Here is an 81,083-nt window from a genome sequence, read left to right on the forward strand (position 1 = left end):
AAGACTGGCTCTCCGCACTGAACACCGAATATTCCGACGCGCAAAGCCTGCTTGAAGCCCGCTACCAAGCCCTGCGCTACGAAAGCATGGTGTATAAAGCCATGGCCGGCCGCTATCAAAAAGCACCAGCCGCCACGGCGCAGCAGGCGCAGTAGTTCGGCATCCGAGTGACCCGCGAAACAACAAAAACCGGACAGGCACGCAGCCGTCCGGTTTTTATGATTTTCAGGTAGCCTTTGTCCATGCAAGCAGCAAACAGCCATTGCCCGGAAGGCTACCTGAAACGAAACCCGATGCGTGAGTTGGCCTTGCCCGGATATTCCACTCCGTTTGCTTTCCCATATTTTCAGGTAGCCTTTGCTGAAGCCGCGCGCGATAAATATCCCCACATCGGTGCGATAAATCAGTCCTGATATTATTGCACCCTGTGCAACAACGTTACAAATCCCACCTTACTTGGTGGGATTTTTACATCAAGCCGGCTCTGCGTTGATGGGGTAGTTGGCAATCAAAAGCTCGTCAGCTTCGGTGGTGGCCTCTTTGTTGATGCTGTAGCGCAGGCTGACCTCTTTAAACTGGAAGCCGGCGAAGATCTCCCTAATGGCCGGCACGTCGTTAATCGACAGCAGGAAGCGCCCTTTGATGTGGCGCAGCTGCCCGGCCAGCCGTTCGAAGTCATCCTTAGCAAAGATGCCTTTGCCGTACATCGTCTCACAGTCCCAATACGGCGGGTCGATGTAGAAGAAGGTGCCGGGCTTGTCGTAGCGGGCGATGAAGTCGTCGTAGTTGAGCCGCTCCAGCATCACCCCCTGCAGTCGTCGGTGGCTGTGTTGCAGCTCCTCGGCCAACCTGTCGGCGCGGAACTTGGGCGGGCGCGTGCTGGTGGCGGCGCAGCAAAACTTGGCCACCTTGCCGCCGAAACCCATGCGGTGCAGGTAGAGGAAGCGTACCGCACGCTGAATGTCGGTCAGGGTGGTGGGATTGCAATGCTGTAGTCGGCAATACTCATCGCGGCTGGGCAGCAGGTATTCCGCCTGCCGCAGCAGCTCGGGCAGGTGGTTTTGAACACACCTATATAGATTGATGACATCGGCATTGATGTCGTTGATGGCCTCCACTTTGGAAGGCGGTTTTTTGAACAGCACCCATGCCGCACCGCCGAACACTTCGGCGTAGCAGGTGTGGTCTGACGGGATTAACGGAATGATGGTACCGGCCAGGCGGTATTTGCCGCCCAGCCAGCCCCTAAGCGGACTGACGGGATTGATGTTGCCCATGATGCTTACTCCTTGAAGTTTGGCGCTCACAGGCACTCCGGGTTGTTAAAGAACCAAATTGGTTGACCGCTTTACAGCGCGGGCATTTGATTTCCAATTGCCCCTCGCCTTTGGCCAACAGCTTATTGCAGTTTTTGCAACGATATTGCATTTTTGCAGCTCCCACATTACCGGTATGTTAGAATCCGCCCGCCTCTAGAGGTGGCGGCCTTGGGTCATGCAGGCTCTCTCTGCGTGGCTGGCGCGGTTTGGTGGGCAAACACCGGCCGCGCCGCCGTCCTACTTATTGCGTATACCCGCCCCTGTGGCGGGTATTTTCATGCCTCCTCCTTATATAGTGTAGGCACGATAACAGCGAGGTCGTTGGGCGACCAGCGCCAGCTGTCGGGTAGCCCTAGGGCAGTTGCACACCATTCGCTGCAGAACCAGCGGCGGCGGTTTTGCGGCAGTCCGAAGGCGATACCCAATGCGCCCATTAGGTCGTAGCCCTGCCCTTCGGTGGCCGTCCATACCCGCTGCAGCTGCTCGTGTGCCTCCGGGGTGGAGAGCAATGGAATCAAGTCCCATTTAGCCGCCGGCAGCGGCATCACTTTGCAGCGCACGCCTTTATCGCGGATGGAAGCGGAGTAGCAGGTATAAACCGATTCCTGCGGATGCTCGCGCACCACAATCTCGGCATGGCTGTACTGGCCGCGGGTGAGGATACGGGTGAGCCAGTCGGTAGCTCGGGCGCACCATACACGCCAGCCGTAGCCGTCGCGGCGGCCTTTATAGAGGGCTAGATAAATGGGTTGCGTGTTCATTCGGTAGTCCCCCCAACCTCTGCTGCAGCTGCTAACGACATCGTGGATTGCGTGTAGTAGTTGGCTGTCCAGCCCTTGCTGTAGTCGTATTCAAGCGGCTTATCAGCTTTGAGCATCGCCAGACGATGGTGTTCCGCATTGTGGAAATCAGCCGTCTCATCATTCACCATTTGCATAACAATTTCGTCAAACAAGGCCTTGGTACACTTTTCCTTGGGAAGGAAAGTGTTGTCCATCGTTTTCCATGGCTCTTTCAGCGGAAACGCTTCATCCGGCAGGGTGCGCAGGGTCAGGTATTGCAGCCGCGTGGCGTCGTCCGTCTGAAACCACTTACCCACGCTTTTGACAAACACCCCATGCCGCAGGTTGTCATAGCGCTTGGCCTTGATGCGCTCCCACATCTCATCCTGCTGCTCGGCTTTGAGCCGGGCGGCGCACTCTGGATCGATGTGCCACTGCTCGCCGTCCCAAGTGCTGGATGGGCAGGGCGGCTGCCCGGCCAGTACGGGCTTGCCGTCTTTGCCGGGCATGATGACTTGCCCGCTGGACTGCCCCGCCAGCAAGGCAGCGTGCTGCTCGGGGCTAATCGCTGCCGCATCTTCAGGTAGCCTGCTGTGGATGGTGTCATCGTAAAACGCCTGATTGGATTTTGAGTAATAGATGGTCATATCCTAATCTCCCTTTAAAAACCGATGGCCAGCACATAGCTCTTGGCGGGCTGGCGCGTGCCGAATGCCGACCAAAAATCCTCCACCAGCCTAAATTGCGATACTGATATTGGCATTACGCGGGTTAGTGCCCCATAACCGAGAGCAGGATTGGACAGGCAGGTATTGATGCTCATCGATAGACAGCCTTGCGTAAAGGCCACTGGGAAGCTGTAAACCGCACCCGGGTTGTTGCCGATGCTTGTGATGGTGTGCTCAATGCACAACCACTGCAGCAGCAGGCCGTTTGGCAGCCGCACCCAGCCGTTGGCGGATTTATCGGCAGTAAACAGATTGGTAACCGCCTGCGTAAAATCGGTAATCTCGCTGCTGCGGTGGGTGTGGCTTTTTGGCGCAACCTCATCTCGGTTGGCTTTGCGCTGCAAATCCGCCGCCAGCGTGGAGGCATCCAGCATGCCGGCGTTGGTAACTTTGCCGTAAGCCTTAACCCACATCACCACGTCGTCCAAGGTGTCGCGGGCTTTGATGCACAGCACCATAGCGATGGCTTTAGGGCGGTTTTCATCCGCCGTTGGCACAGCGCGGGAGGCATCAAAAACCAACGGTCGCCAATTGTTTGCCGCGTTAGAAATTACAGACATATTACTAACGGTGTCTGGCGATTTACGATCCGGATAGTAAATTGCCGATGTACTTGCCGCCGAATTTGGGTCGTAAGTAGTATCGCCGTCGTGACCAAACTTTGCTTCGCCCGTAATATTTCGGATGGCGTCGCCCTGCTGCGTACCAACCGTGAGGCTGCCTGAAGCATTGCGGATAAAGCGGTCTTCGGCCTTGGTCACGGCATCGATTGAGCCGTACTGCGCCACCAGCTTGCGATAGAGCTCTGGATAGGCGGCCTGCGTGACCTTGGTAGCGATGTCGTCGTACTTAATCCAGCCGTCCGGGATGTCGTCAAAGGCAAAATAGGCGGTCATGCCGACGTCGGAGCGCGTGAGGTTGGGCAGCTTGTTGCCGCCCAGCACGCGGTATAGGTCGGGGTAAGTAGCCTGGGCAAAGGTGCTGCCGTCGGCTTTCAGGTAGCCTTCGGGGCTGCTGACGGCACGGGGGAAGCCGATTACTGCGCCTACGGGCAAGCCTTTACCTGCGGATTCCTCGGCTTTGTCGTAGGCAATTTTTACTGCCTTAGAGGTGGCCGCCACATCTTCGCGGTCGCTGTTGGTGGCGGACGAGAGCTGTACGATGCCGGCCTTGGTGGTGCTGGCCGCGCCCGGCTTGTACTCCTCCTGCTTCTTCTTCAAATACTGCGTCCGTGCGGCCAGTTCCTTGGCCTGACGGTTGGCAATGCCGTTCGGCCCGCCCAATACCGGGTCGGTGGTTTCCAGCTGGTAGATACCTTCCGCCCATTGCGGGTTGTCCAGTTCTTCCGTGATATTCGCCATTTAAGCTGCTCCAAAGTTAAAGTTGCCGTCGTAGGCCGCCCGCCCGTTGTAACGCAGGGGGACGGCCTGATAATCCAAGGCTGCCAACAGGCAGCGCGCCGGCGCGAAGGCGGCCAGCGTTTTGCGCAACAGCGCGGCCTGGTCGTTGGTAATCACGCTGGCCATAATGATGCGGTAATGCGCCCAGTAGCTGCCGGCACCGTAAACATGGCTGCCGTTGTAGTTGATGCTGCCGTTGTAGGTTTGGCCGGTGAGCCCTTCAATAATCCGCACCTCACCGAACCCGAGCCGCCGCACGATTTCACGGATTGCCCACGGCGTGCCTTTGTAGCGGTGCAGCTCGTAGGCACCTTTAATCAGCTTGCGCCGCGCATCGTCGGATTCGGCCAGCCAGTAGCCGTCGGCACCCAAGATGCTGCGGCTCTCGGCCAACAGCGGCAGGTGTGCGGGGGCGACCAAATCGACCAGGCGCGGCATCAGTTGCGGCAGCTCGGCCAAATCCAAACGCAATCCCAATTCGGCCAAGGCGCGGGCGCGTTGGTCGCGTTCGATGATGGCGGCGTAGGAAAGTTTGGCCATCGTTTAGCCCTCCGCCGTTTGTGCGGCAATGCGGATGGTGGCGCGGGTGCAGCGTGCCCACTGGTCTGGCTTGACCACGGTCAGCGGCAGGTTATGCAGCACCACGTTGTAGACACCGGCTACTTTCAGCGCACTCATGATGTCCAGCGGCACAATGTCCAAGCCTAGCCGGCTGCGGCGGGCGGCTTCATACACCGCCCATGCCTGCTCGGCCGCCGCTTTGGCGGTGCGGGCATCGGTGCCGGTAAACAGGGTCAGCTCGGCGTCCAGCGTGTAATCGACGGCGGTCGGTGCTTTGACCACTACGGTGTCGCACAGCGGGCGGCGTTTTTCTGCTGAGAGTGCGGCCTGAATCTTGCTAATCAGCTCGTCATTGGGTAGGCCGTCTTTGGCCAGCACGGTCACCGCCACCCGTCCGCCTATAGGCTGGCCGCCGCCGTCGGTATCGTTGGCCACGTGCACGTCCACCACCGCCGGGCTGGCCTGCCGCGCCCAATATTGGTAGGCACCCACCGGCCCGGCTACGCTAAAGCTCTCCGGCGCCAGCAACACGCGCTCGCGGTAGGCTTCGTCGTCTTCAATTTCCACCCCGCCGGCGGAAACGGTAGTGTTGCTGACGGCCACATCAATCGTCGGATGCAGCCGCTCGGCCAGGCTGTTGATTTGGCCGACCGACCAGCCGTTGCCGACTGTTCCGGTTTCGGTGCATTCGGCGGCCACTTCGGCGCTGCTTTGGGCGGCAGTCAGCAGGGCAGCTCCAGTGGTGACAAAGCCGGTCTGCCCGGCATTGACCCGCGTGCCCTTGGGTACGGCAATTTGTTCCGAACCGCTCAATACCGCAGTAAAGCGCAGGGTGGTCAGGGCGGGCTGCGCCTGCAGGCGCGGGGTAGACACGTCATCACCGCACAAGTCCAGCATCAGGCCGGTGGCAAAGCGCGGATGCTGCTGGCGGTAGGCTTCGTTTACCTGCTGCCTCAATAAATGCTCGCGATAGGCAAAGGTGTTGATCAGCAGGCGTTCGATATGCGCCGGCTGCAATACCTTGCCCGCGCGTTGCTCGTAGTCGGCGATGGTGGCGGCCAGGGTTTGTGCCAAGTCGTCATCGACAATCTTGACCTCTTCGCGTTTCAGTTTGCTCAAATCCATTTTCAGGTAGCCTTTATTGCAATATCGGTGCGGTAGATTTCGCCCGCCACAGCATCCGCCACGCGCCAATGTACGGTCATGGTGATATGCGGGGCGTGGCCGGCAAACGTGACCTGCTCGACCAGCGCGCGCTTTTCCCACGTCTGGATGGCAAGGATGACCTCGCGCACGGTGTTGGGGATAAATTCGTCTTCCGGGTAGTCGATGTAGTCGAACCAATTGCTGCCGAAATCCGGCCGCAGCACGTCGCTGCCCTTGCGGGTGGCGAGGATGTTTTCGATGCACTGGTTGATGTCGTCGAGGTCTTGCACGATGTCCTGCCCGCTCGCGAGAGGGGCGGGCTGCCAGTGGCGGCTGCGCGGGGTGGTCTGGGTAGTCATGGGCTTATTCTGCCTGCACGGTGGCAGCGGGTCTTTTAAACGGCTTTAAAAAAACATCCCCGTATCGGGTCGGATACGGGGATTGTGCTGCGGCGCTTGTCCGCAGTCTTGTAAAACGTTTTCAAAAATCAATCAGCCGGCCTGCATGCTGCCGGTGGTGCCGCCGGAGTCGCCGGGGTGGACGTGGCCGGACACACTGATGCCGTTGAGGATGATGTCGCCGTTGATGCGCACGGTGCCTTCGATGCTGGCGGTATCGCCCCCGCCGCCGTTGGAAGCAGTCAGACCGGCGGTGTAGGTCAGCATGCCCTTGACCGTGGCGTTGCCGGTAATCTCCGTTTCCGGCGACTGGATTTCCACTTTCGAAGCAGCCTTAACCACCACCTTGCCCGGCGTGTCCACAGTTACCTGGCCGTCGGCGCGGTTGTGGCTGATGACGGTACCGTTGCTGAATTTCCGCAGCCACATATTGCCGTCCGAAGCGGGCGTGCCGTCCTGATCGTTGTAGATGACACCGAGGCACACACCGCCCTCGCCGCGTGCGTCCAGCAGGCAGACGGCCAAAGCGCCGGGGTCGGGTAAGGCATAGAACTGGTTACCACCCGCGCCCAGGCTGACCACCGGCAGCCAGTCGGTTTGGATGTCGTCCAAAGTCGGCACGGTGACGCGCACCGCGTGTTTGGCCGCGTCCACCGCCGCCACGGTGCCGAATTGCAGGGTGGCGGTAAAGTCATGGGTTCGCATTTTCGGCTGCCTGTTTTTTGGGTTGGGTTGCGGCGGTTGCCTGTGGTGGCTCATCCGGCACGTATTCGACCATCTTGACCTCCAAATCGCTGGTAAAGCCGCCGCCGCGGCGGATTTCGTGCCGCGCCTGCTTCACGAGGTATTTGCCGCTGAACTTGCCGAAGCCTTTGAGCTGCACGGTCTGCCCGGCCACCAGTTTGGCGTTGCCGACCATCGAGAAATTGCCGGCCACTTGGCTTTGCTGTGCATTGGCCAGCGCGGCATCGGCACGGGCATTGACCTGCGCCTGGCTCTCGCCGCGGTTGGCCACAATTTTGAGCGTGTCGCCGCTGCTGGCGCGCTTGCCGCCCGGGCGCAGCGCCTTGCTGCGGCGACGGGTGCGGCGCGTGGTCTTGCGTTTGGCATCGTAGCCGCTCACCACCGCTTCCTGCGGCACGCCCTTAATCAGGTCGCGCAGCCTGAAATTTTTGATGTCTTCCGGCAGCAAGACCGCCACCGGCTTTTGTTCGGCCAATGCATCATTAGCCTGAAAAACCAACTGCCTGCCGACGATCTTGAAAGTGTGGCCGTACTCTTTGGCCAAACGGGTCAAAAATTCTACATCGCGCTCCTGATACTGGGTCACGCGCTCGATTGGGATATGTTTGATGGTGCCGGTTACCTTCAGCCGCAGGCGGCGGGCAATGCGGCGCACGATGTCGGCCAGCGTGGTGTGCTCGTAGGCACGGCCGCGCTGGGTGCGGTTGGATTTGGTGATGCCGGTGGACAGCGCTTTCAGGGTAATCACGGACGGCGGGTGCTGGTACTCAATCTCGGCCAGCTCCATGCTGCCCAGCTTGAGCATGCCGTTAATCTGGTCGCCGATTTCCAGGCTGATTTTGTCGCCCTGCTCGGGATACCACTTTTGCCGCCAGCGGCCGTCCACGTCTTCCAGCTCCACCTGCACTTCGTCCGATTGGCCTTCCAAGTAATCGGTGTAGCTCACCGATAACAAATAGGGCTGGATGTCGCTGGTAATGTCCTTCTGTTCGTATTTGATGATGACCTTGGGCAGGGTCACCGGATGGCTGGCCGTGCTGTTCAGGCTACCTGAAAGCAAGGCGCCCAGATGGAGGTTAGGCATCTGCATCGTCGTCTCCGCTATCGCCGCGCAGCCAGGGCGGCATGTCGGCTTGGGTTTGGGGTTTGGCCGGGATAACCGGTACAAACACGGTCAGGTTGGCCGTAAACTGCTCGGCCGCCGGCAGGTGCGGGTTGGCGGCAATCAGGCGGGCGATTTCCAAGGGGTTGCCGTAGTATCGCCAGGCAATCAAATCCCAGCGGTCGCCCTCGCGTGTCAGGTGTCTTAATACCGATTCGCTCATTTCGTCCCGTCCTTTCTGCCGGCCAGCCACGCGGTCAGGCTTTGCGCCCCGCGTGCGCCGTTGTTCAGGCTGTCGGCGGCCGAGGCAACGGCGGCCGCGCCGCCTTCCAGCCAGCCGCCCACCGTGCCGCTCTCTGCGCCGTTGCGCAGCGCGGCCAAACCGCCGGAGAGTTCGCGTGCCGCCTGCCCACCGTAGGCCAGCATTTCGGCCGCACCGGACAAGTTGCCGATGTATTTGCCGACTTCAGGCAGCCTGTTTAATTTACCCAGCGCCGTGCCGCCGAGATTGACTGCATCACCCACCACGCCGAGCAAAGCGAGCGGGTCGTGTTTCAGCTCGCGGGCATGGGCAATCAGGGTTTGCAGCTGGCCGACTTCCTGCTCGACACTGCGGTAAATCCGTACGCCGGTCTGCACCGCATCGGCCACTTTCGACAAAGGGGCACGCACCGACTCGGGCAACATGGCGAGCAGCGGGTTTTGGCCGTTGGCCACGCCCGGGGTCGGCAGCGGGTTGTTCGGGTCGCCGACAAACTCGGTCAGGCTCACGTCCAGCTCGCGCGCGGCGGTGCGCCCCCGGCCATCCTGCAACAGGGTGCGGGCGGTCAGTGATTCAATCACAAACCAGCCGACAAAACGCCCCGACCCGAAAACCAGCGACACCGCCTGCTGCGCCTCCTTGGCCGCAATCAAACCCTTATAGGCCGCGTCCACATCGCCCAGCTTCCAGTGTAATTTCAACCCGAAGCGTATCTGCGTCAGTTCGTTGCCCATCGCCTGCAGGCGCGGCCGCCCGGCCAACACCTCATGCTTGGCATAGCTGGCGCCGTGGGTCTCCTCCAAATCGGTAAAGCTGCCCAACAGCTCGAAGCGTACCTCGCCCAACATGGCAAACATCAGTAAGCCCTCCTAGCCTTATCGGCCATCAGCCGTTCAAACAATTGCTCAAACTCGCGCAAGCCCATCTGCAAGGCTGCCTGAATCTGCCCTGCATCGCCGCCGGGTGCATTGATGGTCGGGCTGAAATGTACCGTGATGCCGCCTGCCGCAGCCGTGCCCTGCCGTGCGGCAGAGAGTTCGGCGCTGTTGGCGGCCATTGATGCAGCCAAAGATGAGGTGTTGTCGCTGAAACGCTGTTGCAAATCCGAAGCCACAGAACCGATGGCATTGAGCGGGCGTGATGCTCCGCCGTCGATGCCCATTTGCAAGCCCTGCATCATCCAGCCGCCAAAGCGCCTAAACAGACGGCTCGGGGAGTGGATTTCGTTGCGGATGGCAAACTTGGACGAGAACCAGCCGGCCACGCCTGAGAACCATGCCTTAACCTCTTCAAACTTGGCTTTTAAGCCGTTCCACAGACCGCTGATGATGTTTGAGCCGAACTCCGTGAACTTGCCCGGCAGCTCAATGCCGAACCACGAGAGGACGGCGGCAAAGGCCGAATAGAAGGCACCAATGGGTGACCAGTTGAGGATCAGGCCGAGGATGCCGAGCAGGCCGCCGTCGAAGGCGGTTTTGATTTGTTCCCAAGCCGAGCCGACCAGCGAGAAAATGCCGTCGAAAATCATGCGCCAGCCGTCTAGAATCATTGGGCCGATATTCAGAATGCTGCCCAATATATAGCCGATGATATAGCCGAAGCCCTGCGCACTTTCCGAAGCCTCGTCATTGGACGAAAAGAAATCCGAAAAGAAACCTTTAACCACATCCCAAATCTGTTGCCAGCCGAAAGCAATCATTTCCAACAGTGGCAACACCGGCCGAATTCCGTCTTGAATACCGTCCCACAAGCCGATAAAGAACGACTTCACCGCACCCCAGTTTTTATAAATCAGGAATGCTGCGATGGCGATGGCGGCAATGGCCGCACCGATCGGATTGGACATGGCCGCCATACCGACTGATGTCCAAATACGCTGCAACCACATCATGGCGCCGCCCAAACCGCGCACCCTGCCGGCCATCGATAAAAAGCGGGAACCGGCCACGCTGACCCGGCCAATACCGCGTTCCAACAAAGACATGGCACCGCGCGCCTGGCGGGCGGAAAAACCCATGATGCGTAAGGCCGTTGCCCCGCGCCCCATCCTCAGCAGGCGGAACACACCGTTAAAGCGCAACAACGTACCGTGCAGCCCTAAAAGACGCTGCACCACCCCCAAACCGGCACCGGCCACACCGTTAAACAGCAGACGTACGCCGAGCGAGGCCGCCTTAACGCTGACCAGTGCCACGGCAATCTTAATCAGGGTATGAATCAGCTTTGGATTGGCCTGTGCCCATTCGGTCATTCTGTAAACCACCGGCATCAGGCTTTTGAGGAAATCATTGATGCCCGGCAGCATCACGCTGCCCACCGTAATCCCTAATTCCATCAGACTGTTTTTAAACAGCCGCAGTTGGTTGGCAGTTGTTGCCGAGCGGTTTTGGAACTCGCGCTGCATAGAGCCCATGTATTTCAACTGCCCGCCGGCATCGGTTTCGCTCAATAGGTTCAGCTGCCGGTTGTACTCTTCCATCGAACCGGTCAGCAGCAGCACGTCGTCGGCGTAGTTGCGGCCGAACATCTTCAAAAGCAGCGGCATCTGCTGCTCTTTCGGCAACTGGCGCACACGCTGCAAGAAGTCGGAAATCGCGCCCTGTGCGTCTTTATCCATGGCGGCAGCAAAGTCTTTGGTAGTCAGCCCCAGCTGTTTGAGTTCGTCATCAAACTTGCCGACCCGCGCTAAAGAAAAGGCCGTTACCATGCCCTTGGTGGCTTGTGCCGCCAACTCCGGCGCCTTACCCATACTGAGGAAGGTACTGCCCAAGGCTGCCCCCTGATTGTCGGTCAGCCCCAGTTGTTTGATGTCACTACCGACCCGGGTCATCACATTGACGATATCGGCAGCCTTGGAGTTGGTATTGTCCGACAGATAGTTGATGGCATCGCCGAACTCCGACATGGTTTCAATCGGCCGCCGCAACACATTGGACATAGTGGCCATGGCCTCGCCGGCAGTACCGGCCGACATATCGAAGGCCACCCCCATCTTGGCGGCATCCTCAGCAAAGCCGATCAGTTTTTCACGCGCCACACCGGATTGGCCGCCGGCAGCCACGATAGCGGCCAACTCATCGCCGGCCATCGGGATGGAACGGGTTAGGTGCAGAATATCCCGCTCCATCGCTTTAGCTTGCTCGGGCGTGTCGAAATTGACCACTTTGCGCACATCAGCCATGGCTGATTCAAATTCAATCGCCAGCTTGATTGGTACGGAAACCACACCGACGGCGGCCACCGTACTGAGGATTTCCGACTTCAAACTGTCGCGTACCGAGCGGTTGCGTTGGATAGCGGCATCAATCCTGCCGCGCTGATTTTGATTGCGCCGAATCCGGCTCATGGTTTCGCCCAAACCATCATACTGCCGCTGCAGGCGGCGCAGTTCTGACGAACCTTGGCGGCTGCTGTCGCGGATTGCCCGACCCAGCAGCAACTGTTCGCGGCGCAACAGGGTAGTGCTGCGCCGCACAAAATCCACCCCGCCGCCGACCGAGCGGATAGCGGCAATCGTGCTTCCTATAGCAGCACCGATCTTGACAACTATTGATAACTCGGCAGACATGTTTTACTATCCTATAAACCTAGACAGGGAAAGGAGAAAGAAATGGCAGTCATCGTTGCTTTGGTTGTATTGCTCGCCTTCGGCACCCTGCTGCTCGAAGCCGTTGGCATCGTGCTTGGCATGGTTTGGCTGGCCGTATCTTTCTGTTTGGATATTTCCGCCGCCCGCCGACTGCGCCGGCGCTGGCAGCAGCGCGAAGAGGAGGAGGAACAGGCTCGCTTTAGCGAACACCGCCGCCCGTATGACGAACAGCGCAGCCGGGAAAACCTCGCCTATTGGCAGCAGCGTTTGTCTGAGCAATAATCACAACCCTTTCCGGTAGCCCGCCTTGATTTGGCGGGCTGCTTCTTTTTGGAAGTCAATGAAGTCTTCCATGGTCAAATCGTCGATGGCCTGTATCGGCCAGCCATACCACCACGCCACATCCGCACAGGCCGCCAGCAACTGTGCCGCCAGTTCGGCATGGTCAGTCGGCTCGGATGGCTGAGGCCGGTTTTTCCTGACAGTAGCGAAACCAGTCTTGAATCTGCTTGTAATCGCTCAAATCCAGCGCATCCATGTCTTCCGGCACCAAACCGGCCAATCGGGCGGCCAAGGCAATCTCCTGCGCGGCATCGCCTTCCAAACGGCTGACTGCCCGCAGATCGGCTACTTTAGCGCGCCTCAGGGTCAGGCTGTCCAGTTGGCGACCGTCGGCCAAAACAACCGGCACATTCAATGTAATCGTGATGTTCATCCCCAAGTCTTCCTGTAATTTCTGTGCTTCGTTCTGAGCCATTTTTGCAATCCTTTTTCAAAATCGGCCGGGCGGCGCGGCCGGAATCAAACCGCCGGTGGTAAATAAAAATCCCTACATCGGATTTGATGTAGGGATTGTCGCTTGCGGGCGCCTTAAAGGTCTTTTAAACGGCTTTAAAAAACTATGCCCCGATATTGCGCCGGTAGGTCTCTTCCACGTCCACGCCGTCTACGCGGTATTCGTTACGCAGGGCGTTGTAGTAAAGCACTTCGCGCCCGTCCAGCACTTGGCGGATTTCGGTGGTCTGGTAGGTGCTGGAGAACTCTGCCTTTTCTTTCGGTTTGTAGCCGCCCAGCGCATTCTTGCTGAAGGTGGCGGTTACCATCGTTACCAGCGGCACTTCCTTCACGCGGCCGGTGGTGTCGTAGGTCTCCACATTGGCGCGCACCATCAGCTGTACCGCCTTGTAGGGGTTGGCGGCTTTGCGCGCCACTTCGGGGAAAAAGCTGTTCCAGGTAATCTCGCCCTCGAGTGCGGCCACGCCCATCGGCAGCTTGACCGTGCCTTTCAGCCCCAGTCCTTTGTACTCGTCCTGCTCAAACTCAAACTCCGGCAGTTTGAACTCGCTGGCCTTGCCCAACAGGTCGTTGCCGTCGATGTAGACGTTGGCGTTGTAAATCACTTTGATATCGGACATCTTTCATTCCTTCCTTATCGTTGGCTGACCAAGTTGGCCAGATATTTGCGGGTCATCACGCTGGCATTGCTGATGCGCTCGGCCGGCAGCTTGGGCGTGTATTCGTATTTGAGCGGCACTTGGCCTTTCGAGAAGGCATCCACCAAGTCATAGTCGTAATCCAAGTCCACGCTGTAGCCGACGATGGATTGCAGGGTGCCCAGATAAGTGCGGATGGAGCCGAGCAGGCTGTCAATCAGGGCATCGTCGATCGGGCGGTCGATATACTGCAATTCGAAGCGGCGGATGGATTCGTCGATCACGTCGCCGGTGCGTTGCGCCACCTCGAAGTTTTTGATGTGGCTGACGGTCGGGAAGCAGGCCAGGCGGTTGCCCCAGAGGCGGTAGCCGGTGCCGTAGCTGTTGAACACCGTGGTAATGCCTTTTTCGTTGAGGCGGTTGGTGTCGCTCTGCGGGTCGTCGGCGCGGGCGGTCAGGGGCATTTCGATACCGGTCACGCCCAGCAGGTCGCGGTTGGACGAGCTGTACCAGTAGCCCTGTTCCACGTCGGTCTTCATACGCAAACCGGCAGCGTGGGTAGCCAGGCTCTCCACGCCGAGCAAACCCAACACATAGGGATAGAACAGCATCATACGGTCGCTGGAGGTTTGGAAGTTGATGCTGCCCAACGGGCCACGGCCTTCGATGGCCTTGCTCAGGGTGGTCTGCTGCGGGGCGGCAGCGTAGCCGATGGCCTTAATCTGCTCGGCCAGCACTTCGATGGCGGCACGGCATTTGGCGGTCTTGTCGTACTCCGGCACGATGATGATTTTGGCATCGGCACCGAAGCGGTTGAAGCCTTCAATCACCGCCTGCAAGCCGGTGCGTTTGCCGGTGGCGGCCACATAGGCGCCGATGATCTCTTCTTCGGTTACCTTGGACGGGTCGGTGTAGGTATAGCTGATGGTCGGCGTGGTCGGTTTGACCTTAAACACAATCTCGCCGGCCAGGGCATCGGTGACGGTGTAATCGCTACCCTCGTTCAGGGCGCTGGCACCGTCTTTTACCGTGTAACCCGGTTGCAAGGCCGGATGGGCGGTGTGGGCGGTCAGGGTGTCGGCATCGACCGTCAGCGCCTCGTCGGCCACGCTGCTCTTATGCTTGGCCGGGTCGCACACATTGACCACATAGGCGGTACCGGCCTTGTAGCGGGTAAAGATATTGGCGGCATCGGGCAGGGTAAAACCCTTGCCGGTCAGGCTGCTGCCAAATTGCAAGAAATCGCGGGCGGCGGCGCATACGGTCAGGGTATTGACCGCACCGGCCGGAGCCGTGCCGACAATGGCGGTAATCGCGCCGTCGGCGGTGTAGATCGGGCTGGTGCCGCCGTCGATACGTTTGGTTTCCGTACCGTGGTGGAAAGCTGCGGACATAATAATCTCCTAGGGTTTGGGTTTGATATCGGGGTTGAGCGGCTGGCCTCGCTGCCGCAGGTACAGGCTGCTGACTTTGGATCGGGTATCCGCCGGGCGGCGTTCGACCTGCTGGGTTTCGGTTTGGGCAATCAGCTGGTATTGCCATGCCCCGCCTTCTTCGGCCAAAAACTGCTCGCTGATCAGGTGGCACGGTTCGCAGTCGGGCGGACGGTAGCCGGTGATGGCCAGCCGCAATGCGTCGAGCAGATCCAAGGCCGCGCCGTCATGGTTCAGGCCGCGCCCGAACACGGTCAGCGCCAGTGTGACGTCGCGCTGCTGGCCGATTAGGCCGAGGCCGTCCGGACGGGCAAACTTGCTGCCTTGATAACCGACCAGCACCGCGCCCAGCGGTGCCATAAAGCGGTAGCCCGCCGGGTCGTCGGGAAACAGCTCCACCGTGTAGGCGGGCAGCTCGGCGGCCAAGTAATCGCGCACGGCGGTCAGAATCGGGCGGGTGGCAGACATCAGTAGCCTCCCCAATCCTGCTTGGCATTGCCGCGCACACGGTAGGCACCGCGCTCGGCCTGCGGCCGCTCGGTATCGCTGGCCAATTCGTCGGCACGCACACCCAAATGCAGCTTGCCATCACGTACCTGCACCAAGAGCTTGAGCGCATTGTCGTAGGCTGCCTGCAAAGGTTTGGGGAAATCGGCAGTGTTGATGCGGCGGGTATGCAGCCAGTAGCGCGCGATGTCGCTGCACACCGGCCGCAGGATGCTGGGTACCGGCTCCAGCGGCAGGGTGTAACGACCCATCAGGTAGCCGTCGGCAATTTCGCAGGCATAAGCGATGGCTCTGTCCACCACCGCCCAGTCCGGCTCGGTGCTGCCGCCGATATCGTTGGTCAGTTGGGTCAGCTCGGCCAGGCTGACGGCAGCCTTAATGTCTTCGCGCGTGATGTACATGGCTTATTCCTTTTTGCCTCTGCCGCGTGCTTTGGACTGTTCTTCAGGCTGCTCGGCAGATTCTGCCGGCTGTTCGGTTTCAGCCTGTGCCTGCTGCCCTGTCTCGGCAGGCGCGGTTTCGGTCTCAGCCGGTTGTTCGGGCTGGGTCGGTTCGGCAGGCGGCTGTTCCGGCACCGGTGTTGTGCCGTCCGGCTGGTAGCCGGATGCGGCCAAGTCTGCGTCCGAGATGCTGCCTGCGGTCACATGTGCGGCCACCAGCTCGTACTGCTCGGGGGTCAGGTCTACTGCTTCGCCGGCTTCGACACGGAACTCCTTGCCCTCGGTATCAGCCAGAATCAGCGGGGTGTTGGCGATATAGGTTTTAATCATGGCTAACCCCTCAGTAAAACTTGGATCAGCTCGCCCGCGCCGGCAGCGGCACTGCAGGCAATGCCGACGGCCTTGGCACTGCCTGCGGTCTTGACGGCGCAGCCTTGGGCATCGGGGGATACCTCGTCGCCCACGGCCAGCGCGCCGCCGGCTTCCACCACCACTGTGCCGATGGTGTCAACGGCCAAGATTTCGTTGATGTCAGCATCGTAAGGGGTGGCGCCCAGCACCTTATCGGTAGCCGTAGCCTGTTTGCCGGTGAAGCTCACAAAACGGTTGGCCACGATTTTGCCGGTGGTTTTAACGGTGGTAACCAAGACCACCTGTTTGGTCGGTTTAGACATTGTTTTGCTCCTGTTTCTGTGTAAACACGTTTTCTTTCACTCGATAGGCTTCCAGTTCCCACAGCTTGCGGACGGCATCCTGATAAGCCGCCTCACACCCCACTTCTTGATCAAACATGTCCGGGTTGATACAAGCTGACTGGCCAATTACCACAAAGCCCGATTTCAGGGTCAGCGAGCAAACTGTAGCTGTCGTTTCGCCAATACGGTGGTAATCGGCTTTGTGGATTTTGTCGGTCAAGTCTTCCAAGGTAACGGACAAATTCATACTGTTCTCCTTCAGGCTGCCTGAAAATCTCAGGCAGCCTGTTTCTAGGTTTAAGCGATGGCTTTCTCGAAGAGATAGCCGCAGGCACCACCGATGGCGGCAGCTTTACGGATGTCGGTGTAGCGCACATACTCCACCTTGCCGCCCACGCCTTCGTAGCGGTCTACCACCGGCATACCGCGGCGGCGGAAGGTATAGCCGAAGGCGGGCATACCTTCGTCGTTGCCGGCTTCGACCGGTTTCGGGCGTACGATCAGGCTGGCGAAATTGCCCCACACATCCTTGGTGGCTTTCTTGCCGTCGGGTGTGGAGACGGCCTCGCCGACGATGATTTCTTCCACATCCAAGAGGCGGGTCAGCTGCTCGAGCGTAAGAATCCCGCGGTCACTGTTGGCCGACAATTGCCCGCGCAAGCCTTTATGTAGGATCAGCTTGCTGTACACCGATGCCCCCAATACCAGCACGTTCGGGCGCACGCCGCAGGCGGCACGCACTACTTCCCTTGCATTGGCAATATCGGCCTGTACATCGGAGGTATCGTCGCTCCACTGCTTGGTGGCCGACAGGTCTTTGCTGTGGCCGCTCTCGTAGGTGGGCTTGGCCTGAATCAGCGCGGCAATCTCCAACTCCTGTCGCAGCTGGATACCGGCGGTCACGCGGCGGGTGGCCTTGGCCTTCTCATCAAACACCGATTCGTGCTGTGCGCGGTAGTCCACGCCGGCGGCCAAATCGTGCTCTTCCAGCACCACCGACATCTTGCCCGGGAAGTCCAGCGTAATCACATTGCTGGCGGCACCCACGGCACGCTCGGTTTCATACTCGATCAGCGAGCCTTTACCGAACTTCGGCACTTTGATGCCTTCCTTCTCGGTCAGTACCACCGGCATGATGCGTTCGCCGATGAAACCGCCCTGTCTGTAGCCCAGCGCCAGCTTGGTCAATACTTCGTCCACTTGGCGCAGGTTGCCTAAATACGTGTTGCTCATGTTTCATCTTCCTTTACTGGATAAACGGTTAATCAATTTGCCGTGCGGCGCGCGGCTTCTTCGTAGGTGATGCCCTCGGCTTTCTGCAAAGCCAAAGCCCGCTCGTGGTGGCTCATGCCCTCGGCGAAGTTCAGGCTGCCTTTGGCCATCTGCCCGGTCGGCAACTGCTGCGGCAGCACCGCCGCCAAAAACTCGCGCAGCGCAACGCCCAGCGGCTTCGCTGCCTCACCCTCGCCGAAGTCGGCGGTGGTGTGTTCGGGGTGCTCGGCAAAATCCAGCACCTGCACCACCAAGGCTTTGTCGGCTGGTTTCAGGCGGCCTTCTTTCACCAGTCCTTCGGCAAAGTCGGCGTTTTGCTTGTGAGCAGCCTTACGCTTGGCTTGGTTTTGCTCATCTTGCATTTTTTTCAAATCAGCTTTGGCTTTGGCAGCTTCAGCTTCCGCCTTTTCGCGGGCGGCCTTTTCGGCAGCCAGTGCGGCGGCTTGGTCTTGTTCAGACATGGGAGACTCCTTATGGTCGGTTGGGTTGGGGGTGGGAGGGGGATCGGCAAACAACACCGGGTCGGGCGGCAGGTCAGGCCGGGCGGCCATTTCCTTGATGCCTTCGATTTCCCAGTCCGGCACTACCTTGTCGGCGGCGTCTTGGCCAAACTGGGCAATCAGCCATTCGCGCATATTGCGCCACAGCCGGGCGGCGATACCGTGTGCCGCCTCGGAAAACTCAATCACGCCGTCCTCGGCCGCGCCGAACTCAATCGCCCGCAGCCCCTTGACCGCCGGGGCGTGTGCGCCGAGAAAGCCGACATGGCGCAGGTAGTAGCTGTCCGGCACCGGGTTGTTCGGATGGCCGGGCGGCCAAAAGGAGGCGGATACCTTCTTGTAGCGGCCGGCGCGGACGGCAGCGGCAAAGCCATCATCCATTTGGGCAAACTCGGCAGTCAGGCTGCCGCCGTCGGCCGCCAGCTTCGGCACCCAGCCGTAGGCCGGGGCGTTCATGGCCGGATGGCCGATGACAATCGGCGCTTCATGCAGCTTCGGGTCGTACACCTCGGCAGCGCGCTGTACGTCGGCATCCGTGATGTTCCATTGACTGCCGTCGGCACTGGTGCGTTTGCCGCTTCGAAAAATCTCAAACATAAAAAATCCCCATCACTCGTGTTAAGCGAATGATGGGGCATGGGCTGCCTGAAAGTCCTTTAAACGGGTTTAAAAAAATACCTCCGAAGCCGGCATCGCCAAATTTGCGTTTTAAGCGCGTTCGGGCGGCGGGATAAGCAAACGTACCAAACCGTAAAAAGACATCGGTCAGGAACGTTCCTGACCGACCTTGTGCGCGTTTTAATCTGTTTTACTCCCTTTGCCTTTCCCTTCATCGAACAAATCCTGCTGTGCGGCGTCGATTTTAGCCTGTCGTACCCGTTCGATGATGCGGTAAATCCACTGCTCCGAAAACCCGTACTCACGTGCCAGCTCTTTTTGATTGGTACCGTCGAACTTGTCAAAGATTTCTACGTCGCGCTCGTCGATGTCCCACAGCACCCCGTGCGGGATATACAGGTTCTGTCCGCCCCATTCCCGCGCCATACGTTTGGCCACATGGTTACCGATGGTTTTGGCCTGCTTTTTGTCCGCCACCCCGGCAGAATGCACTTCCTCTCCGACCTTGGCCGCCAAATCGGACAGCAGCTCGGCCACCCTTGCCTGCGTCATGTTCCCGCTCCTTCCCGCGTTACCCGCTGTTTCCATTTTTTCAAATGCTCAATCACCCGTGAGGCATCATCCACACTCAGCCAGCCTTGGTAATCCACGCCGGTCATGCGGGATACGAAACGGGATAGGCTCAGTTCCGACGGGCTGCGTACCGCGCCCAAGCGGTGCAGCTCCAGCCACAGGGCGCGGATTTTTTTGATTTGCGCGTCCACCCCGGCCGCTGCCTCGCGCACCGGGATATCCTGCCGGCCGCTTTTGGTCTGCGCCTTGGTGGTGACCACGAAGCCCTGCGCCTTCATGCCTCGCAAGGCCAGCTCCAGCTCGGCCACGCTCATCTGCTTGCTGCTGGTCTTGCCGCCGGAGGCGTTGGCCAGCAGCCTGCGGTAGGCGGCATCATCCAGCATCAGCTGGTTTTTGGCCACGTGAATAAGCTTAATCAGGCGGGCTTTCTTGTGGGCTTTGGGTTCACGCATTTGGACTCTCCTAATGTTCCACTGATGCCGCCGTACTGTGGCAGCGGCATGGGTTGAACATCACTTATTGTTTGAGGGCATCGCGCAGCGGCTTGCCGGCTTTAAACTTAGCCTGTCTGGCCGCCGGAATCGTGATAGTCTCGCCGGTAGCAGGATTTCGGCCTTGGCGTTCGGCTCGTTCGACTACGGTAAAGGTGCCGAAGCCCACCAATAGCACGTCTTCGCCGCGTTTAAGGCTGTCGGCCACGATGCTTTCAAAGGCAGTCAATGCTTTGGTGGTATCGCTCTTGCTGAGCCCAGCCTCAGCTGCCATCGCGTTGATCAAATCTGTTTTGTTCATAGTGTTACTCCTAAAGTGGTAAACGGCAGGCCGTGCCGCGCGGGTTACTGCTTAATCTCTGGGACATCTTGCACTTCCTCACCACGTAGGCGAGCGTTGGCATTGATGGTCATCATCGCTATGGCGGCATAATTCTGTGCCGGGGTATTCTTTGAGGAGATACTACGCACCATAGGCGCGTCACTGGTACATCCGATTTCCAGCGTATTTTCCACGTCTTCGATGGTAATGATTACTTTGGCCATGTCATTACACCTTTGCGATATCCAAGTTCATCAAGCGATACTCGCCGTTGGCATCGCGCTCGTGCACCCGCACAAAGGCCTTGCTGGTATGCACCTGAAGACTGTCGCTCAATGCATCCATCGCGCGTTGCCATTTCTCGTCGCTGATGTCCAGACGGCGCAGTCCCAGCACGCGGGCGGTGCTGATATTGCCGTCGCGGTCGGTGGCGAAGGCGGCGTTGATGATGGCCAGCAGCTCGGGGCGGCTGCCTTCCGAGTATTCGCGGATACATTCGTCAATCAGCACTTTGGCAGCGGCCAGCCCCTCATCGAATACCAGGGCATCTTGCATCGCCAGCTGCACGCGGTATTGGCCGTCGAAACTGTGCAGGCGGATATTGCCCTTCTTGCCGCCCAGCGAGGTGCCGTACTGGTTGGCAGAGAGTTCGGCAAAGGCTGCAATCTCATCCATCGCCCAGCGGCGGTATTCCTGCAGCTCTTCCTGTACCGCGCGGGCGCGGGCGGTAATCTTCTGCACCAGCTCGTCGCGCAGCAGGTCAATCGGGCGGATGTTGGCAATCGGTACCAGATTGCCGCGTGCGTCCTTCTTGTATTGGCTCATATCAATTTGGCTCATCTTCATTCCTTCCATCGTCTAAAAATCGGTTTCGTTCAATCATCTTGTCGGCCAGCATGCCTAACATTTTGGCCAAACGCTTTTTGTTTCTGGCTATTTCCTCTTCCGTCCACACCTTTTTCGGGGCTTCCAGCTGCGGCGGGGGCGGCACGGGCGGGATACAGGCAATCAGCATTTTCGGGGTCGGCCAGCGGTCTACGGTTGCCCATAACGCGCCGAAGGCCTGTCGGATGCGCGGTACGTCGCGCTCGTCGTCCCAGGCGATCGGCAGCGAATCGAAAGCGGCAATCCATGCCAGATACGTCCCGTCGGCCGCATCGAGCGGCGGATGCCCGGGCAACCGCATGGCGAATATGTGCTGGATGCCGGACACCAAGGCATTGTTTACTTCTTTGGTCATCATTTCGGATCATCATCGCTTAAACTTCTCACCGGCTGCGGCTGCCTGAATGGTGCTGCTGGGCGCGGTCTGTTGTTGCTGGTTAAGGCTGCCTGAAAGGGCGGTATCCGCTGCCGGAGCCAAGGCTGCGCCGGCGGTTTTGTCCGGCGTCCAGAAGGTCAGGTTCTCCAGCAGGAAGCCGTGGCTGGTCAGGGGCGGGGTCAGCTTGCCGCTGTCGCGGGCTTCGATAACGCGGTTAAACGCCCAAATCCATGCTTCGCGCGGTGCGGGGTAACTCTGCCGCTTGCGGGTAATCTCGCCCGCCTGAATCAGCGGCACCAGCTCGCCCAGCAGCTTGGCCGCCCGCGCCCAGCTCAGGTCGCGCTCGCCCGGGCGGAACAGGCCGAGATAGCGCAGCGCGGCTTTGGCCAGCTCGTCGGAGATACCGGCCAGCGCCACCATCAGGCTGCGCGCCTCGTCGTGGGTAATCAGCACCTCAAGGCTGGCGCTGGCGCCGCAGCAGGGGCAACGGGTTTTCATGCTGCCGTTCCTTGCTGCTTGGCGTCCAGCCGCATAAAGGTATCGATATTTTCGCGTTCGGCTTGCAGGGCGAAATTCCTGTCTTCGGTGTCCATATCTTCCGGGTAGTCGCACAGGATCATCCAATCCAGCCGGGCAGTGTCGGGATGTATAACAAGCTCCAAATCATCGCTATAGACAAGCTCTGTCTTCTCTTCGGAGATAAATTGCACAGTAACCTCATCGCGTGTGTTTGCCTCTTCCAACACCACACCGAATACCGGATTTTCTACATCTTTGAAACGAACATGGTCGCCAAATTTAAAACAGGTTTTCATTTCATTTGTCCTCACTTATTTCCCAACCGGTTCATACACAATCCCGCGCATCCGCTCTTGATCGCTCATGCGCCCGTACACTGCTGCCGCTTCGGCGGCCTCGCTCTCGGCCTGCCGCTCTTTGGCTGCCAGCCGTGCCGCTGCCTTATCCGGCTGTCCCACCAGCTGCCGATGGGCGGCCGGCTGCGGGGTACAGCTGCCGGCCATGGCGGCATAGGCCACTGCCACGATGGCGGCAATCAACCAGTTCCGAGCTTCGCGGCGGGCAACGTTTTTTAATTCCGGCCACATGGTTGTTATCCTTTCCAACTGATGCGGATATAACGCACCGCTTCGCCGATACCGATACCGATGATGACCAGCGCCAGCGCCAAGGTCAGCGCGTTGCCGAGCACCTGCCAGCAGCTTGCCTGTACAAACCAGTTCCAAAATGCACTCATCTCACACCCCCCTTACCATGTCGCCGTCCACCGGCATCTGCAGCTCGGCCGCCTGATTCATGGCCGCCGATACCAAGTTGTTTACCGCCAGCGGGTAGAGCAGGCTGTGCTCTTCCACCCCGCGCCCGCTGCGGCCGCGCACCGTCAGCCGTTCGGCCACCGCGTCAATCGCGCTCTCGTCCATAATTTTGGTGATGTCGCCGCCGGCGCGTTCGATTTTGTGTTTCAGGTAGCCTGCCAGCCGTCCGTCGGTCAGCGGCAAGAGCGTCACCACCTCGCAGCGCTGCACCACTTCGCGCACCGCCGGGTTGTTTTCGCTGAGCTTCTGCGCCAGTTCGGTCTGGCCGATCAGTACGATACCGAGCAGGCGGTCAAAACCGTTCTTCAATTCAAAAAAGCGTTTCAGATGTTTCAGGGTCGGAATCGGCAGGCCATGTGCCTCTTCAATCATCAGCACATGTTTGTTGCCCGCTTTCGCGCTCTCCTGCAGGGCGCGGTGGATTTGGCGGAAACGTGCTTCCGAATCGCGGTAGGGTCGGGTGCCGGGCGATACGGCTTCCAAGATGGCGGCGGCAATGTGTGCGGCTTTCAGGGTTTTGCCCTTCACATCGTTGTCTTCCATCGCCAGCACATACGGTTCGATGGTGATAACCTGCCTGCCATCACGGTTGATGCGGTCTTGCAGGTCTTCGCGCAGGGTGGACTTGCCCGCGCCGCTTTCGCCTACCACCGCCACAAAGCCGCCGTGGCAGGCCGTCTGATACATCGCCTCGCGTACATAACGCACATCAGGGGTCATATACACGTCTTCCGCGCTGCGGATTTCATCGTTGAACGGGTCGCGTACCAGGCCGAAATAACGGCGGGTGGCTTGGGTCAAAGTGGCTTTTCGTAGTAACATATCGTCGTCCTCGCTTTCATTAGGGTGGGCAGGTGCGGTTTCCGGCTCGTTTCTCAGGCTCGCTGGGATGCCCGCACCATTCGTTTCAAAATACTGCTTCAAACTCTCGCGCAGCCCGGCTGCGCCTTTTTTCGGCCATTCGCCGTGGTTGATTACCGCCACCAACCTGGGCTTGCTGCAGCCGATTTCGGCGGCGGCCACGGCGTACGATTTGCCGATTTTTCTAAATGCTTCCTTCATCTCATGCCCCTTTCACAATCCGCAGGCTGCCTGCGGTTTTCAGGCGGCCGAATACCTCTTCGATTTGGCTGGCGGCCACCCCGTCCGGGTACAGCCGTTGCAGGGTTTTCACCGCCTCGCCCCAGTTGCCGCCGGCCGCTTCGATGCGCGGTTTTAACAGCTTGGCCAGCTCGACCTTGCTCAACACCTGCTCGCGCACTTCCATCGTGTTGTAGGCCATCTGTTGCCCTTGCTTGGGCATATACAGGGTGTTGGCGGCGGCCAGCGTGTCTTCCTGATGTTTGAACGGGTCGATTTCGCCGCCGAAGGGCACCGCCTTGCCTTTGCGTTTGGCTGCTGCCGCTTCCAGCGTGTCGGCCTGCATCGCCAGCTTGTCCAGTTCCTTGGCGTGGCTTTGGGCGATGGTGTCGGCCTGCCCTTTGTATTCCGCACCGATTACGGCGGCATCGGCTCTGAAGCCCATCTCGTCGAACACCACCTCCGGCACCGCCTGCCAGATTTCGTTGCCTTCGCTGTCGTAAGTGGCGATACGTGCGCCAGTCGGCTCCCACGGGTTCTTGGCCACCAGCAGTTTCTGCCCCACCAGCACGCCCTTGATGTCTTTCACGCTGTACACCCGGCCGCCGAAGCGGATTTCCAAGTCAGGTGATACTTTGGCTTCTTTCGGTGCGGAAACGGCCAGCTCGCGGCAGTAGTCGGCAGGCGGCGGCAGAATCAGCTGCTCGGCCTTGATTTTGTTCCATGCCTGATAGCGGGTCAGGCCGTGTCGGCTGTGCTTTTGCGTGCCGTTGTAGTAACGCATCCAGCGTTCGGCCAGGCGGTTCAGCTGCCCGATGTCGTGCACCTCGGTAAAGCGCAGGCTGCTTTCAAACGCCGTTTCCACAATGTCGTTGCCTTTTTCCACCTGTCCTTTGGCGCGCGGGTTGCCCGGCTTGTTGATCTGCACATGCACGTCCAGCGACTTGCACAGGTTTTTAAACGCTGCCGAGGTATTCGCACTGCCCGGGTCGAGCATTACCATGCGCGGTACGCCGCGGAACGGGTCTTTCAAAACATCTTGCTTCTCCTGCATCATGAAGATAAAGAAGTCGCACAGGTTGGCGCTGGTCTCGCCGCCGAAGTAGTAGCGGGCAAGGATAGTGCCGCTGGCGTGGTCGGTGCCGGTGTAGCGCCACACGCGGTCGTTTTCGATTTTGACCACGTTTTTCGGTTTGTTTTTGTAGAACTCTTCCTGCTTCATTACCCGCAGGCCGCTGTCCTCGCCGCTGCGCGGCAGGTAGTAGAGCACGCACAGGCTGGGGTCGATTTGCCAGCAGTGGTTCGGGTGTTCCGATTTCATGCGGTTCACCGGCGCGGGTTGCAGCAGTTGGTCGGGATGCAGCTTGTATTCGCGCAGGGCGCGGGTAACCGTGCTCTCGGACAAGGGCAGCACCTCGCCCGTTTCCTCATCCACGCGGGCGGCGTCGATTTTGCCGTTGGCGCGCAGCATCTCCACCGCACGGGCGACCGACATCAGCCGTTTGCCGTTGCGCCGCATCGCCTCCATCAGCACGGCCGAAATCAGCTGTGCCTCGTGCAGGCTTAATTCCGAGCGGCCGGCATCGCTGCGCCGTTTGCGGCAGGGCTTCACACTGACCGCTTCCAGCTTGCGGTACAGCGTGGCCACGCTGATGCCCAGCTCGGCCGCCTGGCTTTTCAGGTAGCCTGCCTTCTCGCCGTGGCCGAGGGTGGCTGCATGAGCGGCCACGGCAGCCAGTTTCTCGGTCAATGCAGGGTTCATGGTTTACTCCCCGTCCAGCCATTCCGGCTTGGCGTTGGTCGGCGCTTCCTGCGGCAGGGTAAAGCGTTCGCGCAGGGTTTCGGCATCTCGGATAATTTGGTTGATGGCCGCCACCATCTGCGGGCGGTGGTCGTAGCCGTTGGCTTCGCCGTGTGCCAGCATCTGCTCGAAGACCTCGGCAAAGCGGCTCAAATCGCTGCGGGCGGCCACTTCCAAACTGGATAGCTGCATGGTCAGCTCGCTGCCCACATCTTCGGGGCTCGGCTCTTTGCCCTTTTGCTTCTTGGCCAGCTTCTCAGCCAGCTCGTCCACCTTCTTGTTTTTGTCGGCGATGATTTTATCTTTGGCCTCGGCGGTTTCGCGGCTCTCGCGCAGGGCGGCGCGGAGTTCGTTGCGGGTCATGCGGTCAATGTCGTCTAGGGTGTGACCATTGATGTCGCCGCCGTCAGCAAGCTCCAACAAGGTGTCATCCTCTTCAACCAACAATTCCAGCAGTTTTGATTTACCCAAGGTCATCAGCTTGGGTTGTGCCTGCTTCATCTTCGGGTCGATAAAGCGCAATGTGGCATTCATCAGTCGTTGTGATTCACGGCGACCTAACCCAAATTCTTTTTCAGCAATTTCAGCAAATCGGCCGTGTGGCGTATGCTCCTTGATAACGATAAGCGCACGCCCCAATTCAAACATCCCTTCCATTGTCTGGCGTACCGCAAAACGACCGCGCTCAATCCATACTGCTTCGTTATAGGCCTCGCCGTTAGAAAATTTCGCCATTACATTTGCGCTATGTACAGCCATTTCAGTAGAGGGCACATCAGCTGCGTGTTCTAAAATTTCTGTTGTCATGATTTGCTCCGTCAAATGCGACGCTGGCGTCGCATTTGGTTAGTTGTTCTCAAAACTTACTGCCAGCTTCCAGTCGATAGCTTATTTCTTTCAGCCGTTCCTGCAGCTGCTCGTGCTGTTGTCTGAACCGTTCCGCGATTTGCAAGGTACGCATGCTGTAGGCGAAATTGCCGTTGTCCAGCTTCATCACCAACCCTTCCTCAATCAAATCATTCAAATCTCGGCTCACATACGAGGGCGAAATACCGAGACTGTCGGCAATCTCCCTGTTGCTGATACCGATAATCGGATGGGCTTTCAGCGCCTTAAAGACCTTTAAAATCCGCGTGCCTTTACCACTTGCCATATCAATCCTCCGGTTGCTCTTTCAGTCCCAATTTAATCGCCGCCTCGTGCGCCATACCGCGCCGGCCTTTCAGTTGGCCGCGCAACAGGTGCTCCACCACCGTGCGCTCGAAGCCGAAATACCTTGCCCATGCGCTGCGGTTGATGCCGTGCCGCACGAAGTACCGCTGTGCCGACTGTGTTGTCTGCGGATAGGGCAGCGGCAGAAATTTGTCATGTTGCTTACTCATTTAGTGCCTACCTGTGTTAATCTGTGCTAATCGTTTATTCCGAGGAGTCCCGTGCCATGCATATCGACAATGCCCCTGGGTTTTCTACTGCCGAAGAACATATTGCTGAGCTGTACCGCCGGATAGATGGGTTAAATGACCGTATTGGGAGTCTCGACTTGGTGTTCTATCCCATTTGCCTCGCCATCCGTTTGCAGTCTCCCCTTTTCTTCGATGAAATCACGTCCGGAATAGAAACCGTCCATCGGCAGAAAACAAAAGAGGCGGCGGAGGCGGATTCTCCGATTGATCCTAATAAGGTCTACGCTTTGGAACGCTTCTTAGCGACAGCCAAGCTTGTTCGAGAGAGTGTCGAAAATGTTCAATCCGAAGTTGCCGCTGCCGGGAAGCCAGCCGGATAAAAGCCTTTCTCTTCCGGCTCAAGGCTGCTTGGATTTCCTGACGTATGATTCGACGCAATTCTTGTTCGGTCATTTTTCGTCCTTTTCTGTGTCGGATTGGTTTTAACTGTGGTGTTGTGTGTAGAATAATCTACATTTGTAGTTTTAGCAAGGGGAGAATTGTGAATTTTGTAGATTTTTTGTACAGAATAAAGCAAGAGCTTGATTTAAAACAAGATAAGGATGTGGCTAATTTTTTGGGATTAGAGATAAAAGCATTTTCAGCAAGAAAAGCAAGGAATTCGGTGCCTGAAGATAAGTTGCGTCTAGCTGCAATTGCACATCCTGATATGAATATTGATGTTGACTATATTTTGACTGGCACTCGATCTGGTCAAACGGAAATAGTGAGAGCCCCATCTCCGAGTTATACAGACAAGAGGCTACCTGAAAAATCTACACCCAGCCTGAGCGAGGAAGAGCAGGAGCTGCTGGCCTTGTTCCGCCAGTCCAGCGAACTTGGCCGCGCCGTCATCATGAGCGCCGCCCGGGGCGCAGAGAAAAAAGAAGCCGCATCTGCGGCTGATCAAGTAGCGTGATAATAATTTTCTAAAAGGAATGTAGAATGAAGAAATTACTTGCACTATTATTGCTGATACCAGCGATAGTATTAGCGAAAGGAACGGTAACGACAGGTGGCTTTATCGGCCCAAGTCCTAGTGATTTTGTTGATCGCTTCAATGGAATATCTAGTTCCTACATACAGGGGATGTTCCCAAGAATTCAACTATCGAACGGTAAACGTGTAGAAACTAAACCTTTAGGGCATGGGGTTACATTAGTTTTAACTAAAGTGCCGGCTGGGGATGCTTTTAAAGAAATTACAGTTCGTTGTACTGCCGTTACTTCTCCGGAACGGATGAGAGCATGTTCGTTCGGGATTATGCTGACGGCTACAAGTATTGATACTTCAATCAGGGAACGTGATTTTACACAAGTGTTTTCTAAAGCCGTAGATACTGGTACTGCTATCCATAATCAAGACGGGGTAGATTATCGTATTACCGTAAATCGTAGAAATAAAAGCATAGTTATGACTGCTGCACCTGATGCTCCTGCAGTAGTTGAAGAACTCTCTGATGAAGATGACGAGGATGATTTTGATACCCTGCAAATCATACCATGAGCTTCAATCATGAGCAGATAACACCAATAAAAACGGGTTGCCTCCCTTTAGAACGTTTTTTAAACCCGTTTAAAAGACCCCCGACACCCCCATCAGCCACAATCCCTGCATCAACAACGATGCAGGGATTTTCTTATGTATATCACCATTACCGCAGGACACAGTAACACCGACCCCGGCGCCGTCAACGGCAGCGACCGCGAGGCCGACATCGCGCAAGACATGCGCAACATCGTCGCTTCCATCCTCCGCACCGACTTCGGATTGGAGGTTAAAACCGATGGGGAGGGCAAGGGTAACCTGCCTTTGCGAGAGGCAGTCAAACTCATTAAAGGCAGCCGCCTGGCCGTCGAGTTTCACACCAACGCGGCGGTCAACAAGGCAGCCACTGGCATTGAAGCCTTATCCACTCCAAAAAATAGGGCTGCCTGCCAGCGCTTATGTGCGGCGGTAGCCATCGCCAGCGGTTGGAAGCTACGCGGCGAAGGCGGCTACAAGCCCGACAATGCCGGCCAGCACAGCCGCCTGGCCTACGCCCAAGCCGGCGGCATCATTCTCGAGCCGTTTTTCATTTCCAACGACGCGGACTTAGCCCAATGGAAGCAAACCAAATGGAGCATCTGCCGCGCCATTGCAACCGCTATCGCAGCGGAGGTTCAATCATGAAAATCACTTCTAAAGACGGAAAATTCTTTGTGTTCGATGCAACCGAGAGCCTGTTGGTTAATATTCTGCGCAACTTGTTTACCCTTTCTATTCTGGCCTTCTGCATCTACATCAGCCGGGGTTCGACATGGTGGACATTTGTCAGCGGCTTAATGTTCATCGTTGGAATATTCAGCTGGCTGTTCGGTCAACTCAACCGGGTGCTTACCTTTAATTCATGGGATGAATTCCGCGCTTGGGTCGAGCAGCAGGAGAAAAGCCGCCATGAATAGCCTTAAAAACTGGCTGGCCGGCGCGTTTACCAACCCGTCCAGCGGCCAAGCCAGCCATACCAAGGTATGGGCCAACGTGGCCTACGCCGTGATGACTTACAAATTTGTCATGGCACCCGAACCGGTGGAGTGGATGTGGTGGAGCTACGGCTGCATTGTAGGCGGCTACGCCCTCATCAAGCGCGGCCTATCCATCATCCCGCAGCTGGAACAGATCAAACAACAGGGAGATCAAAATGTGGATGCTACCGACGAATAAATCTTTGCTGTACGCGCTCGGCATCGGCCTGACATTGGCCAGCGTATACGGTGCGGGCTACACCCACGCCCGCCGTATCTATCGCGGCGAAATCGCACAGCTGCAGCAGCGCCATACCGAGCAGGCGCTGGCCGCCGAACAAGCCTACAGCGCCAAGGTGGCCGAAATCAGCGCGGAAAAACAGAAATGGCACGACTTCGCGCAGCAGCAATCGGCCAAGCTGGCTGAAACCACCCGTCAATTGGACACCCAAACCACACGCATCAAACAGGAGATAGCAAATGCAGTCAAAAACGATCAAAGCAGCGGCCGTTGTTACAGCGGCCTTGGCACTGGCAGCCTGCAGCTCTACAAACAAGCCCTTGGCTACACCGATTAAGGTGGTGGAGCGCCCGGTGCTGCCGCCAGCCGCTGCCGAACTACTGGCCGAGCATCCGCGCCCGGCGCCGCCGGTTTCAGGCAGCCCCACCGATTTGCTCAATCACGCCGCCGACTACGGCGCATGGTGCGGCAAACGCGACACCCAAGTGCGCGGGTGGCAGGAATGGTATCGGAGCAAGCAGTAATGGATATTTCAGACAGAGCCACCCAGCAGGAGGAGCTGGCGCGTGAGGAGGCACTACGCCAAATCAGGCTACCTGAGAACCCGGCCGCTACCTCGCTCTTGTACTGCGTGGATTGCGGCGCCCGCATCCCCAAACGTCGCCGCCTGGCCGTCCCCGGTTGTACAAGATGCGTGGGCTGTCAGGCATACCAAGAAATCGGATATCCCTAATGATGGAAAACAAAACCTTTATCAGCATTGAGTTCTGGCAGTTGGTCGGCTTTCTGCTCTCTTTCCTCGGCGTGTGCTGGGGCTTCGGCAAGATGTTGTTGGCGCAGTTTCAAAACCAGCAGGCCGAGCGGCAGCGGCAGTTTGAGACCATGCAGCAAAAACTGGAGAACATGGACAACCAGTTCGCCGAGCAAAAGGCCATCCTGCCGGAAAAGTATGTCCTGCGCGAAGACTACATCCGCAACCAAGCCGTGCTGGAAGCCAAGATGGACAGCATCCAGCACACACTAACCGACCTGTACAAAATAGAAAGCCAAAAGAAATGAACGATAAAGCCCGCAGGGAAGGGATGCGCTGGCATCTGATCAACACCCTGAACAAAGCCCGGCCGTACACCTCCAGCGAAGTGTTTCTGTTGGACGTGATGCGCGGCATTTATCCCAATGCCACCGCATTGGAGCTGCGCCAGCAGCTCGAATACCTGAGCGACCGCCGCCTGATCGATCTGACCAAGCAGCCTGCCGGCATGTGGTTTGCCGACCTGACCCGGCTCGGTGTGGACTTGGCCGAATACACCATCGACTGCCAGCCCGGCATCGCCCGCCCGGACAAATACTGGGAGGGTTGATGATGGCGAAACGCAGCACACTGGCCACCCTGCCGGAAGACATCCGCCACGCCTTCGAGCGCAAGTTGGCCGAAAACGGCTTTGCCAACTATACCGAGCTGACCCAATGGCTGCATGAGCAAGGTTACGAAGTCAGCCGTTCCGCCGTGCACCGTTACGGGCAGCAGGTGGAGCGGCGTTATGCCAGCATCAAAGCCAGCACCGAGGCAGCACGGCTGATTGCCGAAGGGGCGAACGACGAAGGCGACACCCGCTCTGAAGCCCTGATGGCACTGGTGCAGACCGAGCTGTTTGATGCACTGGTGGCTATCGGCGAAGTGCCGGATGAGGATTTGTCGCCCATGCAGCGCTTCGACATGATGAGCGAAGGCGCACGACGCATGGCGGGCTTTATCTCCGCCGGTACACGATTGAAAGAATATCAAGCCAAAGTGAAAGCCAAAGTGGCCGCTGCTGCCGATGATGTAGCCAAACAGGCTAGAAAAGGTGGCTTGTCCGACGAAGCGGCCGAAGCCATCCGTAAACAGATCTTGGGGATTGCGTCATGAGGCAGCAGCCTGAAAGCACCAGTCCGGCCAAACGGTCGACTGAAGACCGCACCCCGATGGCGCTGCTGCCTTATCAGCAGCGCTGGTGCGCCGATACTTCGCCGGTCAAGCTGTGCGAAAAATCGCGCCGTATCGGTTTGAGCTGGGGCGAGGCCGCCGACACCGCGCTGCTGGCCGCCTCGGCAAACGGCATGGACAGTTGGTACATCGGCTATAACAAAGACATGGCTATCGAATTCATCCGCGACTGTGCCAACTGGGCGAAGTTCTACGGCTTGGCAGCGGGTGAAATTGAAGAAACCGAGGAAGTGTTTGCGGAGGGCGACGAACAGAAATCCGTGCTTGCCTTCGTCATTCGTTTTGCCTCCGGCTGGCGTGTTACCGCCCTGTCCAGCCGCCCCTCCAACCTGCGCGGTAAGCAGGGGCGCGTCATCATTGACGAGGCGGCGTTCCACGAGCAGCTCGGCGAGCTGCTCAAAGCTGCAATGGCCTTGCTGATGTGGGGCGGTCAGGTACACATCATCTCCACCCACGACGGCGTGGACAACCCGTTCAATGAGCTGATTACAGACATCCGCGCGGGCAAAAAGCCGTATTCCATCCACCGCATTACCTTTGACGAAGCAGTCGAGCAGGGGCTGTACCGCCGTATCTGCCTGCGGCGGGGCTTGGAGTGGACGGCGGCGGGAGAGGCAGATTGGTGCAAGGAAATCCGCGACTTCTACGGCGAGGATGCCAGCGAGGAATTGGACTGCATCCCGAAAAACGGCGGCGGCAAATGGCTCAACCGCGCCTTGATCGAAAGCCGCATGAATCCGTACACGCCGGTTATCCGCTACGATCAGAGCGACGACTTCGGCCTGCTCCCCGAACCGCGCCGTGCCGCCGAGGTGGCGGACTGGCTGGACGACATCCTGCAACCGCTGCTTGACGGTTTGGATAAAACCCGCACCAGCTTTGTCGGCGAAGACTTTGCCCGCAGCGGCGACCGCACCGTTATCGTCCCTTTGCTGCAACAGCCGAACCTAGCCCTGAAGCCGCCCTTTGTATTGGAACTGGGCAATATGCCCTTCGCCCAGCAGGAGCAGATTATGAAGCACCTGCTGCACGGCCTGCCCAATCTGCGCGGCGTGGCATTGGATGCGCGCGGCAACGGCCAATCCATTGCCGAAGCCATGCGCGACGAATTCGGCGCGGAGGTATGCGAGGCAGTCATGCTGTCCGAAAACTGGTACCGCACCCATACCGCCCCGTTCAAAGCCGCCCTCGAAGACGGCACGCTGACTGACCTGCCGCGCGACGAAGACATCCTGACCGACCTGCGCGCCTTCGAACTGGTCAAAGGCGTGCCGCGTATTCCCGATACCCGCACCAAAGGGGCGGACGGCAAAAAACGCCACGGCGACGCGGCGATTGCCTTTGTCTTGGCACACTACGCCAGCCGCGAACTGAACACCGGCCCGGTACGTGTGGCCAGCCGTAAAATCCGCCGCAGCAGCCCCTTAACCCGAGGATACTGATATGGCCAAACCCCACTTCAAACTCAAAACCGCCAACGGTGCGGTTACCCTCCAACCCGCCGACCTGACCGCCCACCTCGCCGTTGCCCAACGCTTTTGGGGCATCGGCGGTTTCGGCGGCTACCTGCCCAACCCCGACCCCGTGTTGAAAAAGCTCGGGCGCGACATCTCGGTTTACCGCGAGCTGCTGTCCGACCCGATTGTCGCCGGCCATGTGCGCCGCCGGAAGTCGGCCGTGGCCGGTATGGAATGGCGCATCGAAGCCAACGGTGCGCCCGATACGGTTTGCGATACCTTCGCCGAGCTGTTCGCCGGCTTTGATTTGTACCGCCTCATCAACCAAATCCTAGATGCTACCCTGTACGGCTATCAGCCCTTGGAAATCATCTGGCAGCGGGGCAGTCTGTGGCTGCCGTCCGAAATCGTGGCCAAGCCGCAGGAGTGGTTTCAGTTCGACCAAGACGGGCAGCTGCGCTTCCGCCTTTCAGGCAGCCTGAACGACGAACCGGTACCGGCCTTTAAATTCCTGTGCCCGACCCACAATGCCAGCTACATCAACCCATACGGCATCGGCGATTTGTCCTGCATCTACTGGCCGACCATCTTCAAACGCGGCGGTCTGAAATTCTGGGCGGAGTTCAGTGAGAAATTCGGCGCACCGTGGATCATCGGCCGCGAGCCGCGCAGCAATACCGACCAAGACACCGACCGCCTGCTGGATGCTTTGGAGCAGCTAATCGGCAACTCGGTGGCCACCATCCCTGATGACAGCAGCGTCGAAATCAAAGAGGCGGCTGGTAAACAGGGCAGCGCCGATGTGTACGACCGCTTTATCCGCTACTGTCGCTCTGAGATTGCTATTGCGCTGCTCGGCCAAGACCAGACCACCGAAAAAGACAGCACCCACGCCAGCGCCACCGCAGGTTTGGAGGTAACCAAGGATATTCGGGACAACGATTGCCGCATCGTCGAAGGCTGCCTGAACCGGCTCATTGACTGGATCTGCGGTTTCAACTTTGCCGCCGACACCCCGCGCCCTCAATTTGTTTTGTACACCGAAGAAGCAGGCGACAAGACCTTGGCCGAACGCGACCAAATCCTGACCGGCTGCGGCGTGCAATTATCCGAAAGCTACTGGAAACGCGCCTACAACCTGAGCGACGACGATATTGTTCAGGTAGCCTCTCCGCCAAATGCGACGCCGGCGTCACCTTTGGCCGACTTCGCCGAGCACCGGCCGGCTGCCGATGCCGGCTTGGTCATCGACAGCCTCGCCCCGCTTTCAGGTAGCCTCAACGCACAGGGGCAGGCATTAACTGATGCGCTGGTCGGCAGCCTGAAACAGGGGGCGGCCACGCCCGAAGCAGTGCTGGACAGGCTGACCGCCGCTTATCCGAATATGGATGATGCCGCGCTTCAAGAGGAGTTGGCACGCTTAATCTTCCTGGCCGAACTGGTCGGCAGGGTGGAAGCCGCTGAGGAACTGAACAGATGAATCCAGAAGACATCAAAGTCATCTTCGGCATGCAACCCGAAGCCGCTGTGGCCTATCTGCAGCAGAAGGGCATCAACGTATCGTGGGACTGGCAGGACATGTTGGATGATGCGCACGCCACCGCCTTCACCGTGGCCAAAACCGCCCGCATGGATGTGGTCGGCGATATCTATGCCGCCGTGGTCAAAGCCGCCGAAAGCGGGCAGACCTTGGAGCAGTTCGGCGAGCAGCTGACGCCGGTATTGCAGGCCAAAGGCTGGTGGGGCAGGCAGGATATGCCGCACCCGGACACCGGCGAAATCCAAACCGTGCGCCTGGGCAGCCCGCACCGCCTGAAAACCATCTATCTGACCAATATGCAGTCGGCCTATATGGCGGGGCGTTATGCCGAAATGATGGATGCCGTGGATACGCACCCTTATTGGGAATACGTGGCAGTCAATGATGAGCGCACCCGTGAGACCCATCGTATGCTGCACGGCAGCGTTTATGCCGCCGATGATCCGGTGTGGGATACCCTGTACCCGCCCTTGGATTACCGTTGCCGCTGCCGGGTTCGACCCTTATCGCGCAGCCGGGGCGAAGGCCGCGTGCAGCCCAGCCCGAAGCTGGAAACCCAAACCGTGGATATCGGCGAGAACCCGTACACCGGCGAAGAACGCCATGCCCGGCGTACCGGTATTCGCATCAACGGCAAATTCGTCGCCCCCAATGCCGGCTTCAATGCCAACCAAGGAAAAGCCATGCTCTCGCGCATGGCTTCGGTGGCGGTGGATAAGGCGCAGGCCGCCCATCCCGATATTGCCCGTGTGGCGCTGCGGCAGATGATGGGCAACGAGCGTTTCAAATCCTCGCTCAATGCCGCCCAATTGGCTTGGGTAATTAATCTATTGAAAGGATGACGATGCTGGAAATCAGCCTGGACGACAGCGACCTGCAACGCGGCCTCGGCCAACTGTTGCGCAACGCCCGCCACCCGCGCCCGATGATGCGAGCCATTGCCGCCGAACTGCTCAGCATCACCGAAGACAACTTCGCCCACGAAAGCTGGGGTGGTAGGAAATGGCCGGCTACCGCTCGCGGCGGCAAAATCCTGCAAAAGAGCGGGCAGCTGGCCGCCAGCATCCACACCGCCTCCGGCAGCAACTTCGCCCGCATCGGCACCAACAAACCCTACGCCGCCATCCACCAGTTCGGCGGCACGGTCAAAGCCAAAAACAAACCCTATTTGGTGTTCAAAGTCGGCGACGGCTTCCGCAGGGTCAAACAGGTCAAAATCCCGGCACGCCCCTACCTGCCGATGAGCAAAGGCGGTACACTTCAGGCCGGTGCCGAATCCCGCCTGCTGGATGTCGCCCTCGATGCCCTGGCACGGGGTGTCCGGAAATAAAAAAGCGGGCAAATCCGCCCGCTCCGTTTTGTTGCACCCAGTGCAACGTTGTTACAAATTTCCCATCCCCCTTCATCCATCCTCATCCAACTTAATCCCATTTATCTCACAGACCCCTTATATTTATCTCACTGGGTTTCACTTTGCCGCCGTCTTGGCGATTGCCAGCAGATCGAGAGGCTACCTGAAAAGTAGTGGCGCGGCTTAAGCCAGGCAAACAAACTTTACCTTCGCCTGCCGGTTTTTTTGTAAAAGCCGACCGTGCCGTTATCTGGCGGCCGTTTATTGACCTGGGTCAAGCTATTCTTGTTTCAGGGTATTTTTCTCCCAAACCTAGGCTTTTCTGTCTAAAACACGGCAAAAACAGCTCCTTCCGCTTGAAAATTTAACGTAATGATTTCCACAAATATGTTAAGCTTATGCCGTTTGGCAGTGAAGACGTTTGCGCCTTCGGCGCGGCGTTCGATTGCCGGATGGGGGCTGCTGAAGTTGGGCAGTACGGCCTGGCCGGGCAGCCGTTTTATGTTTGTTGAATCGGAGTGTTGTTATCATGAACAAACTCAAAAGCTTCCTGATATGGGGCGTTGTGGTGCTGCTCGGTTTGGCCGCGTTCACCACTTTGGCTATCCATCGCGGTGAGCAGGTCAGTGCGGTGTGGATGGTGATTGCTGCCGTCTCCGTATATGCCATTGCCTACCGCTTTTATAGCCTCTACATTGCCAAAAACGTAATGCAGCTCGACCCGAACCGGCTCACGCCGGCCGAGCGCCATAACGATGGCTTGGACTATGTGCCGACGCACAAAGGCGTGCTGTTCGGCCATCATTTTGCCGCCATCGCCGGCGCCGGCCCGTTGGTAGGCCCGGTATTGGCCGCGCAAATGGGTTATCTGCCCGGCACGCTGTGGATTATCTTCGGCGTGGTGTTTGCCGGTGCGGTTCAGGATGCGATGGTGTTGTTCGTGTCTATGCGCCGTGACGGCAAATCCTTGGGCGATATCGTGAAACAAGAGCTGGGCACCGTAGCCGGTGTGATTGCCTCCATCGGTATTTTGATGATCATGGTGATCATCATGGCCGTGCTGGCGCTGATTGTGGTAAAAGCTCTGGTTCACAGCCCGTGGGGTACGTTCACCATCGCCGTTACCATCCCGATCGCCCTGTTTATGGGCATCTACACCCGCTATATCCGTCCGGGCAAAATCGGCGAGATTTCCATCGTCGGCTTTATCCTGCTGGTGTTGGCGATTGTGTATGGTAAAAACGTGGCCGAAAGCTCCTTCGGGCATATCTTCGATCTGGAAGGCCTGTCTATCGCCTGGGCAGTGATGATCTACGGTTTCATTGCTTCCGTGCTGCCGGTGTGGCTGCTACTCACCCCGCGTGACTACCTCTCCACCTTCCTGAAAATCGGTACCATCATTGCATTGGCTTTGGGCATTATCATCGTTAGCCCGCCGCTGCAAATGCACGCGGTTACCCGTTTCACCGACGGTACTGGCCCGGTATTCTCAGGCCACCTGTTCCCCTTCCTGTTCATCACCATCGCCTGTGGTGCGGTATCCGGCTTCCATGCCCTGATTTCTTCAGGTACCACTCCGAAAATGGTTGAAAACGAAGAACACGTACGCATGATCGGCTACGGCGGCATGATTATGGAAAGCTTTGTGGCCATTATGGCGCTGGCTGCCGCCGCTTCGCTCGACCCGGGCGTGTACTTCGCCATGAACAGCCCGGCCGCCCTCATCGGCACCGACGCTGCCAATGCCGCACACGTGATTACCACCCAGCTGGGTTTCCCGGTAAGCGAAGCTACCCTGCTGCACGTGGCCAAAGAGGTGGGGGAACACACCATCCTGTCTCGTGCAGGCGGTGCGCCGACTCTGGCCGTGGGTATGGCTCACATTATGAGCCAGCTGATCCCGGGCGAAAGCATGATGGCATTCTGGTATCACTTCGCGTTGCTGTTTGAAGCCCTGTTCATCCTGACTGCTGTGGACGCCGGTACCCGTGTGGCTCGCTTCATGATCCAGGACTTGGGCAGTATCTTCTACAAACCCTTCGGCAACACCGACAGCCTACCGGCTAACTTGATTGCCACCTTCATGGCCGTTGCACTGTGGGGCTACTTCCTCTACACCGGTGTAACCGACCCGCTGGGCGGCATCAACTCCCTGTGGCCGTTGTTCGGCATCGCCAACCAGATGCTCGCAGGCGTGGCGCTGATCCTGTGTACAGTGGTTCTGATTAAGATGAAACGTGACCGCTACATCTGGGTTACTTTGGTTCCGGCGCTCGGCGTATTGTTGGTAACCTGCTATGCCGGTTGGCAAAAAGTGTTCGATTCCAACCCTCGCGTAAGCTTTATGGCTCATGCTGCCAAATATAAAGCAGCCTTGGCTAACGGCGAAATCTTGGCTCCGGCCAAAACCGCTGAGGAAATGGGTCGCATTGCCTTCAACGACTATGTAAACTCCGGCCTGACCGTGCTCTTCCTGGCCGTAGTGGTGGTAGTGGGGATTTACGGCCTTCAGGTAGCCCTGAAAGCCCGCAAAGTCGGCTGGCCGACTGCCCACGAAATCCCGCCGGTATTCCGTAACGAAACCACCGGAGCAAGCGCCGAGGCTGTGAATGAAGCATAAGCTGAAACAGCGCCTCTATCAGGCTTGGAAAACAGCCAAGCTGACTGCCAACCTGATGGTGGGCGTGCCGGATTATGCCAACTACGTGGCACGCCAACGGCGCTACAACCCCAACGCACCGGTGATGACCGAGCAGCAGTTTGCCGACTACTGCCGCAAACGCCGCTGCGGAGCCAACGGCGGCCGCTGCTGCTGACCTGGCTCCCATAATCAAACCAAACCGCTTGAAAAGGTATGCCTTCTCAAGCGGTTTTTTTTTTCAGGCTGCGGATTGTAGTGGATTAACAAAAATCAGGACAAGGCGGCGAGCCGCAGACAGTACAGGTAGTACGGCAAGGCGAGGCAACGCTGTACTGGTTTTTGTTAATTCACTATAAAGCAGGGTGCGGCGGCAGATGTGCAGATGGGGCGAACAAACCGGCCTGACTGCCGCTGCAACGTTGGTCCGCCTTGCCGTATTTCTATACTGGGCGCGGCCAGCACCCTGTATCAAAATCAAATCCGGCCTGCCATATGGTTTTCAGGTAGCCTCAACGGGGTTTCAACGGCACAAATCCTGCAAACTGGCGCACGGCCTCCTGCCAGCTTTCTGGGGTTTGGAACTGCATCTCGCCGTTGTCGATTCGTTGGGCAACCTGAGTCGTGTGGGCTTGGGTGAGCTTTTCGCCGCTTGCCGCGTCGCGCAGGGTGTAGTCGATGCGCAGGCAGCTTTCGTATTCGGTCATAACCATATCTACGCAGACTTTCTGGCCGAAGCGGGCGGGGCGGATGTATTTGAGGTCGAGCTTCACCACCGGCCAGACGTAGCCGTGCTTGAGCATGGCGTTGTAGTTGTAGCCGATGGCATCGAGGAAGGCGCAGCGGGCGACTTCGAGGTATTTCACGTAGTGGCCGTGCCAGACGATCTGCATCACGTCCACATCAAAAAAGGGGACTTCGATTTCGGCGCTGTGGCGGCAGTAGATGTGTTTAGCCATGAGGGTTGTTCCAGAAGTTGTAGAAGTTGAACCATTGCAGCGGCGCGCGCGCGGCGTGGGCGGCCAAAATGTCGGCGTATTGCTGCGCCATGCTTTCAATCACTTGTTTGCGCGTGGCGGCCGTCCAGCTTGGGGCTACCTGAAAACGTTTCAGGCATAAATGATAGCGGCCGCGCTCTTTTAGCACGAATACCGTATTGGTGGGCGCGCGCAGGAGGCCGGCCAAGAGCCAGGGGCCTTGCGGCAGGTGGGCGGTGTGGCCGAGGAATTGCACGGGCACGGTTTTGTTGCCGCGCACGGGGGTGCGGTCGGCGGCGATGGCGAGCCATTCTCCGGCATCGAGTTTTTGCGAGAGCTGGAGCATTTTGGCAGCGTTGAGGTCGGCCACCTGAATCAGCTGCAAATCGCTGGCGCCGGCGGCTTTGAGGGCTCGGTTGAAATCTTCTGCGTGGGCGTTGTGCACGAGCACGTTGAGTTTGAAGCCTCGGTGGTGGGAGACGAGGGCGCGGCACACTTCGATGTTGCCCAGATGCGAGCAGATGATGATTTGGCCGCGTGTATTGTGGTTGTCTATATCGGCATATAGGTTATCGGGGTCTTCCACCACGAGGTCGGGCACGGTAATTTTGTGCTGCCACACGGCGAATCGGTCGGCCACGGCCTCTCCGAAGGCGGCGAACTGGCGGTATACGGGGAAGCGTGCGGGCAGCGGCGCATCGGGGAAACTGGCTTTCAGGTAGCCTTGATATTGGCGCACGCTGCGGCGCTGGGCGGCGGAGGTAAGGTAGAAATAAGAAGACACCGCGGCGGCGATGATGTGCACCGGCCACAAGGGCAGGTAGCGCACCAGCCATTCGGTAATCTTGAGGAAGAGGCGGTGGCCGCGTTCGTGCTGTGCCGACCAATGCGCCCGGGCGGCCTGTGCCGCTTGAGGCCGTTTAAACAGGCGGCCGAGGCGGCGGGCGACCATGCCGCAAAACAGGCGGGCGTGCATTTTGCTGATGAGCAGGTTGTCGCGGTGCAGGTTGAAGTGCGACACGCCTCCTGCTTCGTAGCGCACGGGCGTGTTGAGCCAAACGAGGGGCACGCCCGCCCAATGCAGGCGCACCAGGATTTCGTTGTCGAAATCCATGCGCTCGCCGATGACGGCACCGCCGTATTGGATGATGGGCAGGACGGCAGCCAGCGGATAAACGCGGAAGCCGCACATGCCGTCTTTGATATCGAACGACCAAGTGTGCAGCACGTTCCAAAAATCGGTGATTTTGCGGCCGTAGAGCCGCGATTTGGGCACGTCGCCGCCGTACACCGGCCGCCCGCATACCACGGCCTGCGGCTGCGACTGCGCGGTTTCGATAAAGCGCGGGATGTCGGCGAAATTGTGCTGCGCGTCGGCATCAATCTGCAAAACGTGGCTGAAACCCTGCTGCGCCGCCAGCTTGAAGCCCCACTTCATCGCGCTGCCTTTGCCACCGTTGGCCGGGCGGAAGGCTACCTGAACGCCCTCGCCGCGCAAGGCTTCCAAACCGGCGCGGCAGTCTTCGCCCGATCCGTCGTCCACCACCAAAACGGGCAGGCCGCAATGTCGCAGGGCGGAAACCACCTGCGGCAGCGTGCCGAGGTGGCGGTAGTGGGGGATGACGGCGATGAGCTTCATAATCGGGCGGCGGTGGAGGGAAAGGCGGGATTGTAGCAAAAGGAGGGAAGGGCTACCTGAAAATCGAATGGATTGTTTCGCCCCGTTGCGGCTTGCGCGTTGGCTTTGCCGAGGCATCGTTGCTTTTTCAGGTAGCCTTTATGTATCGCGGAGGGGCTACCTGAAAACATTTACTTTAGGCGGATTGGCGGCCGATAAAAAGGCGTTGCGCCTGCAGGATGGTTTTCAGGTAGCCTCTGGCTGCCCGCCGTCTGTTTTGTCTTCCAGCATCTCCGCCCCTTCGCTGCCGGCTTGTTCCACCAGCTGCGCGTCGAGCCGTTTGCCGGCTTTCACGCCCATTTGGCGCAGTTTTTCCACGCGGCCGACTAGGTTGCCGCGGCCGCTGTAAAGCTGTTTGTGGGCGGCTTGGTAGCTTTCTTGCGCCTGCTGGAGGTTTTTGCCCACTTTTTCCAGGGTTTCCACGAAGCCGACGAATTTGTCGTAGAGTTTGCCGCCTTCGCTGGCAATCTGCAGGGCGTGGCGGTTTTGGTATTCGTGCCGCCAGATGTTGGCTACGGTGCGCAGGGTGGCCAGCAGCGTGCTGGGGCCGACCAGGATAATGCGTTGGTCGAAACAGGTTTGGAAGAGCTCGGGGTCTTGCTGCAGGGCGAGCAGGTAGGCGGGCTCCACGGGCACAAACATAAAGACGAAATCGAGCGATACCAGGCCTTCGATGTCGCTGTAGCGTTTGGCAGCGAGCTCTTTGATGTGCTGGTGTACGGAGGCGAGGTGGGCGGCGAGCTCGGCTTCGGCGGCTTCGGGGCTTTCGGCGCGGGTGTAGCGCACGTAGGCGGTGAGCGATACTTTGGAATCGACGATGATTTGTTTGTTGTCGGGCAGGTTGATGAGCACGTCGGGCTGGAGGTAGCGGCTTTCGCCGTCGCTGTCGGTTTGGCGGCCGCCGCTTTGCACGAAGTATTCGCGCCCTTTCACCAGGCCGGAGTTTTCCAGCACTTTTTCCAGAATCATCTCGCCCCAATTGCCCTGGCTTTTGTTGCGGCTGCCGGTGAGGGCTTGGGTGAGGGCTTGGGCGTCTTGGTGCAGCCGGGCGTTGAGCTGTTGCAGGCGTTTGAGCTCGTTTTCCAGCGTGAGCCGCTCTTTGGCTTCTTTTTCGTAGGTGTTTTGTACGAGCTGGCTGAAGCCTTGCAGTTTCTCGCTCAAGGGATGGAGCAGTTGGTCGAGCTCTTGGCGGTTTTGCTCGGAAAAACGGCGGCTTTTTTCTTCGAGGATTTGGTTGGCGAGGTTTTGGAATTGTTCGCCCAGGTTTTGGCGGGCCTGGTTGAGCAGGGCGATTTGTTCGGCGTGGGCTTGCTGCCGCTGTTCGATTTGGGTTTGCACGCGCTCGTGTTGCAGGCGGCTGGCGGCCAGCTCTTGGCGGGCGGTTTCGTAGCGCTGTTGGAGTTGCTGCTGCTGTTCGTCGGCTTCGGCCAGTTGGCTGTTGAGGTGTTGCACGGATTTTTCGGCGGTGGCGGCACGGGTTTGCCAGCTTTGGCTTGCTTCCTGTTCGGCGGCGAGCTGCTGTTTGGCGGCGGCCAGCTCTTGCTGCTGTTGCTGTTGGCGCTCGGCGGCTTCGGCCAAGCTGCGGTCGAGGTGTTGTTTGGATTGTTCGGCAGCCACGGCGCGGGTTTGCCAGCTTTGGGCTTCTTCCTGCTCGGCGGCGGATTGCTGCTTGGCGGCGGCGAGTTCGCGCAACAGCTGCTGCTGCCGTTCGGCGGCTTCGGCCAGGCGGTTGGTGAAATGTTGCACCGATTGCTCGGCGGCGGCGGCGCGGGTTTGGTAATCCTGTGCGGCTTGGCGGGCGGCGGAAAGCTGCTGCTGGCTGTCGGCCAGGCTTTGGGCGGTGTGGCCGAGTTGCTGTTCGCTTTGCTGCCAGGCCTGCTGTTGCAGGGCGAGCTGGTGTTGCAGGCGGTCGGCTTCCTGCTGGTGGCGGTGTTGCGCGGCTTGGTTGCGGGCGTTTTGCCACAGCCAAACGATGAGTGCGCAGAGTAGGGCGGCGGCAAAGCAGGCGGCAAGCAGGACGGGGAGGGTGAAGGTCATAAGAGGCTACCTGAAAAACGGTGTATGGGCGCTAAAGCATGAGCTTCAACGACGTTTAAAAGGGGAGCGGTTGGCGGTTTAATCCGCTATCGAAATCCGCACGATTTTATGCTCCTGCGGGTTGCCGTGCCAATAATCGCGGTATAGCGCCAGGCAGTCGGCAATATCGGCAAACAGTTTGGGCTGGCGTTGTTTGAGGTCGGCCAGGCCGCAAAAGGCGATGTGGATTTCGCGTTGCGGCAGCCAGCCCAAGTCGCGCATGCAGTCGTTGAGCGAATCGAGGCCGCCGCTGAAACAGGCGGGCAGTTCGAAGGCTTCCCGCATGCGCTGCATCAGGCTGTGCAGGGTTTTGATGCGGGATAAATCCACGCTGATGGCGAGGGCATCCGGGCGGATTAGGGTTTGGCGGATAAAGCGGCTCATGTGTGAGGCTACCTGAAAGCATAAAGCGAAAACGTATTCTACCGCTTTAGCTGTGCAGAATGCGCCAAGCCATCGCTTTCAGGTAGCCTTCCCGCTTTTCGGGTAGAATACCGCCGTTTTGTTGGCCTTTTTTCATAGGAAACCACATGTCTGCCCTGCTTGCCCTTTCCCCGCTCGACGGCCGCTATGCCGCCGCTGTTGAAGCCCTGCGCCCCGTTTTTTCCGAATACGGCCTGATCCGCGCCCGTGTGCGCGTGGAGTTGGAATGGCTCAAATCGCTGGCTGCCGCGCCCGACATTAGCGAAGTGCCGCCTTTTTCCGCCGCCACCTTGGCCGAAATCGATGCCGTGATTGCCGGCTTTTCGCCCGAACACGCTGCCGAAGTGAAAGCCATCGAAGCCACCACCAACCACGACGTGAAAGCCGTGGAATACTGGCTCAAACAGCGCTTCGAGAGGCTACCTGAAATCCAAAAGGCAAACGAATTCATCCACTTTGCCTGCACCAGCGAAGACATCAACAACCTCTCCCACGCCCTGATGCTGCGCGAAGCCCGCGATAGCGTGCTGCTGCCCAAGCTGGCCGAAATCGCTGCCAAGCTGCGCCAAATGGCACACAGCCTGGCCGCCCAACCCATGATGAGCCGCACCCACGGCCAGCCCGCCACCCCCACCACCCTGGGCAAGGAAATCGCCAATGTGCTCGCCCGTTTGCAGCGCCAAACCGCCCAGCTGGAGAAACAGGAATTCTTGGGCAAAATCAACGGCGCCGTAGGCAACTACAACGCCCATCTCGCCGCCTACCCCGATCTGGATTGGGAAGCGCATTGCCGCCGCTTTGTCGAACAGTCGCTCGGGCTTACCTTCAACCCCTACACTATCCAAATCGAGCCGCACGACTACATGGCCGAGTTCTTCCAAATCCTCAGCCGCATCAACACCATCCTCATCGATTTTAACCGCGATGTGTGGGGCTACATTTCGCTCGGCTATTTCAAACAAAAAGTGAAGGCCGGCGAAGTGGGCTCCTCCACCATGCCGCACAAAGTGAACCCCATCGACTTTGAAAACTCCGAAGGCAACCTCGGCACCGCCAACGCCATCCTCGGCTTCATGGCCGAGAAACTGCCCGTATCCCGCTGGCAGCGCGACCTGACCGACAGCACTGTGCTGCGCAACATGGGCGTGGGCGCAGGCTACACCTTGCTCGGCTGGGCCGCCCACCTGCGCGGCCTGAACAAACTCGAAGCCAACCCCGCTGCCATGCAGGCCGACCTCGACGCCACCTGGGAACTCTTGGCCGAGCCCATCCAAACCGTGATGCGCCGCCACGCCGTGCCGCAGGCCTATGAGCAGCTCAAAGCCCTCACCCGCGGCCAAGACGGCATCACGCCCGCCACCCTCCAGTCCTTCATCCACGGGCTAGACATCCCCGAAGAAGCCAAAGCGCGCCTGCTCGCGCTCACTCCCGCGCTGTATGTGGGCAAGGCGGAGGAACTGGCCAAGCGGATTTAAGGCCGCCTGCTGGCATTCAAAAAAAAAGGCTACCTGAAATTTCAGGTAGCCTTTTATCCTTGCCGTACAGCCGATTAGGGGTTGCGAACAGGTTTTAATAGGCCGAAGATTGGCTCGCCGGCAGCACGCGGGTGATGCCGTTGGCGCCTTGCAGCACGCGCACGCGCTGGCCGGGGCGGAATTGGATGTCGTCTTTCTGTACCACGGAAATCGCATCGCGCGAGCCTTCCAGCTGCACCACGATTTCATAGCCGCGTTGGCTGTCGAGCCCGCGGGTGAGCGACTGGGTGCCCAAACCGCCCACCACCGCGCCCAAAATCGCGCTCACCGCCTCGCCGCGGCCATTGCCGAAGTTGCTGCCGCCGATGCCGCCCAGCAGCGAGCCGGCAGCGGTGATCAGCGGGTTGTCTTCGCCGCGGATTCGGGTGGGCGTTACCGACAGCACTTCGCCGTAGTAAACCCGGGCGGTGTTTTGCGCTTGGGAAGTGGTGTATTGCAGGGCGGAGCTGTTGGCGCAGCCGCCCAGCAGCAGGGCGGCGGATACGGCAGCCGCAAACAAGCGTGAAGTAGACATGGGATTCTCCTGAAAGGTGGTTAAACGGGCGGGATTATATAGCGGATAAGCTTATTTTTCGATACGGCGGCACATGCCCACGCTGAGATTGAGGCTACCTGAAAATATAGTGAATTAAAATAAGAATGCTACAGCGTTGGCTCGCCTTGCCGTATTGCTCATACTGTCTGCGGCTCCCCGCCCAATATCGATAGCCTTCCGGCTTGCTATATGTTTTCGGCCTGCTTTGCCGTATGATTTGCGCCGTATGGCATAGTTGAGCCAAATCCAGAACAAAACGGAGAGTATTTATGTTTCCACAAACCGCATTCCGCAAAACCAAACGACTGCTGTCGTTTGCCACCGCCCTGCTGCTGGCAGGCTGCGCCACCACCATCCGCCCGACCGACACCCTGCGCTGGCGCGGCAAAGACATCAGCGATTTTGTTGCCGAACGCGCCCATCGCATGCCCGATATCGTGCGCCGCAACTGCGTGAAAAATAATGAAGTGCGCAACCTCTATGCCTGGCGTATTGATCTCTACGAAATCCGTCAGGCCTATGTAGGCCAATCCGGCAATGTGCATTATTACCAAAACTACCGCCATTACAACGACTACGAATACCGCATCGTGGTAACTAAGCCAGACGGTACCATCCTTTCAGTGCGCGATACCGCTTTTGGCAATGCCGATAAAGAATACGGCTGTGAAGAATACCGCGAAGAGCTCAAGCCGCAAAACAGACCGCAGGCCGCTGATAGGGCGAGAACCACCCGTGGCGCAGCCAATCAAGCCAACACGCCGGCCAAGCCCCGCGTGTGGCGCGCCATTGCCATGAATGAAAACAACGCCGAAGTCATCTACCCATCCGCCGCCCACCCCACCGAAGAAGCCGCCAAAGCCGATGCGCTGCGCCAATGCCAACGCGCTTCCGGCAATCAATGCGGCGTGTGGCAGCGGTTTAGCAATATGTGTTTCGGTATGTCGGTGGGGCAGAAAAACGGCCGGCTCACCCATTTTCCTGCTGTTAGCCTAGATGCCCAGCATGCCGACTATGCCGCTATCCAAAACTGCCGCAGCAGCGGCGGCACGCAATGCGATCTGTTTAAACACAGCGTTTGCGCCCTGCCTTGCGACATCACCAAAAACGGCTGCTATTTCGAGCAGCCGCTCCTGGGCAGCTATGGCCATTTCAACGGCCAAGTGAAGCCGGTGAGCTTGGATAAGCCGGATGGAGAGTTAGACGAAAGTATCCTGCGCATCATCATGCGCCATCCGCGCTAGGGCGTGTGGCAGAAGATACGAAAAGGCTACCTGAAAGCATAAGCTTCAACGCAGTTCAAACGAGCTCTGCGCGTTGCTGCGAAGCTGAAATTTCAGGTAGCTTTTTTATGGCCGGAAGCAAATGGGCTGAACCGAGCGATTTGAGTAGGAGAGTGCCGGATTGGCCGTGCCGGGCTACGGTTGCTCATCCAACATTTGTCGCAAAGCGGCAAACAGGTTGGTGCCGTTGGCAAATTGATAGAAATCGGGGCGGCCGGCCAGGAAACGGCGCAGTTCGCCGTATCGTTGCAGGTGGAACAAGACCAGCGCATAGAGTTCGTTTTCCATACCGCTTCCTAACGGGCGGCTCTGCATGAAACGACAGAAGCCCTCTAAGTCGGACACTTGCTGCGTAAAGCGGGCAATGTCGGCTTCTATTTGCCCGACAGTCTGCCGTACCCAATCCAGCATTTGCTCAAGGGTAAAGTGGGCGAAGTCGGGTTCTTGTATGCACCACTCGTCTTGTATCCCTATCAAACCCAGTGATGGTTCACCATTGAGCCGGCTGCTGAAGCTTTTTATCATCTCTTCTTTGCCGAACAGTTTGAAAAACAATGAATCCAGATAGTCCGGTTTGGCTTCTATGCGGATGGATACACGCTCACTGATGGGTTTGCCGTCAAACACGGCCACCAAATAAGCCTGGACAACGCTGAAAATGTAGCCGTCTTTAACCCAATAAATAAAACCGCCGGAGGCCGTCTGAAAGCCGCGTGTTTTGAGTTCGGCTTTGAATAATTGTTCCAGCCATTGGCGTTTTACGCTGTCGCGGAATTTTTCGCGCCCGCGTTCGGCTTGCACTTTGTCCCAAGCTTTGAGTAGAGGGGCGGGGAGGCGGTTAATATCCAGCATAATTTTCGTATCCCCATTCAAAATATTTTAATAATTCGGAAACACTTATCTTATCCATTTAATTATCCTGCGTCCAAATGAACATTGCTTATTAATTAAGCGTAATGTGTGTAGGGGAGTCATGTGCACTTATGCTTATTCCATGTGGCTTTTCCAGACGGCCTTAATGCGGGATATCGGGCTAAAGAATCTAACCTGTATTTGCTTGCTATTTAATCTAATTCAGATATGTATGGAATGCCATTTTCCATCATAACTATCAAATTCTTTTACATTATCCAATTTCCAGAGACCTGCCTGTTTTTTGAATTTATAAAGTCTTTGTGCTTCCATTCCAGCGTAAAGTACATCACTCTTTACAGTTATAGAGCTACCTTTTTCTTCTATTTCAATGATTTTCTCGTTATTTGGGTTGAATGTTGGGGGATAGTTAACAGTCATGCATTCTAACTTTCCCATTTTTCTTGGTTTATCTGTTAGGTATTTATCGTATATTTCCTTTAGTGTTTGTTTCAATATCTCATCAGGAATATCTGTGCCTGCATCAATATGCTTATTAGCATTGTCTTCCCATTTATACATTTCCATCAGAAAACTATTTAATATAGTTTCGATATTTTCATTCATAACACAATCCTTTTTGGTTATTAAGCTTCCTACATAAAATACTTCATGCACAATATCAGTAGGTTGTATCCTACTATTAGCAAGCAGAGCGTAGGCAGAGCGGTCGAAGGGAATGAAACTTGTGCCCACGCGCTTTTCAACTTCGTTGAAGCTGCGCTTTCAGGTAGCTTGAAAGGGAAAAAGGCTGCCTGAAAAGCCGTTTCCAACCTTTCAGGCAGCCGCACATGCGCCCTACAACTCAATCCCTTTCAGCTTCGCCACGGTATTGATGTCTTTATCGCCGCGCCCCGACAGGTTCACCAGAATCACTTGGTCTTTGTCCATCTTCGGCGCGTTTTCCACCGCCCAAGCTACGGCGTGGCTGGATTCCAGCGCGGGGATGATACCTTCAAAGCGGCATAGCAAATCAAACGCTTCCAAGGCTTTATCGTCATTCGCCGCATGGTATTCCACACGGCCGATGTCGGCGAGGTGGCTGTGTTCCGGGCCGATGCCGGGGTAGTCCAACCCTGCGGACACGGAGTGCGTGCCCAAAACTTGGCCGTTTTCGTCCTGCATCAGGTAGCTGCGGAAGCCGTGCAGCACGCCGATGGGGGCTTTGCTGGTAATCGGCGCGGCGTGGTCGGGGGTGTCCGTGCCGCGTCCGCCGGCTTCCACGCCGACGAGGCGCACGTTTTCTTCGCCGATATACGGGTGGAACAGGCCGATGGCGTTCGAGCCGCCGCCGACGCAGGCCACGGCAACATCAGGCTGACGGCCGATGGCAGCCTGCATTTGTTCTTTGGCTTCGTTGCCGATAACGCATTGGAAATCGCGCACCATTTCGGGATACGGCGCGGGGCCGGCGGCGGTGCCGATGATGTAGAAAGTGTCGTCCACGCGGGCAACCCATTCGCGCATGGCTTCGTTCATCGCGTCTTTGAGCGTGCGGCTGCCGCTGTCCACGCTGACCACGTTCGCGCCCAATAATTTCATGCGGAACACGTTCGGCGCTTGGCGGATGATGTCGTCCGCGCCCATGTAAACATGGCATTCCATGCCGAAGCGTGCGGCAACGGTGGCGGAGGCCACGCCGTGCTGACCCGCGCCGGTTTCGGCGATGACGCGTTTTTTACCCATACGGCGGGCGAGCAGCGCCTGACCGATGGTGTTGTTTACCTTGTGTGCGCCGGTGTGGTTCAAGTCTTCGCGCTTCAGCCAGATTTGCGCGCCACCCAGATGCTCTGACAATCGCGCGGCATGGTACACGGGGCTGGGGCGGCCGACGTAGTGTTTCAAATCGTGGTGGAACTCTTCCCAAAACGACGGGTCGTTTTTCGCTGCTTTATAGGCATCCGCCAGCTCTTGCAAGGCGGGAATCAGGGTTTCGGAGACATAAAGTCCGCCGTGTTCGCCGAAAAAGCCCTTCTCGTCGGGGGCTTGGTAGTTTTGCATGGTTCGTCCTTTAGTAATGGGGTAGAAAGGCTACCTGAAAATGCCAAACCCGTTTCAGGTAGCCTTCATGAATATGAAGGACTCCATTCTAACCGCTTATCCCGCGCTTTCCAAAGCCCGTTTTCTCGCCGCGCCCCATTCCGAAGCCGCAATTCCCGCCGCCACCAAGATTAAGGCCGTGAGCACATAGCCGCCCAGCCGCTCGTCTGGAAAGGCCGCCGCGCCCACCAGCGCGCCGAACACCGGCAGCAGGTTCATCGTGAGCGCCGCCCGCCCCGCGCCAATCACAATCACGCTTTCCATATAAAACAGCTTGGACAGAATTGCAATAAACACAGCAACATAAAGCAGCAACAACCAAGCCTGCCACGGCGGCAGCCGGAAGCCCCTCTCCACCCCCTCCCACACATAAAACGGCGCACTCGCCACCACCGCCGCCACGCACATCGCCCACAGCAGGCTTGCCCAATGCACCTTCGGCGCCGCACGCAACGCCAGTGAATAGCCGGCATAAATCAAAGAAGTAGCCAATGCCAGCGCATCCCCTTGCGACAAACCCGTTTCCAGCAGCGCGGCCGGATTGCCTCGGCCCACCACCCACACCACGCCCGCAAACGACAGCCCCACCCCCAACCATTGCAGCCAATGCGCCCGCGTGCGCCAAAACAGCACCTCCGCGAGCAACACCATCACTGGAATCAGCGCCGTGATAATCGACACATTCACCACCGCCGCCCCGCGTGCAAACGCGCTGTAGAGCACAATATTAAACAGCGCAAACCCGCTGCCGCCCACCAGCAACAGCCACAACACACGCTGCTTGAGCACAGGCAGATCCTCCCGAATCCGCGCGCGGAACAGCCACGAAAGCAGCAAAGCCGCCAGCACCCAGCGCCAAAACGTAAATTCATCAGGCGAAAGCCAAGCCTTGCCCAGCTTGCCCGCCACATTGCTCGTGGCCCAGAACGCCGGTGCCAAAAACAGCATCACATAAGGGTGCGGCAGGCCGTTTGCCTGCCAAATACGGAAACGCATGGTTTAATCCTCTTGCAACAGCCCGCCGCTACCGTCGGAAGGCTACCTGAAAAATATTTACTGCGAAAACACAGTTGCTTACAGGCGAAGATTGCATGCCATGCTCAGGACGGCAGGCAACAAAAAACGCCCCGATAAATCGGAGCGCATCATCACGTTGCCGCGGCAGAATCCGTTCTGCCGCCTGCGGCCAATCAAACCGGGCAGTATCCCGCCCAAACCGGCCGCGAGTTCCCTCCGCCGGCATTAACCGGTTCAGGTGCAACGGGTATGTTCTCAGCCGCGCAAGGCGGCACCCCGACTCAAGGGGGCAGATTATAGCCCTGGGTAACGGCTTTGAGTAGGCTGCCTTTTCAGGTAGCCCGAAAGAAGGGATGGGCTACCTGAAAAACGGTGGGCTTATCAACCCAGCCTGCTCTCTATTGCCTTTTCAGGTAGCCTGAAAGGGGAGTGCAGGCAGCAAGTGTTTTCCTGCCCATTTAAAGAATCAAGTATTTGGTACGGCCGTAATATGGCTCAGTTTCCCTTTTTCATCATAATGCAGCACGGATACAAATTCGGCACGCTCGCGCCCCAAATTCTGCTTTCGTACACTATCATGGTAATGTACGGTTTGAACAACGTACTTTAATTGTTTGTTTGCATCATATACGAATGCACTGGTGTAATAACCAAGATGGTAATTAATACCAACTGAAACTTGCACGGTATCCGATAACCAGAAAAAATCTTCCACAGCCAGAACTTCAAAACGCGAAAATTGATTCCTATAAGGAAAAGTAAGGCAATTGTTTTGTAATAATTCAAAATGCCTATAACGGATACCAAATCTGGTTATCTTTTCATTTTCATAAATGTAGCATGATAGGATTTCATCCGCGTCATCTTGCAATGGGTTGATGTCCAATAATAATTTTTCGCCGCAGAAACCATAACTGTCATAACCTCGTTTTGCTTCCTCTGCCAATGAAATAAACGGTTTTTTCAATAATCTTGGCGTTTTAAATCCTTGCCCCATCAGTTCCATGATGTATGGCGTAGGATAGGCGGCAGTGCCATTTTTAGCAATTTTCCAAGATGTTACCTGAGTAAACGTTTTTTCAACAATCGCTTTTAATTCCTCAGGGTGGTCTTGATAATATTTGTAGCGCTCAAATAGCGAATCGTAGCATGCTTTGATTTCAGGAATGGATTGAATTTGGGATAAATACATAAGGGCTCCGTGTTTAACAGATTGTTTTGAATTGCTTCTAATGGCCATATTTTTTCTTGGTGGCAAGATTAGGTTGGATTAGCCGTTGGTGTAACCAAACTATGCCTGCCGTCCTTCCAATTTTCAGGTAGCCTCAAGCCGCCTTGAAGGGCTACCTGAAAACTATACCAATCCTGCCATCTCGAAAAACGCCCGATATGCCGCTGCCTTTTTCTGCAAACTCAGCGGATACGCCCGCGAGGTGGAAGGCAGGCGGGTGAGGGTAAGATGCCGATCGGCCAAAGTGAAGGGCAGCGTTTCGCCGGTTTTCGGCATTTTTGGCGCATCGGGCAGCAGGGAGAGCAGCACTTCGGTGGCCTTGCCGCCGGTGGTGCATATATGGCGGCAGTGCGGCAGCCGGGCGAGTACGGCGGGCAAATCCACGGTTTCCACCACGCGCAGGAATTTGTCGGAGGCGTTGTCTTGCTCGCGCACGGCTTTGAGCACGGTGGGGCAGGAGGCGATGCCGCGCTCGTGCAGGAAGGCTTTGATTTTTTCCGCGTCAAATGCTTTTTCGCCTATTTTTTGGAAGTGCGCGGCATCGTTGAAGAACACAAGCCCGTACACGCGCCACATGTCGTTGATGAAATTGGGATAGTGAAACTGCATGGCGTGCTTTTCCGCCTTGGGCGGGAAGGTGCCCATCATCATCACGGTGGCTTTAGGCGGCAGCAGGGCGGGGAAGGGGTGGCTTTCGATTTCGGGCATGGCGGCAAGGCATATAGTTTCGGGGGTTTCATTATAAAACGAATAAAGGCGTGGGCCGTTCGATTTTTCCCGCTGGCTATGGTAAAGTGGCAGGCAAGATAAAAAGTTTGTTCAACCCTTAACCAACCCGAAAGCGAGAAAATAATGTTCCCCGAATACCGCGACCTCATCAGCCAGCTCAAACAATCCGACAAACGCTTCGCCCGCCTGTTCGACGAACACAACGAGCTGGACGAAAAAATCGCCAACTTGGCCAAAAACCCGATTACCGGCAATCTGGAAGAAGTGGAAGTGTTGAAAAAACAGAAATTGCAGCTGAAAGACCAGCTTTATCAGATTCTGAAACAGCACGACCATAAATAAAGCCTGATTCGCCCCAAAAAACGGAGGCTACCTGAAAATGCAGCGCGGCAGGATTTCTGCGCCGCCGGCGTTTTCAGGTAGCCTCCTGCTTTACAAACCCTGCTGTTTCCATACAGATAAATACAAAAACTGGACATTTCCCCCACTATCGCCGAAAATGCGCATCTTGCCCTACCGGCGGCAAAGCGCGTTTTCAGGCGCGATTATTCATTTCAACCGAATTTAAACTGCCCTCCAGCATGAAACCCGCCATCCTCGTTATGCACGGCCCCAACCTCAATCTTTTGGGGCGGCGCGAACCGGAAATCTACGGCTGCACCACCCTTGCCGACATCAATGCCGGCCTGCAGGCGCGCGCCGAAGCCGCCGGTTTTGCCTTTGAAGCCGTGCAGAGCAATGCCGAAGCCGTGCTGGTGGAGCGTGCCCAGGCGGCCATGGCCGACCATACCGCCTTCATCATCATCAACCCGGCCGCCTACACCCACACCAGTGTCGCCCTGCGCGATGCGCTCGCCGCCGCCGGCAAACCCTTTATCGAAGTCCACCTCTCCAACGTGCACGCCCGCGAGCCCTTCCGCCGCCATTCCTATTTTTCCGATTTGGCGCAGGGCGTGATTTGCGGGCTGGGCGCACACGGCTACACTGCCGCGCTGGATTTCGCCATTGAATACTTGCAACAAAAACAGGCCGGCTAAAGCCCGGCTCCGAATCCCTTAAAAGGACCTCTGATTATGGATTTACGCAAACTCAAAAAACTCATCGACTTGGTGGAAGAATCCGGCATTGCCGAGATTGAAGTAACCGAAGGCGAAGAAAAAGTGCGCATCACCCGCTCGCTGGCCGCCCCGCAGCCCGTGTATGCCGCCGCGCCTGCCGTGGCCGCCGCTCCGGCTCCCGCCGCTGCCGCAGCCGCGCCCGTTGCAGCCGAAGGCGCGCCTGCCGCCCCCGCCCGCGATTTGAGCAAAGCGCAAACCTCGCCCATGGTGGGCACTTTCTACCGCGCCCCCGGCCCGAACGCGCCGGTGTTTGTGGAAGTGGGCCAGAGCGTGAACGCCGGCGACACCTTGTGCATCATCGAAGCCATGAAGCTGATGAACGAAATCGAAGCCGAACGCAGCGGCGTGGTGAAAGAAATTCTGGTGGAAAACGGCCAGCCGGTAGAGTTTGGCGAGCCGCTGTTTATCATCGAATAATTTTTCAGGTAGCCTCCTGCTGCGGCATAAAGGCTACCTGAAAACCATAAGGCAAAGATTATGCTGAAAAAAATCCTCATCGCCAACCGTGGCGAAATCGCCCTGCGCGTATTGCGCGCCTGCCGCGAAATGGGCATCGCCACCGTGGCCGTGCATTCCACTGCCGACAACGACAGCCTGCACGTTAAGCTGGCCGACGAATCCGTCTGCATCGGTCCCGCCCCCTCTGCGCAGAGCTATCTGCACATTCCTTCCATCATCGCCGCCGCCGAAGTAACCGGCGCCGACGCCGTCCACCCCGGCTACGGCTTCCTAGCCGAAAACGACCGCTTTGCCGAGCAGGTGGAAGAATCCGGCTTCATCTTCATCGGCCCGCGTGCCGAAACCATCCGCCTGATGGGCGACAAAGTGTCCGCCAAAAAAGCCATGCTCGAATCCGGCGTGCCCTGCGTGCCCGGTTCGGACGGTGCGCTTTCCGACGACCCCGACGAAATCCTGCAAACCGCCGATCGCGTGGGCTACCCCGTGATCATCAAAGCCTCCGGCGGCGGCGGCGGGCGCGGCATGCGCGTGGTGGAAAAGAAAGAAGACCTGATTAAGGCCGTGGAAATGACCAAGGCCGAAGCCGAGGCCGCCTTCGGCAACCCGATGGTGTATATGGAACGCTTCCTGCAACGCCCGCGCCACGTGGAAGTGCAGGTGCTGGCCGACGAGCACGGTAACGCCATTTATCTGGGCGAGCGCGACTGTTCCATGCAACGCCGCCACCAAAAGGTAATCGAAGAAGCGCCTGCGCCCGGCATCACCGCCAAAGAGCGCGAGAAAATCGGCAAAGCCTGCGTGGCCGCCTGCAAACGCATCGGCTACCGCGGCGCCGGCACGTTTGAATTTCTGTATGAAGACGGCGAATTCTTCTTCATCGAAATGAATACCCGCGTGCAGGTGGAACACCCCGTAACCGAGCTGATTACCGGCATCGACATCGTGCAGGAACAGCTGCGCATCGCCGCCGGGCTGCCGCTGCAATACAAACAGAAAGACGTGGTGATCCAAGGCCATGCCTTCGAGTGCCGCATCAACGCCGAAGACCCCTACAGCTTCATCCCCAGCCCGGGCTGCATCACCAGCTGCCATCTGCCCGGCGGCTTCGGTGTGCGCGTGGACAGTCACATCTACCAGGGCTACCGCATCCCGCCGAACTACGACAGCCTCATCGGCAAAATCTGCGTGTATGGCAAAAACCGCGAGCAGGCCATAGCCAAAATGCGCGTTGCCCTCTCCGAGCTCACCGTGAGCGGTATCAAAACCAATGCCCCGCTGCACGACGACCTGTTCCGCGACCCCGGCTTCGCCAAAGGCGGCGTGAGCATCCATTATCTGGAGCACTGGCTGGAAGAGCGCAAAGCCCGGCTGCAAGCTGAGAAGCAGGCTGAAAAATAGTTTGTTGTGATCAGATGAATAAAGGCTACCTGAAATGTTCAGGTAGCCTTTTCCTTAATCTGCTTAGTGGAAGATGACATCGTCTTCATCATCCTGAAACAGGAATTGCGCGATGAAATTGTAGAAATCTCTACGCGGCTTCCAGTTGTTTTTCAGCAGCACACTACCTTGCGGCGTGTCGATGCGGGCATGCATAAACGAGCCGGGCGATTCGATTTGCGAGAATTTGGATTGAATGCCGCGAATTTCCCGATACACCACAACATGTTCTTTAAACAGGGTTTGCAGGATAAAGCCGTGTTCGTACAGCGTGAGGCGCGACCTAAACTGCCCCGCCACATAAATGCCATACCAAGCGATGAACAAGATGTTAAACCAGCCCACAACATTGGCCGGGTCGCCTGAGGCGCGGATGTCTTTGCCTATGCCCGCATTCAGGATAAACATCAGCAGCAGGAAGATAATGGTGGCGAGAAAGGTCCAAGTGAGGGTGTGGCGGAAGGTGGCGAGCTGCCGGCCCAGTTTGCGGTGGCGCATGGTGTGTGTTCCGTTAGGTTTATAAAGAGACGGATTGTAATATAAATAGCCAATATCTACCTGTTTTCAAGGCTTTCTATATTTTCAGGTAGCCTGTAAGCAACAAATTCAAACAAAATATGAACAAATATTATCAAGCTGCCCGCCGCCGCCTAGGCTGCCTGAAATTACCCCGGCCGCCGCGTGTTACAATAGCCGCCCTTTCCCGCCGGAATCAGGCGCATACCTTTTAACTCCGTTGAAGCGAATGCTTTCAGGTAGCCCTTTCGGCTTTCCACATCATGCAAAGAAAGTTACCCCATGAAACACATCATCCGCCGCAATAGCGAGCCCAACAGCGGCAACTGGGAGCGCGACACGCTGGAAAAACTCCTGCTCGAAGCCTACCGCGAGCAGCGCCGCGCCCGTATTTGGAAGCTCATTTTCCGCCTGCTGCTCATCGCCTTTCTGGCACTCTATTTGTTTGCCGTTTTCGGCAAGATGGGCAGCCTCAACCCCGCCTCCGCCGAGCCGCACACTGCCGTCATCCGACTCGAAGGCGCGATTACCGCCGGAGAAAACCAGGCCGGCAAACTGCGCCAGGGTTTGGAAGCCGCCTATAAAAACAAACAGGTGCGCGGCATCATCATCCGTGCCAACAGCCCCGGCGGCTCGCCCGTGGTATCCGGCGTGGCCTACCGCGAAATCCGCCGCCTGCGCGCCGAGCATCCCGGCATCCCCGTGTATGTGGTGGCCGAAGACATGTGTGCCTCCGGCTGCTACTACATCGCCGCCGCCGCCGATAAAATCTATGCCGACCAATCCAGCATCGTCGGCAGCATCGGCGTGGTTGGCAGCGGCTTCGACCTCACCGGCCTGATGCGCAATATGGGCATCCAGCGCCGCCAGCGCACCGCCGGCAGCAACAAAGGCATGGGCGACCCCTTCAGCCCGGAGACCCCCGAGCAAACCGCCATCTGGCAAGGCATGCTGGACGACATCCACCAGCAGTTCATCAAAGCCGTGCGCGACGGGCGCGGCAAACGCCTGAACGAAGCGGATAATCCCGACCTGTTCAGTGGCCGCGTGTACACCGGCAACGAAGCGCTCAAAACCGGCCTCATCGACGGTCTGGGCGACATCTACAGCGTATCGCGCGACATCATCAAAGCCCCCGAGCTGGTGGACTACACCCCTGCCGACGACATCAGCCGCCTGTTCGGCAAAGGCGTGGGCACCAGCGTGCGCCAAGGCCTGCAGGAAGTGTCGCAGGAACAGCTTTGGTAGGGATTAGCCCCTTGCCTTAGCCGGAAAAAGAGGCTACCTGAAAATGCAAGCGCCAACGCAGTGACAATGATTTCTGCGTGCTGGCCAAGCCGAAATTCAGGTAGCCCTTTTTTAACTCCGCTGAAGCTCCGCTTTCAGGTAGCCCGCTTGAAAAGCCGGATATTTGCCTGATATGTATGCCACCTATCAGCGGATTCAAATGAAAATGATGCCAAGCGGCGGGCCGTAGGGCGTACAGGCAGTACGCCAAGGCGGGCCGACGCGTAACATGGCGATTTTCATCCGCTATCACTGCTGTTAAGAGGAGAACCCACCATGATCAGCACCATTATCATCGGCTTCATCATCGGCGTTTTGGCCAAATTCCTGTATCCGGGCGGGCAGCGCCTGGGCATCATCATGACTACGCTGCTCGGCATCGGCGGATCGGTGCTGGCCAGCTGGGTCGGGCAGACGATGGGCTGGTATGCCATCGGCCAGCCCGCAGGCTGGATTGCCTCCACGTTGGGCGCCATAGCCATTCTGGCCATCTTTGCCAGCCTGCGGAAATAAGGTTTGCCGGAAAGCAAAAGCAGCCCCAGCCGACAGCGGGTGGGGCTGCTTTTTATTGTGGGCACACAAAATCAGGGCCAGGCCATGCGGCGCCGGTTTTGCCATTCCGCCATACGCGCCTGCCTTGGGCGCAGGCGTAATCCGATTTTCAGGTAGCCTTTTGAGGCACGGATACTTGGCATTTGGCGCGGCAAACGGCGGGCGGGTGTGAAACCCGCCCTACGGATATCGGCAGCCGCCATGGGTGAGGCTACCTGAAAACTATTTCCCCGCCCGATATAGGCGGGCCGGGGGACGGGCGCAAGCCGCGGGTTTGTTTTTGCTTCGCCGAAATTGATGTTTTCAGGTAGCCTTTTAATGCAGCAGGTAGGATGTTTAGCGGGTTTCAGGTAGCCTGATGGCCGGAGGTGTTGGCGATAGATCGGATTGGTTGCGCCAGCCGGTTGGCCCATTCTATTGGCAGGGGCGGCGCTGGCTCTGATTTTGTTGATTAGTCATTTTATAAACTCCGCTTTAGATTGATTTAATGGAATTAGCACCTTACTAGAAAAGGTAATTGCTTTTTGGTCATATGGGTCTTCACCAGGACATCGCTCGCCTCTGCCCCAAGGGTTTGGATTCTGCTCAAATTTGGAATAGCCTAATTCCGGCACAAAGGCATACATGGTTTTCTCAGCCATCAATTCATTGGTTTGGGTATCGATAATCTTGATGGTTGTTCCCGCTATCCAATGTTTGCGGTTTTCCCAGGAAATATCGTTCTCGTAAGTAACGGCATAGCGGGCACGGGGATGGGGATTAGTTTGCTTATCGACAATCCAACTCCCGTTCTTCGACCAAGCCATATAACGGGTAACAGATTGATCTTTTTGCAATACATCAACATAGCTGTAGAAGACATTAGATCTACTTGGCAAAAAACTTTTAATATAATTCTCACGCCTTGATTCACTCTCCACCGCCGCATCCTCCCACATCTGGTCTTTCAGCGGGTTGTAGCGGTTGCTCTGATACTTCTCGTCATCCCCGCGCACTTTCAGCAGCAGGATGCCGTCCACATTGTCCGCCGTGCGGTAGATCTTCTCGCCGGCGTTTTGGCATAGCTGGTCGAAGCGGGCTTTGGCGGGCTCGTAGTATTGCTTGCGCCATGCTGCGCGTTCGGCTCTCGCCCGCTGCAATTCCTGCTGCCGCTGCGCATCCCGCTCTTTTTGCAGAAAATAGGGAATAACGAGGAATACAAACAACACAATCAGCGCAGGAACGGGCACTAGCCAGCGGTGTTTCTGCATCCACTGCGGTTTGATGTGGTAGCACACCACTGAGGCAATGATTGCTATCACGATGGCAGCCACGATACCGATAACTTCCAAAACATTAAACAGGGAATAGAGGAATCGGCCGAGATCGCGCGAGGTGAACATGGGGTAGGGTGTCCTTTGCTTAATTTGGCTGGGTTTTGAATCGGTCTGCCTATAAGGCTACCTGAAAAGTTTTCGGCATGTTTGGGAGGTGCTTTCTGATTGCAGACTTGGCTTTTAAGTTTTCGCTTCGCTGAAGTTTCTTGTTTTTCAGGTAGCCCTTCGGTAGGCGCCTTCCCTTCTTGAGGCTACCTGAAAACCTTTCCTTTGCTCTGCACCAATCTTCACCGCTTGTTTTCAGGTAGCCTCTTGCCCATCCGCACCCGTCAAACAAAAACACCGCTGTGCGCAGCATGAAGGCCATGCTGGCGGTAGCGGTGTTGCTGTGTGGTGCGGCGGTACGGCGTGTTCGCGGGGGAATCCATTTGGGCTCCGGATTGGGTCGTATCGGTTGATGTGCGGCATGGTAGCTTGCTGGGGCGGCGGCTGGCAAGCCGATGTTTTGTATGGGTAGGTGTGTGGAGCGCACGTACTCGGGTTTTATCTTCGTTGAAGCTGCGTTTGGGCTGCGCAGAAACTCACGGTATTTGTTTTGGCGGAACTCGCTACGCTTGTTTTTACTATGTAGAAACTCGCTGCGCTCGTTTTAACTCCGTTGAAGCTTACGCTTTCAGGTAGCCTTTTGGTGGCATGGCAAACCGGCTGGGCTTTCGCTACGGCCTGGGTTCGCCTTGCCGTGCTTCTGTGCTGTCTGCGGCTCGCTGCTTTGTATCGGAAGCCCATTCGGCCCGCTATGTGTTTATTTGTTCTGTTCCATTTTGGCGTTGAGCATATCGAGCATGCTGCGCAGGTTGGCTTTGCCTTCTTCGTGGCTCACGATGGGTTCGCCGCCTTTGCGGCCGAGGATTTTGAGGTCGGCTTGGGGCATTTCGCCGATAAAGCGGCTGGGCTCGGGGAATTGCCAGCCGCCTTGGCGGCGGCGTTTGACGCAGTGGGTGAGGGTGAGGCTGTGTTTGGCGCGGGTGATGCCGACATACATGAGGCGGCGTTCTTCGTCGAGGTTGCCTTCTTCTACGCTGTCGGCGTGGGGGAAGAGGCCTTCTTCGCAGCCGGCGAGGATGACGTGGGGGTATTCGAGGCCTTTGGCGGCGTGCAGGGTGGAGAGGGTGACGGTGTCGGTTTCTTCTTTGCTGCGGCTGTCGAGCAGGTTCATCAGGGCGATGGTTTGGGAGAGTTCGATCAGGGTTTTGCCGTCTTGTTCGCCTTTTCTGGCCAGCCAGGCGCATAAATCTTGCACGTTGCGCCATTTGATTTCGCCGCTTTTGCCTTCTTCGTGTTCGAGCAGGTAGGTTTCGTAGCGGATGTCGGTCAGGAGCTCTTGGATGAGGCTGCCTGCGGGCTCGCTTTGGGCGCGGCTTTGGTAGCTTTGCATAAGGGCGGTGAACTGGCGCAGGGCTTCGCGGCCGGCGGCGGGGAGTTGGGCTAGGGCTTCGGCGGTGTTGGCGGCGGCGTAGAGGCTGCAGGAGGCAGCTGCTGCGTAGCGGTTGAGGCTGCTGAGGGTGGCGTCGCCGATGCCGCGTTTGGGAGTGGTGGCGGCGCGCAGGAAGGCGGGGTCGTCGTCGGGGTTGGCGAGTAGGCGCAGGTAGGCGAGGATGTCTTTGATTTCGGCTTTGTCAAAGAAGCTTTGGCCGCCGGAAACGCGGTAGGGGATGTGGGCGCTGCGCAGGGCTTCTTCAAACAGGCGGGCTTGGTGGTTGCTGCGGTAGAGGATGGCGAAGTCGGCGTAGTTGAGGCTGCCGCCGCTTTGGTTGCGCCGGCGGATGATGCTGCCGGCGGCGTATTCGGCTTCGTGTTGTTCGTTTTGGCAGGCGATGATGCGCACGGGCTCGCCTTCGCCGTATTGGCTCCAGAGGGTTTTGGGGAAGAGCTTGGGGTTGTTGGCGATAACTTGGTTGGCCACGCGCAGGATGCGGGCGGAGGAGCGGTAGTTTTGCTCGAGCTTGATGATTTTGAGGGCGGGGTAGTCTTGCTGGAGCAGGCGGAGGTTTTCCATGTTGGCGCCGCGCCAGGCGTAGATGCTTTGGTCGTCGTCGCCCACGGCGGTGAAGCGGCCTTCGGCGCCGGTGAGCAGCTTCATGAGGGTGTATTGGCAGGTATTGGTGTCTTGGCATTCGTCCACCAGGAGGTGCAGCAGGCGCATCTGCCATTTGATTCGGATGCCGGCTTCGTTTTGCAGCAGGCGGGTGGGCAGGAGGATGAGGTCGTCGAAATCGACGGCTTGGTAGCTGTGCAGGGTTTCCTGGTAGCCTGCGTAGAGCCGGGCGGTTTGGCGTTCCCATTCGTTGGAGGCTACCTGAAAGGCTTGCTCGGGGGTGAGCAGGTCGTTTTTCCACAGGGAGATTCTGTGCTGGGCGCGGAAGACGGCGTCGCGGCCGCTGCTGCCGAGCAGCTCGGCGATGATTTTGCCGCTGTCGGAGCTGTCGAACACGGAGAAGTTTTGTTTGTAGCCGATGTGTTGGGCTTCTTCGCGCAAGAGGCGCATGCCCAGCGAGTGGAAGGTGCAGACGGTAAGCCCGCGGGTTTGGCGGCTGCCGAGCATGGCGGCGGTGCGCTCCTGCATTTCGGCGGCGGCTTTGTTGGTGAAGGTGATGGCGGCGATGTTGTGCGGGGCGTAGCCCACTTCGCGGATGAGGTGGGCGATTTTTTCGGTGATCACGCGGGTTTTGCCGCTGCCTGCCCCGGCCAGCACAAACAGGGGGCCGCCGAGATAATACACGGCTTCGAGCTGCTGGGGGTTGAGGTGGAAGGATGGTGTGGACATGGGGTGTGGATAAGGCTGCTTGGGGTTTCAGGTAGCCTGTTGCTGGTGTATTGAAAATTTAGCTTCGCAGGAATTCGCTGCGTTCGTTTTTGCTACGCAGAAACTCGCTGCGCTCGTTTTCAGGTAGCCTTATCTTGCTTTGGCGGCTCGGATGTTTTGCAGCAGTTCGTTTATATCTGCACCAGCGCCGTTTTGGAGGGCGGTCTGCGCCCATTTTTCTGCGTTGTGCAGCGTGGCTGCTTGCCGGTCGGTTTGGTATTGGTCGAAGAAAATGTGGGCGAGGTTGGCCTGGGCTTGCAGGTGGCCCAGCTCGGCGGCTTTGATGTGCCAGTATAGGCCTGCCTCATGGTTTTGCTCGTAGAAATCGAAATGGGCGGACAATTTCAATGCGGCTTGGCTGTCGCCTGCGGTGGCGGCTTGTTTTAAACGCTCCAGTTCGTTTGCGGGGATGGCGGCGAAGCTGCTGATGGATGGGTCGGGGTCTGGTAGGGGCATAGGGTGTTCACTTTGGGCATGAGCACTGAGGCTGAGACAGGTAAGGATTAGAGCCGGTATGGCGGCCGGCCGGATGAGTTTGATTGGGCGCATTGTGCTCGTATTTTCCTGTGCAAGAGGCTACCTGAAAATAGTTTGCCTGATTTTCAGGTAGCCTCTTTTTTCTGTTTGGCAGCGGCTTTGCGGCGGCGGTTTTCTTTCGGGTCGATGAGCAGAGCGCGGTACACTTCCACGCGGTCGCCTGTGCGCAGCGGGGTGCTGTCTTCCACTTTTTTGCCAAAGATACCGATGGGCGCGGCGGCAAAATCCACGTGCAGAAATTCGGTTGGCAAGGCGGATTGCAGCACGGCCTGCCGCGCGGTGGTGCCGCAGGCTACCTGAAAAGCCAGCAGGCGTTGTTTGCCCGGTTCAGCATAGGCCACTTCGATATGGAGCGGGGTATCGTTAGGCATAGCGGCGGCCTGCCTCTTTCACGAAAGCGTCTACCAGCGTGCCGCTGATGTGGCTGAACACGGGGCTGATGAGCGCGGAAAGCATGCGGCTGGAAAATTCGTAGTGCAGCTCGAATTCCACTTTGCAGGCATCGTCGCCCAAGGGCAGGAAGTGCCAAGTTCCGTTCAGGCTTTTAAACGGGCCTTCCAGCAACACCATGCGGATTTCGCGACCGGGGATGTTGCGGTTGTGCGTGGCAAATGATTGGCGCACGCCCATATAGTCCATAAACAGCCGTGCTTTCAATTCGTTGCCGCTGCGCTCGATGATTTCGGTGCGGCTGTACCACGGCAGAAACTGCGGATAATCCTCCGCTTTGTCCACCAGCTCGAACATCTGCTCGGCAGAATGTGGCACGAGCAGGGATTTCTTCACGGTTTTGAGCGACATACAAACGGCCTTGGCAATGCAAAGTGCGCATTATATAGCGAAACGCCAAACCGCCCCACCGCCAAGCACGCATATGGCGTATAGGGCTGCATATTATCCATTTTAAACAATATGTTATTTATAATCTGCCATTCTTGGCTTGAAACTTGCTTGAAGTCTGTCCGATACCGTTCGGCAGCCGCCGATTCGCTTCCTCAACTTCATTCCCCATACACACAGAACACATGGAAAACTCCGCAGAACGTTTGGCTTGGATACAGCTTGCGCTGATGCCGTATATCGGCGCGGAAACGTTTTACGAACTCTGCCGCCACTACGGTTCGGCAGCCGCCGTGTGGGCAGCCGAACAGGAAGTGGCCGCCATCCTGCCCAGCCGCCCGGCGCAGGAAGCCTGGCGCAGCCGCCGCCACGAGGCCGAGGCTGCCGCCGAAGCCGCGCTGGCATGGGAGCAGCAGGCAAACTGCCGTTTATTGTTGGCTTGCGACGCAGATTTTCCGCCGCAATTGGGCGAAGGCATCACCGCCCCGCCCTTATTGTTTGCCCGCGGCAACACCGAATGGCTGCATCGGCCTTCGGTGGCCGTCGTGGGTAGCCGGCACGCCACGCCGCAGGCGATGCGGATTGCCGGTGAGTTTGGCGAAGCCTTGGCCGCAGCCGGCATCGTAACCGTATCCGGCATGGCCGCCGGCATCGACAGCGCCGCCCACGAAGGCGCGTTGCGCAAGCAGGGCGGCACGGTGGCGGTGTGGGGCACGGGCATCGACCGCGTGTATCCCGTGGCCAATAAAGCGCTGGCGCACCGCATTGCCGAAGAAGGCTGCGTGCTCTCCGAATTCCCCTTGGGCACGCGCCCGCTGGCCGGTAACTTCCCGCGCCGCAACCGCCTGATTGCCGCGCTCTCCTCTGCCGTGCTGGTGGTGGAAGCCGCTTTGGAATCCGGTTCGCTGATTACCGCGCGGCTGGCGGCAGACATGGGGCGCGAAGTGTTCGCCGTGCCCGGCTCCATCGACAACCCGCACAGCAAAGGCTGCCACGCGCTGATTAAGCAGGGCGCGAAGCTCACCGAAACGCTGGCCGATATTCTGGAAGAATGCCCGCAGCTGCCGCAAACCGCATCGCCTAACCGCCAAACGGCAGCCCAAACCAAAAGGCTACCTGAAAGTGAGCGCAGCGAGTTTCTGCGAAATAAAAATGAAGCTGGCGAGCATTGTGAAACTGAATCGCTCCCAAACGAGCAGCCCGTCTTAACCGATACCGCGCCGGAGCCATCCGAAACGGAAACCTCACTGCTGCTGCAAGCCATGGGCTACGACCCGGTACACCCCGACAGCCTGGCCGAAATGCTCAAACTGCCCGCCGCCGATGTGTATGCCGAACTGACTTTATTAGAAATCAACGGCCAAATTGCCCCACTCTCCGGCGGCCGCTACCAACGTATTGCTCCAAATAGGAATACCAAATGATTGACGTAATTGCCTTCTTGATAAACAACTTCCAAGACTTCGACACCTGCCCGCCCAGCGAGGCCTTGGGCAGCCTCTTGGAGTAGGTGGGTTTCCAGGATGAGGAAATTCGTGATACGCTATTATTTATGAACGTGCTCCAAGAACGCAGCCGCTCGCTGCACCGCAATTTCCGCGAAGAGCAGGCGATGCGCGTGTATCTGCCCGAAGAACTCGCCGCCTTGCCGCCCGAGGCCTTGGGTTTGCTGCACTTTTTGGTGCAAAACGGCGCGCTTTCTGTGGAACAGCGGGAATTTGTGCTGCTGGCGCTGATGCACTTGGCAGACAAGGCAGACGAACCCCTCACCGGTGCACATGTAAAAGTGCTGTCGCTCTTGGTATTGTGGGCAGACAAATCCGAACTGCCGATGCTCATCAGCGACGATTTGGTTAATGCCCTGCTGCACGGCCAGGCGGTGATGAATTGAACAAGGCCGTTGCTCTTTAATATAAAAAGGCTACCTGAAAAATGAAGGTTTTCAGGTAGCCTTTGATTGAATACGGTGCGCTTGCACCCAGATGGATTCAGGCTACCTGAAACCTTGCTTTTATTGGCTAAAGCACAATATTTCTTCAGCTACAGCGTGGCCGGAAACAAAAGTATTTTGCGAGGAAACTATGTCGAAAAACCTGCTGATTGTGGAATCTCCCAACAAAATCAAATCGATTAAAAAATACCTGGGCAGCGATTTTGAAGTATTGGCCTCCTTCGGCCACGTGCGCGATTTGGTGCCGAAAAACGGCGCCGTCGATCCCGAGCACGATTTCGCCATGAAATACGAAGTTCCGGCCAAGAGCAAAAAGCACATTGACGCCATCGTGGCCGCCGCCAAAGAAGCCGACACCCTCTATCTGGCCACCGACCCGGACCGCGAAGGCGAAGCCATTTCCTGGCATATCTACGAAATCCTCAAATCCAAACGCGGCATCAAAAATCTGGACGAGCGCACCCTGCGCGTGGTGTTCCACGAAGTCACCAAAAAAGGCGTGCAGGAAGCCCTCAAGCAGCCGCGCAAGCTCGATATGGGCTTGGTGGACGCGCAACAGGCGCGCCGCGCCTTGGATTACCTGGTCGGCTTCAACCTCTCTCCGCTGCTGTGGAAGAAAATCCGGCGCGGCCTGAGCGCCGGCCGCGTGCAAAGCCCCGCCCTGCGCCTGATTTGCGAGCGTGAAAACGAAATCCGCGCCTTTGAAACGCAGGAATACTGGAGCGTGCACCTCGACAGCCACAAAGGCCGCCAAAAATTCGCCGCCAAGCTCACCCAATGGCAGGGCAGCAAACTGGAGCAGTTCTCCCTGCCCAATGAAGCCGCCCAGGCCGCCGTGTTGGCCGCCATGCAGGGCAAACCGGCGCAAGTGCTCGACGTGGTGAAGAAAAAAGCCACTCGCAAGCCCGCCGCGCCCTACACCACTTCCACCATGCAGCAAGATGCCGTGCGCAAACTCGGCTTCACCACCGACCGCACCATGCGCACCGCCCAGCAGCTGTTTGAAGGCGTGGACGTCGGCCAAGGCTCGGTCGGCCTGATTACTTATATGCGTACCGACAGCGTAACCCTGTCGCAAGACGCGATAACCGAAATCCGCCACTACATCGACAACAAAATCGGCGCCGATTTCCTGCCCAAATCGCCGCGCATGTACCGCACCAAATCCAAAAACGCCCAAGAGGCGCACGAAGCCATCCGCCCCACTTCGGTATACCGCACGCCCGAAAGCGTGAAGCCCTTCCTGTCCGCCGACCAATTCAAGCTCTACCAAATGATTTGGCAGCGCACCATGGCCTGCCAGATGGTGGAAGCCAAATTTGATGCCACCACCGTGGACATCGGCGTGGGCGAAGGCGTATTCCGCGCCACCGGCCAAGTGCTCGTATTTGCCGGTTTCCTGAGCGTGTATCAGGAAGGGCACGATGACGACGACGAGGATGAAGACAACAAAAAACTGCCCGAATTGGCCGTGGGCGACGCCCTGCCTGTGGACAAACTCTACGGCGAGCAGCACTTCACCCAGCCGCCGCCCCGCTTCAACGAAGCCACGCTGGTGAAGGCCTTGGAGGAATTCGGCATCGGCCGCCCCTCCACCTACGCCAGCATCATCAAAACTCTGAAAGACCGAGAATACGTAACCATCGACCAACGCCGTTTCCTGCCCACCGATACCGGCGAAATCGTGAACAAATTCCTCACCGAACATTTCACCCAATACGTGGATTACGATTTCACCGCCAAGCTCGAAGACCAGCTCGACGACATTGCCAACGGCAAACGGCAGTGGATTCCCGTGATGGACAAATTCTGGAAAGGCTTCCACAAACAGATTGAGGAAAAAGCCGGCATCGAGCGCGCCAAAATCACCACCGAAGAGTTGGACGAAACCTGCCCCAAATGCGGCCAGCACAAGCTGCAAATCAAATTCGGCAAACGTGGCCGTTTCATCGCCTGCTCCGGCTACCCCGATTGCGACTACACCCGCAACCTCAACGAAACCGCCGAAGAAGCCGCCAAGGCCGCCGAAGAGCCCACCATCGTAGAAGGGCGCGAATGCCCCAAATGCGGCGGCCAGCTGGTGTATAAAAAAGGCCGTTTCGGCAAATTCATCGGCTGCGCCAACTATCCCAAGTGCAAACACATCGAACCCTTGGAAAAACCCAAAGATACCGGCGTGGCCTGCCCCAAATGCGGTAAAGGTAGTCTGATTGAGCGCAAATCGCGCTACGGCAAGCTGTTCTACAGCTGCAACACCTACCCCGATTGCGACTACGCCACCTGGAACCCGCCCGTGGCCGAGGAATGCCCGAAATGCCACTGGCCGGTGCTCACCATCAAAACCACCAAACGCTGGGGCGTGGAAAAAGTCTGCCCGCAGAAAGAGTGCGGCTGGAAAGAGCAAATCGAACCGCCCGCCCCGAAAGGCTGATGTGTGCCGGCCGGGAAAACAAAGGCTACCTGAAATTTCAGGTAGCCTTTTTTGCCGATTGGGGCTTATTTAATCTGAGTATATAACTGGATAACCGGCGCTTTTTCGCAAGCTTCCACCAAAACGGGCACGATACGGGTGAAGTGTGCGGAGGCGGAATGCGTGTCCAACACAGCCTGGTTTTGCCACAGCTCGATAAAGCTGACTTGGTTGGGCTGCTGGGTGTTTTGATAGAGGTGGTAAGACAGGCAGCCGTTTTCCTTACGGGTTTCGGCAATCAGCTCATCGCAATGTTGCAGGAACTGATCCAGTTCGGCCGGTTTGACTTCGAATTGGGCAACTACGGTAATCATCATGACTCCTTGGTATTGGTGGATAGGCGGTTGGCAGCATTTGATTGAGGCTACCTGAAAAAGAGTGTAACAGAATTTATGGTTGTAAGTATGCCCCATGCCGCGCCGTGCTGTTTTCAGGTAGCCTGGATGGGGGCGGGGCTGGCTGAAAAACGTTGGGCTGATCAACCCGGCCTATTTTTTGCACAGGAGCACATGGCAAGCGGCTGGTAGGAAACTTACCAGTGTGGTGCTTGTACGGTTTTTGAACCAGCCCAAACAAACATGGTGCGTTGGGAGAAGAATGCGGCTGCTTTTATCGGTGCGCGCTTTAATAATATATAGGCTGCTTTCCAAGCCGTTCTGGGGCTTTGGAAAGCAGCCTGTAGTTTTTAGACGGCCTTGGGATGCCGGATTCGAAAACCCGGCCTATGGCTGATACCGGGGCGGGTGACGGCTTGGGCTTGCAGTTGAACAGGGCGGTAAGGTCGACCCGGATTTTGCAGGTTCTGCGGAGGGAATTTTCAGGTAGCCTTTCCGGTTGGGCGGATTATTTGTTTACTGGTTTGTCTGCCGGTGCGGCAATGGCTTTTTCCGGAGTGTTGCCTGCCGGGGGGAGGGTGGCGTTGCCGGCGTTGCGGTCCATACGGATATCGCCGGTGTAAACGGCGCCGTCTTCCACTTGCAGGGATTGGGTGCGGATATTGCCGGTTACGCGGGCATTGGGTTTGAGATGGAGTTTTTTCACTTCGATCAAGCCTTCGGTTTTGCCGAATACGATCAGATCGCTGCCGCGGATGTCGCCGTTCACCGCACCTTTGTCGCCGATGATGACGGTGCCGCCCGCTTGTACGTTGCCTTGGATTTGGCCGTCGATTTTCACCGATTGCTGGCTGAGGATGTCGCCCTGAATCCGGCATTGTGCGCCGATGATGGTGTCGATGGCGCTGGGGGCGGCGGCGGGCTGGGAACGGTCTTTTTTGTCTTTAAACATGATATTTCTCCGGAAGCTTGATGGGAAGGATGCCGCGCTTTATTTGGCGAGGCTGAGGAAGGTGGCGGGGTCGTGCGGCTCGTTGTTGAGGCGCACTTCGTAGTGCAGGTGCGGGCCGGTGGAGCGGCCGGTGGAGCCGATTTTGCCGACGAGGTCACCCGCTTTAACCGTTTGGCCGGGTTGCACGTCGATGTGCGACAAATGGCCGTATACGGTGCTGTAGCCGTAGCCGTGGCGCACTTTCACCACTTGGCCGTAGCCGTTCATGGTGCCGGCAAATTCCACTGTGCCGTTGGCGGTAACGTACACGGGGTCGCCTACGTTGCCGCGAAAATCCAGGCCGTGGTGGAACTCGCTGCCTTTGCCGCTAAACGGGTTGTGCCTGGGGCCGAAGCCGGAGGAGAGCCCGCCTTGGGCAGGGCGGCCGAGCGGTACGGTACGGGCGGCTTTGAGCAGGTTTTCAATGGTTTGGCTGAATTCGGGCGTGTCGGCGGGGGGCAGGATGCTGCGCGGGCCGCCGGCTTGGCTGATGGGTTTGCCTGGCTCGGAGGCGGCGGGTTTCGGGACGGGCACGTTTGCGCCGCGCTGGCGCAGGTAGTTTTGCAGATCGGCCACGGCTTTTTCGGATTGGGCGAGCTGGTTGAGCTTGGCGTTTACTTCGGCGGAGCGGGCTTCTTTCAAGTCTTCGATTTGCTGATTGAGCGCTTGGGTTTGCTGTTGCTGTTGCGCAAATTGGCTGTAGCTTCGGTAGTGATGCCAACCCAAAGCCAACAGCGCGGCCAACAGCACCACCGTGGCCAGGGAAAGGCCGATGATGGTGGGTTTGATGGCGCGCAGCCGAGATTCAGCGATAACGAAAGTTTCGGTGCGGTGCTCGTCCAGCACCATCACCGTAACGGTTTTCTTTTGCTTATCCATTGATTTGCTTGGAAAATGAGTGATTACTCAGATTTGCATTGTATTACAAAATGCCATCGTTTGGCAAAAACAAATCTATCGTTTGGCGGGCGGCTTGCGGTTGGGCAACCGACGGCTTTCAGGTAGCCTCGCACCTATGCGTGGCTTATCTTGCCGGTTTCGCTATACTATCGGCCAGCGTAATCTAGGAAAGCAAATGGGCAATTTTTTCCACACCATACGGCGGATGCATCAGGAAAAGGAACGGCTGAACCGCGATCTGGCGAAAGCTTGGTTCAGCCTGCCCGGGCTCTGGCTGATCGGTATGCTGCTGGCTGCCGGGTTGGGCATGGGCGCATTGGTCACTTCGGCCGAGTGGCACAAGCGGCAGCGGCATTTGAGTATACCCGTGGTCTATACGCATCATGCCGCCGCCGAGCTGAGGCGGCGGCAGTGGGAGAAAGGCCATGATACTGCCCTCCACGTGGCCGGCAGCATCCGCACCGCCGAAGGCAAACAGCTTAATTTGGATTGCCGCAACCTGGCCGACCCGTTGTGCCGATATGATGAAAACATTTGGCAGGATGAAGAAAAGCTGCCCGTGCGAAATATCACCCAAGCCCATTGGCTGAACTACCATGTGATTACCGAGATCGCCTACACCAAAGACGGCAGCGAACGGCTCTACCGCGCCGCCTTCAGCCCGCAGGAAGAAACCGAAAACTGGCGGCTGTATGCCCGCTTGTGGACACGCGCCGCCACCGTGGCCGGAACAGGCTGGCTTGGGCTCAGTATTGCTTGGTATCAGCGTGCCAGACGGCGCAAAAAGGCACGGCAAAAGGCTACCTGAAACCTTATTCCTGTTTCAGGTAGCCTTTTTCAGGTAGCCTGCCCCGCTGCCTTTCTTTTAAAATACGGCATTCCGCTTTTTCATTGTTTTTCATGCGCCTCACCCACATCAAACTTGCCGGCTTCAAATCTTTCACCGACCCCACCACCATCCACGTGCCCGGCCAGCTGGTGGCCGTAATCGGGCCCAACGGCTGCGGCAAATCCAATGTTATCGACGCCGTGCGCTGGGTGCTGGGCGAAGCCTCGGCCAAACAGCTGCGCGGCGAGAGCATGCAAGACGTGATTTTCAACGGCGCCGCCACCCGCCGCCCCGCCCCCCGCGCCTCCGTGGAGCTCGTGTTCAGCAATGCCGACGGCAGCCTGCAGGGCGCATGGGGGCAATACGGCGAAATCAGCATCCGCCGCCAGCTCACCCGCCAAGGCGAATCCAGCTACTATATTAACGGCCAGCAAGTGCGCCGCCGCGACATCACCGACCTTTTCCTCGGCACCGGCGTCGGCGCGCGCGGCTACGCCGTGATTGAGCAGGGCATGATTGCCCGCATCATCGAAGCCCGCCCCGAAGAATTGCGCGCCCACATCGAAGAAGCCGCCGGCGTATCCAAATACAAAGAACGCCGCCGCGAAACCGAAAACCGCCTGCGCGACACCCGCGAACACCTCCAACGCCTCGGCGATTTGCAGACCGAACTCGGCCGCCAAGTGGAAAAACTCCAACGTCAGGCCGCCGCCGCCGAACGCTACCGCAGCCTCACCGCCGAGCTCAACCAAGCGCAAAACCGCCACGACTTCGCCCAATGGCGGCACACCCTCGCCGCCGCCGACCGCGCCGCCGCCGAACACGAACGCGCCCGCGAGCGGCAAGACGAACTCGCCCGGCAAAACCAAGCCATGAACGATGCCGTGCAAGTGTTGCGCCAAACCGAGCAGCAACAGCAGGCCGAGCAATACCGGCTCAACCAGCAGCACGCCCTGCTGCGCGAGCAAACCGCCCGCCTCGAAGAGCAAATCCGCTCGCGGCAGAGCCAACGCCAGCGCCTCGAACGCGAACAGGCCGCCGCCCAAGCCGCCATCCAAAAAATCGACGGCGAACACGCCGAGCTGCAACAGCAGCACGCCGCCGCCGAACAGGCCGCCGAACAGCAGCAGATGCAGCTCGAACTGCTCACCGCCGAAGCCGCCACCCTCGAAGAGCAACTGCCCGAACTCGAAACCGCCCAGCAGCAGGCCGCCGAGCAGCAGCAAAGCCGGCACGACGAAGCCGCCCGCCTCCGCCGCGAGCTCGCCCTGAAACAGCAGCAGCTGCAACACAGCCGCCAAAGCATCAGCCGGCTGCAAGAGCGCCAAGCCCGTTTGCAGCAGGAAGCCGCCCTGCAAAGCGATGCCGGACAGGACACCGCCGCCGCCCAAGCCCGGGCCGACACCCTCGCCGCCCAATACCAACAGGGCGAGAAGCAACTGCAACGGCTCGAAGAGCAAACAGGCTACCTGAAAACCGCCTTCGCCGCCGCCCGCGAACGCGAACAGGAGTACGAACGCCGCATCCTGGCCGCCGAAGCCGAGCAGAAAACCCTCGCCGCCCTGCTGGCCGACACCGCCCGCCACAACTTCTGGCAGGGCAGCGAACAAGCCGATGCCCCCGCCCTGTGGCAGCACATCCGCGTGCCCGAAGAATGGCAGGGCGCGCTGGCCGCCGTGCTCGGCGAGCGGCTCAACGCCCGCGCGCTGCCCGCTGATTTCCAGCCGCCGTCGCCGCTGCCCGAATCCTCCGCCGCCTGGTTCGACCGCGAAGCCCACGCCCACCGCGCCGCCAGCCCGGCTCAGGCGCTGATTCACCAAATCCAGGCCGAGCCGCCTTTTCAGGTAGCCTTAGCCCACTGGCTCGAAGGCATCTTGTGCGCCCCCGATTTGGACTACGCGCTGGCGCACCGCAGCCGCCTCGAGCCCGGCCAAGAATGGCTCACCCCGCAAGGCCACCGCATCGACCGCCTTGGCGTGCTGCTGCACCATGCCGACGGCGGCAACCGGCAAATGCGCCACCGCGCCCGCCACGACGAAATCACCGCCGCACTGGCCGAATGGCAACCGCAGTTTCAGGTAGCCCGGGCCGAAGCCGAAAAACTGGCGCAGCAGCAAGCCCAGGCCGAAGCCGAACTGCGCCAAGCCCAAACCGAACAGCGCCGCCTCGCCGCCGAGCTGGCCGCCGCCCAACAGCAGGCCGGCGCCCTCGCCGCCCGCGCCGCACAGGCGCAGCAGCGGCGCGAACACATTGCCCGAGAGCAGTCCCAGCTGGCGCAGGAAGCCGAAGAGTTGGCGTGCGCCGCCGAAATCCTGGCCGAAGAAACCGCCGCCCTCGAAGAGCGCCTGCCCGAATTGGAAGCCGAAAGCAGCGCCCAAGCCGAGCAAAGCCAACAGGCGCAGCAAGCCCTGCGCCAAGCCCGCCAAGCCGTGCTCGAAGCCGACCGCCGCCGCAGCGCCGCCGAAATCGAAGCCCACCGCCAAACCCAGCAGCTGCAAAACCTCGCCGCCCGCATGGCCGCGCTGGTGCAGCAAAAAGCCGATTGGCAGCAACGCCAGAGCGAGCTCGCCCTCACCTACGCCGAAGACAACGAAGACGAGCAACGCCTGCAGCTGGAAGAACTGGCCGAAGCCGCTTTCACGCTGGAAGAGCAAATCCAAGCCGCTGCCGCCGAGCTGGCCGAAACCCAAGAGCAGGGCAGGCAGCAATATGCCCGCCAGCAGGCGCTGGCCGCCGAGCTGCCGCAATGGCAGCAGGCCGCCCAAACTACCTTGTTGCAGCAGCAGGAAGCCCTGCTCAACGCCAAACATTTCCACGATAACTTATTGGCGCGCCAAGCCGATATCGCCGCGCTCGAAGCCGAGCAGCAGGCAGGCTACCTGAAAACCGACTGGCCGCAGCAAATCGACAGCATTTCCCGCCGCATCCAAGCCCTCGGTGCGGTTAACCTGGCCGCACTCGACGAATTGGCCGAAGCCCGCGAGCGCGACGGCTACTACCAAAACCAACGCGCCGACCTACAATCCGCCATTGCACTTTTGGAAGAAGCCATCGCCCAAATCGACGGCGAAACCAAACAGCGCTTCCAAGCCACCTTCGATGCCGTGAACCAAAAAGTGCAAACCTTCTTCCCCACCCTGTTCGGCGGCGGCGAAGCCAGCCTGCACATGGTGGGCGACGATTTGCTCACCGCAGGCGTATCCATCATGGCGCGCCCGCCCGGCAAGAAAAACAGCACCATCCACCTGCTCTCCGGCGGCGAAAAAGCCCTCACCGCCATGAGCCTCGTGTTCGCCCTGTTCAGCCTCAACCCCGCCCCGTTCTGCCTGCTGGACGAAGTGGATGCCCCGCTCGACGACGCCAACACCGCCCGCTTCTGCAACCTGGTGAAAGAAATGAGCGCCCAAACCCAGTTCCTGTATATTTCCCACAACCGCCTGACCATGGAAATGGCCGAGCAGCTCATCGGCGTGACCATGCAGGAAAAAGGCGTGTCCCGCATCGTGGCCGTGGACATCAAACAAGCGCTGGAAATGGCGGAAACCGATTAAAATTAAAATTTCAGGTAGCCTCCGCACACGGCGGGGCTACCTGAAAACGACAGGGCTATCTGAATATCTATGGCTAACACATGACAGAGAGTAGAGCGGGCTTCAGCCTACCGGATTGATGAGCCATCTTTTTCGTGTACTGGCTATATCACAATGATTTTATTTGTAAATTCATCAGAGTTCCAGGTAGCCTTCATTAATTATTTCATTCATTGTTCGACTTTGCGCCTCATGCCGGCGCGGGGCACTTCCTTTCTTTGCTTCGCCAAAGAAAGGAAGCAAAGAAAGGCGACTGCGGGCACAGGTTTGGCTTCGCCAAACTTCCCTCACTCCGCACGGTTTTTCGGGCGGGCTCGCAACTTGCGGCTGCGCCGCTTCGAACATGCAAGCCCTTGTTTCCCAAAAAACCGCGCTCCGTTCGGCTGCGCCAGCAGAAGGGTGGCAAGCCCAATAGATTTGCGGTAAATGTACCGTTTCGGATAATGAGGCTACCTGAAAACTAAAAAATGCAAACCAAACAAAACACAGGTATAACACCAACCCAGTAAAAGGCTACCTGAAACATGGAATCTATCATCGAACTGCGCCACCTCAAAACCCTGCTTGCCCTGGCCGAAACTGGCAGCGTGTCCCTGGCCGCCAAGCGCGTGTTCCTCACCCAATCCGCCTTGTCTCACCAAATCCGCGCCTTGGAAAACCACTTCGGCACACCGCTGTTCGAGCGCAAAACCACCCCCCTGCGTTTCACGCCCGCCGGCGAGCGGCTGTTGCAGCTGGCGCGCGAAGTGATGCCGCACCTGGCCGCAGCCGAGCGCGACCTGGCGCAGATTGCCGGTGGCGGTGCGGGCGAATTGCGGCTGGCGGTGGAATGCCACACCTGTTTCGACTGGCTCATGCCCGCTATGGGCGACTTCCGCCCGCTGTGGCCGAAGGTGGAGCTCGATATCGTGTCCGGCTTCCAGGCCGACCCGGTGGGGCTCTTGCTGCAACACCGCGCCGATTTGGCCATCGTGTCCGAAGCCGTGCCGCAGGCGGGCATCCGCTACCAGCCGCTGTTTGCCTACGAGATGGTGGGCATCTGCGCCCAAGATCATCCCCTGGCGGCCAAACCCGTGTGGCAGGCGCAGGATTTCGCCGCCGAAACCCTGATTACCTATCCCGTGCCCGACGATATGCTTGATTTGCTGCGCAAAATCCTGCTGCCCGCCGGCATCAACCCGCCGCGCCGCCACAGCGAGCTCACCATCGCCATCATCCAGCTGGTGGCCAGCCGGCGCGGCATCGCCGCCCTGCCGTATTGGACGGTGATGCCCTATCTGGAAAAAGGCTACATCGTCGCCCGCACCATCGGCAGCCCCCCGCTCACCAGCGAACTCTACGCCGGCATGCGCAGCGACGACGCGCATAAACGCTACCTCGACAACTTTTGCCAAATCATCCGCGAGCGCGGCTTTGCCGACCTGCCCGGGCTGAGCGTGCTGGAATAGCGGCACGGGCGTTTTAAAAACTGGAGAAGCCTGTTCCTCTTTCCCGTGCGAGGGCAGGCGGCAATCCGGAGGTTTGTATGCGGATGCCGAGAGGCTACCTGAAAATGAGCGGGCGAATGCTGCCAAGCCATGCTTTGATTGTATTCAGGCATAATTTTCAGGTAGCCTTTACCCGAATCCACACCCGAGAGCCAATATGTCTTCCGAACAACAAAACGACATCCTCAGCATCAACCAAGTGCAGCTGCTGCTCTCGGAAAAGCGCACCGCACTTTCGGTGATGCGCACGGGCATTGCCGTGCTGGCGCTGCCGCTTTCGATTTTCAGCGCGCTGATTGCCACTTCCAAGTGGTATAACGTGGTGGAAGTGTGGCCGTTGCTCATGTTGGTGGTAGGTATCAATTTGGGTCTGGCGGTGTTCGGCATTTATCTGATCGCCCGCTCCATGCTGCGCATGCGCCAATACGACCGCCTGATTGCCGATATTAAGCACAGCCACGATTCGCTGCGGCGGCTGATTAAGTCGTAGGCAGGGTATGCCGCGCTGAACAGAAAACTGTGTTTTGGGAGGCGGATAGGGTTGCCTTATAGTGAATTAACAAAAACCAGTACGGCGTTGCCTCGCCTTGCCGTACTATTTGTACTGTCTGCGGCTCGTCGCCTTGTCCTGATTTTTGTTAATTCACTATAACGATGTGGGGTACCTTCAGCGGCAAAGTGTCGCATCTTTCAATATGACAAACAAAAAGGAGCCAGGGTAAACCCGGCTCCTTTTTTCAGGTAGCCTGCCTGCGCGTTAAGGCTACCTGAAACGTGTTTCGGCAAAGCTCAAAATCATCCCTGCCGCTTCTTGCACAGCAGCGCATCCAGCGACCATTTGCCGCCTCCGGCTGCCGCCAGATACAGGAACACGAAGCTGAACAGCGCCGCTGCCTCGCCGCCGTTCATAAACGGAATCAGCGCGTGGCCGCCGTCGGCAACGTGGCCGATGAAATAAGCCACCGCCATCTGGCCGGAAAGGATAAATGCTGCCGGGCGGGTAAACAATCCGAGCAACACCAACAGGCCGCCGCCCAGCTCCAGCATACCGGCCACGCCGTAGAGCGAGAAGAGTTGCAAGCCGTCAAACATTTCCACGTGCGGCAGGCCGAGCAGCTTGGCCGAGCCGTGCAGCATAAACATATAGCCCGCCGCGATACGCAATACCGACAACACCATGCTGCGGCAGTTTTCCCAACGTGTATTCATGATTTTTTCCTCTTGATACGTGAAACAATGTGAATTGGAAGTACCTGTGCAGTATAATCATTTCTCCATCGCGAAAACATAGCCTATCCAACAACATAGTTTTTCCCCAAGAGAAAACATGGATACCTTATTAAGCATGAAAGTGTTCTGCCAAGTGGTGCACAGCGGCAGCTTCACCCGCGCCGCCGAGCAGCTGGATATTTCCGTACCCATGGCCAGCAAACACGTGGCGCATCTGGAAAAAAGCGTGAATGCCCGCCTGCTCTACCGCAACAACCGCCGCCTCAGCCTCACCGAGCAGGGCGAAGCCTACTACCGCGACTGCCTCTCCGCGCTCGACATCCTCGACCAGGCCGCCGCCCGTGCCGCAGGCAGCACCGCCCGGGTGCAGGGCCGGCTGCGCGTGAGCATCCCCGTGTGGTTTGCCAACCCCATATTCGCCGCTTGGATTACCGAATACCGCCGCCGCTACCCCGACGTGTCGCTGCACCTCACGCTCACCAACCACAGCGTGAATTTAGACGGCGACGGCGAAGACGTGGCGCTGCGCCTCTCCAAGCAGCCGGCCGAAAATCTGATCGCCCGCGCCCTGGCCGAGATCGACTTCCATTTGGTGGCCGCACCCGCCTATTTGGCCGAATACGGCACGCCCGCCGCCCCGCAGGATTTGGCGCAGCACCAAGCCATCCTGCCCAGCTACACCGACGTATCCGGCCTCACCCTGCAAGGCCGTGGTGAAAAGCACGCCGTTCACCTGCAAGCCGCCATACACAGCAACAACACCCAAATGCTCTACCAGCTGGTGTGCGCCGGTGCCGGTATCGGCTACCTGCCCGAATGGCTGCTGCGCGCCGACCTGCAAACCGGCCGCCTGCGCCGCCTGCTGCCCGACTACCGCACCGCGCCTGTCCCCTTCTACGCCGTGTACACCCAACGCAAACTCTTGAGCGCGAAAGTGCGGAGTTTTATCGACTTTATGGTGGAGAAGACCGCGAGCGAACAGGCCGGTTTGTAGAATAGCCGGCCAAAGCAAAGGCTACCTGAAAACGCCAAATGGTTTCAGGTAGCCTTTTTTACTGTCTAATCCGTGCCGTGAACGCATACCGACTTGGGATGGCAGATTCCTTGTGGGCAAGGTATAGTGAATTAATAAAAATCAGGACAAGGCGACGAGCCGCAGACAGTACAGATAGTACGGCAAGACGAGGAAACGCTGTACTGGTTTTTGTTAATTCACTATAAAGGAATAAGGCTACCTGAAAAACCGGCAATGCTGCCCTGCATTTTCAGGTAGCCTTTCAACGTGAAGCTACAGCTTCAGGGTCGCCCAATATTGCGGCAGGCGTTTGAGGCGTTGGCGGATGGCCTGGGCTTCGCTGTCGCCGTGTTCGGCGAGGAGGCGGGCGGCGAGGTCGAGGTAGGAGATGGCGGCCAGTTCGCTGTTTTCCTGATAATCGGCCGGGTCGGTGCGGCCGTCGGCGAACAGGTCTTCGGCATCTTCCAGCAGGAGGGTGAAGTCGCCCAGTATGGCGCGGCACATTTCCTGCACGGCTTGGCTGTTGCCGCGCCGTTTTTGCAGCCGCATCGCGACGTGCATGAAGGGGCCAATTTCGGCGCGGTAGTGGGAAACCACGGCGAAGGCGGCGGTGCCCCAGCATTCAACGGCTTGCGGCAAAAGCTCGTAAAGCCTTTGCCGCTCGAGCCATTCGGCCAGGACGCGGGCGGTGTTTACGATTTGGTAGCCATCCCGCCACACGTCGGCGCTGATGGTTTGCTTGGGATAATCGTTGCTGTTGGCGGCCACGTGCTGGGCCTGGGTGTTGAGCTCTTTGAGGTAGGCTTTGATGGCGGGGATGTCGGGCGGGAGTTGGCAGAGGGTGTCGAGTTTGCTTTGATGTTTGTCTTTGTTTTTGCTCATGCTGTGCCTTTCCAAAATAGATTTCAGGTAGCCTGCCGCAGGGATAAAGGGCTATCTGAAAAGAGGATGGCGGCTTTCAGGTAGCCTGTTTGGGCTGCTTAATCCGCGCCGTTGGCAGCCAGCAGGAAGGCTTCGAGGCTTTCGGCTTCCTGAATGCACTCGCCGCTGTCGTGGTCGGGCAGCCATACCGCGCCGTCGTGCAGCATAAAGTAGTTGCCGCTGCCGTCGCCAGCGAAGGCGATGCCTTGTTGCAGCAATCCGGCGGGCAGGGTTTCGTGTCGGGCAAAATGGCGGCGCACCCATTTTGTGTTCTCCACCACCTGCGTCAAATCGTCGATTTCTATGCCCAGATAGCAGTTTGCGCCGAAACGCAGCAGCAGGGCGCGATACAGGGCGGGGAAGGGCGTGCCGAGCTGTTGTTCGGCAGCGGCAATTTCGGCTTCGGATACCGGCTCGCCCGAGAGGAATTCTTCCGCCATGCCATCTTGTTCGGCGTATTCGGCGCGGATAAGGGCTTCGAGTTGGTCGAGAAAGGCTGGCATGTGACGGTTTCCTTGTGGTGACGGTAAGAGGGGGAGGCTACCTGAAAACGGAGTAGGGCGGATGAACATCGCCAGGCGACGGCGTCGGCTCGCCTTGGCGTACTCTCTCTGTAGGACTTGCGGTTCGCCGCTTTGTGGCATTTTATAGTCAATTAAAATCAAAATAGGACAGTAACGCATCGTCAAATCGGGCGTAATCAGACAATACGGTTCGAAGATACCGCTTAATATTCGCCCACACCTTCTCAATCGGGTTGAGTTCGGGTGAATAAGGTGCAAGAGGCAATACCTTATGTCCCAATTTTTCTGCCATTTCCCGTAAGACACCCATACGGTGAAATCGTGCATTATCTAAAATAATCACCGATTTTTGAGTCAATGCGGGCAGTAGGCATTGCTGAAACCACGCTTCAAAAAAGACTCCGGTCATCGTATTTTGATAAACCATCGGAGCAATCAGCCGGTTGCCGACTTGTGCGGACACCAGAGATAAGCGTTGGTATCTTTTTCCACTTATCTGCGCTTTCACTATTTGCCCTTTCGGGCTGC

General features: G+C 58.0%; 99 protein-coding genes, 6 pseudogenes and 1 riboswitch (1 of these 106 cut by a window edge). Of the genes and pseudogenes, 37 read left to right on the forward strand and 68 right to left on the reverse strand.

Features of this window, described 5'->3' with window-relative positions; genetic code table 11:
- Positions 1–155, forward strand: the final stretch of a protein-coding gene (locus A7Q00_RS11150; protein ID WP_082887845.1) for a TolC family protein. It extends 1,294 nt beyond the left edge of the window; the window shows 155 of its 1,449 coding nt (coding positions 1,295–1,449); its start codon lies off the left edge, out of view; its stop codon occupies positions 153–155.
- 87 nt (positions 156–242) lie between these two features.
- Positions 243–413, forward strand: a complete 171-nt coding sequence (locus A7Q00_RS13765) for a hypothetical protein (protein WP_156503817.1) — start codon at positions 243–245, stop codon at positions 411–413.
- 60 nt (positions 414–473) lie between these two features.
- On the opposite strand, the gene A7Q00_RS11155 is transcribed toward A7Q00_RS13765, so the two are convergent.
- From A7Q00_RS11155 to A7Q00_RS11210, 15 genes and pseudogenes are all read right to left on the reverse strand, one after another.
- Positions 474–1,277 carry a DNA adenine methylase gene (locus A7Q00_RS11155; protein WP_064090605.1) on the reverse strand — a complete coding sequence of 268 codons (804 nt, stop codon included), beginning with the start codon at positions 1,275–1,277 and terminating at the stop codon, positions 474–476.
- Positions 1,246–1,428, reverse strand: coding sequence for a Com family DNA-binding transcriptional regulator (locus A7Q00_RS13070; RefSeq protein ID WP_082887846.1), 183 nt, complete (start codon positions 1,426–1,428; stop codon positions 1,246–1,248). Before A7Q00_RS13070 ends, A7Q00_RS11155 begins: the two co-directional genes overlap by 32 nt.
- A gap of 166 nt (positions 1,429–1,594) precedes the next feature.
- Positions 1,595–2,080: a hypothetical protein gene (locus A7Q00_RS11160; protein ID WP_064090606.1), complete on the reverse strand. Its 486-nt coding sequence runs from the start codon at positions 2,078–2,080 to the stop codon at positions 1,595–1,597.
- Entirely contained in the window at positions 2,077–2,748 is a 672-nt protein-coding gene (locus A7Q00_RS11165) for a DUF4376 domain-containing protein (RefSeq protein WP_064090607.1), read from the reverse strand. Before A7Q00_RS11165 ends, A7Q00_RS11160 begins: the two co-directional genes overlap by 4 nt.
- A gap of 14 nt (positions 2,749–2,762) precedes the next feature.
- Complete coding sequence (locus A7Q00_RS14370) at positions 2,763–3,389, reverse strand: gp53-like domain-containing protein (protein WP_425387517.1); 627 nt, start codon at positions 3,387–3,389, stop codon at positions 2,763–2,765.
- Between the two features lie 122 nt (positions 3,390–3,511).
- A pseudogene (locus A7Q00_RS14375) lies at positions 3,512–3,887 on the reverse strand (phage tail protein); the annotation flags it as partial.
- Positions 3,888–3,908: 21 nt separating this feature from the next.
- Positions 3,909–4,190 (reverse strand): annotated as a pseudogene (locus tag A7Q00_RS14380) (phage tail protein); the annotation flags it as partial.
- A complete protein-coding gene (locus tag A7Q00_RS11175; RefSeq protein ID WP_064090609.1) occupies positions 4,191–4,769 on the reverse strand; it encodes a phage tail protein in 579 nt (192 codons plus the stop codon).
- Between the two features lie 3 nt (positions 4,770–4,772).
- Positions 4,773–5,915 (reverse strand): baseplate assembly protein, encoded by a 1,143-nt coding sequence (locus A7Q00_RS11180; protein WP_064090610.1) that lies wholly within the window; start codon positions 5,913–5,915, stop codon positions 4,773–4,775.
- Between the two features lie 2 nt (positions 5,916–5,917).
- On the reverse strand, positions 5,918–6,295 hold the full coding sequence (locus A7Q00_RS11185; RefSeq protein WP_064090611.1) for a GPW/gp25 family protein: 378 nt from the start codon (positions 6,293–6,295) through the stop codon (positions 5,918–5,920).
- 132 nt (positions 6,296–6,427) lie between these two features.
- Positions 6,428–7,039, reverse strand: coding sequence for a phage baseplate assembly protein V (locus A7Q00_RS11190; RefSeq protein WP_064090612.1), 612 nt, complete (start codon positions 7,037–7,039; stop codon positions 6,428–6,430).
- On the reverse strand, positions 7,026–8,168 hold the full coding sequence (locus A7Q00_RS11195) for a phage late control D family protein (RefSeq protein WP_064090613.1): 1,143 nt from the start codon (positions 8,166–8,168) through the stop codon (positions 7,026–7,028). Before A7Q00_RS11195 ends, A7Q00_RS11190 begins: the two co-directional genes overlap by 14 nt.
- The gene (locus A7Q00_RS11200) at positions 8,155–8,403 is read right to left on the reverse strand and encodes a tail protein X (protein WP_064090614.1); all 249 of its coding nucleotides are present in this window, start codon (positions 8,401–8,403) and stop codon (positions 8,155–8,157) included. The genes A7Q00_RS11195 and A7Q00_RS11200 overlap by 14 nt, the downstream gene beginning before the upstream one ends.
- Positions 8,400–9,299: a phage tail protein gene (locus tag A7Q00_RS11205; RefSeq protein WP_064090615.1), complete on the reverse strand. Its 900-nt coding sequence runs from the start codon at positions 9,297–9,299 to the stop codon at positions 8,400–8,402. Before A7Q00_RS11205 ends, A7Q00_RS11200 begins: the two co-directional genes overlap by 4 nt.
- Complete coding sequence (locus A7Q00_RS11210) at positions 9,299–12,010, reverse strand: phage tail tape measure protein (protein ID WP_064090616.1); 2,712 nt, start codon at positions 12,008–12,010, stop codon at positions 9,299–9,301. The genes A7Q00_RS11205 and A7Q00_RS11210 overlap by 1 nt, the downstream gene beginning before the upstream one ends.
- Before the next feature lie 42 nt (positions 12,011–12,052).
- On the opposite strand from A7Q00_RS11210, the gene A7Q00_RS11215 reads away from it, so the two are divergent.
- On the forward strand, positions 12,053–12,313 hold the full coding sequence (locus A7Q00_RS11215) for a hypothetical protein (RefSeq protein WP_064090617.1): 261 nt from the start codon (positions 12,053–12,055) through the stop codon (positions 12,311–12,313).
- Here A7Q00_RS11215 and A7Q00_RS11220 read toward each other — a convergent pair whose 3' ends face one another.
- The 26 genes and pseudogenes from A7Q00_RS11220 to A7Q00_RS11340 all read right to left on the reverse strand — a co-directional run bounded on the left by A7Q00_RS11220 (position 12,314) and on the right by A7Q00_RS11340 (position 27,173).
- Complete coding sequence (locus A7Q00_RS11220; protein WP_064090618.1) at positions 12,314–12,454, reverse strand: GpE family phage tail protein; 141 nt, start codon at positions 12,452–12,454, stop codon at positions 12,314–12,316.
- A 22-nt stretch (positions 12,455–12,476) separates the two neighbouring features.
- Positions 12,477–12,788 (reverse strand): phage tail assembly protein, encoded by a 312-nt coding sequence (locus tag A7Q00_RS11225; protein ID WP_064090619.1) that lies wholly within the window; start codon positions 12,786–12,788, stop codon positions 12,477–12,479.
- Positions 12,789–12,930: 142 nt separating this feature from the next.
- The gene (locus tag A7Q00_RS11230) at positions 12,931–13,446 is read right to left on the reverse strand and encodes a phage major tail tube protein (protein ID WP_023888044.1); all 516 of its coding nucleotides are present in this window, start codon (positions 13,444–13,446) and stop codon (positions 12,931–12,933) included.
- Positions 13,447–13,460: 14 nt separating this feature from the next.
- Positions 13,461–14,858 carry a phage tail sheath family protein gene (locus tag A7Q00_RS11235; RefSeq protein ID WP_064090620.1) on the reverse strand — a complete coding sequence of 466 codons (1,398 nt, stop codon included), beginning with the start codon at positions 14,856–14,858 and terminating at the stop codon, positions 13,461–13,463.
- Positions 14,859–14,867: 9 nt separating this feature from the next.
- Positions 14,868–15,365: a Gp37 family protein gene (locus A7Q00_RS11240; RefSeq protein WP_064090621.1), complete on the reverse strand. Its 498-nt coding sequence runs from the start codon at positions 15,363–15,365 to the stop codon at positions 14,868–14,870.
- Entirely contained in the window at positions 15,365–15,805 is a 441-nt protein-coding gene (locus A7Q00_RS11245) for a DUF1320 domain-containing protein (protein WP_064090622.1), read from the reverse strand. Before A7Q00_RS11245 ends, A7Q00_RS11240 begins: the two co-directional genes overlap by 1 nt.
- Before the next feature lie 3 nt (positions 15,806–15,808).
- Positions 15,809–16,174, reverse strand: coding sequence for a hypothetical protein (locus tag A7Q00_RS11250; protein WP_064090623.1), 366 nt, complete (start codon positions 16,172–16,174; stop codon positions 15,809–15,811).
- A 2-nt stretch (positions 16,175–16,176) separates the two neighbouring features.
- Entirely contained in the window at positions 16,177–16,518 is a 342-nt protein-coding gene (locus tag A7Q00_RS11255) for a DUF2190 family protein (protein ID WP_064090624.1), read from the reverse strand.
- Positions 16,511–16,786: a Gp49 family protein gene (locus tag A7Q00_RS11260; RefSeq protein ID WP_064087603.1), complete on the reverse strand. Its 276-nt coding sequence runs from the start codon at positions 16,784–16,786 to the stop codon at positions 16,511–16,513. The genes A7Q00_RS11255 and A7Q00_RS11260 overlap by 8 nt, the downstream gene beginning before the upstream one ends.
- Positions 16,787–16,836: 50 nt before the next feature.
- On the reverse strand, positions 16,837–17,772 hold the full coding sequence (locus A7Q00_RS11265) for a major capsid protein (protein WP_064090625.1): 936 nt from the start codon (positions 17,770–17,772) through the stop codon (positions 16,837–16,839).
- Between the two features lie 32 nt (positions 17,773–17,804).
- Positions 17,805–18,908, reverse strand: coding sequence for a hypothetical protein (locus A7Q00_RS11270; RefSeq protein ID WP_064090626.1), 1,104 nt, complete (start codon positions 18,906–18,908; stop codon positions 17,805–17,807).
- A 201-nt stretch (positions 18,909–19,109) separates the two neighbouring features.
- A complete protein-coding gene (locus tag A7Q00_RS11275) occupies positions 19,110–19,481 on the reverse strand; it encodes a Mor transcription activator family protein (RefSeq protein ID WP_023888052.1) in 372 nt (123 codons plus the stop codon).
- Positions 19,478–19,954, reverse strand: coding sequence for a gp16 family protein (locus tag A7Q00_RS11280; protein WP_064090627.1), 477 nt, complete (start codon positions 19,952–19,954; stop codon positions 19,478–19,480). The genes A7Q00_RS11275 and A7Q00_RS11280 overlap by 4 nt, the downstream gene beginning before the upstream one ends.
- Positions 19,955–20,018: 64 nt before the next feature.
- A pseudogene (locus A7Q00_RS11285) lies at positions 20,019–20,297 on the reverse strand (HU family DNA-binding protein); the annotation flags it as partial.
- A gap of 41 nt (positions 20,298–20,338) precedes the next feature.
- Positions 20,339–20,539, reverse strand: a complete 201-nt coding sequence (locus A7Q00_RS11290; protein WP_064090628.1) for a hypothetical protein — start codon at positions 20,537–20,539, stop codon at positions 20,339–20,341.
- Between the two features lie 4 nt (positions 20,540–20,543).
- On the reverse strand, positions 20,544–21,155 hold the full coding sequence (locus A7Q00_RS11295) for a DUF3164 family protein (protein WP_179946230.1): 612 nt from the start codon (positions 21,153–21,155) through the stop codon (positions 20,544–20,546).
- Positions 21,142–21,558: a hypothetical protein gene (locus tag A7Q00_RS11300; RefSeq protein WP_064090629.1), complete on the reverse strand. Its 417-nt coding sequence runs from the start codon at positions 21,556–21,558 to the stop codon at positions 21,142–21,144. The genes A7Q00_RS11295 and A7Q00_RS11300 overlap by 14 nt, the downstream gene beginning before the upstream one ends.
- Before the next feature lie 9 nt (positions 21,559–21,567).
- A complete protein-coding gene (locus A7Q00_RS11305; protein ID WP_064090630.1) occupies positions 21,568–22,074 on the reverse strand; it encodes a hypothetical protein in 507 nt (168 codons plus the stop codon).
- Positions 22,071–22,391, reverse strand: a complete 321-nt coding sequence (locus A7Q00_RS11310) for a hypothetical protein (protein ID WP_064090631.1) — start codon at positions 22,389–22,391, stop codon at positions 22,071–22,073. The genes A7Q00_RS11305 and A7Q00_RS11310 overlap by 4 nt, the downstream gene beginning before the upstream one ends.
- A 15-nt stretch (positions 22,392–22,406) precedes the next feature.
- Entirely contained in the window at positions 22,407–22,682 is a 276-nt protein-coding gene (locus A7Q00_RS11315) for a hypothetical protein (protein ID WP_064090632.1), read from the reverse strand.
- Positions 22,683–22,687: 5 nt separating this feature from the next.
- Positions 22,688–22,831: a hypothetical protein gene (locus A7Q00_RS13770; protein ID WP_023888069.1), complete on the reverse strand. Its 144-nt coding sequence runs from the start codon at positions 22,829–22,831 to the stop codon at positions 22,688–22,690.
- Position 22,832: 1 nt separating this feature from the next.
- Positions 22,833–23,972: an ExeA family protein gene (locus tag A7Q00_RS11320; protein WP_064090633.1), complete on the reverse strand. Its 1,140-nt coding sequence runs from the start codon at positions 23,970–23,972 to the stop codon at positions 22,833–22,835.
- A gap of 1 nt (position 23,973) precedes the next feature.
- Entirely contained in the window at positions 23,974–25,752 is a 1,779-nt protein-coding gene (locus A7Q00_RS11325; RefSeq protein WP_156503818.1) for a DDE-type integrase/transposase/recombinase, read from the reverse strand.
- Positions 25,753–25,755: 3 nt separating this feature from the next.
- Positions 25,756–26,598, reverse strand: coding sequence for a hypothetical protein (locus tag A7Q00_RS11330; RefSeq protein WP_064090634.1), 843 nt, complete (start codon positions 26,596–26,598; stop codon positions 25,756–25,758).
- 49 nt (positions 26,599–26,647) lie between these two features.
- Positions 26,648–26,944 (reverse strand): winged helix-turn-helix transcriptional regulator, encoded by a 297-nt coding sequence (locus tag A7Q00_RS11335; RefSeq protein ID WP_064090635.1) that lies wholly within the window; start codon positions 26,942–26,944, stop codon positions 26,648–26,650.
- A 1-nt stretch (position 26,945) separates the two neighbouring features.
- A complete protein-coding gene (locus A7Q00_RS11340; RefSeq protein ID WP_009425435.1) occupies positions 26,946–27,173 on the reverse strand; it encodes a DNA-binding protein in 228 nt (75 codons plus the stop codon).
- Positions 27,174–27,229: 56 nt separating this feature from the next.
- On the opposite strand from A7Q00_RS11340, the gene A7Q00_RS11345 reads away from it, so the two are divergent.
- The 18 genes from A7Q00_RS11345 to A7Q00_RS11430 all read left to right on the forward strand — a co-directional run bounded on the left by A7Q00_RS11345 (position 27,230) and on the right by A7Q00_RS11430 (position 39,129).
- Entirely contained in the window at positions 27,230–27,574 is a 345-nt protein-coding gene (locus A7Q00_RS11345) for a hypothetical protein (protein ID WP_064090636.1), read from the forward strand.
- Between the two features lie 161 nt (positions 27,575–27,735).
- On the forward strand, positions 27,736–28,152 hold the full coding sequence (locus A7Q00_RS11350; protein WP_064090637.1) for a helix-turn-helix domain-containing protein: 417 nt from the start codon (positions 27,736–27,738) through the stop codon (positions 28,150–28,152).
- Positions 28,153–28,178: 26 nt separating this feature from the next.
- On the forward strand, positions 28,179–28,739 hold the full coding sequence (locus A7Q00_RS11355) for a hypothetical protein (RefSeq protein WP_064090638.1): 561 nt from the start codon (positions 28,179–28,181) through the stop codon (positions 28,737–28,739).
- A gap of 135 nt (positions 28,740–28,874) precedes the next feature.
- The gene (locus A7Q00_RS11360) at positions 28,875–29,405 is read left to right on the forward strand and encodes an N-acetylmuramoyl-L-alanine amidase (RefSeq protein ID WP_064090639.1); all 531 of its coding nucleotides are present in this window, start codon (positions 28,875–28,877) and stop codon (positions 29,403–29,405) included.
- The gene (locus A7Q00_RS11365; protein WP_064090640.1) at positions 29,402–29,677 is read left to right on the forward strand and encodes a hypothetical protein; all 276 of its coding nucleotides are present in this window, start codon (positions 29,402–29,404) and stop codon (positions 29,675–29,677) included. Before A7Q00_RS11360 ends, A7Q00_RS11365 begins: the two co-directional genes overlap by 4 nt.
- A complete protein-coding gene (locus A7Q00_RS11370; protein ID WP_064087584.1) occupies positions 29,670–29,936 on the forward strand; it encodes a hypothetical protein in 267 nt (88 codons plus the stop codon). The genes A7Q00_RS11365 and A7Q00_RS11370 overlap by 8 nt, the downstream gene beginning before the upstream one ends.
- Positions 29,914–30,315: a hypothetical protein gene (locus A7Q00_RS11375; protein ID WP_064090641.1), complete on the forward strand. Its 402-nt coding sequence runs from the start codon at positions 29,914–29,916 to the stop codon at positions 30,313–30,315. The genes A7Q00_RS11370 and A7Q00_RS11375 overlap by 23 nt, the downstream gene beginning before the upstream one ends.
- A complete protein-coding gene (locus tag A7Q00_RS11380; protein WP_064087582.1) occupies positions 30,299–30,502 on the forward strand; it encodes a hypothetical protein in 204 nt (67 codons plus the stop codon). Before A7Q00_RS11375 ends, A7Q00_RS11380 begins: the two co-directional genes overlap by 17 nt.
- Entirely contained in the window at positions 30,502–30,711 is a 210-nt protein-coding gene (locus A7Q00_RS11385) for a TraR/DksA C4-type zinc finger protein (protein ID WP_067527790.1), read from the forward strand. Before A7Q00_RS11380 ends, A7Q00_RS11385 begins: the two co-directional genes overlap by 1 nt.
- 2 nt (positions 30,712–30,713) lie before the next feature.
- Positions 30,714–31,037, forward strand: a complete 324-nt coding sequence (locus A7Q00_RS11390) for a hypothetical protein (RefSeq protein WP_064090695.1) — start codon at positions 30,714–30,716, stop codon at positions 31,035–31,037.
- A complete protein-coding gene (locus A7Q00_RS11395) occupies positions 31,034–31,339 on the forward strand; it encodes a hypothetical protein (RefSeq protein ID WP_064090642.1) in 306 nt (101 codons plus the stop codon). The genes A7Q00_RS11390 and A7Q00_RS11395 overlap by 4 nt, the downstream gene beginning before the upstream one ends.
- Positions 31,340–31,341: 2 nt before the next feature.
- Complete coding sequence (locus A7Q00_RS11400; protein WP_064090696.1) at positions 31,342–31,887, forward strand: phage protein Gp27 family protein; 546 nt, start codon at positions 31,342–31,344, stop codon at positions 31,885–31,887.
- Positions 31,884–33,407 (forward strand): terminase large subunit domain-containing protein, encoded by a 1,524-nt coding sequence (locus tag A7Q00_RS11405; protein WP_064090643.1) that lies wholly within the window; start codon positions 31,884–31,886, stop codon positions 33,405–33,407. Before A7Q00_RS11400 ends, A7Q00_RS11405 begins: the two co-directional genes overlap by 4 nt.
- A 1-nt stretch (position 33,408) precedes the next feature.
- A complete protein-coding gene (locus tag A7Q00_RS11410) occupies positions 33,409–34,902 on the forward strand; it encodes a DUF935 domain-containing protein (protein WP_064090644.1) in 1,494 nt (497 codons plus the stop codon).
- On the forward strand, positions 34,899–35,804 hold the full coding sequence (locus A7Q00_RS11415) for a phage head morphogenesis protein (RefSeq protein WP_064090645.1): 906 nt from the start codon (positions 34,899–34,901) through the stop codon (positions 35,802–35,804). Before A7Q00_RS11410 ends, A7Q00_RS11415 begins: the two co-directional genes overlap by 4 nt.
- 2 nt (positions 35,805–35,806) lie before the next feature.
- Entirely contained in the window at positions 35,807–36,292 is a 486-nt protein-coding gene (locus A7Q00_RS11420) for a phage virion morphogenesis protein (RefSeq protein ID WP_064090646.1), read from the forward strand.
- A gap of 550 nt (positions 36,293–36,842) precedes the next feature.
- A complete protein-coding gene (locus A7Q00_RS11425; protein ID WP_064090647.1) occupies positions 36,843–38,933 on the forward strand; it encodes a carbon starvation CstA family protein in 2,091 nt (696 codons plus the stop codon).
- Positions 38,923–39,129, forward strand: a complete 207-nt coding sequence (locus tag A7Q00_RS11430) for a YbdD/YjiX family protein (protein ID WP_064090648.1) — start codon at positions 38,923–38,925, stop codon at positions 39,127–39,129. Before A7Q00_RS11425 ends, A7Q00_RS11430 begins: the two co-directional genes overlap by 11 nt.
- Positions 39,130–39,463: 334 nt before the next feature.
- On the opposite strand, the gene A7Q00_RS11435 is transcribed toward A7Q00_RS11430, so the two are convergent.
- The 5 genes and pseudogenes from A7Q00_RS11435 to A7Q00_RS11450 all read right to left on the reverse strand — a co-directional run bounded on the left by A7Q00_RS11435 (position 39,464) and on the right by A7Q00_RS11450 (position 44,066).
- Positions 39,464–39,910, reverse strand: a complete 447-nt coding sequence (locus tag A7Q00_RS11435) for an acyl-CoA thioesterase (protein ID WP_064090649.1) — start codon at positions 39,908–39,910, stop codon at positions 39,464–39,466.
- A complete protein-coding gene (locus A7Q00_RS13075) occupies positions 39,903–41,042 on the reverse strand; it encodes a lysophospholipid acyltransferase family protein (protein WP_245637579.1) in 1,140 nt (379 codons plus the stop codon). Before A7Q00_RS13075 ends, A7Q00_RS11435 begins: the two co-directional genes overlap by 8 nt.
- 147 nt (positions 41,043–41,189) lie before the next feature.
- Positions 41,190–41,684, reverse strand: a pseudogene (locus A7Q00_RS14110) (glycosyltransferase); the annotation flags it as partial.
- Between the two features lie 108 nt (positions 41,685–41,792).
- Positions 41,793–43,643, reverse strand: a complete 1,851-nt coding sequence (locus A7Q00_RS11445) for a DNA recombination protein RmuC (protein WP_064090650.1) — start codon at positions 43,641–43,643, stop codon at positions 41,793–41,795.
- A 78-nt stretch (positions 43,644–43,721) separates the two neighbouring features.
- Positions 43,722–44,066, reverse strand: a complete 345-nt coding sequence (locus A7Q00_RS11450) for a barstar family protein (RefSeq protein WP_064090651.1) — start codon at positions 44,064–44,066, stop codon at positions 43,722–43,724.
- 146 nt (positions 44,067–44,212) lie between these two features.
- Here A7Q00_RS11450 and purB point away from each other — a divergent pair, with 146 nt between their 5' ends.
- Positions 44,213–45,580 carry an adenylosuccinate lyase gene (gene purB / locus A7Q00_RS11455; protein ID WP_064090652.1) on the forward strand — a complete coding sequence of 456 codons (1,368 nt, stop codon included), beginning with the start codon at positions 44,213–44,215 and terminating at the stop codon, positions 45,578–45,580.
- Positions 45,581–45,674: 94 nt separating this feature from the next.
- On the opposite strand, the gene A7Q00_RS11460 is transcribed toward purB, so the two are convergent.
- Positions 45,675–46,154 carry an outer membrane lipoprotein gene (locus A7Q00_RS11460; RefSeq protein WP_064090653.1) on the reverse strand — a complete coding sequence of 160 codons (480 nt, stop codon included), beginning with the start codon at positions 46,152–46,154 and terminating at the stop codon, positions 45,675–45,677.
- A 290-nt stretch (positions 46,155–46,444) separates the two neighbouring features.
- On the opposite strand from A7Q00_RS11460, the gene A7Q00_RS11465 reads away from it, so the two are divergent.
- On the forward strand, positions 46,445–47,419 hold the full coding sequence (locus tag A7Q00_RS11465) for a DUF4189 domain-containing protein (RefSeq protein WP_064090654.1): 975 nt from the start codon (positions 46,445–46,447) through the stop codon (positions 47,417–47,419).
- Positions 47,420–47,593: 174 nt separating this feature from the next.
- On the opposite strand, the gene A7Q00_RS11470 is transcribed toward A7Q00_RS11465, so the two are convergent.
- From A7Q00_RS11470 to A7Q00_RS11495, 6 genes are all read right to left on the reverse strand, one after another.
- Entirely contained in the window at positions 47,594–48,310 is a 717-nt protein-coding gene (locus A7Q00_RS11470) for a hypothetical protein (protein WP_064090655.1), read from the reverse strand.
- A gap of 222 nt (positions 48,311–48,532) precedes the next feature.
- The gene (locus tag A7Q00_RS11475; RefSeq protein ID WP_064090656.1) at positions 48,533–48,937 is read right to left on the reverse strand and encodes an NTF2 fold immunity protein; all 405 of its coding nucleotides are present in this window, start codon (positions 48,935–48,937) and stop codon (positions 48,533–48,535) included.
- A gap of 231 nt (positions 48,938–49,168) precedes the next feature.
- The gene (trpB, locus tag A7Q00_RS11480; RefSeq protein ID WP_064090657.1) at positions 49,169–50,371 is read right to left on the reverse strand and encodes a tryptophan synthase subunit beta; all 1,203 of its coding nucleotides are present in this window, start codon (positions 50,369–50,371) and stop codon (positions 49,169–49,171) included.
- Between the two features lie 96 nt (positions 50,372–50,467).
- Positions 50,468–51,406 (reverse strand): DMT family transporter, encoded by a 939-nt coding sequence (locus A7Q00_RS11485; RefSeq protein ID WP_064090658.1) that lies wholly within the window; start codon positions 51,404–51,406, stop codon positions 50,468–50,470.
- A 215-nt stretch (positions 51,407–51,621) separates the two neighbouring features.
- A riboswitch (TPP riboswitch) is annotated at positions 51,622–51,716 on the reverse strand.
- Positions 51,717–51,893: 177 nt separating this feature from the next.
- Positions 51,894–52,619: a hypothetical protein gene (locus A7Q00_RS11490; RefSeq protein WP_156503819.1), complete on the reverse strand. Its 726-nt coding sequence runs from the start codon at positions 52,617–52,619 to the stop codon at positions 51,894–51,896.
- A 162-nt stretch (positions 52,620–52,781) separates the two neighbouring features.
- Positions 52,782–53,366, reverse strand: coding sequence for a hypothetical protein (locus tag A7Q00_RS11495; protein WP_064090660.1), 585 nt, complete (start codon positions 53,364–53,366; stop codon positions 52,782–52,784).
- A gap of 144 nt (positions 53,367–53,510) precedes the next feature.
- Between A7Q00_RS11495 and A7Q00_RS11500 the strand changes: the two genes are divergently transcribed.
- The 4 genes from A7Q00_RS11500 to accC all read left to right on the forward strand — a co-directional run bounded on the left by A7Q00_RS11500 (position 53,511) and on the right by accC (position 56,362).
- Positions 53,511–53,729 carry an HP1242/YdcH family protein gene (locus A7Q00_RS11500; RefSeq protein ID WP_064090661.1) on the forward strand — a complete coding sequence of 73 codons (219 nt, stop codon included), beginning with the start codon at positions 53,511–53,513 and terminating at the stop codon, positions 53,727–53,729.
- Positions 53,730–53,968: 239 nt separating this feature from the next.
- Positions 53,969–54,424, forward strand: a complete 456-nt coding sequence (gene aroQ / locus A7Q00_RS11505) for a type II 3-dehydroquinate dehydratase (RefSeq protein ID WP_064090662.1) — start codon at positions 53,969–53,971, stop codon at positions 54,422–54,424.
- 36 nt (positions 54,425–54,460) lie between these two features.
- Positions 54,461–54,922 carry an acetyl-CoA carboxylase biotin carboxyl carrier protein gene (gene accB / locus A7Q00_RS11510; RefSeq protein ID WP_064090663.1) on the forward strand — a complete coding sequence of 154 codons (462 nt, stop codon included), beginning with the start codon at positions 54,461–54,463 and terminating at the stop codon, positions 54,920–54,922.
- A gap of 60 nt (positions 54,923–54,982) precedes the next feature.
- Positions 54,983–56,362, forward strand: a complete 1,380-nt coding sequence (gene accC / locus A7Q00_RS11515; RefSeq protein ID WP_064090664.1) for an acetyl-CoA carboxylase biotin carboxylase subunit — start codon at positions 54,983–54,985, stop codon at positions 56,360–56,362.
- A 63-nt stretch (positions 56,363–56,425) separates the two neighbouring features.
- Here accC and A7Q00_RS11520 read toward each other — a convergent pair whose 3' ends face one another.
- Positions 56,426–56,899 carry a DUF6585 family protein gene (locus A7Q00_RS11520; protein ID WP_064090665.1) on the reverse strand — a complete coding sequence of 158 codons (474 nt, stop codon included), beginning with the start codon at positions 56,897–56,899 and terminating at the stop codon, positions 56,426–56,428.
- A gap of 300 nt (positions 56,900–57,199) precedes the next feature.
- Between A7Q00_RS11520 and A7Q00_RS11525 the strand changes: the two genes are divergently transcribed.
- Together A7Q00_RS11525 and A7Q00_RS11530 are read left to right on the forward strand one after the other, a co-directional pair.
- The gene (locus A7Q00_RS11525) at positions 57,200–58,165 is read left to right on the forward strand and encodes a S49 family peptidase (RefSeq protein WP_064090666.1); all 966 of its coding nucleotides are present in this window, start codon (positions 57,200–57,202) and stop codon (positions 58,163–58,165) included.
- 315 nt (positions 58,166–58,480) lie between these two features.
- Complete coding sequence (locus A7Q00_RS11530; RefSeq protein ID WP_064090667.1) at positions 58,481–58,717, forward strand: GlsB/YeaQ/YmgE family stress response membrane protein; 237 nt, start codon at positions 58,481–58,483, stop codon at positions 58,715–58,717.
- Positions 58,718–58,788: 71 nt separating this feature from the next.
- Here A7Q00_RS11530 and A7Q00_RS13775 read toward each other — a convergent pair whose 3' ends face one another.
- The 7 genes and pseudogenes from A7Q00_RS13775 to A7Q00_RS11560 form a co-directional block, all read right to left on the reverse strand.
- Complete coding sequence (locus tag A7Q00_RS13775; RefSeq protein WP_156503820.1) at positions 58,789–59,169, reverse strand: hypothetical protein; 381 nt, start codon at positions 59,167–59,169, stop codon at positions 58,789–58,791.
- 42 nt (positions 59,170–59,211) lie between these two features.
- Positions 59,212–60,138 (reverse strand): hypothetical protein, encoded by a 927-nt coding sequence (locus A7Q00_RS11535; RefSeq protein WP_064090668.1) that lies wholly within the window; start codon positions 60,136–60,138, stop codon positions 59,212–59,214.
- Between the two features lie 736 nt (positions 60,139–60,874).
- Positions 60,875–62,128, reverse strand: a complete 1,254-nt coding sequence (locus tag A7Q00_RS14385) for a 3'-5' exonuclease (protein WP_425387518.1) — start codon at positions 62,126–62,128, stop codon at positions 60,875–60,877.
- Positions 62,129–62,152: 24 nt separating this feature from the next.
- Positions 62,153–62,896 (reverse strand): annotated as a pseudogene (locus A7Q00_RS14390) (UvrD-helicase domain-containing protein); the annotation flags it as partial.
- Positions 62,897–63,025: 129 nt separating this feature from the next.
- A complete protein-coding gene (locus A7Q00_RS11550; protein ID WP_064090671.1) occupies positions 63,026–63,391 on the reverse strand; it encodes an SEL1-like repeat protein in 366 nt (121 codons plus the stop codon).
- Positions 63,392–63,537: 146 nt separating this feature from the next.
- Positions 63,538–63,843: an RnfH family protein gene (locus A7Q00_RS11555; protein ID WP_064090672.1), complete on the reverse strand. Its 306-nt coding sequence runs from the start codon at positions 63,841–63,843 to the stop codon at positions 63,538–63,540.
- A complete protein-coding gene (locus tag A7Q00_RS11560; RefSeq protein ID WP_064090673.1) occupies positions 63,836–64,273 on the reverse strand; it encodes a type II toxin-antitoxin system RatA family toxin in 438 nt (145 codons plus the stop codon). Before A7Q00_RS11560 ends, A7Q00_RS11555 begins: the two co-directional genes overlap by 8 nt.
- A gap of 224 nt (positions 64,274–64,497) precedes the next feature.
- Between A7Q00_RS11560 and dprA the strand changes: the two genes are divergently transcribed.
- From dprA to topA, 3 genes are all read left to right on the forward strand, one after another.
- Positions 64,498–65,736, forward strand: a complete 1,239-nt coding sequence (gene dprA, locus A7Q00_RS11565; protein ID WP_064090674.1) for a DNA-processing protein DprA — start codon at positions 64,498–64,500, stop codon at positions 65,734–65,736.
- 86 nt (positions 65,737–65,822) lie between these two features.
- Positions 65,823–66,203, forward strand: coding sequence for a DUF494 family protein (locus A7Q00_RS11570; RefSeq protein ID WP_425387516.1), 381 nt, complete (start codon positions 65,823–65,825; stop codon positions 66,201–66,203).
- A 190-nt stretch (positions 66,204–66,393) separates the two neighbouring features.
- Entirely contained in the window at positions 66,394–68,694 is a 2,301-nt protein-coding gene (topA, locus tag A7Q00_RS11575; RefSeq protein WP_064090675.1) for a type I DNA topoisomerase, read from the forward strand.
- Between the two features lie 65 nt (positions 68,695–68,759).
- On the opposite strand, the gene A7Q00_RS11580 is transcribed toward topA, so the two are convergent.
- The 3 genes from A7Q00_RS11580 to A7Q00_RS11590 form a co-directional block, all read right to left on the reverse strand.
- Complete coding sequence (locus tag A7Q00_RS11580; protein ID WP_206501469.1) at positions 68,760–69,050, reverse strand: putative quinol monooxygenase; 291 nt, start codon at positions 69,048–69,050, stop codon at positions 68,760–68,762.
- 526 nt (positions 69,051–69,576) lie between these two features.
- Positions 69,577–70,020 (reverse strand): bactofilin family protein, encoded by a 444-nt coding sequence (locus tag A7Q00_RS11585; protein ID WP_064090677.1) that lies wholly within the window; start codon positions 70,018–70,020, stop codon positions 69,577–69,579.
- A gap of 39 nt (positions 70,021–70,059) precedes the next feature.
- The gene (locus tag A7Q00_RS11590; protein WP_064090678.1) at positions 70,060–70,938 is read right to left on the reverse strand and encodes a M23 family metallopeptidase; all 879 of its coding nucleotides are present in this window, start codon (positions 70,936–70,938) and stop codon (positions 70,060–70,062) included.
- A gap of 196 nt (positions 70,939–71,134) precedes the next feature.
- Here A7Q00_RS11590 and A7Q00_RS11595 point away from each other — a divergent pair, with 196 nt between their 5' ends.
- The 4 genes from A7Q00_RS11595 (at position 71,135) to A7Q00_RS11610 (ending at position 77,355) form a co-directional block, all read left to right on the forward strand.
- Positions 71,135–71,767 carry a hypothetical protein gene (locus tag A7Q00_RS11595; RefSeq protein WP_064090679.1) on the forward strand — a complete coding sequence of 211 codons (633 nt, stop codon included), beginning with the start codon at positions 71,135–71,137 and terminating at the stop codon, positions 71,765–71,767.
- Between the two features lie 92 nt (positions 71,768–71,859).
- Positions 71,860–75,339: a chromosome segregation protein SMC gene (smc, locus tag A7Q00_RS11600; protein ID WP_064090680.1), complete on the forward strand. Its 3,480-nt coding sequence runs from the start codon at positions 71,860–71,862 to the stop codon at positions 75,337–75,339.
- Positions 75,340–75,902: 563 nt separating this feature from the next.
- Positions 75,903–76,826 carry a LysR family transcriptional regulator gene (locus A7Q00_RS11605; protein WP_064085069.1) on the forward strand — a complete coding sequence of 308 codons (924 nt, stop codon included), beginning with the start codon at positions 75,903–75,905 and terminating at the stop codon, positions 76,824–76,826.
- A gap of 196 nt (positions 76,827–77,022) precedes the next feature.
- Entirely contained in the window at positions 77,023–77,355 is a 333-nt protein-coding gene (locus A7Q00_RS11610; protein WP_064090681.1) for a hypothetical protein, read from the forward strand.
- A gap of 305 nt (positions 77,356–77,660) precedes the next feature.
- On the opposite strand, the gene A7Q00_RS11615 is transcribed toward A7Q00_RS11610, so the two are convergent.
- The gene (locus A7Q00_RS11615; protein WP_064090682.1) at positions 77,661–78,074 is read right to left on the reverse strand and encodes a DoxX family protein; all 414 of its coding nucleotides are present in this window, start codon (positions 78,072–78,074) and stop codon (positions 77,661–77,663) included.
- 118 nt (positions 78,075–78,192) lie between these two features.
- On the opposite strand from A7Q00_RS11615, the gene A7Q00_RS11620 reads away from it, so the two are divergent.
- On the forward strand, positions 78,193–79,089 hold the full coding sequence (locus A7Q00_RS11620) for a LysR family transcriptional regulator (RefSeq protein ID WP_064090683.1): 897 nt from the start codon (positions 78,193–78,195) through the stop codon (positions 79,087–79,089).
- 294 nt (positions 79,090–79,383) lie between these two features.
- Here A7Q00_RS11620 and A7Q00_RS11625 read toward each other — a convergent pair whose 3' ends face one another.
- The 3 genes and pseudogenes from A7Q00_RS11625 to A7Q00_RS11635 all read right to left on the reverse strand — a co-directional run.
- Positions 79,384–79,992: a hypothetical protein gene (locus A7Q00_RS11625; protein ID WP_064090684.1), complete on the reverse strand. Its 609-nt coding sequence runs from the start codon at positions 79,990–79,992 to the stop codon at positions 79,384–79,386.
- 98 nt (positions 79,993–80,090) lie between these two features.
- Positions 80,091–80,534: an SMI1/KNR4 family protein gene (locus tag A7Q00_RS11630; RefSeq protein ID WP_064090685.1), complete on the reverse strand. Its 444-nt coding sequence runs from the start codon at positions 80,532–80,534 to the stop codon at positions 80,091–80,093.
- Positions 80,535–80,682: 148 nt separating this feature from the next.
- Positions 80,683–81,083: pseudogene (locus A7Q00_RS11635) on the reverse strand (IS630 family transposase); the annotation flags it as partial.

Source organism: Eikenella halliae, from assembly GCF_001648475.1.
GTDB lineage: Bacteria > Pseudomonadota > Gammaproteobacteria > Burkholderiales > Neisseriaceae > Eikenella > Eikenella halliae.

Bases quoted from the DNA above. Each gene is read 5' to 3' on its own strand.
- A7Q00_RS13765 (WP_156503817.1), top strand. From the start codon at position 243: ATGCAAGCAGCAAACAGCCATTGCCCGGAAGGCTACCTGAAACGAAAC.
- A7Q00_RS11155 (WP_064090605.1), bottom strand. From the start codon at position 1,277: ATGGGCAACATCAATCCCGTCAGTCCGCTTAGGGGCTGGCTGGGCGGC.
- A7Q00_RS13070 (WP_082887846.1), bottom strand. From the start codon at position 1,428: ATGCAATATCGTTGCAAAAACTGCAATAAGCTGTTGGCCAAAGGCGAG.
- A7Q00_RS11160 (WP_064090606.1), bottom strand. From the start codon at position 2,080: ATGAACACGCAACCCATTTATCTAGCCCTCTATAAAGGCCGCCGCGAC.
- A7Q00_RS11165 (WP_064090607.1), bottom strand. From the start codon at position 2,748: ATGACCATCTATTACTCAAAATCCAATCAGGCGTTTTACGATGACACC.
- A7Q00_RS14370 (WP_425387517.1), bottom strand. From the start codon at position 3,389: ATGTCTGTAATTTCTAACGCGGCAAACAATTGGCGACCGTTGGTTTTT.
- A7Q00_RS11175 (WP_064090609.1), bottom strand. From the start codon at position 4,769: ATGGCCAAACTTTCCTACGCCGCCATCATCGAACGCGACCAACGCGCC.
- A7Q00_RS11180 (WP_064090610.1), bottom strand. From the start codon at position 5,915: ATGGATTTGAGCAAACTGAAACGCGAAGAGGTCAAGATTGTCGATGAC.
- A7Q00_RS11185 (WP_064090611.1), bottom strand. From the start codon at position 6,295: ATGACTACCCAGACCACCCCGCGCAGCCGCCACTGGCAGCCCGCCCCT.
- A7Q00_RS11190 (WP_064090612.1), bottom strand. From the start codon at position 7,039: ATGCGAACCCATGACTTTACCGCCACCCTGCAATTCGGCACCGTGGCG.
- A7Q00_RS11195 (WP_064090613.1), bottom strand. From the start codon at position 8,168: ATGCAGATGCCTAACCTCCATCTGGGCGCCTTGCTTTCAGGTAGCCTG.
- A7Q00_RS11200 (WP_064090614.1), bottom strand. From the start codon at position 8,403: ATGAGCGAATCGGTATTAAGACACCTGACACGCGAGGGCGACCGCTGG.
- A7Q00_RS11205 (WP_064090615.1), bottom strand. From the start codon at position 9,299: ATGTTTGCCATGTTGGGCGAGGTACGCTTCGAGCTGTTGGGCAGCTTT.
- A7Q00_RS11210 (WP_064090616.1), bottom strand. From the start codon at position 12,010: ATGTCTGCCGAGTTATCAATAGTTGTCAAGATCGGTGCTGCTATAGGA.
- A7Q00_RS11215 (WP_064090617.1), top strand. From the start codon at position 12,053: ATGGCAGTCATCGTTGCTTTGGTTGTATTGCTCGCCTTCGGCACCCTG.
- A7Q00_RS11225 (WP_064090619.1), bottom strand. From the start codon at position 12,788: ATGGCTCAGAACGAAGCACAGAAATTACAGGAAGACTTGGGGATGAAC.
- A7Q00_RS11230 (WP_023888044.1), bottom strand. From the start codon at position 13,446: ATGTCCGATATCAAAGTGATTTACAACGCCAACGTCTACATCGACGGC.
- A7Q00_RS11235 (WP_064090620.1), bottom strand. From the start codon at position 14,858: ATGTCCGCAGCTTTCCACCACGGTACGGAAACCAAACGTATCGACGGC.
- A7Q00_RS11240 (WP_064090621.1), bottom strand. From the start codon at position 15,365: ATGTCTGCCACCCGCCCGATTCTGACCGCCGTGCGCGATTACTTGGCC.
- A7Q00_RS11245 (WP_064090622.1), bottom strand. From the start codon at position 15,805: ATGTACATCACGCGCGAAGACATTAAGGCTGCCGTCAGCCTGGCCGAG.
- A7Q00_RS11250 (WP_064090623.1), bottom strand. From the start codon at position 16,174: ATGATTAAAACCTATATCGCCAACACCCCGCTGATTCTGGCTGATACC.
- A7Q00_RS11255 (WP_064090624.1), bottom strand. From the start codon at position 16,518: ATGTCTAAACCGACCAAACAGGTGGTCTTGGTTACCACCGTTAAAACC.
- A7Q00_RS11260 (WP_064087603.1), bottom strand. From the start codon at position 16,786: ATGAATTTGTCCGTTACCTTGGAAGACTTGACCGACAAAATCCACAAA.
- A7Q00_RS11265 (WP_064090625.1), bottom strand. From the start codon at position 17,772: ATGAGCAACACGTATTTAGGCAACCTGCGCCAAGTGGACGAAGTATTG.
- A7Q00_RS11270 (WP_064090626.1), bottom strand. From the start codon at position 18,908: ATGTTTGAGATTTTTCGAAGCGGCAAACGCACCAGTGCCGACGGCAGT.
- A7Q00_RS11275 (WP_023888052.1), bottom strand. From the start codon at position 19,481: ATGACGCAGGCAAGGGTGGCCGAGCTGCTGTCCGATTTGGCGGCCAAG.
- A7Q00_RS11280 (WP_064090627.1), bottom strand. From the start codon at position 19,954: ATGCGTGAACCCAAAGCCCACAAGAAAGCCCGCCTGATTAAGCTTATT.
- A7Q00_RS11290 (WP_064090628.1), bottom strand. From the start codon at position 20,539: ATGGCCAAAGTAATCATTACCATCGAAGACGTGGAAAATACGCTGGAA.
- A7Q00_RS11295 (WP_179946230.1), bottom strand. From the start codon at position 21,155: ATGAGCCAAATTGATATGAGCCAATACAAGAAGGACGCACGCGGCAAT.
- A7Q00_RS11300 (WP_064090629.1), bottom strand. From the start codon at position 21,558: ATGATGACCAAAGAAGTAAACAATGCCTTGGTGTCCGGCATCCAGCAC.
- A7Q00_RS11305 (WP_064090630.1), bottom strand. From the start codon at position 22,074: ATGAAAACCCGTTGCCCCTGCTGCGGCGCCAGCGCCAGCCTTGAGGTG.
- A7Q00_RS11310 (WP_064090631.1), bottom strand. From the start codon at position 22,391: ATGAAAACCTGTTTTAAATTTGGCGACCATGTTCGTTTCAAAGATGTA.
- A7Q00_RS11315 (WP_064090632.1), bottom strand. From the start codon at position 22,682: ATGTGGCCGGAATTAAAAAACGTTGCCCGCCGCGAAGCTCGGAACTGG.
- A7Q00_RS13770 (WP_023888069.1), bottom strand. From the start codon at position 22,831: ATGAGTGCATTTTGGAACTGGTTTGTACAGGCAAGCTGCTGGCAGGTG.
- A7Q00_RS11320 (WP_064090633.1), bottom strand. From the start codon at position 23,972: ATGAAGGAAGCATTTAGAAAAATCGGCAAATCGTACGCCGTGGCCGCC.
- A7Q00_RS11325 (WP_156503818.1), bottom strand. From the start codon at position 25,752: ATGAACCCTGCATTGACCGAGAAACTGGCTGCCGTGGCCGCTCATGCA.
- A7Q00_RS11330 (WP_064090634.1), bottom strand. From the start codon at position 26,598: ATGACAACAGAAATTTTAGAACACGCAGCTGATGTGCCCTCTACTGAA.
- A7Q00_RS11335 (WP_064090635.1), bottom strand. From the start codon at position 26,944: ATGGCAAGTGGTAAAGGCACGCGGATTTTAAAGGTCTTTAAGGCGCTG.
- A7Q00_RS11340 (WP_009425435.1), bottom strand. From the start codon at position 27,173: ATGAGTAAGCAACATGACAAATTTCTGCCGCTGCCCTATCCGCAGACA.
- A7Q00_RS11345 (WP_064090636.1), top strand. From the start codon at position 27,230: ATGCATATCGACAATGCCCCTGGGTTTTCTACTGCCGAAGAACATATT.
- A7Q00_RS11355 (WP_064090638.1), top strand. From the start codon at position 28,179: ATGAAGAAATTACTTGCACTATTATTGCTGATACCAGCGATAGTATTA.
- A7Q00_RS11360 (WP_064090639.1), top strand. From the start codon at position 28,875: ATGTATATCACCATTACCGCAGGACACAGTAACACCGACCCCGGCGCC.
- A7Q00_RS11365 (WP_064090640.1), top strand. From the start codon at position 29,402: ATGAAAATCACTTCTAAAGACGGAAAATTCTTTGTGTTCGATGCAACC.
- A7Q00_RS11370 (WP_064087584.1), top strand. From the start codon at position 29,670: ATGAATAGCCTTAAAAACTGGCTGGCCGGCGCGTTTACCAACCCGTCC.
- A7Q00_RS11375 (WP_064090641.1), top strand. From the start codon at position 29,914: ATGTGGATGCTACCGACGAATAAATCTTTGCTGTACGCGCTCGGCATC.
- A7Q00_RS11385 (WP_067527790.1), top strand. From the start codon at position 30,502: ATGGATATTTCAGACAGAGCCACCCAGCAGGAGGAGCTGGCGCGTGAG.
- A7Q00_RS11390 (WP_064090695.1), top strand. From the start codon at position 30,714: ATGGAAAACAAAACCTTTATCAGCATTGAGTTCTGGCAGTTGGTCGGC.
- A7Q00_RS11395 (WP_064090642.1), top strand. From the start codon at position 31,034: ATGAACGATAAAGCCCGCAGGGAAGGGATGCGCTGGCATCTGATCAAC.
- A7Q00_RS11400 (WP_064090696.1), top strand. From the start codon at position 31,342: ATGGCGAAACGCAGCACACTGGCCACCCTGCCGGAAGACATCCGCCAC.
- A7Q00_RS11405 (WP_064090643.1), top strand. From the start codon at position 31,884: ATGAGGCAGCAGCCTGAAAGCACCAGTCCGGCCAAACGGTCGACTGAA.
- A7Q00_RS11410 (WP_064090644.1), top strand. From the start codon at position 33,409: ATGGCCAAACCCCACTTCAAACTCAAAACCGCCAACGGTGCGGTTACC.
- A7Q00_RS11415 (WP_064090645.1), top strand. From the start codon at position 34,899: ATGAATCCAGAAGACATCAAAGTCATCTTCGGCATGCAACCCGAAGCC.
- A7Q00_RS11420 (WP_064090646.1), top strand. From the start codon at position 35,807: ATGCTGGAAATCAGCCTGGACGACAGCGACCTGCAACGCGGCCTCGGC.
- A7Q00_RS11425 (WP_064090647.1), top strand. From the start codon at position 36,843: ATGAACAAACTCAAAAGCTTCCTGATATGGGGCGTTGTGGTGCTGCTC.
- A7Q00_RS11430 (WP_064090648.1), top strand. From the start codon at position 38,923: ATGAAGCATAAGCTGAAACAGCGCCTCTATCAGGCTTGGAAAACAGCC.
- A7Q00_RS11435 (WP_064090649.1), bottom strand. From the start codon at position 39,910: ATGGCTAAACACATCTACTGCCGCCACAGCGCCGAAATCGAAGTCCCC.
- A7Q00_RS13075 (WP_245637579.1), bottom strand. From the start codon at position 41,042: ATGGATTTCGACAACGAAATCCTGGTGCGCCTGCATTGGGCGGGCGTG.
- A7Q00_RS11445 (WP_064090650.1), bottom strand. From the start codon at position 43,643: ATGACCTTCACCCTCCCCGTCCTGCTTGCCGCCTGCTTTGCCGCCGCC.
- A7Q00_RS11450 (WP_064090651.1), bottom strand. From the start codon at position 44,066: ATGAGCCGCTTTATCCGCCAAACCCTAATCCGCCCGGATGCCCTCGCC.
- purB (WP_064090652.1), top strand. From the start codon at position 44,213: ATGTCTGCCCTGCTTGCCCTTTCCCCGCTCGACGGCCGCTATGCCGCC.
- A7Q00_RS11460 (WP_064090653.1), bottom strand. From the start codon at position 46,154: ATGTCTACTTCACGCTTGTTTGCGGCTGCCGTATCCGCCGCCCTGCTG.
- A7Q00_RS11465 (WP_064090654.1), top strand. From the start codon at position 46,445: ATGTTTCCACAAACCGCATTCCGCAAAACCAAACGACTGCTGTCGTTT.
- A7Q00_RS11470 (WP_064090655.1), bottom strand. From the start codon at position 48,310: ATGCTGGATATTAACCGCCTCCCCGCCCCTCTACTCAAAGCTTGGGAC.
- A7Q00_RS11475 (WP_064090656.1), bottom strand. From the start codon at position 48,937: ATGAATGAAAATATCGAAACTATATTAAATAGTTTTCTGATGGAAATG.
- trpB (WP_064090657.1), bottom strand. From the start codon at position 50,371: ATGCAAAACTACCAAGCCCCCGACGAGAAGGGCTTTTTCGGCGAACAC.
- A7Q00_RS11485 (WP_064090658.1), bottom strand. From the start codon at position 51,406: ATGCGTTTCCGTATTTGGCAGGCAAACGGCCTGCCGCACCCTTATGTG.
- A7Q00_RS11490 (WP_156503819.1), bottom strand. From the start codon at position 52,619: ATGTATTTATCCCAAATTCAATCCATTCCTGAAATCAAAGCATGCTAC.
- A7Q00_RS11495 (WP_064090660.1), bottom strand. From the start codon at position 53,366: ATGCCCGAAATCGAAAGCCACCCCTTCCCCGCCCTGCTGCCGCCTAAA.
- A7Q00_RS11500 (WP_064090661.1), top strand. From the start codon at position 53,511: ATGTTCCCCGAATACCGCGACCTCATCAGCCAGCTCAAACAATCCGAC.
- aroQ (WP_064090662.1), top strand. From the start codon at position 53,969: ATGAAACCCGCCATCCTCGTTATGCACGGCCCCAACCTCAATCTTTTG.
- accB (WP_064090663.1), top strand. From the start codon at position 54,461: ATGGATTTACGCAAACTCAAAAAACTCATCGACTTGGTGGAAGAATCC.
- accC (WP_064090664.1), top strand. From the start codon at position 54,983: ATGCTGAAAAAAATCCTCATCGCCAACCGTGGCGAAATCGCCCTGCGC.
- A7Q00_RS11520 (WP_064090665.1), bottom strand. From the start codon at position 56,899: ATGCGCCACCGCAAACTGGGCCGGCAGCTCGCCACCTTCCGCCACACC.
- A7Q00_RS11525 (WP_064090666.1), top strand. From the start codon at position 57,200: ATGAAACACATCATCCGCCGCAATAGCGAGCCCAACAGCGGCAACTGG.
- A7Q00_RS11530 (WP_064090667.1), top strand. From the start codon at position 58,481: ATGATCAGCACCATTATCATCGGCTTCATCATCGGCGTTTTGGCCAAA.
- A7Q00_RS13775 (WP_156503820.1), bottom strand. From the start codon at position 59,169: ATGGGCCAACCGGCTGGCGCAACCAATCCGATCTATCGCCAACACCTC.
- A7Q00_RS11535 (WP_064090668.1), bottom strand. From the start codon at position 60,138: ATGTTCACCTCGCGCGATCTCGGCCGATTCCTCTATTCCCTGTTTAAT.
- A7Q00_RS14385 (WP_425387518.1), bottom strand. From the start codon at position 62,128: ATGGAAAACCTCCGCCTGCTCCAGCAAGACTACCCCGCCCTCAAAATC.
- A7Q00_RS11550 (WP_064090671.1), bottom strand. From the start codon at position 63,391: ATGCCCCTACCAGACCCCGACCCATCCATCAGCAGCTTCGCCGCCATC.
- A7Q00_RS11555 (WP_064090672.1), bottom strand. From the start codon at position 63,843: ATGCCTAACGATACCCCGCTCCATATCGAAGTGGCCTATGCTGAACCG.
- A7Q00_RS11560 (WP_064090673.1), bottom strand. From the start codon at position 64,273: ATGTCGCTCAAAACCGTGAAGAAATCCCTGCTCGTGCCACATTCTGCC.
- dprA (WP_064090674.1), top strand. From the start codon at position 64,498: ATGGAAAACTCCGCAGAACGTTTGGCTTGGATACAGCTTGCGCTGATG.
- topA (WP_064090675.1), top strand. From the start codon at position 66,394: ATGTCGAAAAACCTGCTGATTGTGGAATCTCCCAACAAAATCAAATCG.
- A7Q00_RS11580 (WP_206501469.1), bottom strand. From the start codon at position 69,050: ATGATGATTACCGTAGTTGCCCAATTCGAAGTCAAACCGGCCGAACTG.
- A7Q00_RS11585 (WP_064090677.1), bottom strand. From the start codon at position 70,020: ATGTTTAAAGACAAAAAAGACCGTTCCCAGCCCGCCGCCGCCCCCAGC.
- A7Q00_RS11590 (WP_064090678.1), bottom strand. From the start codon at position 70,938: ATGGATAAGCAAAAGAAAACCGTTACGGTGATGGTGCTGGACGAGCAC.
- A7Q00_RS11595 (WP_064090679.1), top strand. From the start codon at position 71,135: ATGGGCAATTTTTTCCACACCATACGGCGGATGCATCAGGAAAAGGAA.
- smc (WP_064090680.1), top strand. From the start codon at position 71,860: ATGCGCCTCACCCACATCAAACTTGCCGGCTTCAAATCTTTCACCGAC.
- A7Q00_RS11605 (WP_064085069.1), top strand. From the start codon at position 75,903: ATGGAATCTATCATCGAACTGCGCCACCTCAAAACCCTGCTTGCCCTG.
- A7Q00_RS11610 (WP_064090681.1), top strand. From the start codon at position 77,023: ATGTCTTCCGAACAACAAAACGACATCCTCAGCATCAACCAAGTGCAG.
- A7Q00_RS11615 (WP_064090682.1), bottom strand. From the start codon at position 78,074: ATGAATACACGTTGGGAAAACTGCCGCAGCATGGTGTTGTCGGTATTG.
- A7Q00_RS11620 (WP_064090683.1), top strand. From the start codon at position 78,193: ATGGATACCTTATTAAGCATGAAAGTGTTCTGCCAAGTGGTGCACAGC.
- A7Q00_RS11625 (WP_064090684.1), bottom strand. From the start codon at position 79,992: ATGAGCAAAAACAAAGACAAACATCAAAGCAAACTCGACACCCTCTGC.
- A7Q00_RS11630 (WP_064090685.1), bottom strand. From the start codon at position 80,534: ATGCCAGCCTTTCTCGACCAACTCGAAGCCCTTATCCGCGCCGAATAC.